Here is a 115343-nt window from a genome sequence, read left to right on the forward strand (position 1 = left end):
CACACCCGACTCCGCATCCGAAGCCGACACCGTCACCGTCGCACCGCCGACGTAATTCCCCGAAGCGTCCTTCGTCCCCGACACCGACGCCGACGTCTCCGGCGCGGTGGTGTCCTGCGGCGGAGCCGCCACCACCGCGAACGACACCGACTTCACCGCCGACGTATTACCCGCCCTGTCCGTCGCCCGGTACGACACCGTGTGCTCACCCACACCACTCACCTGCACCGGCGCCGAATAAGCCGCATACGCCCCACCATCGAGCGCGTACTCCACCGCGGCCACACCCGACTCCGCATCCGAAGCCGACACCGTCACCGTCGCACCGCCGACGTAATTCCCCGAAGCGTCCTTCGTCCCCGACACCGACGCCGACGTGTCCGGCGCGGTGGTGTCGTTCCCGGGGGCCGCGGTGACGGTCAGCTCACCCGACATCATGTGGCCGGGCATCGCGCAGTAGAAGTGGTAGACGCCGGGGCTCAGGGTGACCTGGGCCGTGTGCCGGCCTCCGCTGGAGTCCGAGGGGCTCGCCTGGATGTTGAGGTCGACGTCGGTGTTGTAGTCGGGGTTGGAGGTGTCGAACGTCAACGTGTGCGGCATGCCGGTCGTGTTGCCGGTCGCCGCGCTGTTCTCGAACACGATCGTCGCCGGGCCGGCCACCGCGGTGGTGGGGGCGGACGTATAGCCCATGTATCCGTCGCCGGCCGTCCAGGTGAGCACCTGGGTGTCCGCCGCGGCGGCGTCGCGGCTCCTCTCCGCGTAGGCGGCCGGCACGGCCAACGAGAACGCCGTGAGCAGCACGGCCACCAACGTCACGAACGCCGGACGGGGGCTGAACCGGCCCCGTGGCGCGGACTTCGAGGGGGGCGGATCCGTCTGGGCATGGAGCAGTCTTCTGAACACCGCTGCACCTTTCGGGAATCGCTGGTTGCGGTGCCCGCGCACGGATCCGCGGTCCCGCCGGGTGGACGACCAGCCGCCCGGACGACCGCGTAGGGGCCAGTCCGGCCGGGTGCCGCGCCGAGCTCGGTCCGGGGCGGCGGTGGCGCACAGTCCGTCACGTGGGCGCCTCGAGCTCAAGGCGGCCGAGAGGAACTGCGGGTGATCGCTCTCCTGGAGAGCGGCAACGATGCGAAGTTAGCGGTCTTTTGATGGACCGCCAAGGTCTATGACCACAACTCAACCAACTTTGACCTGAGTCTGGAAAAACTGGTGAGGCGCCGTTACGGTGAGCCCGTTCCGAGGCGCACTCCGCCTCCCCGAGCCGAGCCGGTCTCGGCCGTACCGGCGCATCTGACGCGCATCGCACCTCATGACCACCGAAACGCCTTCAGGCACCCACGCCTGTCGAGGATTGGAGAGCGATGACCGACTCAGGCGTAGGCACGCGACGCCTCTTGTCCCGGCGGTCCTTCGCCACCGGAGCCGCGGCGGCCGCCGTCGTCCCCGCGGTGCTCGGCAGCGCCGCCGCCGCGCCGCCCAAGGACCAGCCCACCGCGGGAGGCGACGGCGAGGTCCGCAACCTGACGCTGTACATGGAGAAGCTGCCGAACGGGGAGATGGGCTACGGCCTGCGCCCCGGTCAGGCGACGATTCCGGGCCCGCTCATCGAGCTGACCGAGGGCGACACCATGAACATCGAGGTGGTCAACAACCTCGACGTCGCCGCCAGCCTCCATGTGCACGGCCTGGACTACGACACCGCGAGCGACGGCACCAAGATGAACGACAGCGTCGTCCAGCCGGGCGCGCGGCGGACCTACGTCTGGCGCACGCACGCGCCGACCCGACGCCACGACGGGACGTGGGAGGCCGGAAGCGCCGGCTACTGGCACTACCACGACCACAACGTGGGCACCGAGCACGGCACCGAGGGCATCCGGAAGGGGCTGTACGGCCCCGTGGTGGTGCGGCGCAAGGGCGATGTGCTGCCCGACAAGCAGTTCACGGTCGTGTTCAACAACATGACGATCAACAACAGGGTCGCTCCCGACACCCCCACCTTCAAGGCCGTCCGGGGCGAGCGGGTGGAGTTCGTCGTGATCACCCACGGCGACTTCTTCCACACCTTCCACGTGCACGGCCACCGCTGGACGGACAACCGCACCGGGATCTGGCAGGGGCCTCAGGACGTCAGCCAGGTCATCGACACCAGGACCGCCGGCCCCGCGGACTCCTTCGGGTTCCAGGTGATCGCCGGCGAACGGGTCGGACCCGGTGCCTGGATGTACCACTGCCACGTCCAGAGCCACTCGGACATGGGGATGTCCGGGGTCTTCATGGTGACCGACGCCGACGGCACGGTCCCCGGAGACCCGCACCCCATGTAGCCGTGGCGGCCGGTGCCGCCCGTCCCGTCCCCCGTCCTCTGAGCCACGCCCGTCACACCTGACCGGACGGTCTGACGGGCGTGTACCACCCTGCCGCCGCTCGGTCCCGGGCCGTGAGGACCCGGGGGGGCCGCGATCCCACGAGTTCCGGCACCCCGGCCGTCTCCGGACGCCCCTGCGGCCGATCCGAATCCCCTCGCCCGGCGAGTTCCGGGCGAGGCCCGTGCGGCAGCCCTCGCTCCACCCCCCTGGCCACCCTCCCGTTGTCGGATCGAGTCAAGGAGCAACCATGGGCCGAAGAGACCGGTTCGCGCTGTCACGACGAAGCGGAGCACCGCCGTCGCGTCCCGCGTGGATCCCCCGCCAAGCCTCGCCCTGGCGCCGCGCGGTCGTCCTGCTGTCCAGCTCGGCGCTGGCACTGGGACTGTCCGCGCTTCCGGCGGTCCAGGCACAAGCGCAGCCACAGTCCGGACAGGGCCAGGACCAGGGCGTCGGCACCGAAGCGCCGGTGCGCGTCCTGGTCTTCCACGGACCGGCCGCCCAGCAGGTCGACCCGGTCGCGACCGCCGCCTCGGCGGTCAAGGAACTGGGGCAGAAGAACGGCTTCTCCGTGGACGAGGCGGACGATCCGGGCGTCTTCACCGCCGACCACCTCGCCCGCTACCGCGGCGTGGTCTTCCTGTCGGCCAAGGGCGTGACCCTCACCTCCGAGGAGGAGTCCGCGTTCCAGGCCTACGTCAAGGGCGGCGGCGGCTTCGTCGGCGTCCACGACGCGGCGCGGGCGGACGCCGACTCCAACTGGTTCACCGGCCTTATCGGCACGCGCCCGGCCTCCAGCCTTTCCGCATCCGAGAAGGTGGCCGGGGTCACGGCGAGCGACGACAACCCGCCCAACGAGACGAAGGACAAGCTGTTCGACGGCAGCAACACCACCAAGTGGCTGGCTCACCAGCCGACCGGCTGGGTCACGGCGAAGATGGACCACGCGGTCGCGGTGGCCCAGTACGCGCTGACGTCGGCCAACGACTATCCGGGCCGGGACCCCAAGGACTGGAACCTCCAGGGCTCGCAGGACGGGAACACCTGGAAGACGCTGGACACCCAGACCGGCCAGAACTTCCCGGACCGCTTCGAGACCAAGCAGTACAAGTTCGCCAACACCACGGCCTACCAGTACTACCGGCTGAATGTCACCGCCAACTCCGGTGAGCCGCTGACCCAGTTGGCCGAGCTGCGGCTGTTCGGGGCCGACCCGGCCCCCGCACCGGAGACCAAGGTGCAGCAGGCGGTCGTGGACGTCACCGACCGCCGGCACCCGGCGAACAAGGGCCTGCCGCTGAAGTGGACCCGGTCCGACCAGTGGATGAACTGGGACCCGAACCCGGACGGCAAGGTCCAGACGGTCGCCCAGGTCGAGGAGAACTCCTACGACGCGGGGCCCGCGGGCAACGGCCCGTTCCACCCGGTCTCCTGGTGCCGGGACTACGACGGCGGCCGGTCGTTCTACACCGGCATGGGCCGCACCGGGGACAGCTACACCTCGGACACCAAGTTCCAGAGCCATCTGCTCGGCGCCATCGAGTGGACGACCGGCATGGTCCGCGGCGACTGTCAGGCGACCATCGCGTCGAACTACTCGGTCGAGCGGCTGACGGGCAAGAACCAGCCGGGCCAACTCGACCAGATCGGCGAGCCGCACGGTCTGACGATCGCCCCCGACGGCAAGGTCTTCTACATCGGCAAGGCGGCCTGCCCGAGCGGCCCGATCCCCGACTGGAACGACCCCGAGGTGGGCCTGGGCTGCGGCACGATCCACCAGTGGGACCCCAAGACCAAGCAGGTCAAGCTGCTCACCACGCTCGACGTGATGGGCAACCGGGGCAGCGGCAGCGAACTGGTCAAGAACGAGGAGGGCTTGGTCGGCATCACGCTCGACCCCAAGTTCGAGCAGAACGGCTGGATCTACGTCTACTGGATGCCGCACGAGTCGGTCGACCGGGACAAGCAGACGGGCCGGCGCACCGTCTCGCGGCTGACCTACGACTTCAAGGACCAGTCGATCGACAAGAGCACCCGCAAGGACCTGCTGCACTGGACCGCTCAGATCCACAGCTGCTGCCACACCGGCGGAGGCATGACCTTCGACAACGACGGCAATCTCTACGTCGGCGTCGGTGACGACAACTCCTCGCAAGGTGCCGGGGCCGGCTACTCCGGGAACAACTGGACCCAGGACTACAAGGGCCTGTCCTTCCAGGACGCGCGCCGTACGGCCGGCAACACCAACGACCTCAACGGCAAGATCCTGAGGATCCACCCCGAAGCCGACGGCACCTACACGATCCCCAAGGGCAACCTGTTCACCGGCCAGGAGGAAGGCGGCGGCAAGACCCGCCCGGAGATCTACGTCATGGGTGTCCGCAACATCGCGCGGATCGCCTGGGACAAGACCAACAACTGGCTGACCGCGGCCTGGGTCGGCCCCGACGCGCCGACACCCGACCCGGAGCTCGGCCCGGCCAAGTACGAGACCGCGACCATCATCACCTCCGCGGGCAACCAGGGCTGGCCGTACTGCATGGGCGACAGGCAGCCGTACCGCGACCGCAGCAACACCGACGCCAGTGTGCTGACCGGCTGGTACGACTGCGACCACCTGAAGAACACCTCGCCCCGCAACACCGGTCTCGTGGACATCCCGCCGGCCCGCGACAACATGATCTGGTACTCGCCACAGGGCGGCGGCGTGGTCTACCCCGAGCGCAGCGACGGCAGCGGGCTGCCCACGTACGTGCAGAGCGACGAGAAGTACATCGAGCCCTACCTCAAGGGCGGCGGCCAGGCCATCATGGACGGCCCGACCTACCACCGCTCGGAGGTGGACACGGGCAGCGGTGTCGCCTGGCCCTCCTACTGGGACGGCAAGTGGTTCATCGGTGACGAGTCCAACGCCGGCAACCGCGTCGCGGTCACCGTCGACCAGGACAAGGTGAAGGACCAGGGCCCGCCGGTCTTCGGCGAGGACCTGCGCAAGATCCTCCCCGGCGGCAGCGGGGACAACAAGGTCCAGAGCTGGATGGACGCCAAGTTCGGCCCGGACGGCGCGCTCTACATGCTCGACTACGCCGGGGGCTTCTTCAGCCTGGACCCGAACCAGAAGCTGGTCCGCGTCGCCTACCACGGCGGTCCGGCCACGCCGAACCCGAGCGACGCCTCGGGCCGTCCGGTCGCGCAGAGCAAGCCGCGGACGATCCAGTTCTCGGCCGCCAAGGCGGGTGGCATCGCCTGGGAGTGGGACTTCGGTGACGGCAGTCAGCCGTCGCACGAGCCCAACCCCACGCACACCTACGCCTCATACGGCACCTACCACGCCACACTCAAGGTGACCTACGCCGACGGCGAGAAGTCCACCGGGAAGATCGACGTGACGGCGGGCTGCACGGCGCCCGACGCCCGTCCCACAGTCTGGCTGCTCGACAGCGACACCGGCGTGGCCAACCACAAGGCCGGCGGCGGGTGCACGGTCAACGACCTGATCGACGACGAGGGCACCTGGGCGAACCACGGCGCGTTCGTCAGCAACGTCAACGACCTGGTGGACCAGTGGCGCAAGGACGGTGTCCTCGACAACCACGAGGCGGCGACCCTCAGCAAGGCCGCCGCCCAGTCGCCGATCGGCAAGACGCCCGGATACAAGTCCGTCTTCGACGGATCGGCGGCGAGTCTCGCCGATTGGAGCCAGGCGGGCGCAGGGGAGTTCTCGCTCCTGCCGGACGGCACCATGCGCAGCTCCGGCGGCATGGGCATGCTCTGGTACAGCAAGCGGGAGTTCAAGGACTACTCGATCCGGCTGCAGTTCCGGGACATCGCTCCGGACGGCCACCGGGCCAACAGCGGTGTCTTCGTGAGATTCCCCGACCCGCGGACGCCACTGGACCAGCGGCCGGCCGGCAGCTGCGGCACTCAGGGATCGGCTCGCACCGCTCCGGAGTGGGTGGCGATCTACTGCGGCAACGAGATCCAGATCTACGACGGTGACACCGGCGAACCGCAGAAGACCGGCTCGGTCTACAACTTCGATCCGCTCGGCCTGGACCAGGCGAAGGCCACCCCGAAGGACCAGTGGAACGACTACGAGATCCGGGTCGTCGGGCAGCACTACACGATCATCCGCAACGGCGTGGTGATCAACGAGTTCGACAACACGCCCGGCAAGTCGTCGTCGCGTGCGGGCGATCCGCCCACGGACCTGCGTCAGTTCCTCAGTGGCTACGTGGGGTTGCAGAACCACAGTGACAACGACCTGATCGAGTTCCGCAACATCCGGGAGCGGGACCTGTAAGCACGGGGCGTTCGGTGCCGGGCTCGGGGCGGCGTTCCCGAGTCCGGCTCCACTGCGAGCCGGTGTGCACCCACCCGCCGGCGACGAGCCGTTCGGCCGCCGGGTCGAAGCGTTCGATCCGGCGGAAGTTTTCGTGTAGAGCACACCAAACCCGGACCCATGCAGCGGCGCCACCCTTGACCCTGCGCACGCGAACAGTTACCCAGGCTACAGCAGTTACACAGGCGAAACGTTCATAGGCGATTGACACCCCGCGGTCGATCACGGGTTCTGGCCTCCTGTCCGGGCGGCGGCCTTCCCCGCGTTCCCTGCCGGCCGCACTCGGCGAAGGAGGACGAAAGTGTCCACGCTCAGCTACGAGACGGACCGGCACCCCGAGCCTGACAACGTTGCCTTGCGCGGCGACGAGGTGCACCTGCTGTCGCTCCTGGCAACCGGTCTGCCGGTCGAGTCCGTCGCCCGACGGCTCCATGTCTGCCCCCGTACGGTGCGGCGACGCTGCCGAGGCGTCTGCGACAAGATCGGCGTCAGCAGCGTCATCGAGGCCGTCGCGTGGGCGGCGCGGCGCGGCCTGATCTGAACCCGCCCCCGAGAACCCCGGAAGTCCCCCACGCTGCCGCGCCCCTCGGGGGGCGCGGCAGGGCGCGAACGGGTCCGGCCGGCCGGGCGCGGCCGCCGGCCGCAGGGGCGCCGCGCACTCGAGCGACCGAGGGCTCAGCCCGGGGGGCCGCCGTAGGCCAGCTCACTCGCCAGCACGGCGGCGCCGACCACCCCGGCGCGAGCGCCCAGTTCGGACAGCACGATCGGGAGGTCGCCGGTGGCCAGCGGCAGCGACCGCTGGTAGACGACGCTGCGGAGCTCCGCCAGGAGGATGTGCCCGAGATCGGCGAGATCACCGCCGATGACGATCATGGACGGGTTCATGAAGCTCACCAGCCCGGCGAGCACCTGGCCGACCCGCCGCCCCCCGGCCCGGACGATGCCGATGCAGACGGCGTCACCGGCCGCCGCGCCGTCGGCGACGTCGCGGGCGGTGAGGAAGCCCCTGGCCGCCAGGCGCTCCGCCAGCACCGGGGACCGGTCCCCGTCCGCGGCGGACTCGGCATGGCGCGCGAGCGCCTCCCGGCTGAAGTGCGCCTCCAGGCAACCGGCGTTCCCGCATAAGCAGACCGGACCGTCCGCCTCGACCTGGATGTGGCCGATGTCCCCGGCGCAGCCCGTGGCACCACGGTAGACGCGGCCGTCGATCTGCACTCCGCAGCCGATGCCGCTGCCGATCTTGACGAAGATCAGGTTGTCGACGGTCCGGGCGACACCGCTGTGCCGCTCGCCCAGGGTCATCACGTTGACGTCGTTGTCGACGGCTACGGGGCAGCCGTGCTCGCCGGAGAGCACGTCGCGGACCGGATGGCGGTCCCATCCCGGCATGATCGGCGGGGAGACGGGGACGCCCTCGCGGAAACTCACCGGTCCGGGCAGGCCGACCCCGATGGCGTCCAGCCGCGTGAAGTGGCCCTCGGCACGGATTTTGTCCAGGATCTGCGTCACCCGTCCCAGGACTGCCTCCGGACCGGTGCGGATGTCGCAGTGCTCGCCGTGCGACGCCACCGCCCGCAGGCAGCCGTCGGTGACTTCGACGCCGACCGAGCGGGCGTCGAGGTCGATCGCGGCGAAGCGCAGGCCGGGGTGCAGTTTCACGAGGGTGGAGCGGCGTCCGCCGCGGGAGTCCGTCAGACCCGCCTCCACGATCGTCCCCGCCGCCGTCAGGCGGTCGAGCTCGGCCAGCACACGCGGTCGCGGCACCTTGAGCAGGCCGGCCAACCGGGCGCGGGACTGCGGCCCGTGGTCGCGCAGCAGGGCGAGCAGACCGTACTGGACGCTCACTTCGCTCACCTCCTGGTGGAAGGCACTGCTCGCCGGGTCACGTGGTCCGGGCCGACGAGGGCGTGAGAGACGTCCGCCCCGTTCCGCCGCCGGCTCCGGCACCAGCCGGGGGAAGCGGTGGAACGGGGCGGTGACGGCAGGTCAGGAGAGCAGGTCCGCCAGCGCCGTGTAACTGCGCTGCGCCGCTCCGAACGAGCCGGGCGGGTTGGGCTGGGTGCCGGGGGCGGTGTCCTGCTCCCAGATGCCGTGGTGGTTGCCGAAGGGACCGATCGCGTGGATGAACCGCTCGTAGGGCATGTCGCCGGCGCCGAATTCGGTCATGTCGTATCCGTCACCGACGTTGGGGTCGGACTTGCCGTCCTTCATGTGGAACAGCGTGTACCGGTAGGGGTGCTCGCGCACGTACGCGGCGGGGTCGAAGCCGGGGTAGCGGTACTGGCCGACGAACGCCCAGTACACGTCCATCTCGAGGTACACGTGGGCGGGGTCGGTGTTCTCCAGGAAGACGTCGTACAGACGCACCGCCGGCTGGTCCGAGGCGAAGGCGAACTCCGCCCAGTGGTTGTGCTGGTAGAGCTTGAGCCCACGCGCCGACGCCGCCGCGCCCCATCTGTTGAAGTCCTCCGCGGCCGCCTGGTAACCGGCGACCGTGGCGGTGTCCGAAGGGGCGTTCGGGGTCCCGATGTTCGGCATGCCGAGGGTCTGGGCGTGGTCGAGCTCCTGCTGCAGGTTGCTGCGGAAGCTGCCGATGCCGATGTGGCTGCCGATGGCCCGCAGGCCGTTGTCGTCGAGCAGCGTGCGGATCTCCTGGAGGGTGATCTGCCGGCCGAGGATGGACGGGTCCTGGGTGTAGCCGGCGAACTCGACCTCCTTGAAACCCATCCGCGACAGTTCCTCGAAAACGACGCGGAAGCCGAGTTGGTAGACCTTGTCACGGACGCTGTAGAGCTGGATGCCGATGGCGTCCCTGGGGATGCTCAGGCCGGCGCCGTGCTGCTGGGCACCGGGGCCGGGCGTCTGGGCGGCGGCGGGGAGCGCGCCGGCGAAGGTCGCCGCACCGATGGCCACGGTGCCTGCGGCTGCCGCGCGCAGGAAGCCTCTGCGGTCGAAGTCATGGGCGAACTGACCCATCATCACTCCTTCGTTGTGGAACACCGGGCCGCGGTAGGCCGCGGCGGGGGCCGTCAGGGGGAGACGCCCTCGCCCGGCGTCCGGGCGGGGTGGTCGTAGGGGGCGTTCGTCGGCCTGGAACGCCTGGCGGACGGGCGGTCGGCGGAACGGCTGGCGGGGCGACGAAGTCACGCGCGGTGAGCGAGGGCGGTACGGCTGCCCCCGCGCGTTCTCACCGGGGACCGCGTGACGGCGACGGGACGGCCTCGACGAATCCTCAAAGGACGATGAACGCCTGAGACCGCCGATAGTTCATCACGAACCGCCATGACTTTTCACCAGACCAGCAAAAGATGTGGCCACTTCAGGCCATGAAACGCGGCTACTGAGCAGTACATCCTTGACAGTCCATGGTCATGGCCCACACGCTCATGACGCTTCTTCAGGGGGCCGCGAACCCCGCCGGGCCCTCGCTCCACGTCCCACCCCGGACCGCGCGACCACATCCGCCTCCGTCCAGTCGCACGACTCCGGAGACCGGTTGCCGGCGGCGTGAACACCAGGGCCCCTGTCCACTCCACCGGCGAACCGGCACGTGCCGGCACGGACATCCGGACCCGTCCCGCGATCCCGCGCGACGAAGGCGCTCGCACGACGTCCATCGCAGTGCTCCGAGAGAGGTAGGCAGCCACGTGCGTACACCAGCAAGCCGACTACTCGCCGCCACGCTGAGCGCAGCGCTCAGCGTGGGGGCCGCGGTGGCCGGATCGACGTCCGCGCACGCGCGGACCCAGGCATCAGGCAGAACGGCGGCCTCCACCACGGCCGCGGCTTCCGACTTCCAGCAGGTCACCCTCGCCAAGGGACCGGACCAGGTGGGTGAGCCCATGGGCTTGGCGGTGCTGCCCGACGGCAGCGCCCTGCACACCTCCCGTGAAGGCACCGTCTACTACACGACCCTCGACGGTCTCACCGACGTGGCGGCGAAGCTGTCGGTCTACACCCATGACGAGGACGGTCTGCAGACCATCGCGATCGACCCGCACTTCGCCAAGAACCACTGGGTCTACGCGTACTACGCGCCGAAGCTCGACACTCCCACGTCCAACGCCCCGGACAACGGAACGGCCGCCGACTTCGCGCCCTACAAGGGCTACAACCAGCTCTCCCGGTTCACCTTCGCCGACGGCAGGCTCGACCTGTCGAGCGAGAAGAAGATCCTCCAGGTCGGCACCGATCGCGGGCAGTGCTGCCACGTGGCGGGCGACATGCACTTCGACGGCGACGGCAACCTGCTGCTGAGCACCGGCGACGACTCCAACCCGTTCGCCTCCGACGGCTACGACCCCATCGACCGGCGGCCCGACCGCAACCCCGTCTACGACGCGGAGCGTTCGACGTCCAACACCAACGATCTGCGGGGCAAGCTGCTGCGGATCAAGGTGCACGACGACGGCACGTACACGGTCCCGGACGGCAACCTGTTCCCGAAGGGCACCGCGAAGACCCGTTCCGAGATCTACGCGATGGGCTTCCGCAATCCCTTCCGGTTCAACGTCGACAAGAAGACCGGCGTCGTCTACCTGGCCGACTACGGCCCGGACGCCGGCAGCGCGAACCCGCAGCGCGGGCCGGAGAACACCGTCGAGTACAACCGGATCACCAAGGCCGGTTACTTCGGATGGCCGTACTGCATCGGCGACAACACGCCGTACGTCCAGTACGACTTCGCCACGAAGACGTCCGGCCGGCCCTTCGACTGCGCCCACCCGGTGAACGACGCTCCCCTGAACACCGGCCTGAAGAACCTGCCGCCGGCGCAGCCGGCCTGGATCTGGAACCACTACGCGGGCAACCCGAAGTTCCCCGAACTCGGCGGCCAGGGCGCGCCGATGGGCGGCCCCGTGTACAACTACGACTCGGGGCTGAAGTCGGCGGTCAAGTTCCCCCGGAGCTATGACAACCAGTTCTTCGCCTACGAGTTCAGCAAGCACTGGATCAAACCGATCTCCTCCGACAGCAGCGGAGAGATCCAGTCGATCGACACGCTGACCAACGGCAGGGACTGGGCCCACCTCGTGGAGCCCATCGACACCGAGTTCGGGCCGGACGGATCGCTGTACGTGCTCGACTACGGCAGCGCGTGGTTCGGCGGCTCTCTGGACGCCGGGCTCTACAAGATCGAGTACGCGCCGGGCGACAAGGCGCCGACCGCGGTGATCAAGACCGACAGCTCGTCGGGCAAGGCTCCGCTGGCGGTCAAGTTCGACGGTACGGGCTCGACCGACCCGGAGAACGACAAGCTGACCTACGCGTGGGACTTCGACGACGACGGCAAGACCGACTCCACGAGTGCCGACCCGACGTTCACCTACACCGCGAACGGCCAGTACCACGCCAAGCTCACGGTGAGCGACCCGAGCGGCAGGACGGGCGTCGCCGCAGTCCTGGTCACGGTGGGCAACACCGCGCCTGTGCTGTCGTTCTCCCAGCCGCCGAACGGGCTGACGTTCAAGGACGGGGACCAGGTCGCGTGGAAGGTCGACGTGACCGACCCGGACGGCACCCCGGTGGACTGCTCCAAGGTCCAGGTCAGCTACTCCCTCGGCCATGCCATGCACTCCCACAACCTCGCGCAGGCGACGGGGTGCAGCGGTACGTTCTCCATGACCGCGGCGGGCCACACCGACGCCGACGACTTCTACGGCATCTTCTCGGCGAGCTACACGGACGCCTCCCCGACCGCCGGCGTACCCGATCTCACCGGCACGGCACAGATCGTCCTGCAGCCCAAGGCCCGGCAGGCCGAGTTCTACCGCACGCAGTCCGGCGTGCAGACGAGTTCCGACGCCAATGCCCAGGGCAACGCGGCGGTCACGTCGATCGACAACGGTGACTGGATCGAGTTCGACCCGTACGACCTCCAGGGTGTGAGCAAGATCGACTTCCGGGCCGCGTCCAGCGGTGCCGGCGGCACCATCGAGGTCCACACCGACGCGCCCGACGGCCCGCTGGCCGGCACGGCGACGGTCGGCGACACCACCGGCGCCTACACGACGGTCGGTACACCGGTGACCGACCCGGGCGGGACGCACAAGCTGTACTTCGTCTTCAAGGGCGGCAGCGCGGACCTGTTCCGCCTGGACTCCTTCACGATGAGCTGACCCGGCCGCCCCGTCCGCCCCGCCGGGCCGTCACCGACGGCCCGGCGGGGCGGTCTGTCTCGTACGGCCCGCACGACAGGCAGACGGACCGGACGGCGTACTTCCACGTGCCTGCCGCTCATGGCGACGCCAAGGTGGGACAGGAGAGGCCTGTCGAAGGGAGCGTCCGCCCGTGGGAATCCCGAGCCCGCATCACTTCATGGGGACGGGCACAGACCGAGGGCCGCGCCGGCCGGGGCGCCCCCGGCTGCGCACCGCAGCGGTCACGCTCGCACTCGCCGCGGCGGCGGGCTGTTCCGTCTCCGGCCCGGCGAGCCGTACCGCGACGTCCCACGTCGCGGCGGACCGGCGTGCGACACCGGCCGTGACCAGGGCGAACCACACCTACCAGGTACCCGATCCGCTGCCCGCCGCGGAGCCGGGCATGCTGATCGCGGCCACGGACCACGGCCCCGACGCACGGCTGGAGGACGCGCGGCGCTACACGGTGCTGTACCACTCCACCAACGCGCACGGCGCGGACATCGCTGTCAGCGGGACCGTACTGCTGCCGTCGGGCACCCCTCCCCGGCGGGGTTGGCCGGTGGTCTCCTGGGCGCACGGAACCACCGGTGTGGCCGACGCCTGCGCCCCCTCCCAGTCGCCGAACCTGGGCCTGGACGTCTTCGCCCAAGAGCTGCGGGCGCTCCTTCGCGCCGGGTACGCGGTCGCCGCCTCGGACTATCCCGGACTGGGTACCCCGGGCCCGCACACCTATCTGGTCGGCGCGGACGAGGGCAACGCCGTGGCCGACATCGTCACCGCGGCTCACCAGCTCGCACCCGTCCTGGCGCCGGTGTGGTTCGCGGTCGGGCACTCACAAGGGGGGCAGGCCGCACTGTTCGCCGCCCACGCCGAGCGCCGGACGGGCGCCCAGCGCCTCGGCGCGGTGGTGGCCGTCGCCCCCGCGAGCCACCTGGAGGCGATGCTCGCGGGGGTGAAAACCTCCCACGTGCCCAGCGAGCTGTCCTTCGCCTTCTACTCACTCGTCGGCCTCGCAGCCGCCGAACCCGGTGGCCGTGCGGTGGATCTGCGTTCGCTCCTGGGGCCCTCGGCAGCCGCCACGGCCTCCCGGGTCATCGCCGACTGCGTGACGGACAGCGACCCCGCCCTCAAGGGGGTGAACACCGAGGAGATGCTGCCGCTGCAAGGGGACCGGCTGCGGCGCATGAGCACGCGGATGGGCGCCTACGGCGACCCGGACCGCGCCCCCGTCACCGTCCCCACGCTGGTCGTCCAGGGTGGCGCCGACGAGGACGTGCCGCCCGCCTGGACCGACGAAGTCGTAGCCCACCTGCGTCGTCCGGGCTCCCCCGCGCTGGTCTACCGCACCTACCCCGGTGCGGGCCACAGTCAGGTCCTGGGCCGGTCCGTCTGCGACCTCCTGGCCTTCCTCCAGGCCCACGGCGGAACCCGGCCCGGGACATGCGTCCCGCCTGCCGGCAACAGCGGCATCGGCGTCGGCTGAGCCCTCCTCTTGCGAGCTGCGGTCCCACCGGCCGCCGCTCCGTCATGTCGGCCTCTTCTGACGGGACTTCGTCTGCAACCTGGGCCACCTGTGACCCTTGACACAGCTCCGGCATCACTGCACCCTTCCACCATTCGGTTGGTGTCTACCGAGGAGCGGAATCGACTCCGTCCTCAACTCCTCGGAGTGCCCGCAGGATGCCCCTCGCCCACACCGTGCAGGCGCCAGAAAAGGGTGCTACATGATCCTTGCCAACTACCAGCAGAACTACAGTCCGGTGGGCCATTCGCTCGGACTGTCGTCCATCGTCGCGATCCTCCCGCTGCTGGTCCTGTTCGTGCTGCTCGGTGTGGTGCGGATGAAGGCGTGGCTCGCCTCGCTGATCTCCCTCGCCGTCGCCGTGGTGCTCGCGGTGACGGTGTACTCGATGCCGCTCGGCGACGCGCTCGACAGCGGGCTGCTGGGTGCCGCGTTCGGACTCTTCCCGATCATGTGGATCGTCATCAACGCGATCTGGATCTACAACCTCACCGTCGAGACCGGTCACTTCGACGTGCTGCGCCGGTCGTTCGCGTCGATCAGCGACGATCAGCGGGTGCAGGCGATCATCATCGCCTTCTCCTTCGGCGCCCTGCTGGAGGCGCTGGCGGGATTCGGCACGCCCGTCGCGATCAGTGCGGTCATGCTGATCGCCCTGGGCTTCAAGCCGCTCAAGGCGGCCACCGTCGCGCTGGTCGCCAACACCGCGCCCGTGGCGTTCGGCGCGATAGCCGTGCCGATCACCACCCTGGCGGGCGTCACCGGCCTGCCCGTGGAGGACCTCGGCGCGATGGTCGGCCGGCAGACGCCGATCCTGGCGCTGTTCGTGCCGCTGGCCCTGGTGTTCATCGTGGACGGCCGGAGGGGGCTGCGGCAGACCTGGCCGCCGGCGGTGGTGTGCGGTGTGTCCTTCGCGGTCTTCCAGTTCCTGTCCGCGAACTTCTGGTCCGTGCCGCTCGCCGACATCGTCGCCGCGCTCGCCTCCGCGCTGGCGGTCCTGGCGTTCACCCGGGTGTGGCACGCCGAGGAGACGTACCAGGAGAGCGACGAGGACGGCGGCGCCGGGGGCACCGGCGGCTCCCGCCGGCCACCGGCCTCCGGGGGCGAAGCGGTCGCGGGCGGCGGCGAGTTCGTGGACTCGCGGGTACTGACCCGGGCCCGCGCGGACGCCGGCCGGGACACGCACGACTCACCGCGGGAGGTCTTCAAGGCCTACGCGCCCTACCTGGCCATCATCGTGGTGTTCGTTCTGGCCACCCGCGTACCGGCGATCACCGGCAAGGCACCGACCAAGGTCGGCGAGACCGGCACCGGTCTCGATTCGGTGACCCGCATCGTCAACTGGCCGGGTCTGCACATCCTCAAGGCGAACGGCGACCCGGTCGCCACCACCTTCAAGCTCAACTACCTCTCGGCGGCCGGGACTCTGCTGCTGATAGCCGGGCTGATCAGCATGGCGCTGCTCCAGGTCGGCCCGCGCCGCGCCCTGCGCGCCTACGGACGCACCCTGGACCAGCTGAAGTTCGCGGTGCTCACCGTCATGCTGGTGATCGGGCTCGGCTACATCATGAACGAGTCCGGTGAGACCACCACGCTGGGTCTGTGGGTGGCCGGGGCCGGCGGGGCCTTCGCCTTCCTCTCACCGATCCTCGGCTGGCTGGGCGTCGCCGTCACCGGCTCCGACACCTCCTCCAACTCCCTCTTCGGCGCCCTCCAGATCACCGCCGCCCACCAGGCCGGCCTGTCGCCCACCCTCATGGCCGCGGCCAACTCCTCCGGTGGCGTGCTCGGCAAGATGATCTCCCCGCAGAACCTCGCCATCGCCGCGGCCGCGGTCGGTTTCGAGGGCCGTGAGGGGATCCTCTTCCGGCGGGTCATCGTGTGGAGCGTGGTCTTCATGCTCTTCATGTGCGTGCTGGTCTACCTGCAGAGCACACCGGCGCTCGACTGGATGGTGGTGGGCTCTCCGGCAGCCAGGTGAGCAGCCGTCGCCGACCCAGTCCCGCATGCGAGCCGGCGGCACCCGCAGCGACCTTATTTTGATCGTTGTTGACAGGACGAGCCTATCGGCGCGGCAATACCGAGGGATAGCCTCGCCCCGTCCGCGCCCCCCTGTGCCACCACCCCCCACCTGAGGGGGCGGACACGCAAGTCCCCTTTCCATCTGAAGGAAGGACTCTGATGGCACGCACCATCAGACGGTGGCTGCTCGCGGGGGTGGGCACACTCGGCCTCGCAACGGCGGGCGCCGTACCCGCGACGAGCGCCGCCCACCAGGCAACCTATCCGCACGTTCGGCCGACCGTCGCCGACTACACGCAGTTGACGAACAGCCAGACCCCACCGACCCAGTCCCAGTGCGCGTCGGTGGGACGCCGCTGCTTCACCCCCCAGGCCATCCAGGCGGCCTACAACGTAGGCCCGCTGCACTCAGCCGGAGACGACGGCCGCGGGCAGACGATCGCCATCGTCGACTCCTACGGCAGCGACACCATGGCCCACGACCTGCACGTCTTCGACAAGGCGTTCGGCATCGCATCCATGTGCGGGGAAGAGGGCGTCACCTGCGCGCCCGGCATGCCGACCTTCAGCGAGCTTCATCTGCAGGGCTCACCCGCCACCAAGGCACCCCCGTCCACGAGCAACTCCCCCGGACAGGAGGACAAGAGCGCGTGGGCGCTGGAGGTGGCTCTCGACGTCGAGACCGCCCACGCCATGGCACCCGGCGCCAACATCCTGCTGGTCAGCACTCCCACCGCCGAGACCCTCGGGGTACAGGGCTTCCCCCAGATGATGGCTGCCGAGCAGTACGTCGTCGAGCATCACCTCGCGACCGTCATCTCCCAGTCGTTCGCCTCCGCGGAGGGCGCCTTCCACACCGCCCAATCGCTCGAGAACCTGCGCTACGCCTACAAGGCGGCGGCACAGAACGGTGTCACCGTCCTCGGCTCGTCGGGTGACGACGGAAGCGCCGGCTCGGTCAAGACGCCGGTGGGCCAGGGCGGCTCGACCCTCTCCGACCCCGCCGTCGAGTGGCCCGCGTCCGACCCGCTGGTCACCGGGGTCGGCGGCACGTACCTGTGCACCGACCCGACCGCCACCAGCGGCAGGGTCGTCGACAGCGTCTCCCCGCCGGGGGTCTGCCAGAAGGCCCCCGGGCAGTCGGAGATCGGCTGGATCGGCTCGGGCGGCGGCTCCAGCAGCGTCTTCGCCAAGCCGGACTACCAGTCGGGCGCGCTGCCGGCCGGCAGCACCTCCATCGGCGCGATGCGCGGCGTCCCGGACATCTCCCTCCAGGCGAGCCCGTCGACCGGAGCGCTGGTGTACCTGTCCCTCCCGCCCGACGGCCAGGGCGGGCTGAAGTGCGGCAGCACACCGTGCAGCACGGGCTGGTACGACATCGGCGGCACGTCGCTGGCATGTCCCGAGTGGGCGGGCCTGGTCGCCATCGCCGACCAGATCAACCGCGGTGGACTCGGACTGATCAACCCGGCTCTGTACAAGCTCGCGTCGAACCCGGCCACCTACGGTACGGACTTCAACGACGTCACCGTGGGCAACAACACCGCCGAGGCCTCCGTCCCGGGCTACCCGGCCACCGCAGGATGGGACCCCGTCACGGGACTGGGCACGCCGAACGCGGCGAAGCTCCTGCCCGACCTCGTCGGCGCCGTCCACGGCGGCTGACTCCGTCTGGTGCATTTACACGGGGCTTCCCGCCGCCGGCCGGCGGCGGGAAGCCCCGTGTAGGTCACTCAGAGACGAGCGGGATCCTTCCCCTTCACCGCCCCGCGCAGCGCCACGGCCACCCGGAGCTGATCCGAGACGGACTTCACCGTCATGCTCGGGAACTCGCTCCCGTATCCGACCGTGTTGAGCGCGGCGATCCGGTAGACGTACGACGTCTTCACGGAGCCCGTCGGGTCGACGAAGGTGCGGCTCCCATGGGTGTTCGGCTGGTTCAGCGGGGAGCCGACCGTGCCGACGTCGTCCCATGTGGTGCCGTCCGTCGAGCGCTGGACGACGAAGGACGTCTCGTTGATCGAGTTGTCCTGCCACTGCAACTGGTTGCGGGCCTTGGAGCCGTTGCCCACGACGGTGGACGTGAGCCCGCTCGCCTTCAACGGCGGCAGCGCCAGCGACTCGGGACGCATCATGTCCATCTCCTCGTGGCTGAGGATGTGGCAGTGGATGACGTACTCCCAGCCGAAGTTCACCAGCTTGTTCGTGATGGCCGCCGTGGGGTTGCCCTGCGGATCGACGTTGTTGAACATCGACGTGTCACCGTCCGGCATCGCCGGGTTCAGCGGTCTGACGGAGTTCGGCACCTCGAAGGGTGTCGTCGGCACGACCGGCCGCAGGGCGACGATCGTGTCCTCCAGCGGGCTCATCCGCACCGTGTCCTTCCAGCCCAGCTCGTTGGCGTCCGGTTTGATGACGATGTTGTCCCAGGTCACCCGGTTGAGGAGTTGGACGTCGTACAGATGGAAGTGCAGCGGGTGCGTGTCCACCCCGTTGTGGGTGAACCGCCAGATCTGCGTCCCGTCCGCGGTGGATCCGATGGGCGTCACCTTCATGTCCCCCTTGGGGAGATCGGTGCCGTCGATCAGCTCGGTCTGCGGGTTGACGTACGGGTACAGCGTCACGTTCTGGGCGCCCGGTGTGGGTGGTTGCGCCTCGACGCCGAGCGTGGCCTGCATGCGGCCGAAGTCGTCGAACGTCGTCGCGTTCATCTCGTCGTGGATGGCCTTCGGCTGGAGTGGCATCGTCGACTTGGCGGCCGGTGACTTGAGTGTGTTGAAGCTGAACTTCGAGGTGTCGTTCACCCGGACGAGGCCGTCGCAGGTGTTCACCGTCGTGTTGGTGACGTTGCAGTTGCTGCTGGCGGCGAAGTTCGTGCCGTAGGCCGAGTTGTAGGCCGCCTGTCCGACGATCACCGGGTTCTGCCCCGACTCGAAGACGCCGGAGCCGTCCGCGTGGTGCTTGAAGGCGGCCTGCAGCTTGGTCAGGTCGAACGCCGGGGCCGGGGCGGTGTCCGCGATGGTCACCTGCATCACGGTGCGGGTGTTGGGACCGTACCCCGGCATGATCCCGGGTGCGCCGACCGGGCTGAGGTCGGGTGCGCCCGTGTAGTAGTCGTATGACGCGACGCGCGCCGGATAGGCCGCGGGAGCGTCGTTGTAGAGAATGAGGGTCTTGCCGGCGAACTTCGAGAAGTCCACCAGGACGTCGGCCCGCTCGGCCGGCGCGAGCGCCAGCGAGTGCTTGTCCACGTTGCCGACGTCGAAGCGGGTCGGGTCGGTGATCCAGGTCGTCGGCTGCTGACCGTCGATGACGGCCGGCGCCGGCAGGAAGCCGCCCTCGTTGGCGATCTGGACCCAGTCCGGTCCGGCGGCGTCGTTGCCGGCGTCCACCGGGGTGGGCGACACGTTGGGGTCGGTCTGCGCGGCCTCCAGCTCGTTCGGCTTCAGCGCCACCTCGGTCGTCCCGTCGCCCAGCTTCGGGTCGGCGGTGTACCACTGGAAGTTGAAGAACCGGTCGTTGGCGGCGTTGAGCAGCCGCATCCGGTAGGTCTTCGGCTGAAGCGTCACCTTCGGATAGGCGACCCCGTTGACGATGGGCGTGTCGTTGAACTGCTCCATGCCCATCGAGATGTTCGGCGTGCCGGGGATCTGCTCCGGCTCGCAGTAGGGGGCGTCCTGGTACTGCCAGGTCGACTCGTCGTCGAGCTTGCACTTCGGGTCGTAGTACGGGTTCGCGATCGGCCCGTACTTGGTGTCGCCGGCCGGCGGCCAGAACCACGGCCCGTACATCCAGCGCCCGTACGAGCTCATGCCCGACGGGTCGCCCGGGTTCTGCGCGGGCATGTAGACGTGGTGGTACCAGAAACTGCCCTTGGTGCCCCAGCGTTGGCTGTTCCAGGTGGGGTCCTGGCCGTAGGACACCGTCTTGCCGTTCGCGTCCTTCTGGTCCTTGAGCTGCGCGTCGTCGGGTACGAAGGTGCGGTCCTGGACGAGCAGCGGGAGCGTCGAATCCGCGTCGGGAATCGTGCCGCTGCCGACCAGCGCCTTCTCGGTGTCGTCGGTGATGGTGTAGCCGGCGGCCTCACCGGCGTACACGTTCAGCCGGGTGATGCCGTAGGAGTGGTCGTGGTAGAACATCAGCCGCGCACTCTGCTGGTTGGTGTAGTAGAACGTCGAGCAGCCGTCGTCCTTCGCGGCGCAGAGCTCCGCCCCGGCGCCGTCCTTCATGTCCGGCGCGTTGCGCACGCTGACGCCCTGCGGCCAGTCCGTGTTCTCGCCGGCCGGGGTGATCCACTGGTGCGGGGTGCCGTCGCTGATCCACGGTGTGATGCCGCCGTGCAGGTGCAGCGTGGCCCGGTTGTCCTTGAAGCAGCTGGTCTTGTCGTTCGTGCACTCCGGGTTGCGCACCTCGTCGGTGACGGTGGCGTCGTTCTTCGGCGCGGGCATCGCCATCGGGCCCATGCCGGAGCCCATCCCGGTGCTGTCGACCGGCAGGAACAGGTCGCCTTCGGCGCCCTTCGGGAGCAGGTTGCGGAACACGACGCGTACCGGCCGGTCCTTGGTCGCGGCGATGATCGGGCCCATCCACTGCGGTGAGGTCACACCCGTGTACGGCAGTTGTTGCCTGGTGCCGTCCATCAGCTCGTTGTACAGGGGCACCTTCCGTCCGGGCACGGCGTCCGTCGACAGCTGGACGTAGCCCCGCACCAGGGTCGGCGGCAGGTCCGAGGAGAACCGGGTGCGGTACTGCACGAGACCGATGACGTATTCGTCGGCCGGCTTGCCGCTGGTGGTGACGGACTCGGGCACCGCCAGGGGGATGAACTTGTCCGACGGCTTCGTCGACGGTTCCTCGAGCTGCGGAACGTCCGGACAACCCGTACCGTCCGCCTTGGGGTCGCAGGTCGTCGGGAGCTGGTCCTGGAACTTCTTCATCCCGACCGAGAGGTACCCGGCCCCCGGGTCGGTGACCTTGACGCCGGTGATCGCGCCGACGCTCGTCACAGCCTCCGCCGTGGCCCCGGAGCCTCCCTTCGACGTCGGGTCCGTGACGGTGACTTCGGGTGTCCCGGTGTAGCCGGAGCCGATCGTGTCGACGGTGAGCGCCACCAGTTTCAGGGTGCTGGAGACGGTCGCCGGTGTCGCGCCGGGAATCGGGTCGGCCGCCGTCCCGTTGCGGATCGTGACGCCGGGCGCGCTGCTGTAGCCGCTGCCGGGGTCGTCCACGGTCACCTTCGAGACGCTGCCGTCGGCGGCCAGGTCCGCCGCCTCGACATGCCCCTTGGCCACGGTGCCGTTCGGGTCGTCGGGGAGGTCGAAGTCCACCGTCGGCATGGTGTAGCCCGACCCGCCGTCCTTGACCGTCACGGCGTCCACCCCGCCGGACGCCGTCGCCGCGGCACCGCTGCCGCCACCGCCGGTGATGCCGACCGAGAAGCCGCCGTAGCCGCTGCCCGCCGCGCCGACGGTGAGGGCGGTCACGCCGCCGGTCGACTGGACGGTCGCCGTGGCGGCCGCCGCCGTGGTGCCGCCGTCGACGGTGACGGAGGTCCCGTCGGCGGTGTAGCCGTGGCCCGGCGCGGTCACCTCGATGCCGGCGATGCCGCCGGTCTGCGGGTCCACCGTGGCCGTCGCTTCGGCGCCGGTCCCCGCCGGGACCACCTGGGCCCCGAAGGAGTACGTCCGGTCCTGGGACGGGTAGAGCGGGTAGTCCTTCGAGTCGACCGTCACCGTGCCGCCCTCGGCCGGGGGCACGTTGACCGGCGCAGACGCCGAACTGTCGACGCCGGCCGGGTACATGAAGGTGTCGGTGCCGGACGGCACACCGGTGTCGACCGGGACGCCCTCGCCGTAGAAGCCGATGACGTCACCGGCCCGGACGGTGACGTCGGGGACGTCGTACGTCGCGACCTCCCCGTCCGTGGAGCCCGGCTTGGGCACCGTCTTCAGCCCGCTGTCGGCCACCACGGTGTACTGCTTCGGTGTGTCCGTCGGCCGCAGGACGTAGGCGTGGAAGACGCCGCCCTCGGATGCCGTGGGGCTCCCACCCGGTGTGGTCTGGTTCCAGGTCCGGAAGTTCTTGAGGGTGCCCTTGGGCAGCGGAGACCCGGCCAGGACGACGAACACCGGTCCGAGTTCGCCCGGCGGCGTCGCGTAGTCGGTCGCGTAGGCCCGGTCCGTCAGCTTGTTCCCCACCGACATCGCGGTGGAGGTGATGGCCACCTTGGCCTTCGACAGGGTCAGCGGGCTGTTGGCCCAGTTCGGCCAGGGACCGAAGTAGTGCGGGACCTTCGTCTCGTCCCTCGCGCTGCTCGGCCCGGCGGAGGCGGCCGCCTGCGCCGCCCGCGCCTCCTGTGCCGGCGACGGCGGCAGGCCCAGCAGGACCGCTGTCGTCGCCCCGACGCCGATCAGCGATACGATCCGCCGTCTTCGCCTTTCCCACGGCCTCGTTGCTTGTCGCGTGAACACGCCTTCTCCCTCCCCTTGGTGACCCGTCCGCCGTCGCGTGCGGGTCCGACCCCCCTTGGCCTGGCGGGCGGCAGCGGGCACGAGGGCACGAGTCGCTGCCGTCGGCCGGTGGCGTGATCCACAGGGGCCGCGCGACAAGTGTCCGGCCGGCCTCCGAGTGGGTGGGCGAAGATGACGAGCCTCTCATCGAGTTGTCATGACTGCGGCGCGACGCCCCGCACTGCGCCGGACATCGGCACACCTGGCATCATCACCCCAAGTAGCGGAGGAATTGCACTAAGTGGCGAACATTCGGCTTCGGTGGGCACCGAAACGGGGCGATCCCGGCACCTTCGCGAAATCGCCTGCGGAGCACCGGGGCGGCGCCTACAAAGGTTGCGGGGACAACCGCAGATGACAGCTCAGGGGACTCTGTCATCTCGCGCGGGGGGAGGGTGGCCGTCATGGCTCGGGTACTGGTCGTCGAGGACGAGGCGCGGCTGTGTGCCTATCTCACCCGCACACTTGGGGCGGACGGTCACCTCGTCGACAGCGCGAGGTCCGGTCCGGACGCCGTACGCCGCCTGCGCGACAGCGAGTTCGACCTGGTCGTGCTGGACCTCATGCTGCCGGGGTTCGACGGTTTCGAGGTGATGCAGCGTGCCTTCGACCGACGACCCGACCAGCGGGTCCTCGTCCTGTCCGCCATGATGGACGTCGCGACGCGGGTCCGTTGCCTGCAGATCGGGGCCATCGACTTCCTCGGCAAGCCCTTCGCGACGGCGGAGTTGGTGGAGCGGGTCCGCACCAGGCTCCGTACGCCGTCGACCAGCGTGTCCCAGCGGTGGCTTCGGATCGGGGAGGTCGTCCTCGACCTCGAGCGGCAGATCCTCAGCCTCGGCGGGAGGGACGTACCCCTGTCGCACCGGGAGTTCATGCTGCTCGGCCATCTCATGCGGCGAGCCGGACAGGTGTGCAGCCGGCGTGAGCTCCTCGCGAGCGTCTGGGGCTACGCCGACGATCCCGGAAGCAACGTGGTCGACGTGACGGTCCGCCGGATCCGCGGCAAGGTGCCCAGGCCGGTCATCGAGACGGTGCGCAATGTCGGGTACGCGTTCAGTGCCGGCTGAGCGGCGGCGTCTCGTCTTCGTCGGCTGGGTGCTTTTCGCCGCGTGCAGCCAGCTGCTGCTGTTCGTGGTGCCCGCCCTCGAGGCCGTGGCCTTCCACCTGGTGTGGATCAGCATGTCCATCGTCTACGGCGTCCAGGGCTGGTCGCCCCGGCGTACGGCCGTCGTGCTGGCCGTGGTCACCCTGGTCACGGGGACGACGCTGGGCGAGTTCGTCGCGGAGGGCCACGCCGGCTGGGACGAGCTCGCCGAGGTGCCGCTGATGGCGCTGGTGTTCCTCGCCATGGTCTGGCACGTACGCCGACGGGCCACCGCCCTCGCGGAGACCCGGAGCCTCGTCGAGCGGGAGCGTCGCGCCCAGGAGCTCAAGGAGCTGTTCGTCCGGACCTGCTCGCACGAGATGCGTACGCCGATCACGGTGGCCCGCTGCTACGCGGAGATGGTCCAGAACGAGCTGCCGAGCCCACAGAGCAAGGAGGACCTCGACGTCGTGCTGGACGAGCTGGACAAGCTCGGCCGCCTCTCCGGGCGCCTCCTCGCACTGGCCGACGCCTACGAGTCCACCGAGTTCGACTGGGGCCCCGTCGACCTCGGCTCGCTCCTGCGGCGAACCGCCCAGCGGTGGCGGCCGGCCTCGGACCGGGACTGGCTCCTGGACGCGCCGTCCGTCCTGGTCGACGGCGACGAGTCCCGGCTCGAGGCCGCCCTCGACGCCCTGGTGGAGAACGCCGTGAAGTTCACCGCGGAGGGGGACGCCATCGCACTGCGCTGCCGGGCGACCCGCGACGGTGCCGTGGTCGACGTGGAGGACGCCGGCATCGGTTTCGCCCGTTCGCAGTCCGACGACGGGAGCGGCCTGCCGCAGTCCTCGGATCGCCCCGGCACGGGGCTCGGCCTGGCCATCGTCCGGGCCGTCGTCGAGCGTCATGGCGGAGGCCTCGCCGTCGTGTCCGAGCGGCCGGGCGGCTCGCTGCTCCGCATGGAACTGCCGCGGCGACCACCGGCCGCCGAGCCGAGGCCGTAGGCGCGGCCACGGCGACTCGCCTCAGGCGAACGCAGCCTCGAGGGTGACTCCGCGCGAGTTCCCGCACGGCCCACGGTGCCGGGGCGGGCCGGCGCCCCGGCACCGCGTTCGCCGCGTCACCCCTTGTCGCGCAGCCGGGCCGCCAGGGAGGTCAGCGGCTCGGTCACCTCGGTGTGGTCCAGGGCGGTGAGGCGGGAGACCGCCGCGTCGAGGCGGGTGAGGGCGGGGGCGGGGCGTTCCAGGTAGATGCCCTCCACGGCAGCCGCGAGACGGACGCACTCGGCCCACTCGCGGGCGTGGTCCTCGTCGGATCCCGGTTCGCCGAGCAGGGTGAGGGCCTTGTCCAGAGCGGCCAGGGCGGTCTCGTACTCACGGGCGTAGGCGTTGACCCGTCCGTGTTCGTAGGCCAGGGCACTTTCCAGGGAGCGGCCGCGGGCCTCGTACTCCGCGGCGCGGGCCTCGTCGGCGATCCTGCCCGCGTCGGCGAGAAGGGCGAGGGCGTCGGCCAGGCCCTCGGGACCCTGCTGCTGGGCCTGGAGGCGGGCGAGCTCACGCAGGCAGCTGCTGAGCTGCTCGTAGCGGGGGGCCCGGACATGGGCGGCGAGTGCCTGGTCCGCGGCCTCGCGGGCCCGGCCGAACTCGCCGGACTCGGCGAGGAGTACGGCGGTCTCCGCGGCGATCATGGCGTGGCTCCCGGGGTCGTCGTCCCAGCCGGCCGACTCGGACGCGAGGGCGGCGAACTCCGCCGTGGCGGCCTTGAGGTCCTCGCCCGCGTGCAGCGCGCGGGCGCGGGTCAGGCGCAGCTGGGCGACGAGGCGGTCGTCCAGCTCTCCGGCGGCGACGTCCGGTTCGGCCAGGAGGGAGTCGAGCAGAGCGATGCAGTCCTCGACGCGGCCCAGGTCGAGGCTGAATTGGGCCGCGTTGCTGTAGGCGCAGAACGCGTCCGTCCGGCTGCCGTGGCGCAGTTCCAGCTCCGCGGAGCGCGTCAGGTGCCGCAGTGCCTCGTCGGGGCGGCCCAGGTGCATGCAGGCCTCGGCCAGATCACCGTGGAGGCGGGCGGTGTCGACGGTGTCGGACGGCCAGTCGGCGGCCAGTCGCAGGCTCTCGGTCAGGTCCGCGTGCGCGGCCTGCGCGTCCTTGAGGCCGAGCTGCATCCGGCCGCGCAGGCCGAGCGTGCGGGGCAGGTGCCAGGCGGGGCCGTGCGCCTTCAGCCGGTCGAGGAGGGCGTCGATCTCCGTGACCGCGGCGGGCAGATCGCCGGAGAGGGCGTACGTACTGGCCCGCAGCATGAGGGCGCCGGAGACCTGTCCGGCGAGGTCGTGCCGGGTGGCGAAGGCGAGCAGCAGGTCCACCTCGGCGAAGACGGGCGCGACGTGCTCCTCGTTCCCGGACGTCTGCAGACGCAGGCCGAGCGCGGTCGCCCGCAGCCGCAGCACGCGGGCCTCCTGGTACGGGGCGAGGCCCGGCGTCTCCTCGTGCAGACGGACGAGGGCCGCGTGGGCGGCGGTCATCGCGGCGGCCCTCGCCTCGGCTCCGTCGGCACGCTCCGCGGGGATCTGGCCCGCGCGGAGCAGGGCGCAGGCGCGGGCGAGCGCCGCGTCGCCCGGCGCTCCGGCCTCGTCGTACAGGCTCGCGGCCTTCTCGTACAGGGCGGCGGCTTCGTCGAACTCGTCCTTCTCGGCCGCCCGGCTCGCCTCGTCGGCCAGCAGGTCCGCGCGCAGCTGTACGAGCGGTCCCACGGCCGGGTCGCCGGGGTGGGCGTAGTCGGGGGCGGCGAGGAGCGTGCGCAGCCGCGCCCAGCAGGCCGCCGCATCCGGATGCCCCTGCTCGTCCAACGCCCGTGCCCGGGAGATGAGTTCGGGCAGCGAATCGGGGACGGTCGCGGCCGTGCGGGCGGCGGGCGCGACAGCCGGGGCGGCCGGGGCCACGTCGTCGAGGCCGCGGGTGCGCAGGGTCAGTTCCAGTGCGTCCAGGAGGGGGGCACGGTCGAGACGGGCCCTCCGCCGGTCGGTGTGGGCCGTGGTTCCGTTGCGGGCGTCGAAGCGGGCGGCGAGGTCGTCGGCGCGGCCACGCACCTCGGCGCGCAGGCCGGCCACCGTCCAGGTACGGCCCGCGTGTCCGCCTGCGGGCAGTTCGCCGTGGCCGAGGAACTCGACGCGCTGGAGGAGGACCTCCACGCCGGTGAGGAAGCTGAGCAGGTCCAGCGGCGAGTCGACGTCGTCGAACAGGCTCCGGTTCTCGGCGAGCAGTTCCAGGCCGCGTGCCTCGTTGCCGGTCAGCGCGCAGAACTCCAGGTGCCGGCCGACCTCCCCGGCCATCGAGGGATTGCGGCGGCAGCCGCGGTAACCGGCCAGGTGCAGCTCGCGGGCCCGGTCGGTGCGGCCGGTGCGCAGCAGGGGAAGCAGCGCGTACGAGACGGAGCGGGCGGGCTCCTCCTGGCAGGATTCCTTCCCGGCCAGGACGGGCTCCCAGGCGCGCAGCGCCCGCTCGTCGTCGCCCGACGTGAGGTGGAACAGAGCGCGCTCGCAGATCTCGCAGGCCTCGCAGTCGCTGAGCCTGGTGCGGGGACGGCCCGCCCACAGCTCGTAGGCGAGGGAGGTGTCCTCGCCCACGTGGGCGGCGAGCTGGTACGCCTGTCCGTAGTAGGGCTGGAGGCCGAGGCCGGCCCTCTCGTACCGGTCGCGCATCTCCGCCAGCCACTGGCGCAAGGCTGCCAGCGGTATCTCGGGCAGCGCGCGCAGGGCGTGGGCCACCCACTTGAACCGCCAGAACAGCATGTTGCGCAGGCGCTCGTCGAAGACGTCGGGCTGCTCGTCGAAGAGGGTGAGCAGACGAGCGAAGACGACGGGCGACTTCCTGGGCTCGGAGCCGTAGGTGTACGCCTCCTGGAGTTCGAAGAGCGCGTGGACGAGCGGCACGGGCTCCGCGAACCGCTCTGCGGCGTCGACCAGTTCCTCGGCCGTGACGGTACGGGTACGGCCGTAGGGGCGCCCGTCGTTCTCCTGGAGCGCCTCGTACAGCTCGTCAGTGGTCTGGGGTGCGGTCGGCATCGTCAGCTGTCCTTGCGCAGGGCGTGGGCGAGAAGGTCGAGGAAGGAGCGGTTGATGAGGCTCGACTCGGCGGGCCTGAGCGGGCGCCGGGACAGCATCGCGGCCTGCCCGTAGAGCGCTTCGGCGCTGGTGCGGGCCAGTTCGGGTTCGTCGATGGTGACGGCCGTACGGACCAGCGGATTGAGCTGGTTGAGGATCAGCTGGGCCCGCGGAGCCTCCTGGCGCAGGTGGCCGAGGATGTCCCCCCACAGGCCCCCCTGCTGCTCGCGGGCGAGCTGGGAACGGGTGCGCTCGTGCCGGGCCTCGCGGCTGTCGAGGAGGAGGGCTGGGGCGGAGGCGGGCTGGAAGGTGCGCAGCGCGACGTCGCAGTCGAAGACGGCGAGGGCGTCGCGGGCCAGGGCGAGGTAGGCCGCGGCGGCCAGTTCCGTCTCCCGGTCGACGGGGTCGAGGTGGGCGGTGAGCGTCGCCGGGTCGAGGTCGGCGACACTGACCTCCGGTCTGATCTCCGGCAGTCGGTGGACCAGTTCACGGTCGTAGGTGTAGCCGCCGTTGACGACGCCGAGTCCGGCGGCCGAGGCGATCGCCGCGACCTGCCGGAACTCCTCCACGCTGGAGGTCACGAGCACGGTGCGGTGGGTGCGCGCGAACTCGTCCAGCGTGGCGTGGCCGTCGGTGGTCTCGAACGGCAGCCACGGCAACAGCATCCGCAGGATCTCGTCGTCGTGCACCGCCAGCGACTTCACGGCCAGGTGGTGGGCCTGGAGGAAGCGGCCGAGGAGGTCCGGGTCGCCGGCGGCGGTCCGGGCGATCCACGCGCGGAGCCGTTCGGTGAGGGTGTCACGGACCGCGGCTAGGGTGTCGTCCTCGTACAGGGACTCGCGGGACGCCGTCGGGCGGAGGCTCTCGGCGTCGACGACGCAGCGGACGAAGAACGCCCACTCGGGCAGGATCTCCTCGGCCTGCTCGGACAGCAGCATGCCCTTGACGTGCACGCGGTGGCCGTGGCGGCGCCCGGCCGGCACGGCCTCGGGCAGCACGCACGCGATGCCCTTCAGGCCCACGGCCGGCAGGTCCAGCTCGACGGTGTCCAGCGGCGTGAATCCGAAGACCTCTTCGCCGTACGCGGCCAGCGCGCGGGATCGTGCTCCCGGGGTGGGGTACGTACGCGCCCAGGGTGCGGGCTCGGGGTTGACGGACGCGTCCGGTCCGCCCGTGCCGTCGTCGAAGGTCACAGGGTGGCGCAGCAGGGAGCCGAAGTGCCGGGCCAGCGCGTGCACCTGTGCCGGCCGGGTCCACTCGCCCGCGTCGGCGCGGGGCGTCAGCGTGACGGTGGTGCCGGGCCGAGGGCGGGCGGAGGCGGGCAGGGCACGGACGGAGTAGCTGCCGTCGCCGCGTCCCCGCCACTCCACGGCGGGGGCGTCGGGCGTGCGGGCGGAACGGCTCACGACATGGATCTCGTCCGCGACCAGGAAGCAGGAGAGCAGGCCGATGCCGAACTGCCCGATGAAGTCGCCGCGTTGCTCGGCGATCCCCTCGGCACGCTTGCTGCTGCGGCCGATCGTGGCGAGGAAGGTGTGCACGTCGGCCTCCGTGAGACCGACCCCGTCGTCCTCCACCCGTACCACCGAACCGTCGGCGTACAGGCGGATGCCGAACGCGTGGGCGGGGGCGGCCGGTTCGAGGGCGTGCCGTGCGGTCAGCGCGTCCACCGCGTTCTGCAGGAGTTCACGCAGGTAGACGCGGGGGCTGGAGTAGAGGTGGTGGGAGAGGAGATCGACGAGGCCCCGCAGATCCACCTGGAAGGTGCGATCGGCGCCGGCCGGGCTCAAAGGAGTGTCGGGCAGAGTCATCGGGCAGTCCGGGGTGAGGTGAGCGACGAGCGGCGGGTGGGTGGCGGGTTCAGGCGCTGCGCCGGGCGCGGGCGTACATCTTTTCCGGCTGCGCCATGTAACTCCAGGGCCACGGGGTGTACGCGCCTTGCAGCTCGCGGAAGACGCGCGGCAACGCGATCCTCTCGGAGGCCAGGGACAAGGCCATGGCGAAGACGTTGAAGTCGTGCTGCCAGCCCGGGCGACGCACGTAGGCGGCGTGGAGGATGCTGCGCTCGGCCGCGTCGAGCAACTCATCCTGGATCTCGGGGGTGATGAGGCAGTCCTTGTGGTCCGACTCGACCCACTCCTCGATGTGCGCGAGGGCGATCACACAGCCGAGGCGATGCCCCCCGGGCGCGCCGGCGAACGCCTCACGGGCGAACGCCAGGGCCTGTCCGGGCTCGCCGCCCCAACGGGGCTGCAACTGCGACACCCACCCCATGTGGGTCTCCGGATCCAGCGGGTCGCGGCGCAGGGCGGCGTCGAGCCGGGCCTCGTTGACGTCGGGGCCCAGCGACATGCCGCGGCCGGAGGTGAGGAGGCGGCTCCACGGCGTGACCCATTCCGGCCGCAGCTCGGCGGCCTCGAACAGCTGCTCCTCGGCGATGTCGAGCCGCTCGTGGAAAACCCGCCACTGCTCCCGCGTGACGTCCACGGCACGTGCGCCGGTACGCGCCTCCCAGCCCCACTTGATGTGGCGCGCCCCGGATATCAGCAGGGCCGTCGCCCGGCGCTCCTTGTCCTCCTCGACGGCCCGGCCGATCCAGTCCTGCACACCGTCCAGGTCGGCCAGTTCACCGAGGACTTGATGGTCGCGGCCGAGATCGAAGGGGGCCAGCGCCACGCCGACCGCCGCCCAGTCACCCGCTTCGGCCGCCTCCACCAGCGCGAGCACCCGCGCGTCTCCGAGCGCGCGCAGCGTGTACATCCCGTCTCTCTGCCAGCGCGGGACGGGCAGGGCGTAGGGATCCGCCGCCGGTCTCTCCGCACCCCCACCGAACAGCTTGCCGAACATACCGCGCCCTCCCCAGGTCCCGCGTGATCGTCTGGTGCAGCATAAGCGGCCCCACCGACACCGCTTCCGCAGGGTTTCCACGGGTGCTTCACGGAAAAAGGGAAACCCCCACGGGAGGATCGACGGATCCGACGGGTCACCGACAGTCCTGGAGACATCGCACAGCGCATCCGAGCCGCTGCCACCGTGCCGCCGCGCCGCCGCGCCGCCGCGCCGCCGACGAGTAAGGCCCGCGCTACGAGGCCGCGGGCATCCCCCTCACCCACGAACACGCAAACGAGGACCACGACCATAAGGTCGAGGTCCTCGCATCCGTATCGCTATGAAGAGTGGGACGTTCACGAGATCCCTTGACCAGGCACAACAGGACTGATTGATGTTGAGGTTCCCGCGGGCCGCAAGATCAGCCCCCAAGAGCATGCGTATGCATTTATTGATGGCTACACCTACGCCCCTGACGTAGTAGAGGCCTTACCCGCTGGGAAGCCGAGGGGTGAGTCCCTCGGCTTCCCAGCGGGAAGCTTCATTCGTCGTCATCCCCGTCATCGAGGTCGAAGTCGAAAGCCAGCTGGCCCGACAGAGCGTCGTCCGGCGTGGCCGCAGCCTGGGGCTCCGTCGGGTCCAAAGCCTCCTCGATCTCGTGAGGCAGAGCGTAATCGTCCGCGAGTCGCGCGAGGTGGAGGATCAAGGGCAGAGCCAACCCCTCGCGACCAGCACGGTAGTCCTCGCTGAAACGCTGCTGGTGGACGAATGCGGCCCATGCTTCCGCATCGTCACCGGGCTGAAGGCACGCGACGGTCAGTTCGAGGAGGTCCGGATTCCAGGCGTTCGCCGTCGGCCGGTAGGCGTTGTTGCCCGAGGCGTTGGTGTGCGGAGTGAGTTTGGCGTCGTCGTTGGTGAGATTTGGCTGCGAGCCGGACTTGCCGGTCGTGCTGTAGAAGACGCGGTCCGAGTCACCCCGCACTCCGGGCCGCCACAGCCCCATCGCGATGCCCGCACGTTGCTGGCCCCCCCACTTGGGAGAGAGTTCCTCCGCCTCGGCCCAGCACTGTGCCGTTTCGTCCCGGCTGCCATCGGCGATCCGAACGATACGAAGCTGCTTGCCGTACAGACCGATCCGCTGAAGGGGACCCCCGTCGAGGCCGAGCCTGTCCCGTTCCAGACCGTCGTTCCTCAGCCATGGCCAGCGCTTGCGGACGTCCTGGGCGTGGGCCAGGACGAGTGTCGGGGTGCTGCGCAGTTGTGCGAGGGTCTTCTTGATGAAGGCCGCCATGAGGGCCGACTGCTCCGCGCTGTTCTTCCTGCCTTCGACCCTTCCCGTCAATGACTTGAGGAGTTCGGGGTACGGCACCCATGCGTGCATGTCGGCCGACTTGCCCAGCACGCATTTCGCGCCCGGTCGGATGAGCACCGCGATCGGCGTGAACTGCTGCTTGCCCGTGGGCCCGTCAAGGCGGCGTTCCACTAGGTGGAAGGCCACCTGGTTCAGATTCGCGGGGATGAGCGCGTCACCGAGCGTGTGCTGAGGCACCAGCCGCATGCCGGTCTGGCGCAGGCCGTCCGACCAGGCCGCGGCGGCACGCAGACCTGCATCGGCGAGAGCCTCCTCTGTCTCCGCATCCGGGTCCGGTGGACGGATGAATTGGGTCACCAGGCCCGCGTCCGCGCAGCCGAGGCGGATCGCGTGCTTGGGGTCGGTCCGTCGCTTGGCGTGGCGGAAGGCATCCTGCCCGTCGAGCTCCACGAAGGCCAGCCGCACCCCGGGGACGGCTTCCCGCAGAGCGGCCATGGCCTGCGCGACACCGATACGGCGCTCCTCGATGGCCTTCTCGTGTTCCTGCCCCCGGCGCGGCACGCCGTCGCCTCCCAGCGGTGCACCGAGAGAGCCCAGTGGCCGCGCGTGCAGCCGGATGGTCAGCTCCTCCGCCTCCCACACCCAGGTATCGGGACCCTGCTCACGCCGGTGCCCGGCCAGCCCCAGCCCCGTTTCCGCCGCTGCGATCATCTGATCGCGGATGGCGTCGCTCTGGTGGAGCACGACCGCGGTGAGGTCCTCCCCTTCGAGAGCTTTGGCCAGGCGTGCCCGCAGAACCTGAGCGTTGTGGGCCGTGTTCAGCTCACGTTGGTCCAGGATGACCGCGCGCTCTTCGGGAGCCTTCTCTTCCATGTTCTTGGGAATGGACGGCAGCTTCTTGAGCTGCTTCTTGGGTGGCCGCGCGTACGCACTGCGCTCGAGCTTCGGAACGGAGACGAACTCGGGAGCGATCGCCTGCTCCGCCCACTCGATCATCCGTCGGCGTTCACTGGGCATCAGTCCGGTGCCGATCGTGTGCCTGCCCATGGCCGCCTGGTGCCCGATCGCGATCCGGATGCCGTCCCGGCCGTGGATCCAGTGGTCGGCCTCCTTCACCAGCCGGTCCGGGGACGGCAGTGCGTCGAGTGCGCTGATCCCGGCGAGCATTCCTTCTGCTCCGCCCTGACGCCAGTCCGTGGTGCCGTTCTTCCACTCCAGCATGGCGACGGCGAAACGCTGCGGCTGCGGGCCGTCGTGGACGAGGGAGTCGTCCGGGAGCAGGTACGCGGACACGCCCTTGCCGTACGGCATGTAGACCTTGCCGGTGACGAACCGACGCACGCCGGCGGCCACGTGGACGCGCGGGACGGGTGAGAAGGGAACGGTGCGCGCGGTGATGCGGAGGGTCGCCGCGTAGTAGGCCAGCTTGCCGTCGCCGCCACCGCGCCGCCCGGGTACGTACTCGATCACGTTCGACATCAGCTCGGCGCCCCCGCTTCCCTGCCCCCTGGCCCCCGTGCGACCGGCGACCTGTCGGAAAGACAGCTGCTGCCCGTGGTGTTCGTACGGTCCCTGGCGCGCGATCCTTTCGGCGAGGACGTCGGGAAGCAACCGGTACACGTGGGGCGCGGGCAGAGCGGTTCCTCCGAGCGACACCTTCTGCTCGAGGAGATCGACCCTGCTGGGCTGCCAGCTGAGAGCCGCGGTGTCGAGGTCACGAAAGCAGCTCGTCAGCAGGGCCGCGGTCTCGGGATCGCCGGCATCGCGAGGGAGGCTCCTGAGCCAGGTGGCGATGTAGAGGTTCGTCACCGCCATCGGGTACGCGTCCTGGCAGTACAGCCAGGGGTTCTCCGAACCGAACCGTGCCGTGGAGTCGACCGTGATGATGTCCGGCGCGGTGGCGCGCATCAGCTGGTTGACAGCCGCTGTGGGTACGCGGCGCCGTCGCTCGGCCTGCCCCTCTGTCATTCCGCCGTGGTAGAGGCGCAAGAGTGGTTCCTCCCAGTGGGCGGGCAGGGAGAGCGTGTGCATCGGAATGACGAAGGGTCCCCGTGCCTGGTCGGGCAGGTACGCCGCCAGACGGTTGTACTGGTAGGCCATGGTGTCGGTTCTCCTCGGAGCAAGGCGTGAAGTCGTCGGACGCGACGCGAACACGTCGGGAGTGCGGTGTGGTGACGGATACCGTCAGCCCATGTCCACCAGGGCGCGGTAGAGCGGTTCGTACAGCTCACGGACGAGGGACTTGTCGATCGGGGCGGGGTTCCGCTCCGCCGAGTTCCCGTCCTCGAAGTAGGGGGCGAGCACCTCACGCATACTCGCCAGCAGGCTGGTGTCGGGGGTGTCCGCGTCCTGGAATCCGGCTTCTCGGGGGGAGAAGGCCGCGTCGACAAAGACCACCCGGGCCGGCACGCCGCCGCGCACCAGGCGACCGATGACCTGCCACATGACGACGAGCTGGTCCCAGGTGAACGCCGCCTTCTCCTCGTCCCGCAGGCTGGACCAGGCCAACCGTCGGGTGAGGAAGCGGTTCCACTGACGGCGTGCGCGGCTGCGGAATGACACGGCCGCCTGGTCGGGTGTGGCGGCGGCGAGCGCGTTCTGTCGGAAGGACCCGTCGACATCCCGGAGTTGGCGTACGGCCCAGTCGTTGATGGACTGGATGGCGAGCGCGATGTCGTCGGGCCGCGGGTGTGGGCGTGCCAGGAAGTAGACCGTACCGATGGCCGCCTTGCCATCGCGCAGGACGATGTTATGTCCCCGCTCCACGGCGAGCAGCGGCGCGACGAGAATGTCGCCGCCGACTGAGAGGAATGTCTTCACGTCACCGCGGGGCAGCGTCCGTGCGGCGGCGTCCTCCGGCAGCCGGGTCCAGGCGGTGTCGGAGTCCGCGTCGTCGGACACGAGTCGGGTGACGCGGCCGTTCCACTCGGGGATCTGGTTGAGGTACTCGGCGGCCCGGCGTGCCTCGTCGTAGCTGCCGACGAGCAACAAGATGCGGCGGCGGTCTGGATCGTCGATCTCCTTCAGCTCGGCGTCCAGCATGCTCTCGGCGTCGGGCAGACTCCGGTCGGGCACCGCGAGCTGGTGCAGCATGTGCAGAAGGGCCTGCGGCCGTTCCTCGGGGTCGCAGCCGGACAGGCGCAGCGGCTTGGGCCGCTCGTTCCCGGGCCAGTACAGGAACTCCTTGCGGAACTCGCTGCCCAGTACGGCTTCGACTTCCTCATCGTGAGGACGCAGTACAGCCCCGACTTCGGCGTGCACGTGATACCTGCTCGACGTGCCCGCCCAGCTCGTCGCGGACATGAGCAGGACGTGCGGGCCCGGACGGCCGTCCACGGCGCACAGGTCGCCCAGCCGCATGAGCAGTTCGCGGCCCACACCGTTGCAGTGGAAGAAGCGGAGTTCACCACTGCGGTCACCATCGCGCTTACGGTCGTCGTGGCGGAACTGGAAGCCGAGCACGTTGCCCATGGGCGACTCGGGGATGACCGCCTCGTAGTCCTTGGGAGGCCTGCGGGAGAGCACGTTCGAGGCGCTCTCGAGATTGAGCGCGGCCTCGACGCGCGGCCACAGCGTGGTCATGAAGTCGAGACGGCTGTGCAGGGCGGAAAGGAGCAGGGTGAACTCGAAGCGCCGGGCCTGGAGGTCGGCGTCCGCGAGCACCGTGCTGTCGTCTCCGACGATGTCGGTGAGGGTGTCGCGCAGCCTCTCACGCGTCCGTGCTCCCTGGGGCGCGTGCAGGAGTTCGAGGGCGAGGTGGACGAAGGTGTTCACCAAGGGTGTCACTTCATCGTCGTCTCCCGTGCTTTGCTGCTCGTGCAGCGGGTCGTCGCGGAACCGGCCGAGAGCACCGTCCAGCGTCCGGGCCGCCGCAGGCGGGCGTTCGCCCTCCTTCCGCCCCGGGAACCAGCTGTCCAGCAGCAGGTTGTGGAGAGTGAAGGCACTGAAGTAGTCGACGCTGATCCACCGCCGGAGTTTGTCGTCCTTGACGAGCAGGGCGAAGAGGCGGTCAGTGGCGGCGCTGACCGTGTTGACGGCGTTGGTCCAGTCGTCGACGTCACGGGCGGACAGCTGGAGCCGGCCGTCCCGGGCCATCTGCTGGAACTTGTGGACGGCGACTTCGTCGAACCAGGAGTTCGGCGCCTTGCCCACTAGAGTGCTGGCTGGCGCGAAGGCCGTGTCGAGCTGCATCTGGACCCGGTCTGCCTCGTCGACGATGATCAGGTCGCTGAGTCGGCACGCGAGTTCGAGGTACCGGAGCTGTTCCTGGTGCTGGTGCAGCGGGACGGAACTGTGCACGAGACCGGCCGGGGTGGCGACCCACACCTGTGCGTCGACCAGATCACGAGCCCCGCGGTGGCGCGGACAGCGGTTCCACAACGGGCACAGTCTCCGCTGCGGCTTCGGGCCTTGCGCGTCACGCTGCGTGCTGTACTCCTCGTCGAGGAGGGGATCGCCGTCCGTGGCCTGCTGCTCGGGGACGGTGTACAGGGTGATGCACGGTGCATCGCGGACGCCGAGCGGGCGGCGGGCTTCCAGGCCGCGCAGCACGTCGACGGGGCAGGCGCTGCTGAGGTAGGCGAAGCCCGCGTGGTCGTGCCCGAGCATGGTGGCAGCGCCAGTCGTGGCGGTGCGGCGATGCAGCCGGTTGATGTTGCGCTCCCTGGTGGAGTGCCCGAGGATCGGCGCCGCCCGCACACCGAGCCGGTCGAACTGCTCCACCACGGCGAGTGTCTCGGCCACGTCGCCGACGACGATGGTGACCCGGCGGGGTGTCCGGGTCACGAGGTGGTAGGTCAGGATGTCCCTGAGGGTGGACTTGCCTGCTCCCACCATCCCTACGAGGTGCAGCAGCCTGTCGATCCTCAGCCGTCCCTGTTCGGTGAAGCGGCCGAGTTCCGCGTCGCGCACGAGCAGTTTCACCCGCCGGAGCCGCCCGGCCCAGCCGTTGCGCGGCCCCTCCGGCGCCGTCGCCTCGACGGCGTCCATCTCGTCGGCGGCCTTCTCGAGCTCTTCCCAGGTGACGTCGACGGGCTCTCCACGCCCGGCCGGTGGTGCGTCAAGCGCGTGGGCGCGCGGCAGGGTGTCCGTCAGCAGTTCCTCGTCGAACACCACGGAATGGGTACGGTGCACCCGGAAGGTGTGCTCTCCCTCCTCGGCGAACGGAATGGACCGCGTCGCGAACCGCGGAGCGGTGCTGAGCAGTTCTTCGAAGATCTCGAAACGGCGTGCGGCGCGCGACGGCTCGCGACGGCTCGGTACGGAGCCGGGTCCGTCGATGTCGTATCCGCGCAGGTGCTGGGGGACCTTCAGGTAGTCGGTCAGCGCCTCCGACCAGGCGTGCCGGCGCCGCATGTCCCACAGGTAGTGGCGGGCGCGCAGAACGCGCAGCCGCTGTTCGTCGGTGCGGACGTCTCCGAACACCTCGCTGTACGGGTAACCGCCCAGCAGCGGCCAGACATCGGCGGCCGTGCGGGTGGCAGTCACGTCCTGCAGGAGGTACAGGCCCAGCTCGACGTCGAGAAGGTCGCCAGGGCGGAAGCTGCCGAGGTTCACTGGCCACACCTCGGTGAGCTGCTGCGGGGAGCAGCGCCGGTGCCATCCTCTGCGGTCACGCACGGCGTCCTCCTTCGGTGCGCGGGTCCCCCGCCTTGTCACGTGGGGTGGAGATCTCATCGGCGACCAGCCGCAGGAAGGCCCGGTCGTCCAGCAGGGTGACCCGATCGGCCAGGTCCTCCGGCAGGTTGCGGCGGAACTGCCGCCCATACGCCTCGTTGTCGCGGAAGCGGTAGCGGGGCACGACGAGGAACGCCCGGTCGTACGGCGGCTCGTTCCTGAACGGCGTGAGGGAGCGCGCCAGGAGAACGGGGTTCACCCGGTCCTTGACGTCCACCGCCCAGTGCTGTCGCCCCGGCAGGGGGACGCGCAGGTCGTACGCGTCGTAGTTGGGCCACATCTCAGCGGTGATTCCGAACTTCTTCTCCAGGGCGGCTTGCAGATCGGTCTCCGCGAGCCCGGGGCTGGTGATGAACATCCGCAGGGGGCGGCTGAGCTGGAAGACTCCGCCTTTGTCGGCACGAAGCGGCGTGCCTTTGTCCGAGGTGCCGTCGCTGCGGCACCGGTCCAGTTCGCATCGGTGACCGCCGTGCAGCAGCGGCACCATCAGGCAGCGGCAGCGAGCGCACCGCCGGTATGTGCCGCGCCGCAGGTAGGAGGCGGGCACGGGCTCGTAGCAGCGCTTGATCACATCGTGCAGCAGCATCCCGCAGTCGGGATCGCCACCGAGCAGCGCCAGCTCGGCGCCGGTCAGCGCGGGCCTGGAGGTGAGCAGGGCCCGGAACGCGGTGTAGGCCTGCGGGGCTTTGGCCGCGCGGCACACGGCGAGTGCTTCCCGGATGCGTTCGTTCTCGAAGAGCTCGGCGGCCGGGTCGGCCGCGCTCACCTCCCACTCCAGGCAGAGCTGGTGCGGCAGCCGGGTCTCCGGATCGACGAGCAGGGCCGTGCCCGGAAAGTTCTCGGGCGGCAGCTCCAACGGCCACTCGATCAGCGGCCGTTCACAAGCCCAGCGGACCATCTGCGGCACACTGCCCGGCGGTTCCTCGCCCCGGCGCAGGCAGTGCAGGACGAGGCGGTTGTACGCGTTCTGCACCTTCGCCGGGTAGACCGGGTTGGGTACCGTCCTCTGCCGGGACAGGCACGCCAGGGCGCTGGCGATCTGTCGGAGCAGCCCCTCGTCCGTGCCGACGGCGTCCTCGGACCGTGCGTCCCTCGTGTCGGTCGTGGTCACGCCTCCCCCTCTCCCGCGACGGCGCCGTCGGGCGCGGCAGCGGCGCTCGGACACCACCGGGACACCGGGCAGAACCGGCAATGCGGGCCGGGGCGGGCGTCCCATGTCTCGTCATCCCGCCACGGACCGGCGTACCGTCGCAGCACCGACAGCGCCTTCCGCTGCCGGCCGGGGTCCGTCGGGTCGATCACGTGCGGATCGGAACCATCCGGCCGGAGGATCTCCACCTCGACGCGCGAGCCGTCCGGATCGCCGCCCAGCGCGCCCTGCGCCAGAAGCGCGACCGCCAGGGCGAGTTGGGGGTAGGTGTCGAGAAGGTCCTCGTGGTGGCGACGCCGCTTCCGTGTCGTCTTGAGCTCCCGCCACACCCAGGAGCCGTCCTCCTGGTAGAGCAGGTCGGGTTTGGCGATGACGACGGCCTGCGCCGCGGTGTCGTGGACGACCCGGAGGGCTTCGGGCTCGACCCGCTGGATGAGGGCGGCGTCCTGGAAGGGACAGGCGTCGACGTGGTGGAGCAGCATGTCCCGACCGGCCGCGGCGTCCTCGTCGGAGACCCGCCAGCGGCCTTCTGTCCAATTCTCGCCCTCCGGGGGCATGTCGCCGGCCGCGCACGGCGGCCACCCCGGGCGCCGGTGCAGCTTTTCTATCCAGCCGTGCACCGCCTGGCCGAGCCTGGCCGCGCTGCCGTACTCGTCGGACTTGGGCAGGTGCAGGGCGCGGAGGAACCCCTGTGCGGGGCAGGCCGCGTGATAGCGCAGATCGCTGACCGACACCTTCCTCAGCGGTGCCACCCTCGAGGGAAGGCCGAGGACGCCCGGCCTGCGCGACACGGCCTCGCAGCCCGTGAACTGCTTGCAGTCGACGCAGGATGAGCCGGGTACCGGCCTGCCGCCCGCCACGACACGGGCCACGTGCGCGTGCCCATGCTCGGCGTAGTAGGCCTCGGCGTCCTCGGCCATCCCGTCGAACTGCACGCGCGGTTGTCCGTCGGCGAGCCCGACTTCGACGACACGCACCCGCTCGGGCGGGGCAGTGAGCCCGTACGGCTGGAACGCGCGCGCCCACTTCCGCGGCCAGGCCGCCGGGCGCCCGTGAACGGCCACGTACACGGCGATGGCGATCTCGCCGGGCTCGGAGTCCTTGGCCCCGCCGTGCCGCAGCCGCCGGTACTCGCGCAGTCGTCCGTCGGCCGACTCGTACCTGCGCCACCAGGCGTACAGCTCCCAGAACTTGCCGTTCTCCCGCTGGGCCACCCAGTACGGGCGGACCGGCTGCAGCCGCTGCTCACCGTCGCCGGTGCACGCTTCTATGTACGTACGGAGGGCGTGCTCGGCATACGTCAGGTGACCGGGGTGGAGCGCGGGGGTGCGGGAGCGCAGCCCCGCCAGGGCCTGGTCGGGTGTCTCACCGTGGAACTCGACCCGGTCGACGGCGTCCATCACCGGCCCGAGGGTAAACGTCTCGAGCCCCGGCTTCGGAAGCCGGAGAGGCCGGGTCGGCCACAGACCGGGCCGGGCCTTGGCGGCGGCGTGCGAGGGGCAGGTGTGCTCCTCGCTCCCACCCGTACCGGGCCCCACGCGCACGAGGCCGTCGTTCCCGGTCAGCCAGTGCGGCTTGTGCCACGCCGTCGTGTCGTGGCTCATTGCCTCCCCCTTGTCTCGGAACAAACGGCACCCTTCGGTCCGGCCGGGTGCACCGCCGCATTCGACCGTAGCAGGTAATCTTGGAACTCATTGGAAGTTCTTGGCATAGGTTGGTTGCTGCGCTAAGCTGCCCCGCATGGCGGCATCACTGGAGGAACTCGAGCAGCGCCTGTCCCACCTGCGCACCGAGCTGCGCGGCGCCGTGCGCGCACGGGACAAGGCCGAAACCGCGCGCATCCGTCGCGCGCTGCGCGAAGCCGAGGCCGCCTGGGAGCACGCCCTCGAGACCGAGGCGGAACCGGACGGCGAGGCACTCCCGGCCGAGCCCCCGGCCCCGCAGACGTCGGCAACCACAGGCGCACCACGCCGCACGGAGCGCCCGACGCACGGCTCCATCCCGATCCGCGAACAGGTCCACCAGGCACTCACCCTGCTGGGCGCCCCTGCGGCCCCGAAGCTCATCTCGTCCACGTACGAGGCGTTCTTCACCGAGTCGCTGGTCGCCACCAAACTCGCATCCCTCCGCCGCGACGAGGAGCGCTCCTTCACGGCACAGGGCTATGCCCGCCCGTACTACATCTGCGCGGCACTGACCCACGACCGCCTGGTCCCCGCACGCGGACTCCTGGCCCTGTCCACCTGGCCCGTGGAGCGGCGGATCATCGGCCCGCTCAGCCCGCGCGCCGACTTCCTCACCCACGCGGTGGGAACCGCCGAGCAGATCCAGCGACTCACCACCGCGGGGCATCCGGCACCGGACGCGGCTTGGCGACTGCTGCGCCGTTTCGCCCTCACGATCCCGGGCGCCTACGACGCCGCGGCCCCGGAACCCGACCCCGCCCGCGTGATCACGGCCGCCCACGCCGAAGCGGCCGTCCACCAGCAGGAGGACGACCAGCAACGGCAAGCGGCCGCGCAGCGCGCCCGTACCCAACTCGCCGACGTACAGCAGCTGTTCGGTGCGGCACCGATGCGTGACGCCCTGCGCGACGCGAGTGGGACCCTGTCCTGACGACCCCTTCCCGACGGCGATGACCTCAGACGCCTCGCACGCCGGTGATCTTCCTAAGACGTGCCCGAAGACGTTCCCGAAGTAGAGACGATGCCCTCGCAGCAGTCCGAACCCCCCGACGACCGACTCGCACGGCTGCGTGGACCGCAGCCCCCTCAGCCCTACACCGCTCGCAAGATCACCGCCCTGACCGCCAATCCCGCCTGCGCCCGCCGCGCCGTCCTCGACGCCGCCGGGGTGGACAAGGCGCTGCTCGCCCAGCAGGTCGGATACGAGCCGCGCTTCGGCCAGTCACCGTTCGCCCTCGCGCGCGAACAGGCGTTCCACGGCCTCGTGAAGTGGGGCAGCTACGCCGAGCTCATCCGGCTGCTGCGCGAGCAGCTCTCCGTCCCCGTGGCGGAGGCCCATGTCGCCGACCTCAACGAGGTGGGGGGCAACATCGCCGTGCACCTGCGCGAGCGGGAGACCCGCCGCCTCATCGCGCACGTGGCCTCCGGCCAGGACGTACGGCTCATCCTTGACCGTCCCGTACTCACCCTCGAAGTCGCCGGCCAGACGGCGTACTTGGAGCCAGACGCGCTCACCCACCGCATCGGGGGCAAGTTCCACGTCGTCCTGATCCGCTCGTTCGCGGCGATCGACGGCCAGGCCAATCCGACCGCCGTCGCCGAGGCGGCCAAGCAGGCCGCGGTGTACGTCCTCGCTCTGCACCGCGCCTTCGAGACGGCCGGCCTGCCCACCGAGCAGATCTCCCACGAGTTCCTGCTCGCCTGCCCCAAGGACTTCTCCAACCGCCCCTACGGCCGCCTGATCGACCTCCGGCAGGAACTCGACGCCCTCCAGTTCCAGCTCTCCAGGCTGCGGCGCGCCGAGGACCTCGCGGCCCGGCTCCCCGAGACGGCGACCCTGGACACGACCCGAAGCATGGACGAACTCTCCTCCTCTATAGAGGCGTTGGACGCGTCGTACACGCCTTCCTGCCTGTCCTTCTGTGAAATGGCGCGCTACTGCCGCGACGAGGCCGACGGATGCGCCTCGCCGGCCCGCCTGGGCAGCGGCGTGCGCAACGACCTGCCGGGCATCGACTCCACCCGCACCGCGCTCGACTACCTGGACGGCGTCGCCGCCCCAGGAGAGGCCGAGGCGGAAGCCGCCGACCTGCTGCGCGCCGCGGCCCGGCTGCGCCGACTCCGCCGGGGGGCCGCATGAGCGTCCTGTCCACCGTTGCGGCGCTCACGGCGTCCCGCACCGGCCGTGCCGAACCGCTGACGACCGTCCGTCACCAGCACCTGGACCAGAAGCCGTTTGTCCTGGTGCCGCTCACCCTCGCCGGCGAGGCGTGCGCACCGCTGGCCGCGCTCGCGGGTACGGACCCCGAGCACCCGACCCTTCTCACCGTCCGCCAGCCGCGCAACCGCGCCGAACGCTTCCGGTTCGCCGAGCGCCTGGCCGCACTCCTCCTCGCGTACATCGACGGGTGCCGGACGGAAACGGAGGCCTACACCGTCGGCCGTGGCAAGGAGAAGGAGGAACGCCTGGGCTTCCAGCGGGCTCCGCAGCTCCTCGTCCCGAACGGCGAGGGCATCGCGTACGTGCGCCTGCTCGGCCGACTGACCAGACTGCGCGCCACCGAGGGGCCGTACGCGGTCGACCCGTCCGTGCCAGCCCTCGGCAAGTGGTTGACCTGGTTCGCGGACCTGGCCGAGTTCCCGGACTCCGGTGTGATGCTCGCGATGACCCGGCTGCTCGCCGCCAACTGGGCCACGGGCCAGAGTTCTTCCGAGGACTCCCACCTCGCGTCCCTGCTCGCCTGGATCGATCCACCGGAGGGCAGTGACGGCGCGCGGGCGGCACGGGAGGCGGAGGACCCCGCCGTGTGGCCGCCGGCCGGTCCGTCCACCGACCCGGTCTTCGACCGGACCCTGCACGAGTTGATGACGCGCTACGACGAGGCGTCCGACGACCGCGGACGCGAGGCGGTCGGCCGCCAGATCGACCGTGAGCTGAGCGGCCAGATGCTGCCCACCTGGCGGCTGATGTGGCGCGGCGTGGAGTTGCTCCGCGAGCTGCCGGAGGCCGCCCACGTTCCCGGCCGCTGGGCCCTCGACCGGCGCTGGTTCTCCGAGTACGCCGAGTACCTGGACGCCGACGGCCGCCCGCAGGCTCGCCGCGACCAGGCCGTCCGAGCCGCCCGCCGCCTGGCCCGGCTGGAGGACGCGGTCACCCGCTATGAGGCGCAGCGCGCGTACGACGACCCGCTGGTGATGGCGGAGTACGAGCTGACCGGCGAGGCGTTCACGGGCACGGTGACGGCCAGGGACGAGGACCGCTTCGTCCCCGGCGACCGTCCCGGCTCCCAGGTCTGGCGTCCGACGATCGTCCTCCGCACCGACACCCGCGTCGCCCTCGCGGTCGGCACGGAGGTGAAGTCCCCGGTCCGGCCCGGCCAGGAGGCCCGCATCCTCGAAGTCAGGCAGGGGGACGACGGCGGCCACACCGTGGTGCTCCAGCTCAAGGGCGGCTTCGCGAGGAAGCGCACACCGCCGGCACCAGCCGGCACCCTCGCGGAGGCCGGCGAGGAGCTGACGTACACCACGCTCAACCCCACGGCCATGCCGTCCGCCCTGCCCGACGAGGAGAACACCCCCTGGACCCATGGCGGTCCGCCGCAGCCTTACGAGCCCACCGACGAGGACGCAGAGGAGACCTGGGAGTGACCGCCCTCCTTCCCGACACCGGGGAGCCCGAAGTCCTCACCCCCGGCGAACGCGCGGACCGGGCGGTCGCGGGGATCCTGACCAGCCTCGACACCGCGCCCGGCCGGGGCGTCGTAGTGGACTCGCCGCCCGGAGCCGGAAAGTCCACGCTGGTGGTGAGGGCCACCGGGCACCTGACATCCGCGGGCCATCAGCTCATGATCGTCGCGCAGACCAACGAGCAGGTCGACGACCTGGTGGACCGCATCGCGCGGGAGCATCCCGGCCTTGCGCTCGGCCGCCTCCACGCCGGCGGCCACGTCCTTCCGCCCCGTGTCACCCGGCACCCCAACGTCACCGGGAGCAGCCAGGTGGCGGACCTGCGCGACCTGCCCGTCGTGGTGTCCACCGCGAAGAAGTGGTCGTTCGTCACGCCGGACAAGTGCGCGCCGTGGCGGTGGGCCATCGTCGACGAGGCGTACCAGATGCGCTCGGACGGGCTGCTGGCGACGGCCCCGCTGTTCGCCCAGGACGACTCGCAGGTCCTTTTCGTCGGCGATCCCGGCCAGCTCGACCCCTTCGCCACCGTGGAGTCCGACCGCTGGCACGGCCTGACCTGGGACCCCCTGCGCAACGCGGTCGACGTCACCCTCGCCCACAACCCCGACCTCGTCCGCCACCAACTCCCCGTCTCCTGGCGCCTTCCGGAGACGGCGGCACCCCTGGTCGAGCGTGCCTTCTACCCCTTCTACCGGTTCGTCCCCGGTACGACGGCACCGGAGCGAGTCCTGTCGTACGGCAGCCTGTCCCACGGATCCACCCCACTGGACGACGTCCTCGCCCGGGCCGCCGACTCCGGCTGGGGACACCTGGAACTCCCCGCCCGCCACACCCTCGACCAGGACCCGGAGGTGGCGGATGCCCTCGCGTCGACGGCGGTCCGGCTGCTGGAGCGCGGTGCGCTGGTCAACGGGGAGCCCCTGACCGCGGACCGCATCGCGATCGGTACGGCACGCACCGTGCAGGCGGAGGCGGTCCGCTCCCGCCTCGCCGCCCGCGGCCTGACCGGCATCACCGTGGACACCGCCAACCGCCTCCAGGGCCGCGAGTTCGACGTCACCCTGGTCTGGCACCCGCTGTCCGGCCGCCAGGACGCCTCCGCCTTCCACCTGGAGACGGGCCGCCTGTGCGTCCTGCTCTCCCGGCACCGCTTCGCCTGCATCGTGGTGGCCCGCGCCGGCATCCGCGACCTGCTGGACCGGCATCCGCGGAGCAGTCCTGTGTACCTGGACGTACCGCCCAAGTTTCCGGATGGGTGGCGGGCGCATCAGGTGGTCATGGGGTGGCTGGAGCGGGGGGAGCACCGGGTGCGGACTTCCTGATCATGCACGAATGGGGTCATTGTCGGTGGCAGGATGTACGGTCCACGCAGATGTGGCGTGAGGGAGATATCTAGAGCATGGCAGCAGTGATCGAGAACCCGATCATCAATTCGCCGTACGCGGAGCCGGCCTGGCACTGGGAACTGGACGAGCGGGGGCAGCCGACCGGTGAACGGGCTCCCGGGCGCCGCCCTAGCGAGACCTGGATGCCCGTCCCGCGCGCCCGGAAGGGGCGCAAGACGTCGGCCGGCGTCCAGCACGAGCTGTTCATCGACGGCATCCTGGAGGAACGCAAGGGCCAGGACGTCATCGGCAACATCCGCAACGAGGTCGCCCGCTGGCGCACGGCGGGGTACCCCAATATCACGCCGACGACCCGCCGTCTCCTGGAGTACTGGACCGACCCTACCCGGGAGCGGAAGCTCTTCTTCGCTCAGGTGGAAGCGGTGGAAACCGCCATATACCTGACGGAGGTGGGCACGAAACTCGGCAGGCCGTGGATCAAGACCCACCTGGAAGAGACCAACCAGGAACACAACGCGGGGCTGCCCAGGGTCGCACTGAAGATGGCCACAGGCGCGGGCAAGACCGTCGTGATGGCGATGCTGATCGCCTGGAACGTCCTCAACAAGGTCGCCAGTCCGCAGGACCCCCGGTTCGCCAAGCGATTCCTCCTGGTCGCGCCCGGTGTGACCATCCGGGATCGGTTGCGGGTCCTGATGCCGTCCGACCCTAACAACTACTACGACGAACGGGACATCGTCCCGGCGGACCTGTGGGGTGCGCTCGGCCGGGCGCAGGTGGCGATCACCAACTACCACGCGTTCATGCTCAAGACGACGCGAGAGGGCCAGGGACTCGCTTCCAAGACCAAGAAGCTGCTGCTGGCCAGGGCGAAGAATGACCCCTTCGTCGAGACGCCCGACATGATGGTCAACCGGGTACTGCGCGATCTGGGAGGCAGCAAGGGCGAAATCATCGTCATAAACGACGAGGCGCACCACTGCTACCAGACCCGCGGGGCCGCCTTGGAGGGGGCCGTCACCCTCGAGGACCTGAAGGGGGAGGAGAAAAAGCAGGCCGAGGAGGAGAACAAGCACGCGCGCCAGTGGTTCGACGGCCTGAACCACATCATGCGCAAGACCGGCGTCAAGACGGTCTACGACCTCTCCGCAACTCCCTTCTACCTGAACGGCTCGGGCTACCCGGAGGGCACCCTCTTCCCCTGGGTGGTCAGCGACTTCGGACTCATGGACGCCATCGAGTCGGGCCTGGTCAAGATCCCGCGCGTGCCCGTGGACGATGACGCGGAGCACAAGGAGGTCTCATACCTGAACCTGTGGGAGCACATCAGGGACGAGATGCCGAAGCGCTCCCAAAAGCCGGAGACACTCGCGGACAAAACCTTGCCGGCAGTCCTGGACGGGGCAGCCCACAGCCTGTATCGGAACTACGCAGAGGCCTTCGCGCGCTGGGAAGAGGAGACCCGGGGCACCGGCTCCACTCCCCCGGTGTTCATCGTCGTCTGCAACAACACGACGGTGTCAAAGTGGGTGTACGACCAGATCGCCGGGCACGAACTGCCGGACACGGACGGCCTCGGCAAGTCGGGCATGCTTGAGCTCTTTTCCAACTACGACAAGCAGGGCCGCCGCTACCCCGTGCCGCGCACCATCCTGGTCGACTCTGCGCAGCTGGAGTCCGACAACCCCCAGCTGGACGCACAGTTCAAGGCTGCGGCGGCCGAGGAGCTGGAGGCGTTCAAGGAGGAGTACCGCACCCGGTTCCCCGACCGGGACGTGGAGGCACTCACGGATGCCGACCTGCTGCGTGAGGTCCTGAACACCGTCGGCAAGAAGGGCAAGCTCGGGCAGGACGTCCGGTGTGTCGTGTCCGTATCCATGCTGACGGAGGGCTGGGACGCCAACACGGTCACTCACGTACTGGGTGTCCGGGCCTTCGGCAGCCATCTGCTGTGCGAACAGGTGGTGGGCCGAGGGCTACGCCGCATCTCGTACGCGGCGAATGACGAAGGACTGTTGGAGCCCGAATACGCGGACGTGTACGGCATCCCCTTCCAGTTCATCCAGACCGACCCGAATCGGGAGCTGAAGACCAAGCCCCGACCGGAGCCGAAGCACGTCCGGGCCATGAAGGATCGCGAGGAGCTGCGCATCACCTTCCCGCGCTTGGAGGGGTACCGCGTAGAGATCGAGGAGGCGCGCTTCTACGCGGACTTCACGCAGGCGGAACCGTTCAAGGTGAACGAGCACGTCGCGACGCGGGCCGAGGTGGAAGGCATCATTGGGAAGAGCGCCACACACACACTGGTGGACGGTCGAGGTGTCCGCGTCCAGCAAGTTGCCTTCCAGGTGGCCAAGCTGGCTCTGGAACTACTGGAAGATCCGAAGCAGGGTCGCAAGCCCTGGATGTTCCCGAACCTCGTGCAGCTCGCCAAGGACTGGATCACTCACTGTGTCGGGACGGACAACCAGCGGGACTTGACGATCATTTCCAGCGTCTCCGAGGAACGACTGCGGGCTGCCCAGCAGTTTTTCGCCGCGCTGAACCGTCAGGAGGGCAACAACTCGACCAAGGTGGTGCCGATCTTCGCGCGGTATGCGCCGGAGGGTTCCACGGATGACGTGAACTTCTACACGACCAAGGCAGTCTACGAGGCCGAACCGGACAGGTCGCCGGTTAATTACGTCGTCCTCGACGGAATAGGCGGGAACACCTGGGAGCAGATTCTGGCGACACTGCTCGATGGCAACAAGAACGTGGAGTCGTACGTCAAGAACGACCACCTGGAGTTTGCGATCCCGTACCTCTACGCCGGACGCACCCATCGGTACTTGCCTGACTTCATCGTCCGGTTGAAGCCACGCGATGAAGAGGACCGGCAGCATCACCTCATCGTGGAAGTGTCGGGCTCCCGAAAGTCAGCCGGCAAGCGGGCCATGAAGGCGGAGACCGCACGCATGTGGTGCGCGGCCGTCAACAACCACGGGGGTTTCGGCAAGTGGGGTTACGTCGAACTGTCGGAGGATCCAACCAAGTTCAAGATCGGTCTGAACCTGGCGATTCAGTCGCTGTACGACGACGGGGAACTGACGGGCCTCTACGACGAGGGGCTCAAGAGTGTCGAGCGGCTCAAGAACGACGATGACGACGCGGACTGGGGTGGCGACGACTACCCCTGGGACGACCTGTTCAGCGCGGCGCGCGAGGCGGAGGCCGAGCAGCGGCGGCACGACGGCAACAATGAGGAAGGGAAGTAAGGACGATGGCCGCTCCCCGCAGAGGCAACGCGAAGACCGCCGCGAACCGCACCAAGGCCGTGCAGGCCATAAGGCATGAGGACACCCGAGTGAACAACCCCACGGCAGACGCAATTGATCTTGTCACGGAAGAGGTCGAGCAGTCGAAGACGCTCCTATACCCGCGCGACCCGTCGCTCGACCCCCAGCTCGTCTGGAAAGGCAAAGACGAGCAGAACCCCCAGGACTTGGAAGTCCCGGCTCCGCCCATCTTCCGCCAGGAGCTGATTGAGCCGCGCTATCTCGTTAAGCAACTTGAGAACGAGACGAAGAGGCGGCATGAGCACGGGGCAAACGAGGGCGCTGAGGAGGAACTTTCACTCTTCGGCACCGAATTCTTCGACGATGGCATTTCAGACGAGCTAGCCAAGGTCGAATGGTATAAGCATCAAATGAACTGGACCAACCGCATGATCCTGGGCGACTCACTCCAGGCGATGGCGAGCCTAGCAGAGCGGGAGAATCTGCGAGGCAAGGTTCAGATGGTATACATCGATCCACCGTATGGAATCAAGTTCGGGTCGAACTGGCAGCGCACTACCAAGTCCACGAAAGTGCAAGACGGGAAGCTGGATGACGCCACCCTCGAAGTGGAACAAATCAAAGCATTCCGAGACACATGGCAAGTCGGCATTCACTCGTACCTGTCGTATCTGCGAGACCGCCTTGCGGCGTCCCGCGATCTACTGACCGAATCTGGATCGCTGTTCGTCCAGATCAGCGATGAGAACATTCACCTCGTGCGCTCGCTCTTGGATGAAGTCTTTGGCTCAAAGAACTTCATTTCCCTCATTTCGTTCGTCACAACCAGCGGTTTCGAAACATCTACACTTGGCCGAGCCGGCGACTACCTCCTGTGGTACGCCAAAGACTGCGACCAAGTGAAATCCAACACGCTATGGGTCGATCAGGCGAAGGGAGCCGAACAGGGCTATCGTTGGATCATGCTGCCGGACGGTACGTCGCGCGGCATGAGCAAGCAGGAAGTCGACGGGTCGATCGAGATCCCACCGGGTGCCCGCCTTTATAACCCTGGCGATCTACAGTCACAAGGCGCAGCCTCCGCCCCTCAACCTTTTACGCATAAGGGAAAAACTTATCTCCCCGGTTCCAATGCGCACTGGAAAGCGAACTACCCAGAGGGAATGAATCGCCTGTCATGGGCTAATCGCATCCATGTAGCGAAGAACTCTATTCGCTACGTACGGTACGCCGATGACTTTGGCTACCGAGCCATCAATAATTTGTGGACCGACACTGGAACTGGAAACTTCACTGCAGACAAGCTGTACGTTGTTCAGACCAATACGAAGGTCATCGAGCGATGCATTCTTCTATCCACCAGCCCCGGCGATCTGGTTCTAGACCCCACCTGCGGCTCAGGAACGACAGCTTATGTTGCCGAGCAGTGGGGACGCCGCTGGATCACCATTGACACTTCTCGCGTGGCAATTGCACTAGCTCGACATCGCCTCATGGGGGCGACATACCCCTGCTATCTCCTCACGGACTCCAAAGAGGGGAAGCTAGCACTTCAGGCGCTCGAAGGCGGCCCGTTGGGCACTTCTAAGACCAACGGCGACGTTCGTCACGGATTTGTGTACGACCGCGCTCCACGCATCAAATTGGGTGATATTGCTAACAACCCTTCGATCACAGCGGACATGTCGCCAGAAGAGATCGAACGCGAACTTACAAGCATGGGAAAGCGCAATGGCGTGACGCTGGTAGATCGGCCACTTGCCGATGACAAGGCTATCCGGGTCGCTGGCCCCTTCACCGTCGAGTCCCTCTCGCCGCACCGCTCCATCTCCTTCGACCAGGAAGTCCCTGCCTCTGAGAAGGCCGCCGAGATGATGCCGTCCGGTGCCTCGTACGAGGAGACGATCCTGGAGCACGTCCAGAAGGCTGGCGTGCAGAACGGCTACCGGAACGAGCGGCTGGAGTTCGAGTCGGTCGAGCCGGTCTCGGGTCGGATACTGACCGCCGTCGGCATCCGCAAGGGCGCCGAGGAAGGCACGCCGGCCCGCGTCGGCATCGCGCTCGGCCCCGAGTACGGAACCGTCGACTCGCTCTTCATCAAGAACGCGGCCCGCGAGGCACTCAGGTTCGGCAAGATCGACCTGCTGCTGATCCTCGGTTTCGCCTTCGACGCAAACGCGACCGAGGCGACCACCGAGATCAACGAGGAAAGGGGCGAGTTCTCCGTCATCCAGGAGCAGCACGTCGGCAAGATGACCGTGCTCAATGTCCGAATGAACCCGGACCTTGCCATGGGTGATGAGCTGGCCAACACCGGCGCCGGCAACCTATTCACGGTCTTCGGTGAGCCCGACATCGAGGTGGCCGAGACCGGCGACGGCCAGCTCGTCGCCGAGATCAAGGGCCTCGACATCTACAACCCGACGACGGGCGGCGTCCGCGCTGAGGGCCCCGACGACATCATGATGTGGTCCATCGACACGGACTATGACGCCGAGGCCTTCATCGTGCGCCACGTCTACTTCTCGGGCGAGAACGGGAAGTCCACGGGTCTCAACCCGTACGAGCGACTCAGCAAGGCACTCAAGGGACAGATCAACGAGGAGGCTCTGGCCACCCTCTTCACCATGAAGTCGCGTCCCTTCCCTAAACCCGAGTCCGGCCGCATCGCGGTCAAGGTCGTCAACTACTACGGCGACGAGGTCCTCAAGGCCATCGAGGTTTGACGTCACCACTCGCGGGGTGGGTACCGCCACGGCACCCGCCCCGCCCACCACCGGCCTCGCACACGGAGGCACCAGTCAGTTCCGGGGGGAACAATGCCGTTCACGGATGCCCAGCGCACTGCCATCAACACCCACGACGACAACCTCCTCATCGTCGCCTGTGCCGGTTCCGGCAAGACGGAGGTCATCTCGCAGCGGATCGCCGGCCTTATCGGGCGGCCCGATGTGCAGCCGAAGAACATCGTCGCCTTCACCTTCACCGAGAAGGCCGCCGGTGAATTGAAGGAACGTGTGCACACCAGGATCCGTGAACTCCACGGCGAGGTGCACGGCCTCGCCGAGATGTACATCGGCACCATGCACGGCTACGCCTTGGACCTGCTGCACAGCCACGTCCCCGAGGCGTTCAAGTACAACGTCCTCAACGACGTGCAGACCCGCCTGATGATCGACAAGTACAGCACCCGCTCCGGACTGACCACGACAAACGCGGTCGTCAGAGGCACCGAGAAGCCCCTGCAGCGCTGGGTCAACTCCAAGCTGTACCAGCAGGTCATGTCGATCCTCCGTGAGGACGACGTGGACCTGGAAGGGCTCCGCCCGGATGTCGCGGACGGGCTCGACAAGTACATGCAACTCCTCAGCGACCGCGCGTACTTCGACTACACGGCGATCCTCCACAACGCCGCCGTCCTGCTGAACGACGACAACGACGAGGGTGACGAGTCCGTCCTGGACCTCCAGCGGCACATCAAGGACACCGTCAAGTACGTCGTCGTCGACGAGTACCAGGACACCAACCCGGTCCAGGAGCAGCTGATCCACGGACTCACCCGCCACGGGGCGAACCTCTGCGTGGTCGGCGACGACGATCAGACGATCTACCAGTGGCGCGGAAGTGCCGTCGAGAACATCCTCACGATCGAGGACCGCTACCCCAACGTCCACCGCGTCACCCTGAACGAGAACTTCCGCTCCAGTTCGGCCATCGTCGATCTCGCACGCCACGTCGTCGAGCAGATCCCTCCCGGCGAGCGTCTCAGCAAGGCGATGACGGCCGCGGGCCACCAGACCTTCGAGCGCGGTGACCTGTTGGCGCTGGAATTCCCGGACACCGAGGCCGAAGCCACTTGGCTCGTTGACCGCATGGAGCAGCTGCGTGGTGTCCCCTTCCAGGACCGAGAAGGCAGTGAGCCGCGTGGGCTCGACTGGTCCGACTTCGCCGTACTGTTCCGTTCCGTCAAGGCCGACGCCGGGCCTCTCGTCGAAGAGCTGCGCCTTCGTGGCATCCCGTACGTCATCAAGGGTCTGACCAAGCTCTTCGAGACCCCGGAGGTGCAGGCGGCCGTCACCAGCTTCCGGTTTGTCGCAGGGCTGGCCGACGAGCAGGACGTCGTCGACGCATGGGTGGATGCCGGCGTCGGGCTCGCGGAGGGCGACGTCCGTGCGGGGCTGCCCGTACTCGCCGCCGCCATGCAATGGGATGCCTCCAGGCCCTGGGACTCCACCACGCTCCAGGGCGTCTTCCTCGAGTTCCTCGAAGCCGTGGAACTGCGCGAGGAGCGTGTTCCGAATGAGCAAGGCGAACTCGTCTACTACAACCTCGGCCGCTTCTCCACCGCGATCGGGGACTTCGAACGCATCCACCTCACCAGCGAACCCCAGCAGCGGTTCGACGCGTTCGCCAAGTGGGTCGAGCACCAGGCACCCGACTACTACGAGGAGTCCGACGGGGACAACGGCTACGCCCAGCCCAACGCCGTCGTCATCGCCACCGTTCACCAGGCCAAGGGCATGCAGTGGCCTGCGGTCTTCCTGCCCGCCCTGCGCAAGAACACCTTCCCGGCCTCCGGCCGCGGCGGGCTCGGCGTCTTTCACGTGGTCGAGGAGAACCTCATCCCGGGCGCGGCCCGCTACCGGGGCACCGAGGCGGACGAGCGGCGCCTCTTCTACGTCGCCGTCACCCGCGCCCAGAAGTACCTGGCGCTCTCCTTCGCCCCCAGCGAGAAGCGCACCGGCAAGAAGCGCTCGGACTTCTTCAACGAAGCCACGGGGGTCCAAACCGTCCTGACCCGCGAGGTCGTCCCCTCGCCGAACGGCAGGCTGACGCCGACTCCCAGGCGCGGCACCCCCGATGTCGTCATGTCCTTCTCGGACCTGAAGTACCTCTTCGAGTGCCCGTACTCCTTCAAGCTCCGCCTGCTCTACGGCTTCGACTCGCCCCTGCAGAAAGAACTCGGCTACGGCAAATCCCTGCACGACGTCATGGCCGAGATCCACAAGCGTGCCATTGAAGGCGACATCGCCACCCCCGAGGAGGCGGAGGACCTCGTTGAACGCCACCTCAACCTCCCGTTCGCGAACAAGGCGGCGGCCGACCAGCTCCGCCCCGCCGCCGAGACGGCCGTGCGGCGCTACCTGGAGCGCCATGGTGCGACCCTGCACCAAACGCGGTACTCCGAGCAGCCCGTCGAGATCCACCCGGTCCCCGGCGTCACCGTGACCGGCCGCGTCGACCTGATCAAGCGGCTGGACACGAACGAGACGTCGGTCGTCGACTTCAAGTCCAGCGAACGCGCCCAGGCCGAGGACCTGACCCGTGACCAGTTGCACCTGTACGTACTCGGCTACCGGGAGCTGACCGGGCAGGACGCAGACGTCGTCGAGGTCCTCAACCTCGACAAGGCGGGACGCGACACCCGTGAGCTGGTGGACCCCGAGGTCATGACCGACCTCGGCAAGCGGGTCACGGAGGCGGCGGATTCGCTCCGCACCAACCGGTTGTCCCGCCTGGACAATTGGTGCACGTCCTGTGCTGGCTGCGACTTCGCGGGCATCTGTCGCAACCGCGAAGGCTGACGGTCACTCTGATCCTTCCTGGCCCGTGCAATGGCATGGGCCAGACATGTCTCGAAAGTGAGCGGTGCGTGCTCTCGTCTGCGTTCCTACAGAGGCAGGCAAGGCCGCCCTCGGGCACCGCTCACCTTCCAAAGAGACGTCACGCCTCCGTCGCGAACTCCACAAACCGTGACCACTCCCGACGGTCGACGGCGAAATAAGGACGCGCCACGTCCTTAGAGTCCCGTACGCAGACGGCCTGTTCGGTGATGGCGACCTCCACGCAGCTGTCACCTTGGCTGCCGCTGTAGCTGGACTTGAACCACGCCAATTCCGGCCTCGTGCTCATAGCTCTCCTCGGAGTCGCTCCAGCAGACCCCGCGAGTCCTTGGCGTTCAGGGCCTGCGAGCGCAGTGTGTCATAGCGCTGGCAGAGCAAGCTCACCTCTTTCACGTCGGAGATCAGACGACCGTTCTGCTGCCCCTCGGAGTACGCGAGCCGTTGCCCTTTCGGAGTCTCCAGCAACTGCACCGGCCCATCCAGACAGGCATGCAACCCAGCCTCCAACGGCACGACTTGAAGCGTCACGTTGCGCGGTGCGCTCAGCTCCAGCACATGGTCGAACATTTCCCGCATCTGGTCCGGATCCCCGAACCGGCGCCGGAAGACGTGCTCTTCGACAATGAAGCTGAACGGCGTCGTCGGCTGCTCGAACAGCATCCGCTGCCGCTCCATCCGCCGGGCCATGAAGTCCTCCAGCAGGCTGTCCGGCGCCACCGGAACGGTCCCCTCGAACACCGCCCGGGCATACCCCTCCGACTGCAACAAGCCAGGCACCAATCGGCACTCGTACGTGCACAGGCTTACCGCCATCCGCTCCAGCCGAGCCCACTGCCGGAACCACGCCGCGAGCCCAACATCCCCGCGCCCCCGCGTCACATACTTCGACGACTTCCGCAGCACCCCCGTGTTGCCCAGCGCCTCCTCGGACCGCTCCACCAACGCCACGTCGGGCATCCGCCGCCCCAACTCCACCGACTCCACCGTGTGCTTGGAGAAACGCACCAAGTCCGCGAACTGGGTCCTGCTGTACCCCGCGTGCTCCCGCAGTGCCTGCATGACCGCCCCGAACGTCCGCAGGCTGTCCGAGGGATCGGGCTCCCGGTCCGCCTCGCCGCCCGGCATGTCTTCGTCGTCCACCACACCGCCGCCGGTCATCCGCGGCCACCTCCGGTTCCGTACACGCGCTGTGCGCCGTCCCCCACCCGACGACACCCAGCGTGACGCATGAACCGTCGTACCGTCCACGGAATGTGCCCGTACGCTGACGCAGCGTACGGACCGCAGCTCTGGAACGCGCCCCCACGCACCCGTCACCGTGGCCCCATGAGCGCGACCACACCCGAACTCGCCACCACCGTACACACGTTCACCCAGCTTCTGTCGTCCACCCGCCGCGGAGCCCGGCTCGCGCGCCTCCTCGCCGCCGAGCAGCTCCGCGCGTGGCCGGTGTCACCCGGCGACACCGAGCACGCCGAGCAGATCGTGGCCGAACTCGCCGCCAACGCCGCCCTGCACGGTCGTGTCAACAGCCGCGACTTCCGGCTCACCCTCACCCTCGACACCGCGACCGGCCTGCTCCGTATCGCCGTCACCGACGCCCGGGGCGAGCGCCTCCCATCACCGCCTGCGGACTGCGGACCGTCCCCGGACACCGAGTCCGGCCGTGGCCTCCTCCTGGTGACTGCCCTCGCGGACCGCTGGGGCGTCGAGCCGTACCTGCCCAGTGGCAAGACGGTCTGGGCCGAATGCGCCTGCGAGACCCCCGGCCCGGACACGCACAGCGGGCGGATCTGACCACGACGGCTGGGCGCGGTTCACCCGGTGCGCGGCAGGCGGCTGAGCACAACCCTCCGCCCCGGTCGATGAGGTCAGGCCAGACGCCCAGGTGAGCCGTCGCCGCACTCCGGTTCGACGAGGCTCTGGCAGGTGCTGACAGTGATCTCGGAGCCGATGGTGCGGACCGCAAACGGCTCCGAGCCCGGACAGGTAGGAGCTGTCGGCAAAACGCTCCATAACTGGCGGCCTGAGTGGGAGACTTGGGACCTAACGACCGAAGGAGTTCAAGGCATGGCAACAGGTGCCCACGACGGACCGGTTCCGGAAGCAGACGTACGTGGGCAGCGAGTCCTCGACCTCCTCGATAAGGCAATCGACAGCCAGAGTCTACTAATACGCAAGAACATCGCCCGCGCCCGCCAGCGGAACCCAGAGGCGACACCAGAACAGGTAATCCGCAACCTGGAGCGGATGTACGTCAGTGCCTTGACCGGAACGGGTGCGGCGGTTGGAGGAACTGCAGCCGCGCCCGGCGTCGGCACAGGAGTCGCACTGGCGCTGTCGGCAGGCGAGGCTCTCTCGTCTCTTGAACTGAGCGCCCTCTTCGCGCTCTCGCTCGCCGAAGTCCACGGAGTCCCCATCGACGAGATCGAGCGCCGTCGAACGATCGTGATGGGAATCATGCTCGGCGGGAGCGGCTCAGCCACCATTACCAAAGTCGCCGAGCGTACGGGGCAACATTGGGGACGTCAGGTTGTCGCCAGGGTGCCCGTCGAGACGTTGCGTCAGATCAACAAGGTCTTGGGGAAGAACTTCATCACGAAGTACGGGACCAAGCAGGGAATCATCGTTCTCGGTCGAGTTGCACCGTTCGGTATCGGCGCTGTGATTGGTGGTGGCGCCAACGCTGCCATGGCCACTCTGGCCGTGAGGGCCGGTCGTCGCGCATTTGGCCCACCCCCGACTTCGTGGGATGGCTGACGCGCAGCACACCGCCAGAGTCCGAGAACTCGCCTGACTGGCCTCGGCGCACTGAAGGGCGTCGGGCGCCCCGCCTCCGCCACCGCAGTCGGTTCCGGCACCTGCACCGCCTGCGCAGAGCCTGAGGAGCGCCAACCAAGGAACTCGCGCCCCACGAGCACGCACCCCTGGTACCAATGCCGTGCAGTTGGGCGTGAGGGTATAGCCGACGAGGTGCTGGCCGAGACCGGCAGGACACAACAGCGGTTACGGGAGACATCAGCGCAACCAAGGGGGTGCTTGTGGGCGGCGGAAGATTCAACCGCACGTGTTTGAAGTGCCGCAGCTCCATCCAGGTGGACCAGGACGGCCGCGTGGTCGCCCACGACAGGCCGCTAAGTCATCTCCCTTGCCATGCCTCCGGTCAGCTCGCCGCACTCGTGTCGGTCGAGTGGGGGCCCGGACCTCGACGCAGCCGGCAGATTGCGGGCGGGGGCAAAGGACGCAGGCGTGAACGGCGGAAGAAGACTGAGTACCTCAAGCCCCCTGAGTGGCTACCGAATTATCGGGGTGAGCACCTGCCGACAATCGGCTTGCCCGCCAATGGGTGGTTCAGCGTCTGGTTCCCGGCTCATACGATGTGGGAGCACGAGCGGAAACTCTCCGGCTGGGTCGGAAGCGATCGATCGTTCCGGTGGGACGGCCGCGAGAAGTGTTGGACGGTTGCCGGCGCTCATTTCCCCCACATAAGCCGCGAGCTGCTCCGCAGGTACCCGAGCGTCCTCATCGGCCGTGAGTACAACCCGCGTGAGAGGTGCAACTCTTCCTGCCAGAACGCCCAGGGCTTTCTGTGTACGTGCTCCTGTCGTGCCAAGTACCACGGCCGTGGTAAATGGCGAAGCGGGTGGAGGACCCTCGGCGAATTCAGCGGTCGGCGCGCGGGGAGGCCGTGGCACTGGATGGCCGTTACCGTTGCCAGCTGATCGCCTCGGCACCCGCTCGCGGAGCGAGCCTGCGCAGGGCCGAGCCCCGCGCCCCGCTCCTACCGACGGCTCGTTCACCGCCTGCGCGACCATCTGGCGGGGCGGAGAGTGACTCCCGTCCGTCAGACGGCGACCACGTGCACGTCCGTCGGCGCGAGGACCGTCAGGTAGGCGTGGATGTCCCCCGGGTCGGTGGTGAAGATCACCGCGCTGCCGTGCCGGGCCGCTGCCAGGGCCACCCAGGCGTCCACCGCGTCCGGCCTCTTCTTCGTCGGCAGGGCCGCCCGCCCCAGCGCCGTACCGATGCGCCGCCAGTCCGCGAGGTCCGGGCCCGTCGCGCAGGCCAGACACTCCGGACGGCCCGCCTTCGTCTCACGCATGGGCGGCTCGGACGTACGGGCCTGAGGGACCGTGCAGTCCTTCAGGACGCCGGACAGGGCGTGCACCAGCGCCGGCTGGGGGCGCCACACCTGGGCGAGGACCGGTCCGAGCACCAGGGCCCGGTGCGGGATCGTGCGCAGTCCCTCGTGCACAGCCACCGCCTTCGCTTTGCGGTCGGCGAGTGCGATGAGCATGCCGGTGTCGTAGACCGGCACCCGTGCGCTCACGCGGCGTGTCCCGGACGGCGGCCTTGCCGGTCCCGGCCGTGCACGAGCCCCAGGGCCTCCTCGACCTCGCGGCGTTCCTGCTCCGTCAGCTCAGCGGCCGGTTCCGGGGCAGGTTCGGCGGGCAGCCCGTCCGCCGCTCGCTCCGCCCGGGCGATGAGCGCGTCCACCTCGGCGAACTGCTCCTCTATGGCATCGCTCTCGGCCATCTGGCGCGTCGCGGCATGCACCAAGTAGGCCGAGACGTCCATGCCTGCCCGTTCCGCGTGCTGCCTGATGCGTTCGGCCTGGTCCTGCTCCAAGCTGATGGTGATGCGCGTCTTTGCCACAAAGGCATCGTAATACGCGTATGACGGCAGTGCGAGTGCGGCCGGTCGAGGTGGACAAGCGGGCACGCCCCCTCTCCCCGGCACCCCGTCCCGTACCGCCCCGCCCCGCCTACCGGCTTCCGCCGCCCGTCCCACGCGGCGGACCTGCGGTCCGACTGCGATCCGTCACTGCGTCCGGGGCACCAGCGCCCCGATCACCCGCTCGACGTCGTCCCGCCACGCACACAACTCCGCGTGCGTGGGTGCCAGTTCGTACCCGTGGTAGTGGCAGGCACGGCTGAGGCCGGCCCAGGTCGCCGACCAGCGGCGGGCCGTGTCGGGGTCGGCGTAGGACTCCAGGCACAGGGCCTGGGCGTGCGGCGGGCAGCGAACCAGCTGCGGTTTGCGGGCCTGCCAGTAGCGGCGCAGGGCCTCTTCGAGGGCGTGGCGCAGCAGCAGTGCCACGGCGCGCGGCCATACGCCCGTAGTGGAGGCGGTGGCCGTGCCGAGCAACCGGTCCGCGCCCGCGAGCAGTTCCTCGGGGGTCGAGGTGGACAGCGGCGGAGGCGGGAGGGCCGCGGGGAGCCGGGGCGGGCGCGCTGAAGGAACGGACGGGACGGGTGTGGCCGGGGGGATCATGGTCACAGGGATCGCACCGCCTTCGCGAGGTCCGCGGTGCGGCGGATGATCTCCTCCGCGTCGTCGACGGGCACGGCTTCGTGGGAGCCCTTGTTGCACCACCGGATGTGGTCGGTGGCCTGCTGACCGTAGGCGCGGGTGAGGTCGGTCATGGTCTCGCCGACCCGGTCGGTCTCCCCGTAGAGGGCGAGGGAGGCCAGTTCGGTGAGCTTGTGGGCCTTGGCGATGCGCTGCTCGATCTCGGCGTGGGGCAGGCCCGTGCCGAGGAGCCGGCGCCGGACCGGTTCGAGGAGGGCGGCCTCCAGGGCGGTACGGCACAGGCCGGGCAGGACGCGGGCGACGACGTCGCCGGGCAGATCGCGGGTCCTGGCGAGCGCCTTCGCGTCGTACAGGGCCTGCTTGACGGGGTCGTCGCCGGAGCGGACGCGTACGGCGGAGCGCTCGCGGCGGTCGACGGTGAGGACGGTGGCGGGCAGCCGCAGGTACTTCAGGGCCTGCGGCAGGCGGGTGTCGTGAGTAAAGACGACGACCTGCCGGTGTTCCGCGAGGAGGGCGAGGACGCGGGCGAGGCCGTCCACCTTGGCGGGGTCCATGGACTGCACCGGGTCGTCGATGACGAGGAACCGGAAGGGGTTCTCCGGGAGGAAGGTGCGCGGGAGGAAGAGGGACAGGGCGAGGGAGTGGAGTTCTCCCTGGCTCATTACTCCGAGCGCGGGGGCGTCGATGTCGTCGACAGTCACCTCGAGGGCGACCTTGCGCTGGGTTGCGGAGCCGCTGAGGCGGACCGGGCCGAGGGCGACGTTGCTCTGCTGGCGCAGGTTGGACCAGATGCGCTGGGCGTCCTCGGCGATGGGCCGCATCCGGTCGGCGCGGATCTCGTCGTGGGTGGCCCTGAGCCATTTCTGGGCGGCCTTGACGCGGGCCAGGTGCGGGGCCGCCTGCTCGGCCGCGTGGGCCTTGTCGAGCCAGGCGGCGAGCGCCCGCGCAGCGTCGCGCCAGGTGTCGTCCTGGTCGGCGAGGCGCCCCGCAGCCTCCTGGCGGGTGACCCGTGCGGCGTCGGCGGCGATCCGTGCGGCGTTCTCGGAGACGGATGCCAGTACGGCCGGGTCGGAGGCGGTGCGGCACCGCAGCCAGTCGTCCCAGGCGGCGGCGATCTCGGACGGCAGCCAGTCGGGGGCCGGGACGGCCAGATCGCGGACGGCCTGCGCGGCCACGTCGAGTTCCCTGCGGGCGGTGAGCACCTGCTCGGCCTCGGCGCGCAGCCGGCGTTCCTGCTCGGCGGCGTCCCGTGCCCATTCCTCGTCGAGGCGGGCCGTGCCGCCACACACCGGGCAGGTGTCGAGGGCGGGGTGGGCGCGGTGGTGGGCGAGCGCGCGGGCGAGGAGTTCGGCGCGGCGCAGCGCGTCCTCGGCGGACGTGCCCCGAAGGTCCTCGGCGGAGGCGATGGCTTCGCGCAGCCGGGCCACGGCCGTGGTGACCGCCTCGGTGTCGGGTCCGGTCAGGGTGGAGCGGCGGCGCAGGTCGAACAGGAGGGCCTCGTCCACCGGGCCGGTCCCGGCGGCCAGTTCGGCCGCGCGCGCGAGGTCCGGGCGCCGCCCGCTCAGTGCGGTGTGGGCTGCCCGGGCGCGGGGGTCGTCGGTGCTGTCCAGGAGGGTGAGCAGGGCGGGCAGTTCGGCCTTGGCCGCCTTGGCGGGTGCCTCGTACTCGCGGGCCAGCTCGCGCAACTGCTTGTCGGCGGCGGCAAGTTGCTCCAGCCCGAGGATGGAGGCGACGGCGTCGTACATCTCGCTGGGCTTGCCGCCAATCACCTGGCCGAGCTCGGAGTACGACAGGAAGGGGCGGTAGGTCGCCAGGTCCTCCTGCCAGCCAAGGTCCGGAAGCGGGACGGGGTCGTGGCCGGACTGGTCGAGTTCGGCGGTGGAGTCGGCGACGTCGTCCCCGTGCCAGGTGCGCAGCAAGGTGGCCGGCTCCGGATCGCCGTCGAGGCGCAACTCCACGGCGACCTGGGGTTCCTCACCGTGGTGGAGGTTGCGCCAGCTCTTGCGCCAGATGTCGCTGCGGCCGCGCCAGCGGGCGTTGTCGCCGGTCAGCGCGATCTCGACGGCCTCCGCGAAGCTCGACTTGCCGGAGCCGTTGCGGCCGGTGACCAGGGTGAGTCCCGGGCCGGGGGTGAGGGGGAGGCGTGCGGTACGGCCGATGCCGCGGAAGCCGCTGACCGTGACGGACTGCAGGTAGGCGCCCGGCATTCGGCCGCGCGCCCCGCCGTCGTCCTGGAAGGCGGTGAGCAGGAGGGCTCGGGTGTCCTCGTCGAGGTCCGAGCCGGCGAGCCGCCCGGTGATGAGACTGGCAAGGGTGCCGGCCGACGGCTCCTGGGCGGGCGGCCCTGTGGGAGACGGGTCCGGGGCGGGATCGGCGGGTACGGGCATGACGGGACTCCCGTGGAGGCGACGACTGCGGAGCGTACGGCCGGACAGGCCGACGGCAACTGAACGACAGGGGACACACGGGAGCAGCGTTGTAACGCGGGGCCGTGAGACCTGAGTTGTGGACGACCATAGCCCACACAGACCCAATAATGGAACTCTTTGGAACTTCATGGAGATCATTGGGCTCGGGGCCGGGGCGTGACGCCCCGGCCCCCGCGCTCACAGACGCCACTCCTCGAAGAGCACCCCCAGCAGCTCCTCCTGCCTGGCCTTCAGCACCTCGGGGGTCCACTCGGCGTGCTGGAGCACCTGGCTGGTCAGCGCGAAGGGGACCACTCCCCCACGGCCGGTGAAGTACTTGGCCTTCTTGGCGGTGAAGTCGTAGTTCTGGGCCGCCGAGTTCTTGGCGCGGTTCAGCAGCACCAGGTTTCCCAGACGGTGTGTCCACTGGGCACGCTGCTCCTCGTCGAACAGCCCGAACCACTGCGAATCGGCGTTCGGGTTCTGCGGCAGCACGTGCTCCACGGTGATGAGCGGGTGGTCGTACGTCACCCCCTGCCCGCGGGCCAGCACCTCGTCGAGCCGCAGCAGCACGTACTTGCGGATCTTGCCGACCAGATAGAGATCGCCATCGAGCCTGGCCCGGGTCTCGGCCTTCTCGTCGTCCCTCAGCTCGAGGGCCGGGGAGTCGAGGCCCAGTCCGTCGTCGAGCTGCCGAAGCAGCTCGGCGTACCGTGTGACGCGAGGTGTCGTGTAGACGCGGCGGACGAACATGCTGGCCGACAGCCGCTCCAAGGCTCGCATGAACGTGTCGAGCCATGCCGGGTCGTCCTCGTGGTGGCGCAGCGCCCAGAGAGCGGCGGGCCGCCAGTCGTAGTTGTCAACCTGCTGGAGCCTCCTGAACCAGGCGTTGACCGCCTCCGCACCCGAAGCGGACTCATAACGAGCTTCACGGATCTGGGCATAAGCCTCGGCATACGGCCGGACGACGTCATGGACGAAGACCTCGCCCCTGCCGGGGAGGTAGCGGCTGAGTACCTGCTCAGGGAACTCCTTGAGCAGCTCCTGTTCCGCCCGCTTCTTGGCAAAGATCATCCGCAGGTGGAGGAATAGTTCCGCGAAGTCGTCGCGCCCCAGCATCTCCTCGGCGTCCTCCCAGGTGGTGGCGCACGCCTCCGACGCCTCCGCCCCGAGATCCCCGATTATCTGCGACTTGAAGATGTCGGTGGGAGACAAGTCCAGGCCGCGGGAGTTCATGACGCTGAAGATCCGGTGTGCGCTTTCGAGGTCAGGAGTGCTGACGACGACAAGGAACGTCCGCTCGGCGAGCATCTGAGCCAGTTCCAGCCGGCGTTCCTCGGTCAACGCGGTGAGGCTACGGTGGAGGACTGTCGCGTTGCGGAGGACGGCCTTCTGCGCGTCGGTCCGCAGGGCTTCCTCCTTGAGCGTCAGAAGAGTGCCCACTGCGCCCTTCGTCTGGACGTACTTCTCGAAGAAGTCCGCGTCACGGCTCCGCAGAGTGAGCCGCGGCCTCGGGGCGAGCCCACGGATCTTGGCACCCGGCTCCATCACCAGCCGGTCGAGGTCGCCACGCAGCTCCGGATCCTCGGTGAGGTCGCGCAGGACCGACAGGAGGATGGTCAGGGTCGTGAGGCGCTGCTGGCCGTCGATGACATCCGCCTTCGGGACCGCGCTGTTCTTGACGAGTACAACGGATCCGAGGAAGTACGGCTCATCCGTCCCGCGGACCAGGGCTTCCTGCAGGTCCATCAGCAGTTGAGCCGCCTGCTCCTCCTGCCAGGCATAGGGGCGCTGGTAGTCAGGTATCTGGAAGTCGTAGTCACTGCTGAACACCTTGTGCAAGGGCATCTCGTGCGCCTCGAGCTTCTGCATGCCCCGATGATGTCGGAAAGGTGGAGCTCCGCGGCACTGATCCGACGCAACGCCCTTCCACCCGGGAGCGATTCCATGGGAGCCGGAGCCGTCCCACGCCTGGACGGGGGCTTCACCGTCTACTGCTGTATCGACGACAGCGTGAGCACCCGCCACGTCCGGCATGAGGTTCAGCAGGGACCGGAAGTCCGGCGCCCCTCTCAGCCGACGCTCAGCCGCGCCCGTCTCCCGTGCCCCACACGTCTGCGTGCCACGTCAACGCCCGCCGCGCATAGGTGGCACCGAGCCGGACGAGCTGCCCGATCGTCAGCTCCGGCGCGGGGATGCTCCGGTAGACGAAGTCGGGCGCGAACCCGTTGAAGGCCAGCGGAGCATTCGGGGCGGTTACAGGTCGCTCGGGCCCTGTGTCGCCCAGCAGGGTGCGCGCCTGGTCGAAGCAGAAGTAGTCGCCGTAGGCGCGGGCCTCCTGTTCGCGGTTCGCCCGCCGTGTCGGGCCGGGGCCGTGGGCAGGGCCAGGGCCGGTCAGGTAGACCAGCCGGAACTGGCCTTCCTGGATCTGCCAGCCGAAGCAGGGGGGCGTCTCCGCGGTGAACATCTCCACGATGCCCTGGCCCCGGCTCATCGTCGTCCGCACGATGACCCCGTCCTGCTCGATCTCCCGCACCAGCTCTGCCCGGACGAGGCCCGAGACATGTAGGCGGTTTCGGTAACACCGATTTCCCCCCGGTCATACGCCAGGACTAGAACATCCAGGGCCTTCGTCACCGACGCCAAGGCCTCTGTCGCCGACAGATGCTTGCCATCCACCATGAAGGAACCGTAACGCTCAAACGTTCCCGGAGACCGGGAGCTTCGACAGAATCCACACGTCAGGATTCTGTCGTGGCACGTCCCACAGTTCCGGTGCGGCATCGCACGAACCCGGCGAGCCAACTCTGCACCAAGACAGGTCGGGTCCTGCGATAACCCCGACCGGACTCGCCATGCTTGAGCACATTGCTGACCGTTTGATAGCGCCTCACAGGAACTGCGTGCGTGCCACAGTGGGCCGTCCCTACACTGGCAGCGGCCTTCCTTAGGAGTTCGCTATGGCGGGATACCAGACCAACGCACCTGCGTCAGACAAGGGTGTCTACATCGGTCAGGCCCGGCATGCCGTGAAGGAGCTGATCACTTCACTGCGCGGCGAGCTGGCCACATTGGAAGCTGTGTACGCGATGATGTGCCAGGGCGTCGAACCCACCGATGCCCGCGAAGTGCCGTCGGACGCCGGCGAGGACGCGGAAACCGCCCAGCCTTCCCGGGAGGGCCCGTCTGAGGTTTCCGTCGCCGACGAGGATCCTTCGTCCGAAGATGCCTGCCCGGGCATGGGCACTCGGGCACTGGGACCACCGCGTAACGGAAGCATGCGCGACGCGATCCTCACACTCCTATGCGCCGCTCAAGAGGCAATGTCCATCACCGATATCGCGGCGGCGGTACGCCCGGGAGCGGACGCGACGGTCCGCTCATCCGTTGGAAAAACCCTCAACCGTATGAAGCAACTTGGCGAGGTGGAAAACGTAGCGCCGGGAATGTTCCGGGCCGTGCTGTCATCCCGGACTGCTTGATCCACTCGAGAACGACCCTAACCCAACAAGCAGGCCTCCCTCGATTAGCGGTCGAGGGAGGCCGCCAAACACGCGAACGGACGCTTCTCCTAGCAGGGTTCCGGTCCGTCGCGCACGTTCACTCTAGCGCTCCCACGGGTGGCGCTTAGGGCGTCTGCGCCATTCCGTACTTGAGCGTGCACGACTGACCTCAAATAGGCAATTGGGGATCAGTCATGAGCACATTGGGTCGCATTTGATCCGGGCCAGAGCGCCAGGCCCAGGGCGCGCTCCAGTCGGCAGACCGTCAGCACATCCGGCCAGGTGGCGCCCGCCAGCAGATCGCCGATGGTCTGTCTGCCGACGTTGCTCTGAGTAGCCAGTGCGCGCAGCGAGAGCTCCGGCCTCTCGCGCAGGGCGGCGGCGAGGCGGCGGGCAATCGTCTGGACCACCGCCGCGGCGGGCTCCCCGGTGATCCGGGCATCCGGCCACTTCTCCGGATCGACGGCGTAGCTCCATGGCGGCGCCGTGCGCGCTCGGCCTCCGGTCATAAAGATGCGTTCCTTCAGATCGTGATCGACACTGACACCAGCGGCCGGTTAACCGGCCACCTGTCATGGGCCTTGCGCCTGGAGGTCGCTGTGTCGAATCGCCTGCTGGCCTACGCACCGAAGGCGGAGACGGTGCCGCCCGCCCAGTGGCGCCGCATCGCGCCGGTGGTCCGCTCGCTGGGATTCATGGCCGTCGCAGCGGGACCCTACGGCCCGGACGTGGTCATGACGCCGCTCGCACGGCTGGTCGCCTGGGTCGAGACCCAGGGCCTCCCGCTCGAACCCTCGGTGATCCTTGACCGGAGCACAGTCGAACGGTTCATCCTCGTCGGCTGCCGCGACATGGCCGCCAACAGCCGCCGAACCTGCAGCAGCCAGCTGCGCCGGGCTTCCGAAGCACTCCTGCTGGACCAGCTCGGACAGCATCCGCCGATCCGGCTGAAGGCCACCGCCGCCCCAGTGGCCCCCTACCCGCCAGCAGAAATCGCCTACTGGCTGATCTGGGCGCAGAGCCTGCCCACACCGGCCCAACGGCGCAACGCCTGCCTGCTGTTCTGTCTCGGCGCCGGCTGCGGGCTCGCCATTGAGGATCTTGTGTACGTTCAGGGGCGGGATATCCTCGCGGGCCCCACCGGCCGGGCACTGGTGAAGGTGCACGGGCGCCGTCCGCGCACTGTCGTATGCCGGTACGCCTACGAGGAACTGCTGCTGGCGGAAGCCGCCCACATCCCGGCAGACGCGTACGCCTTCCGGCCGGACTGGCAGGACCGCACCAGCAAGCACATCGCATCGGACTGGCTGGCCAAGTACCCGCGGATCATCGGCCGTTGTGACGGTGCAGTGCTGCAGACCCAGCGGCTGCGCACGACCTGGCTCGTCGAACTGCTGAATGCAGGTATCCCGCTGAAGGTGATCCTCAAGGCGTCGGGACTCGGGACCCTGCACAGCCTCTCGCGCTACCTCGTCTTCCTCCACGACGTGCCCGACGCGGAGGCATCCGACTTGTTGCGGGGGGCGGCGGCATGAGCAGGAAGAAGCCGGAGGACAAACCCTGCCGACGTACTGGCCTCGCCCTACGCCCTGCACCGCAAGCCCCCGGCCGTACCCTCAGCGACCGCGTCGTGAGGCAAGTCTTCGACCTCGTGCGCCACAGCGGAGTACTGGAACGCCTTCCCTCCAACGAGCACCGGCCAGGCCCGAAGGGCTTCCCGTTCCGCACAGTGCTGATCGGCCTGATCTTGTCGCAGTACATGGGCAAGAGCGCGAACATCAACGACGCGTGGGAGACGCTCTTCTTCGCCCTGTCTCCAGGGTCCAAAGCCCTCCTTGACGTCCCCGACGTCGACCTGCACATCCGCGAGGGCGCAACCCGAGAAGAGATCGACCGCATCGCGCACCACCAGTACGCGACGTCGAAGCGCGTCTACCGGTCCTGGTCCTCGATGACCCGGCGCCTCGACCCTGCACCACACGACCGCCGCAAGCGGCTGTCGCTCAGCGAGGCCAAGAAGATCCGACGGAAGTGGAGTGCCCGCGCCAACGAGGACACCGTGCGCAATCTGGAGGCCATCGCCCAGGATCTGGTTCTCGCTCCGGTGATGACTTCCTACCGGCGCGGCGACTTCGCTCGGTGGCCTGGCCACATCGCGGTCGACAACACTCCGGTGCCGGTCTGGGGTAAAGAGCCGGACTACCACCAGGACCGGGCCTCGCTTGAGATCACCGCCGGGATGTACGTGAAGGGAGGAACGCAGAAGAAGTCCGGGCCCAGCGGCAAAGCTGCGGCCTCCACGAACACCGGCACCCGGCGCGGCACGGCCAACAAGCCAGCGCCTCGCAAGACCAAGTCGGGACAGGAGAAGAAGGCCAAGGCGCAGGAGAAGAGAGAGTTCCGCTACGCCATGATGGCCGCGTTCCCGGGCCATGGCCATGGCGACCTCGCCGGCGCCTACCCCGCGGTCTGCCTCGGCATGATCCTTCGCACCCCGGGTACCGAACCCGGCCCGGCCGCCCTGCGCGCCATCCAGCCGGCCTTCGAACGAGGCCTGGTCAAAGACCTGTTCTGCGCTGACCGGGGCATCACCCAGGCCAAACCTCACAACCTGCATCTGCAGCTGCTCAAGCTCGGCCTCAACGCGGTGAGGCACTACAACGACGACAAGGTCGACCGGCAGGGAGAGTTCCGCGGCATGCAGCTGGTCGGTGGCGAGTTCTACTGCCCGCTGATGCCCACCCCGCTCATCACTGCGGGCGCCACATACATCGACAGCCTCACGGACGAGGACCGCGCCCACGCACTCAACCTGATCCAGTCCCGGAAGGACTACCAGACCAAGATCAAGGAGTACGGGCCCGCAGGGGACCAGCGTCGACAGTGCCCCGCCCTCGGGTCCCACGCCACGGTCACCTGCTACCGCCGCCCCCAGCCACGCCCGTCCACCGTCGTCGACCTCGACGCCCCCACTGTCCGTACCCCAGCAGCCCTGCCCACCATCCCCAGGCCCAAGCGGGACACCCCCGTCTACCCCGACATCTGCAGGGGGAAGAGCATCACCCTCCCGGGCACCGTGTTGGCCAAGTGGCGGCAGAAATACCCCCTGTTCACCCCTCTGTGGCAGGAAGCTTGGTCCGGACTGCGCAGTCAGAACGAGGGCGGCAACGGCAACCTGAAGAAGTCCGCCCTCGACAGCATCGACAATCCCCAGCTCCGCCTGCCGCACGGACGCGTCGCACAGACCCTGCTCAATGCCGTCATCATCTTCGTGGCGAACCTCAGAGCCATCCGACGGTTCCTCCGCGACCAGGGCATCCAGCCCCGCAAAGCCGGCACGCAGAGCGCCGCAACCCAACCCAGTGAGCCCTCCGACCCGCCCCAGGCGCGACCGCTTCCGACCGAGCAGGTCGAGCCTCCGCCACGTGAGTGACACACCCCCGCAGCGCTCCGCCCCCTGAAAACCCCACATGCCTGCGCCACGGCCACCAGCCGTCGCACAGGCATGTCCTGTTTCCGCAGATGAGAGGCGCAGCACTCGGACCGCCACCGCACCAACCCCTCACCGAGCCGATCACGAGGCCCGAAGGCCCAGAAACGACGAAATACCGGCGAGTAACATGACTCGACCGGTAATTCGTGAACGCTTCGGGACGATCTCGTGAACGTCCCAAGAGTGTCCGAGGGGGGACTTGAACCCCCACGCCCGATAAAGGGCACTAGCACCTCAAGCTAGCGCGTCTGCCATTCCGCCACCCGGACCAGGTGCGCCGCCCGGCCGGGGTGCTCCCCGCGGCGACGAGGACAACAATACCAAGAGTTCGGGATGCCTTTCACCTGCGTATCTGTGCCATGAGCCCTGGCGCGGGGGCGGGCGGACACCGCGCCGCGGAGCCTCACCGTGGGTGTCCTGGCGTGCACGGTGAGACTCCGGGGCGCGGTGGGGCGGAGAGGGGGCACCGGCTCAGGGCATCAACTGGTACTCCGGGAAGTTCCCCGGCAGCCGCTCCCCCGGCGGGCCCTGGGTCACCGCTCGTACCAGCAGCTCCCCTCCGACGAACGCGCCGCGCCAGGAAGCACCTAGGCCGCCGAAGAGCTCGTCCCGGTCGCCGCGGGAGCGGGGCGTGCCGTGGCCGACCTTGAAGGCCCGGATGTGCGGGGCCAGGCGGTCGAAGGTGGCCCTGTCGTCCGTGGAGAGGGTGGCGACCAGCGCGCCGCCCGACGCGTTCATCGCGGCGAGCAGTTCCGCCTCCGTGTCGACCAGGACGATGGTGTCGACCGGGCCGAAGGGCTCCGCGTGGTGCAGGGGGGAGGACGGGGGCGGGTTGAGGAGCGTGACGGGCTGGACGTAGGCCGCCGTGTCCTGGCCGGGCAGGAAGCGGGCGTCCGCGAGGCTGCCGCGGTGCAGCGGGACGGCGCCGCGGTCGATCGCCTCAGCGACCTGGTCGGTCAGCTCCTTCGCCTTGGCCGGGTTGATGACCGGACCGAAGTCCAGATCGGGGTGGGGGTCGGTCGGCCGCTCCACGGCCAGTGGGTGGCCGACGCGGAGGGTGCGGACCGCCGGCAGGTAGGCCGCGAGGAACTCGTCGAAGAGCGCGCGCTGGACGACGAAGCGGGGATACGCCGTGCAGCGCTGCTTGCCGTAGTCGAAGAGCTTCGGGACGACCGCCGCGAGCGACTCCCAGTCGGAGTGGTTCCAGATGCCCCAGGTGTTCAGGCCCTCCTGTTCCAGTACGTGACGCTTGCCGAGGTCGGCCACCGCCGTGGCCACCGCGGCCCCGGTGTCGCGGCCGCCGACGAAGGAGACGCAGCCGATCTCGGGCGCCCGCACCAGCGCCTGGGACAGCTCGCCCCCGCCGCCGCTGACGAGGGTGACGGGAAGCCCCTCGCGGGCGGCGAGCGCGCAGGCCAGGGTCAGGCAGGCGACACCGCCGTCGGTCGGGGTCTTGGCGATGACCGCGTTGCCCGCCAGTGCCTGCACCAGCATGGCGTGGACGAGCACGCTCATCGGGTAGTTCCAGCTCGCGATGTTGGACACCGGGCCGTCCAGCGGGGCCCGACCGGCGACCATCGGCTCGATGCCGTCGACGTACCAGCGCACACCGTCGATGGCCCGGTCCACGTCGGCCTGGGCGAGCCGCCACGGCTTGCCGATCTCCCACACGAGGAGCAGGGCGAGGAGCCGGCGGTGTTCGGTGAGGGCGTCGAGGGTGGCCGCGACGCGGGCCCGGCGCTCGGCGACCGGGATGTGCCGCCAGGCGCGGTGGTGATCGAGAGCGGCCCGTACGGCCTGCCGGGCGGTGGCCGCGTCCAGGCGCGGCGGGCCGGCGATCGGGGTGCCGTCGACGGGGCTGGCTGCGGGCAGGGCCCGGCCGTCCGCCTGCCAGGCGGCGTTCCAGAGGTTGAGGACGCGGTCGTCCCGGAAGGCCTCGGGGGCCGCCGTGAGGCAGCGCTGCCAGGCCTCGGTCCAGCACGTTCCGGCTTTGAGGGTGAGGGTGGGTGCCATTGCCATGGGTGAACTCCGCTCTCGGTGCACGGTCGAGAGAACGCGAAGGGAGACGTGAACCGGCCCGCGCGCTAGCCGCGGGCGCCTCTTTCCGGGCCGAGCGCGGCGAGCACCAGCTTCGCCGTCTCGGTCGGGGTGCTTCCGACCCTGACCCCGGCCGCCTCCAGGGCCTGCTTCTTGGCGCGGGCCGTGCCGGAGGAGCCGGAGACGATGGCGCCGGCGTGGCCCATCGTCCTGCCCTCGGGCGCGGTGAAACCCGCGACGTAGCCGACGACCGGCTTGGTCACGTTCTCCTCGATGAAGGCCGCGGCCCGCTCCTCGGCGTCGCCGCCGATCTCGCCGATCATGATGATCAGTTCGGTGTCGGGGTCGTTCTCGAAGGCGGCCAGGCAGTCGATGTGGGTGGTGCCGACGACCGGGTCGCCGCCGATGCCGACGCAGGTGGAGAAGCCGATGTCACGCAGTTCGTACATGAGTTGGTAGGTGAGGGTGCCGGACTTCGACACCAGGCCGATCCGGCCGGGTTTGGTGATGTCGGCCGGGATGATGCCCGCGTTGGACTGACCCGGGGTGATCAGGCCGGGGCAGTTGGGGCCGACGACACGGGTGCCCTTCGACGCGGCGTACGCGGTGCACGCGACGGAGTCGTGGACGGGGATGCCCTCCGTGATGACGACCACGAGGCCGATGCCGGCGTCGGCCGCCTCGACGACGGCCGCCTTGGCGAAGGCGGGCGGGACGAAGACGACGGAGACGTCGGCGCCGGTCGCCTCGATGCCGTCGGCGACCGACCCGAGGACGGGGACGGCCCGCTCGTCGAAGTCGACCGTGCGGCCCGCCTTGCGCGGGTTGACCCCGCCGACGACGTCGGTGCCGGCCGCGAGCATCCGGCGGGTGTGCTTCATGCCCTCGCCGCCGGTCATGCCCTGGACCAGGACCTTGCTCTCCTTGGTGAGATAGATGGCCATGTCGGTCGTCCTTACGCTGCGTCGGCGAGTTCGGCGGCACGGCGGGCGGCGCCGTCCATGGTGGTGGCCTGCTGGATCAGGGGGTGGGCGCGTTCTTCCAGGAGGGCGCGGCCGCGGGCGGCGTTGTTGCCGTCGAGGCGCACCACCAGCGGGCGGGTCAGCCGCACGGTGTCCAGGGCCTGCACGATGCCCTCGGCGACCGCGTCGCAGGCGGTGATCCCGCCGAAGACGTTGACGAGGACGGACTTGACCGCCGGGTCGGAGAGGATGACGGCGAGTCCGTCGGCCATGGTCCGGGCCGATGCCCCGCCGCCGATGTCGAGGAAGTTGGCGGGGCGGGCGCCGCAGCCGGCGACCACGTCGAGGGTGGACATGACGAGTCCGGCGCCGTTGCCGATGACGCCGACCTCGCCGTCCAGCTTGACGTAGTTCAGGCCGCGCGCGGCGGCCGCGGCCTCCAGCGGGTCCTCGTGCCCGGCGTCCCCGGACCCCCAACGGGCCTGCCGGAAGCGCGCGTTGTCGTCGAGGGTGACCTTGCCGTCGAGCGCGACGATCCGGCCCCGCGCGGTCCGGACGAGGGGGTTGACCTCCACCAGGAGGGCGTCCTCGCGGACCAGCACCTGCCACAGCCGTACGAGGACGTCGACGGTCTGCGGTGGGAGCCCGGCCGCCTCGGCGATCTCGGCCGCCCTGGCCGTGGTGACGCCCACGGCGGGGTCGACCGGGACGCGCGCCACCGCCTCCGGCCTGCGCGCGGCGACCTCCTCGATCTCCATGCCGCCCTGGGCGGAGGCGATCGCGAGGAACCGTCCGGTCGCGCGGTCGAGGACGTAGGAGACGTAGAACTCGCGCTCGACGTCGACCGGTTCGGCGAGCATCACCCTGCCGACCGTGTGGCCCTTGATGTCCATGCCGAGGATCTGGCGCGCCGTCAGCTCGGCGGCGGCCGGGTCGGCGGCGAGTTTGACCCCGCCCGCCTTGCCGCGGCCGCCGGTCTTCACCTGCGCCTTGACGACGACCCGGCCGCCGAGCCTGCGGGCGATCTCACGGGCCTCCTTGGGCGAGTCCGTGACCTCGGCCCACGGCACCAAGATGCCGTGTTCCGCGAAGAGTTCCCTTGCCTGGTGTTCGTACAGGTCCATTCCGGCTCCTGTCTGCCGAGTCTTCCGGGGAGCGACCCCCAGGCCCCGAAAATGCCGCACGCCCCCTGGACACCACCCACCGGATGCGGGATAACAAGGTTCATACAGTATTCGTCGACTGTATGCAATGTACCGCGAGAGCGTTCCCACCCCCCTACGAAGGGACAGGACTTCGCCATGCCTGACGACAGCCGCGACCAGAACGAAGAGCTCATCTCGGGTGGGCATCTCGTCGCCAAGGCGCTGAAAGCGGAAGGTGTCGAGGTCATCTACACCTTGTGCGGCGGCCACATCATCGACATCTACGACGGGTGCGTGGACGAGGGCATCGAAGTCGTCGACGTACGCCACGAGCAGGTCGCCGCCCACGCGGCCGACGGATACGCCCGCGTCACCGGCCGGCCCGGCTGCGCGGTCGTGACCGCGGGCCCCGGGACGACGGACGCCGTCACCGGTGTCGCCAACGCCTTCCGCGCGGAGTCCCCGATGCTGCTGATCGGCGGCCAGGGAGCCCTCACCCAGCACAAGATGGGGTCCCTGCAGGACCTGCCGCACGTGGACATGATGACGCCGATCACCAAGTTCGCGGCGACCGTGCCGGACACGGCGCGCGCGGCGGACATGGTGTCCATGGCCTTCCGCGAGTGCTACCACGGCGCGCCCGGTCCGTCCTTCCTGGAGATCCCGCGGGACGTGCTCGACGCCAAGGTCCCCGCCGCGAAGGCCCGGGTGCCCAGGCCCGGCGCCTACCGCGCCTCCACCCGCTCGGCCGGCGACCCCGAGGCGGTCGAGAAGCTCGCCGACCTGCTCGTGCACGCCGAGAAACCGGCCATCCTGCTGGGCAGTCAGGTGTGGACCACCCGCGGCACCGAGGCCGCCGTCGAACTCGTCCGCACCCTCAACATCCCCGCCTACATGAACGGCGCCGGACGCGGCACCCTGCCGCCCGGCGACCCGCACCACTTCCAGCTCTCCCGGCGCTACGCCTTCGCAGGCGCCGACGTCATCGTCATCGTCGGGACCCCCTTCGACTTCCGCATGGGCTACGGCAAGCGGCTCTCGCCGGACGCGACCGTGGTGCAGATCGACCTCGACTACCGCACCGTCGGCAAGAACCGCGACATCGACCTCGGCATCGTCGGCGACGCCGGCCTGGTGCTGAAGTCGGTGACCGAGGCCGCCTCCGGACGCGTCGACGGCGGGGCGTCCCGGCGCAAGGAGTGGCTCGACGAGCTGCGCGCCGCCGAGCAGACGGCGATCGACAAGCGCCTGCCGCACCTGCGGTCGAACGCCTCGCCGATCCATCCGTACCGGCTGGTCAGCGAGATCAACGACTTCCTCACCGAGGACTCGATCTACATCGGCGACGGCGGCGACATCGTCACCTTCTCCGGGCAGGTCGTGCAGCCCAAGTCGCCCGGGCACTGGATGGACCCGGGGCCGCTCGGCACGCTCGGCGTCGGCATCCCCTTCGTGCTCGCGGCCAAGCAGGCGCGGCCGGACAAGGAGGTGGTCGCCCTCTTCGGCGACGGCGCCTTCTCGCTGACCGGCTGGGACTTCGAGACCCTCGTCCGCTACGGCCTCCCCTTCGTCGGCATCGTCGGCAACAACTCCTCGATGAACCAAATCCGTTACGGCCAGAAGGCCAAGTACGGCGAGGAGCGCGAGCGGGTCGGCAACACCCTCGGCGACGTCCCCTACGACCAGTTCGCCCGGATGCTGGGCGGTTACGGCGAGGAGGTCCGCGACCCCGCCGACATCGGCCCCGCGCTCCGGCGCGCCCGGGAGTCCGGGAAGCCGTCGCTGATCAACGTCTGGGTCGACCCGGACGCGTACGCCCCCGGAACCATGAACCAGACCATGTACAAGTGAGGAGCGCCTGGCATGACGCACACCTCGACCAAGGCTCTCGCCGGCATCCGCGTCCTCGACATGACGCACGTCCAGTCCGGGCCGTCCGCCACCCAGCTGCTCGCCTGGCTCGGCGCGGACGTGGTCAAGCTGGAGGCGCCGACCGGTGACATCACGCGCAAGCAGCTGCGCGACCTCCCCGACGTCGACTCCCTCTACTTCACGATGCTCAACTGCAACAAGCGGAGCATCACCCTCAACACCAAGACCGAGCGCGGCAAGGAGCTCCTCACCGAGCTGATCCGGCGCTCCGACGTCATGGTCGAGAACTTCGGGCCGGGCGCGGTCGACCGGATGGGGTTCACCTGGGACCGCATACAGGAGATCAATCCACGGATCGTCTACGCCTCCATCAAGGGATTCGGCGAGGGCCCGTACACCAACTTCAAGGCGTACGAGGTCGTCGCGCAGGCCATGGGCGGGTCGATGTCGACCACAGGTTTCGAGGACGGGCCGCCGCTGGCGACGGGGGCCCAGATCGGTGACTCGGGCACGGGCGTGCACGCCGTGGCGGGCATCCTGGCGGCGCTGTACCAGCGGGAGCGCACCGGGCGCGGGCAGCGGGTGAACGTGGCCATGCAGCACGCGGTGCTCAACCTCTGCCGGGTGAAGCTGCGCGACCAGCAGCGCCTGGCCCATGGTCCACTCGCCGAATATCCCAACGACGACTTCGGCGACGAGGTTCCCCGCTCCGGAAACGCCTCCGGCGGCGGCCAGCCCGGCTGGGCGGTCAAGTGCGCGCCGGGCGGCCCGAACGACTACGTGTACGTGATCGTGCAGCCCGTCGGCTGGAAGCCGCTCAGTGAGCTGATCGGCCGGCCCGAGCTGGCCGAGGACCCCGAGTGGGCGACACCGGAGACCCGGCTGCCCAAGCTGAACAAGATGTTCCAGCTGATCGAGGAGTGGTCCGCCACCCTGCCCAAGTGGCAGGTGCTGGAGCGGCTGAACGCCCACAACATCCCGTGCGGGCCGATCCTCTCGACCAGGGAGATCATCGAGGACGAGTCGCTGGCCGCCAACGAGATGGTGGTCCGCGTCCCGCACCCCGAGCGGGGCGAGTTCGTCACCGTGGGCAGCCCGCTGAAGCTCTCCGACTCCCCCGTCGAGGTGCGCAGTTCACCGCTCCTCGGCGAACACAACGAAGAGGTCTACGTCGGCGAGCTGGGTCTCGGCGACGAGGAACTGCGCCTGCTCAAGTCGAACGGAGTGATCTGACGTGATGGCCGAAGACCGGGTGCTCCGGGTGCGCGCCCTCCTCGACTCGGTGCGGGCCGAGGGCCGTACCGCGCTGACCGCGCCCGAGGGCAAGGTGATCGCGGACGCCTACGGGATCGCCGTACCGGGCGAGGAGGTGGCCAGGGACGTCGACGAGGCGGTGGCCTGCGCGGCGCGGTTCGGCGGGCCGGTCGTGATGAAGATCGTCTCGCCCGACATCCTGCACAAGACCGACGCCGGCGGCGTGGTCGTCGGCGTCGAGGGCGCCGCGGACGTACGGGCCGCCTTCTGCCGGATCATCGACAACGCCCGCGCGTACGACGCGAACGCCCGCATCGAGGGCGTGCAGGTGCAGGAACTCCTGCCGCGGGGGCAGGAGGTCATCGTCGGCGCGGTCACCGACCCCACGTTCGGGAAGGTGGTGGCCTTCGGGCTCGGCGGCGTCCTCGTCGAGGTCCTCAAGGACGTGACGTTCCGTCTGGCGCCCGTGACGGCCGACGAGGCGCTGTCGATGCTGGACTCGATCCGGGCGGCGGAGGTCCTGCGCGGGGTGCGCGGGCAGGCGGGGGTGGACCGCTGGGCGGTAGCCGAGCAGATCCGCCGGGTCTCGCAACTGGTCGCGGAATTCCCGGAGATCGCCGAGGTGGACCTCAATCCGGTGATCGCGACGGCGGACGGCGCGGTCGCCGCCGACATCCGGGTGATCCTCGCCGCCTCGCGGCCCCCCGCCCGCCGGCGGTACACGCGCGACGAGATCCTGACGTCCATGCGCAGGCTGATGCAGCCGGCCTCCGTTGCCGTGATCGGCGCCTCCAACGAGCGGGGAAAAATCGGCAATTCGGTCATGCGCAACCTCGTCGACGGCGGCTTCTCCGGGGAGATCCACCCGGTGAACCCCAAGGCCGATGACATTCTGGGCCGCAAGGCGTACAAGAGTGTCACGGACGTTCCCGGTGAGGTGGATGTGGCCGTCTTCGCCATTCCCGCCCAGTTCGTGGCCGCGGCGCTGGAGGAGGTGGGACGCAAGAACATCCCCAACGCCGTCCTCATCCCCTCCGGGTTCGCGGAGACCGGCGAGCACGAACTCCAGGCGGAGATCGTGGCGATCGCCGAGCGGCACGGCATCAGGCTTCTCGGGCCGAACATCTACGGCTACTACTCGACCTGGCAGGACCTGTGCGCCACCTTCTGCACCCCCTACGACGTCAAGGGCGGGGTGGCGCTGACCTCGCAGTCCGGCGGCATCGGCATGGCGATCCTGGGCTTCGCCCGGGCCACGAAGACGGGTGTGTCGGCGATCGTCGGCCTCGGCAACAAGTCGGACCTGGACGAGGACGACCTGCTCACCTGGTTCGGCGAGGACCCGCACACCGAGTGCATCGCGATGCACCTGGAGGACCTCAAGGACGGGCGCGCCTTCGTCGAGGCGGCCAGGGCGACCGTGCCGAAGAAGCCGGTCGTCGTCCTGAAGGCCGGCCGCACCGCGGCGGGCGCGAAGGCCGCCGGCTCGCACACCGGCGCCCTCGCGGGCGACGACGCGGTGTACGACGACATCCTGCGCCAGGCCGGTGTCATCCGCGCGCCCGGCCTGAACGACATGCTGGAGTACGCGCGGGCGCTGCCGGTGCTCCCCGCCCCCCGGGGCGACAACGTCGTGATCATCACGGGAGCCGGCGGCAGCGGCGTCCTGCTCTCCGACGCGGTGACCGACAACGGCCTGTCGCTGATGGAGATCCCCCCGGACCTGGACGCGGCGTTCCGGGAGTTCATCCCGCCCTTCGGGGCCGCGGGCAACCCGGTGGACATCACCGGGGGCGAGCCGCCGTCGACGTACGAGGCGACGATCCGGCTGGGCATGGAGGACCCGCGCGTCCACGCGCTCGTCCTCGGCTACTGGCACACCATCGTCACCCCTCCCCTGGTCTTCGCCGAGCTCACCGCGCGCGTGGTGGCCGAGTTCCGGGAGCGCGGCATCGAGAAGCCGGTGGTCGCGTCGCTGGCCGGCGACGTGGAGGTCGAGGAGGCCTGCCAGTACCTCTTCGAGCGGGGCGTCGTGGCGTACCCGTACACGACGGAGAAGCCGGTGGCCGTGCTCGGCGCGAAGTACCGCTGGGCGCGCGCGGCGGGGCTGTTGGGGGGCGGCTCATGACGTGAGTGAACGCGGGGGCGGCCGGCGGTGCGCGTCGGCCGCGCCCGGGACCCGTGCGCGCACGAAAGGCATTGGACAGGGGGCGCTGGCCAGAACTTTCGACGCAAGGGGTGCAGCCGCGACATGGAAACCACCGATCCCCCCGCCGTTCTGCTGTGCAGGGAGGTGAGGGACCGCAAGGGCCGCGTGTACCGGGTCGGCGAGAGCGCCGTCGATCTCATGGGCCGCGGCCGTGCCTGGATGGTCGTCCTGCCCTGGGTGGGCGTGACGGGCGTCAGTTGTGCCGCGTACGCGTTCATCGGGGCGTACGGCGGTCCGGGCGCCTCCCCTCCGTGGGGCGGAGGACTGTCCTGGCTCGCCGGCCTGTGGGTGTTCTGCGGAGCGGCCGCCGCCTTCCCGGCCGGGTGCCTGCGGGAGAGCGGCCGCCTCCCGGCCCGCACGGCGACGGTGGCCGGCGCGTTCGGCACGCTGGCCGGCTGCCTCGCACTCGCCCTCGCGCCGGAGGCACCGGCGCTCCGCTGGGGCTCCGCGGCGGTCGGCGGTCTCGGCGCCGGCCTGGTCCACGCCACCTGTCTCACTCTGCCGGGCAAGTGGTACCCGGAGCGCCGGGGCGGCCCCACGGGGTTCGTGGCGAGCGGTCTGGCCTTCGGGGCCGTACCGTTCCTGCCCGTCCTCAGGTCCTGGTCCGACGCTGGCGACCGCCCGCTTCCGGCCGCCGTCCTGGGGGCCGCGGCGTGCGTGCCGGTGATCGTGGCCGGCCTGCTCCTCCGGGACCCGCCCGGGAACTGGTGGCCGCCGCAACCCGACCCGCTCAGGGTGCCGGCCGACCCCGTGGCCCGGCGCGCGCGGGACAGGAATCCGCCCGCGGTACGCCAGTACGGCCTCGAGGATGCCGCCCGCACCCCGGTGCTGTGGATGACGGGCCTCTGCCTGCTCCTCGCGGTCTGTGTCACCGTCCTCGGCATCGTCGGGCTGGCGCCGTTCGGCCGGGCGGCGGCCCTCGGCGACGGAACCGTGTCCGCCGCGGTGACGCTGACCGTGGCCGGCGGAGCCGGGGCGGGAGCGGCCGGCGCGCTCTCCGACCGCCTCGGGCGGCGCGTCACCCTGATCGCGGCCTGTCTGGTGCTGGGCACCGCGCAGTTCGGTGTCCTGGTCGCGGGCCGGACCGGCAGCGCACCGCTGTTCCTCGGGTGCGCGACGGCCGTGGGGCTCGGCGGCGGCGCGGTCCTTCCGCTGGTCGCCGCGATGAGCGCCGACCACTTCGGCGAGAACCGCAGCGCGAGCACGTACGGACTGCTCGCCTCCTCCCTGACCCTCCCTCTGGCCGTCGCCGCGCTGGCCGGCCCCGTGACGGGAGCCGGCCCGGCCGGCGCCCCAACCCCCCACCGAGTGTTCGCCCTGGCGGGCTGTGTCTCGCTCGCCTGCGCCGTTCTGGCGCTGTTCCTCAAGGCTCCGGGCCGTCCCAGTGCCCGGCGCATCGTCCCCAATCCCCACCCACTCGGCGAGGAGATGGCCTGACATGACGGCTGATCCCATGGCAACACGGAACACGCCGGCCGATCCCGGCACGGCGAGCCCCGCATACCGCGAAGTGACCGACTCCCGGGGGCGGGTCTACCGCGTCGGTGAGACGGACCGGGACATCCTCGGCCATTCACGCAAGTTCATGGTGTACCTGCCGTGGATAGCCATGATGGCCATCAGCGTCTCGGAGTACGCCTACGGTTCCGCGGAGGACACCCTGTCCAAGGCGCACGGGTGGACCCAGAGCAACACCTTCTGGATCCTCAGCGTCTGGGTGTTCTTCCAGGCGGGCATCGCCTTCCCGGCCGGCTGGCTGCGCGAGCGGGGCATCCTCACCGCGCGCCGCGCCATGTACACCGGCGCGGCCATGTGCCTGCTCGGCTTCCTGGCCCTGTCCCACCTCGACAACGTCCTGCTGGCCATCGTCGGCTTCGGCGTGGTGGGCGGTCTCGGCTCCGGACTGATCTACGCCACCTGCATCAACATGGTCGGCAAGTGGTTCCCGGAGCGGCGCGGCGCCAAGACCGGCTTCGTCAACGGCGGCTTCGCCTACGGCTCGCTGCCGTTCATCTTCATCTTCAACTACGCCTTCGACACCGGGAACTACGACGAGGTGCTCGACCTCATCGGCGTGTACGTGCTGATCGTGGTCGCGGTCTGCGCGTTCTTCTTCAAGGACCCGCCGAAGAACTGGTGGCCGGCCCATGTCGACCCGCTCTCGCACTCCGGCACCGGCAAGAGCGCCGCGAGCCTGGCCAAGAACCCGCCCGCCGTCCGGCAGTTCACGCCCAAGGAGGCCGTCAGGACGGGGATGCTGCCCCTGATGTGGGTCACGATCGTGATGACCGCCGGTGTGTCGATCTTCGGGATCTCCTTCCAGGTCGACTTCGCCAAGGAGATCGGCTTCGGTCCTCTGGTCGCGGCCTCCTCGATGGGCGTGATGGCCGTCATCAACGGTGTGGGCCGCGCGGTGGTGGGCTGGCTGTCGGACCTGTGGGGACGCAAGACGACCCTGGTGTTCGTCATCGTGGTCCTGGGGCTGGCCCAGTTCGGTGTCATCTGGGCCGGCGACGTGAAGAACGAGTGGCTGTTCCTGTTCTTCGCCTTCCTCTCCGGATTCGGCGGCGGCGCCTTCTACCCGATGTTCGCCGCGTTGACCCCGGACTACTTCGGCGAGAACTACAACGCCACCAACTACGGGCTGGTGTACAGCGGCAAGCTGGTCAGCGGTCTGTTCGGCGGCGGTCTGGGATCCATGGTCGTCGCGGCGTGGGGCTACAACGGCGCGTACGCCCTGGCGGGCGGCGTGTCGATGGTGGCGGCGGCGCTCGCGCTGCTGCTGCGCCAGCCGGGGCGGACCGGGCCGGAGGAGGCGGCGCCGGAGCCGCGGACCGTGGGCTGAACGGCGTCCCGCGCGCGTGAGGAGGACCTCCCCGGTGTGGGGGAGGGCCTCCTCATGCCGTGTGCGCCCGCGTCCGCCGGCGCTGCCCCCGCACCCGGAGCACCTCGGTGCCGCCGGGGGACTGCGCGCCGGGCCGCGGCGGATGCCGGCGGGAGGAGAGCGTGCCGGAGGGTCAGGCCTTCGGCCGCTCGTGGTACGACCGGCGGGTGTGCTCGGTGTGCTCGCGCATCAGCCGGGTGGCCAGTTGCTCGTCGCGCCCGGCGATCGCGGCGATCAGGTCGCGGTGCTCGATCCAGGACTGGTTTCCGCGCTGCCGGGCCACGGGCGTGTAGTACCAGCGCACCCGGCGGTCGACCTGTGCGGCGAGTTCGGCGAGGACGGCGTTGCCGGCCAGCTCCATGATCTTCGCGTGGAAGCGGGCGTTCAGGGCCACCGCGGCGTCCACGTCGTCGGAGGCGACGGCCGCCATGCCCTGGGCCAGCAGCTCCTCCAGGGCCTCGATCCCGGCGCCGTCCGGGTGCGCGGCGGCCAGCCGGGCGGCCTCCGCCTCCAGCAGCGTGCGCACGGTCAGCAGCTGGTCGGCCTCCTCCTCCGTCGGCTCGTGCACGAACGCGCCCTGCGCGGGCCGCAGATCGACCCACCCCTCGGTGTTCAGACGCTGCAGCGCCTCGCGCACCGGCTGCCGGGAGACCCCGAGGTGCCCCGCGAGTTCGCTCTCGACGAGGTGCTGGCCGGGCTGGAGGGCGCGGGTGGTGATGAGTTCGAGCAGCGCCTCGTAGACGCGGTCGCGCAGCGGTCCGGGCCGTTCGAGCCTGGGCACCGCTCCCTGCGGCAGTCCGGTCGACAACATCGCGGTCCCCCTCCTCGGCCGGGCCGCGGACGGCAGGCGGGGAGCCCGGTCACCGGTGGCCCGTATCGATTGTCTTTCGTCTACAGTCTACGGCGCACCGTGGTCGGTGGAAGCGAAAGTCGGCCGTATCACGCCGACGTGTGACCGCAATCCCGGCCCTCCTGCCACCGGCTGATCCAGCGCGCGGCGTCGCACCGGCTCACGGGCAGCGCGCGACCTGGCGCCGGCTCACGGGCAGCGCACGACCTGCCCGGCGTACGACAGGTTGCCGCCGAACCCGAACAGCAGCACCGGGTCGCCCGTGGACACGGCGCCCCGCTCGATGAGCTTGGAGAAGGCCAGCGGGATGCTGGCGGCGGAGGTGTTGCCGGACTCGGAGACGTCGCGGGCGACCACGGCGTTCACGGCGCCGAGCTTCTCGGCCAGCGGCTCGATGATCCGCAGGTTGGCCTGGTGCAGCACGACGGCGGCGAGGTCCGCGGGCGCGAGACCGGCCCGCTCGCAGGCCTGCCGGGCCAGCGGCGGCAGCTGGGTGGTGGCCCAGCGGTAGACGCTCTGCCCCTCCTGCGCGAACCGCGGCGGCGTGCCCTCGATCCGCACCGCGTGCCCCATCTCCGGCACCGAGCCCCACAGCACCGGTCCGATGCCGGGCTCCTCCCCGGGCACGCACGCCTCCACCACGGCGGCCCCCGCCCCGTCGCCGACGAGCACACAGGTGGTCCGGTCGGTCCAGTCGGTCACCTCGGACATCTTGTCGGCGCCGACGACCAGGGCCCGGGTCGCGGCCCCCGCGCGCACGGTGTGGTCGGCGGTGGCCAGGGCGTGGGTGAAACCGGCGCAGACGACGTTGACGTCCATCGCGGCCGGCCGGGGCACGCCGAGCCGGGCCGCGACGCGGGCGGCGGTGTTCGGGGAGCGGTCGACGGCGGTGGAGGTGGCGACCAGCACCAGGTCGATGTCGCCGGGCGTGAGGCCCGCCGCCGCGAGGGCCTTGGCGGCGGCGTGCGCGGCCAGTTCGTCGACCGGCTCGTCGGGGCCGGCGATGTGGCGCGTCCGGATGCCCACCCGGGACCTGATCCACTCGTCGCTGGTGTCGACGAGGCCCGCCAGGTCCTCGTTGGTGAGCACTCTGGCGGGCTGGTAATGGCCGACGGCGGCGATGCGCGAGCCGTTCATTGGGTGGTCCCCCTCGATGCCGTGGGTAGCGGGATCCACCAGTCTGATCAGTGACTCGCGGGTACGGCGGCAGGTGATGCCACAGGAATCGGGCGCCCGGCTTGTCGGCTTCCGTCAGACTCTCGGACGCCCGAGCATTCACCTGCCGGCCGCTCAGCCCGTGAACAACTGCGTCGCCTTCCGCACGAGCTCGTACAGCCCGTATGCGAGGGGCGCACCCACCCACAGCCAGGCGACGGCGATCAGAACCGGGGCCGTGCCCGCCCCGGAACCCGCTGCCCCGGGGGTGGCGGGGTCAGGCGGACTCGGGCTGCTGTCGTGCGACATCGGCGTCCTTCCTGGGCGCGGGGACGTGGTGGCGGGGGTGGACGGGCCGGATGAACTCGTTGGCGGCGAAGCCGACGACCAGCAGCCCGATCATGATGGCGAAGGACAGGCCGTAGAGGGAGGAGCCGTGCCGGCCGGCGGCCTCCTGGCGGTCGGCGATCCAGTTGACGATCAGCGGGCCGAGCACGCCGGCCGTGGACCAGGCGGTGAGCAGCCGGCCGTGGATCGCGCCGACCTGGTAGGTGCCGAAGAGGTCCTTCAGATAGGCGGGGACGGTGGCGAAGCCGCCGCCGTAGAAGGAGAGGATCACCAGCGCGCACAGCACGAACAACGGCTTGGAGCCGTCTCCGAACAGCGCGATCAGCAGGTACATCAGCGCGCCGACGCCCAGGTAGACGCGGTAGACGTTCTTGCGTCCGATCAGGTCGGAGGTGGAGGACCAGCCGATGCGGCCCGCCATGTTCGCCGCCGACAGCAGGGCGACGAAACCGGCCGCGGCGGAGGCCGATACGGGGGTGGTGGAGCCGGCGAAGAAGTCCGTGATCATCGGGGCGGCCTTCTCCAGGATGCCGATGCCGGCGGTGACGTTGGTGCACAGCACCAGCCACAGGCACCAGAACTGCGGGGTGCGCACGGCGCTGCGGGCCGAGACCTGCGTGCCGGAGACGGTGCTCGGAGCGCCGGCGACGGGCGTCTCGGTACGCGGGACCCGCACCAGGAGCACGCCGAGTGACATGAAGACCGCGTACGAGAGCCCGTGGACGACGAACGCCAGCGCGATTCCGGTGCGATCGGCGCCGACCGACTCCAGCATCTGCGCCGACCAGGGCGAGGCGATGAGCGCGCCGCCGCCGAACCCCATGATCGCGATGCCGGTGGCCATGCCGGGCCGGTCCGGGAACCACTTGATCAGGGTGGAGACGGGCGAGATGTAGCCGATGCCGAGGCCGATCCCGCCGACGACGCCGTAGCCGAGGACGATCAGCCAGAACTGGCCGGTCCACGCGCCCAGCGCGGAGATCAGGAAGCCGGAGGAGAAGCAGACGAGGGCCACGGTCATGGCCCAGCGCGGTCCCCGGCGCTCGACGAGCGTGCCGCCGAACGCCGCCGACAGGCCGAGCATGACGATGGCGAACTGGAAGGGCAGTGCGCTCTCGGTGCCGTCCAGGTGCAGGGCGGACTCGAGGGGCGGCTTGAAGACGCTCCAGGCGTAGGCCTGGCCGATGGCGAGATGGACGGAGAGGGCGGCGGGCGGAACGAGCCAGCGGCTCCATCCCGGGCGTGCGACCGGTGGGCTCATGATCCGCACGGTAGGGACGGATGCGGGTGGCCGGAAGCAGCCCGGTCGACCGTATGCGGTGAGCGGTATGCATGGCGCGATGAACGGTCGTTGTCGGCCCCCTTGTCGACCGTAACTACATACTGTAGACAATATTTCGTCGACATCATCTCCGCGGTATCCCTCAAACCGAACGGAGTGCTCCCGTGAAAGTCGCAGTCCTCGGCGCCGGTGCCATCGGCGCCTACGTCGGCGCCACGCTCCACCGCGCGGGCGCCGACGTCCATCTCATCGCCCGTGGACCGCATCTGGCGGCCATGAGGCGGCACGGAGTACAGGTGCTCAGCCCGCGCGGCGACTTCACCGCCCGCGCCCACGCCACCGACGACCCGGCCGGGGTCGGCCCGGTCGACTACGTCTTCCTGGGCCTGAAGGCCAACTCGTACGCGGCGTGCGGGCCGCTGATCGAGCCGCTGCTGCACGACACCACGGCGGTCGTCGCCGCCCAGAACGGCATCCCCTGGTGGTACTTCCACCGGCACGGCGGCCCCTACGACGGCCACCGCGTCGAGAGCGTGGACCCGGACGGCGCGGTCAGCGCGGTGCTCGCGCCGCGGCGGGCGATCGGCTGCGTCGTCTACGCGGCCACCGAACTCGAAGCCCCGGGCGTCGTACGCCACTTGGAGGGCACCCGGTTCTCGATCGGCGAACCCGACCGCAGCGTCTCGGCGCGCTGCGCGGAGTTCGGCGAGGCGATGCGGGCCGGCGGCCTGAAGTGCCCGGTCGAGCCGGACCTGCGCAACGACATCTGGGTCAAGCTGCTCGGCAACATCTCCTTCAACCCGATCAGCGCCCTGGCCCGCGCCACCATGCGGCAGATGTGCCTGCACGGCGGCACCCGCAGGGTCATCGAGGTCATGATGCGCGAGACGCTCGCGGTGGCCGAAGCCCTCGGCTGCACGGTCGGCGTCTCCATCGAGCGGCGCCTGGCGGGCGCGGAGCGCGTCGGCGACCACCGCACCTCCACGCTCCAGGACCTGGAGCGCGGCAAGCCGCTGGAACTCGACGTCCTGCTCGCGGCCGTCGTCGAGCTGGCGGAGATCACCGGCGTGGAGGTGCCCACCCTGCGCACCGTGCACGCCATCTCGGACCTGCTCGCGCTGAGGAGCGCCGCATGAGGAATCGCGAACCGAGGACCTACACCCGGCTCACGCACCCGCTCGTCCGCGACTCCCGCGACGCGCCCTTCCGCCCGGCCACGTGGGAGGAGGCACTGGAGCGCACCGCCCGCGGACTGGAGCGAAACCGCGGCGCGTTCGGCATGTTCTCCTGCGCCAGGGCGACCAACGAGATGAACTACGTGGCACAGAAGTTCGCCCGGGTGGTGATGGGCACCAACAACGTCGACTCCTGCAACCGCACCTGCCACGCGCCGAGCGTGGCCGGGCTGTCGGCCGCCTTCGGCTCGGGCGGCGGCACGTCGTCGTACGAGGAGATCGAGCACACCGACGTCATCGTGATGTGGGGGTCCAACGCCCGTTTCGCGCACCCGATCTTCTTCCAGCACGTGCTGAAGGGCATCCGGAACGGCGCCCGGATGTACGCGGTCGACCCTCGCCGCACCTCCACCGCCGCTTGGGCCGAGAGCTGGCTCGGCCTGAACGTCGGCACCGACATCCCGATGGCGCACGCGATCGGCCGCGAGATCATCCACGCGGGGCTGGCCAACGAGGCGTTCATCGAGCGCGCGACCACCGGCTTCGAGGAGTACCGGGCGCTGGTCGAGCCGTGGACGCCGTCGCTCGCCGAGAAGGTGACGGGCGTGCCGGCCCGCGCCGTCCGGCAGCTGGCGCACGCCTACGCCCGCGCCGAGCGCGCCCAGTTGTGCTGGACCCTCGGCATCACCGAGCACCACAACGGCACCGACAACGTGCGCGCCCTGATCAACCTGTCCCTGCTCACCGGTCACGTCGGCCGCTACGGCTCCGGCCTGCAGCCGCTGCGCGGGCAGAACAACGTGCAGGGCGGCGGCGACATGGGCGCGATCCCCAACCGCCTGCCCGGCTTCCAGGACATCCTCGACCCCGGGACCCGCCACAAGTTCGAGACCGCCTGGGACACCGTCATCCAGCCGCACTACGGGCTGAACCTGACGGAGATGTTCGAGGCGATGGAGGACGGCGAACTGAAGGCCGTCTACTGCATCGGCGAGAACCCGGCGCAGTCGGAGGCGGACAGCGAGCAGGCGGAGCGCCGGCTGCGGCGGCTCGACTTCCTCGTCGTCCAGGACATCTTCCTCACGAAGACGGCCGAGTTGGCGGACGTGGTGCTGCCCGCGACCGCCGGCTGGGCCGAGACCGAGGGCACGACCACCAACAGCGAGCGGCGGGTGCAGCGGGTACGCCGGGCCGTGACCCCTCCCGGTGAGGCCCGGGAGGACATCGACATCCTCTGCGACCTGGCGGCCCGGCTCGGCCACGACTGGAAGTACGCCGACGCCGAGGCGGTGTGGAACGAGCTGAGGTCGGTCTCGCCGGACCACTACGGGATGACCTACGAGCGCCTGACGGAGCATCACGGCATCCAGTGGCCGTGCCCGAGCACCGAGCGGCTCGAACCGGGCTTCCTGCACGGGCGGTTGTGGCAGACGGACCCGGCCGCCCGCGGGACGCCCGCGCCGTTCGGGATCGTCCAGCACGACCCGCCCGTCGACCTCACCGACGAGGAGTACCCGGTCCGGCTCACCACCGGGCGGCGGCTCGACTCGTACAACACCGGGGTGCAGAGCGGCGGTTTCGCCTCGCCGCTCAGGCGCGGCGAGGCCGTCGAGCTGTCCCCCGAGGACGCCGAGCGCTACGGCGTGGTGGTGGGTGAGCGGGTGCGGGTGACCTCGCGGCGCGGGTCGGTGGAGGCCCCGGTGTGGGTCGACCCGGCACTGCGTCCCGGTCTCGCCTTCATGACCTTCCACTTTCCCGACGAGGTGGACACCAACCGGCTGACGATCGAGGCGAACTGCCCGATCGCGGGGACGGCGGAGTTCAAGGCGTCGGCGATCCGGATCGAGAAGCTCCCGGTTGCGACCCACGTGAGGTGATGTGGTGGACCTGCACTTCGGCGACAGCAAACCCACGGACGAGGAACGGGCCGCCGTGGACGCCCTGTTGGGCCCCCCGGAGTCCTCGTGGGAGGGCGCGGACCGCTCCGACGCCGATCTGCGGTGGGCCCGCGGCGGGCGGGAGGCCCGGGACCGCCGCGACCTGCTGCTGCCGGGGCTGCACGCCGTCAGCGACCGGGTCGGCTGGATCAGCGAGGGCGCGCTCGGCTATCTGTGCCGCCGGCTGACGGTGCCGCCGGCGGAGGCGTACGGGGTGGCCACCTTCTACGCGATGTTCTCGGTCCGGCCGCGGCCGGCGACCGTGCTGCACGTGTGCACGGACCTGGCGTGCACGGCGGCCGGGGCGCCCGGGCTGTGCGCCGGGATCGAGTCCCGGCTGGGTCCGGGCAGCGGGGTGAGCGTCGAGCGCAGCCCGTGCCTGGGCCTGTGCGAGCGGGCTCCGGCGGCGCTCGCGATCAGGGCCGGGGACCCGGTGCGTACGGCCGTCTCGGCGCCGGCGACCGAGGCGGCGGCCGTGCTCGCGGCGACCGCGCCGGACTCGGCGCCCGAGGAGCCGCCCGCGGTCGCGGCGGTCCCGCAGGCGGGCGGCGAGGACCTGGTGCTGCTGCGGCGCGTCGGCGTGGTCGATCCGTCGAGCCTGGACGACTACCGTGCGCACGGGGGCTACACGGCCCTGCGGCGGGCCTTCGAGCTCGGCCCGGCCGGAGTGATCCGGGAGGTCACCGACGCGGGCCTGGCCGGACGCGGCGGGGCCGCCTTCCCCACCGGCCGCAAGTGGCAGGCCACCGCTTCGCAGCCCGACCACCCGCACTACCTGGTGTGCAACGCCGACGAGTCCGAGCCGGGCACGTTCAAGGACCGCGTGCTGATGGAGGGCGACCCGTACGCGCTGATCGAGGCCATGACGGTCGCGGCGTACGCGGTCGGCGCGCACCGGGGATTCCTCTACCTGCGCGGCGAGTACCCGCGGGCGCTGCGCCGCCTGGAGCACGCGGTCGCGCAGACACGCGCGCGGGGGCTGCTCGGCGACGACGTCCTCGGCCAGGGCTACGCCTTCGACATCGAGATCCGGCGGGGTGCGGGGGCGTACATCTGCGGCGAGGAGACGGCGCTGTTCAACTCGATCGAGGGCTATCGGGGCGAGCCGCGCTCGAAACCGCCGTTCCCGGTGGAGAAGGGGCTGTTCGGGAAGCCGACCGTCGAGAACAACGTCGAGACGCTGGTCAACGTGCTGCCGATCCTCACCATGGGCGCGCAGGCGTACGCCGCGATCGGCACGCGGGCGTCGACCGGGCCGAAGCTGTTCTGCGTGTCGGGGAGTGTGGAGCGGCCGGGCGTCTACGAGGTGCCGTTCGGGGCGACGCTCGGTGAGCTGCTCGGCCTCACCGGGATACGGCCGGGGCTGCGCGCGGTGCTGCTCGGCGGCGCGGCGGGCGGCTTCGTACGGCCCGGCGAACTGGACCTCCCGCTCACCTTCGAAGGCACCCGCGAGGCGGGTACGACGCTCGGCTCGGGCGTCGTCATGGCCTTCGACGACTCCGTCCCGCTGCCCCGGCTGCTGCTGCGCATCGCCCGGTTCTTCCGGGAGGAGTCGTGCGGCCAGTGCGTGCCGTGCCGGGTGGGCACCGTGCGGCAGGAGGAGGCGCTGGAGCGGATCGCGGAGCGCACCGGCGCGGCCGCCGCCGACGACATCGCGCTGCTCCGGGAGGTCGGGCGGGCCATGCGGGACGCCTCGATCTGCGGTCTGGGGCAGACCGCCTGGAACGCCGTGGAATCCGCCATCGACCGTCTGGGGGCGTACGAATGACCGCGATACCGCTCGGAGTGCCGCGCCGGCTGGTGGAGTTCACGCTCGACGGGCAGGAGGCCCGGGTCCCCGAGGGCGCGACGATCCTGGACGCCTGCCGGGCGGCGGGAAAGGACGTCCCGACCCTCTGCGAGGGCGACACGCTCACTCCGAAGAACGCCTGCCGGGTCTGCGTGGTCGAGGTGGAGGGCGCGCGCACCCTCGTCCCGGCCTGCTCGCGGCGGGCAGAGCCGGGCATGGTGGTGCGCACCGGTTCCGAGCGCGCCCGGCACAGCCGCAAGGTCGTCCTGGAACTGCTGGCGTCCTCGGTCGACTTGTCGACCACACCGGGGGCCGCCGAGTGGATCAAGGAGTACGAGGCGAAGCCGGACCGCTTCGGCCCCGACGCGGCCCGGCTGAACGAGGAGCCGAGGGTCGACAACGACCTGTACGTGCGCGACTACGGCAAGTGCGTCCTGTGCTACAAGTGCGTGGACGCCTGCGGGGAGCAGTGGCAGAACACCTTCGCGATCTCGGTGGCGGGGCGCGGCTTCGACGCCCGGATCGCGGTGGAGCACGACGCGCCGCTGACGGACTCGGCGTGCGTGTACTGCGGCAACTGCGTCGAGGTGTGCCCGACGGGAGCCCTGTCGTTCAAGTCGGAGTTCGACATGCGCGCGGCGGGTACCTGGGACGAGTCGGCGCAGACCGAGACCACCACGGTCTGCGCGTACTGCGGAGTGGGCTGCAACCTGACTCTGCACGTACAGGACAATGAGATCGTCAAGGTCACCTCGCCGCACGACAACCCGGTGACCCACGGCAACCTCTGCATCAAGGGCCGTTTCGGCTACCAGCACGTACAGAACCGGGGCTGATCAGGACATGGGACGAGTCACGGAACGACGCAGGGTGATCCGCATCCGGGACGGGGTTGTCTCGTCCCGCCCGGACACCCTGGTGGCGGAGGAGCCGCTGGAGATCCGGCTGAACGGCAAGCCGCTCGCCATCACCATGCGCACGCCCGGTGACGACTTCGCACTGGCCGCCGGCTTCCTGGTGAGCGAGGGCGTCCTGGCGTCCGCGTCGGACCTGCTGAACATCGTCTACTGCGCCGGGGCGACCGCCGACGGCTCGAACACGTACAACGTCGTCGACGTGAAGACCGCCCCGGACGTCGCCCTCCCGGACATCACCCTGGAAAGGAACGTCTACACGACGTCCTCGTGCGGCCTGTGCGGCAAGGCGAGCCTGGACGCGGTCCGTACGACGGCGCGCTGGCCGATCGCCGACACGCCTCCGGTCCGGGTCGAGCCCGGACTCCTCGCGAGCCTCCCCGACCGGCTGCGCGCGGCCCAGCGGGTCTTCGACCGGACCGGGGGCCTGCACGCGGCCGCCCTGTTCGCCGAGGACGGTGAGCTGGTGGACGTGCGGGAGGACGTGGGCCGGCACAACGCGGTCGACAAACTGGTCGGCCGCGCCCTGCAGAACGGCGACCTGCCCCTGTCCCGCTCCCTCCTGCTGGTCTCCGGCCGGGCCTCCTTCGAGCTGGCGCAGAAGGCGGTGATGGCGGGCATACCGGTGCTGGCGGCGGTGTCGGCGCCCTCCTCACTGGCGGTGGACCTGGCGGCGGAGACGGGGCTGACCCTGGTGGGCTTCCTGCGGGGCAGCTCCATGAACGTGTACGCGGGCGAGGACCGCGTCGTCCTGCGGACCGCGGCCGTCCAGGGCTGACCGGCTCCCCCGCGACACGGCGGCGGGGCCCCGGCCGGCGGGGAGCGCCCCCTGCGCCGCGGGGGCCCCGCCTTGCGGGGCCGTCAGCGCCGACGGGTCGCGGTGACGGCCGGGGTGCGCGGGGCCGCGGGTGGCGGTGCCGGGGTGGTCTCCTGGTCCCGGACCTCGTGCGCACGGCGCTTGGCGATCACCGCGCACACCATGAGCTGCATCTGGTGGAAGAGCATCAGCGGCAGCACCGCGAGCGAGGCGTGCGCGCCGAACAGGACGCTCGCCATGGGCAGCCCGGAGGCGAGGGACTTCTTCGAACCGGCGAACTGGATGGCGATCCGGTCCCCCCGGCCGAACCGCAGTGCCTTGGCGCCGTACCAGGTCAGGCCCAGCATCACCCCGAGCAGCACGGCCTCCACAACGAGCAGCGCGCCCAGCCGGACCGGGCTGACCTGGTGCCAGATACCCCGCACCATGCCCTCACTGAAGGCGGCGTAGACGACCAGCAGGATCGAGCCGCGGTCCACCAGGCCGAGGACCTTCCGGTGCAGGGCGACGAAGCCTCCGATCCACGGGCGCAGCGCCTGCCCGGCGAGGAAGGGCACGAGCAGCTGGAACACGATCGTGACCAGGGAGTGCGCGGAGAAGCCGCCGCCGCTGCCGCCGAGCAGCGCGGCCGCGAGCAGCGGGGTGAGGACGATGCCGGCCAGCGAGGAGAAGGAGCCGGCACAGATCGCGGCGGGCACGTTGCCGCGGGCGATGGAGGTGAAGGCGATCGACGACTGGATGGTCGACGGGACGAGGGTGAGGAAGAGCAGGCCCTGGTAGAGCGGCTGGGTCAGCAGCACCGGGACGAGGCCCCCGGCCGCGAGGCCGAGCAGCGGGAAGATCACGAAGGTGCAGACCAGGACCGTGCCGTGCAGCCGCCAGTGCCGCAGCCCGTCGAGCGCCTCCCGGGTGGACAGCCGGGCGCCGTAGAGGAAGAACAGGAAGGCGATCGCGGCGGTGGAGGCGCCGGAGGCCACGTCGGCGGCGGTGCCGCGGGCCGGGAACAGCGCGGCCAGGCCCACCGTCCCGAGCAGCAGCAGGATGTACGGGTCGATCGGCATCCAACTCGGCGCGCGCAGGCGTTTCACGGTGCTCCACTTGCTCGTTCTGCTCGTTCTCGTCAGTGCGGGACCGACGGGTCCCCTCTCCATCGTCCTCCTCACCCTCGTGATCGGGAATCCGTCATACCGCTCTGACTGTCATCGTGGATCGCGATAACCTGGCGGCGTGTACGAGCCCTCCCATCTGCGCACCTTCCTCGCGGTGGCGCAGACCCTGAGCTTCACGCGGGCCGCACGGCGGCTGGGGCTGCGCCAGTCGACCGTCAGCCAGCACGTGCGCCGCCTGGAGGACGCCACCGGGCGGACGCTGTTCGCGCGGGACACCCACTCCGTGGAGCTGACCGAGGACGGCGAGGCGATGCTCGGCTTCGCGCGCCGGATCCTCCAGGCACACGAGCAGGCGGCGGCCTTCTTCACGGGCACCCGGGTGCGCGGGCGGCTGCGGTTCGGCGCCTCGGAGGACTTCGTGCTGACCCGCCTGCCGGAGATCCTGGAGGGCTTCCGCTACGAGCACCCGGAGGTCGATCTGGAGCTCACGGTGGAGCTGTCGGGCACGCTGCACGAGCAGCTCGCCGCCGGACGGCTCGACCTGGTGCTCGCCAAGCGCCGCCCGGAGGACCCGCGCGGCGAGCTCGTCTGGCACGACCGGCTGGTGTGGATCGGCGCGGAGCGGCTCCGGCTCGACCCCGACCGCCCCGTGCCGCTGATCGTCTACCCGCCGCCGGGCATCTCCCGGGCGCTCGCCTTCGAGGCCCTGGAGCGGCAGGGGCGGCCGTGGCGCGTCGCGTGCACCAGCGGCAGCCTCAACGGGCTCATCGCCGCCGCGCGGGCGGGCCTCGGCGTGATGGCCCACTCGCGCGGGCTGGTCCCGCCGGGGCTGGTGCGGGTGCCCGAGCGGGCGGGACTGCCGGAGCTGGGGCAGGTCGACTTCGTCCTGGTGCACGGCCGGCGCCGCCCTTCCGCCCAGCACGCCGCCGACGCGCTGGCGACCGCGATCCTGGCGGGCGGGGACCGGCTGCACCGGCGGTAGGGAAGTGACGGTTTCCCGTCCGGCGACGCTGTCGGAGGTGACAACCGCACGTCGCGGGGGGTGTCCGCGGCCGCGCGGGCCCGTTCCGGAAACGCGTCCGGGACCCCCGGGGACGGTAATCGGGTAGTACAGATTCGGTGGAGATCGGTGGAGATCACGGCACCGAAACTTACTGATCCGTAAGGATTTTCGTCCGGCCTCTCCCCATGTGAGGGGTTTTTCCGACGCTGACCCGCTCCCGCCCGGGCTCCGCCTCCCGTCGAAGCCCCTCCCGCCTCCTCCCGAGGTGGGGTAGCTTTCACCGCGCTGTGCGGAGCGTCACAAGGGAGCGGGAGCGGGGTTTGCGCGAGTTCACCAGCCCTCCGTTGACGTCGGCACCGCCGGTGGGCGGACTGGCCGACGCGGTCTTCCGGCATGCCCAGGAGGACCCGCTGCATGTCGCACTCGGCCGGAAGGACGCGGCCGGCCAATGGCGGGACGTCACCGCCGCCGAGTTCCGCGACGAGGTCCTGGCCCTCGCCAAGGGGCTGCTCGCCCGGGGCGTCCGCTTCGGCGACCGGGTCGCGATCATGTCCCGCACCCGCTACGAGTGGACCCTCTTCGACTTCGCGCTGTGGACGATCGGCGCCCAGGTGGTGCCCATCTATCCCACCTCCTCGGCCGAGCAGTGCTTCTGGATGCTGTACGACGCGGAGGTCACGGCCGCGATCGTCGAGCACGAGGACCACGCGATGACGATCGCCACGGTCATCGACCGGCTGCCACACCTGCGTGAGCTGTGGCAGCTGGACGCGGGCGCCGTCCGGGAGCTCTACGACGCGGGCGCCCACGTCGACGACCAGGTGGTGCACCGGCACCGCGAGGCGGTCACCCCAGACTCGATCGCGACGATCATCTACACCTCCGGCACCACCGGCCGCCCCAAGGGCTGCGTGCTGTCGCACGGCAACTTCATGTACGAGACCGACACGGTCATGGAGCGCTGGGAGCCGGTGTTCCACACCAAGAAGGGCGACGAGGCGGCGACCCTGCTGTTCCTGCCGCTCGCCCATGTCTTCGGGCGGATGGTGGAGGTCGCCACGATCCGGGCGAAGGTGCGCCTCGGCCACCAGCCGCAGCTGAACGCCGCCGCTCTCCTCCCCGACCTGCAGGCCTTCAGACCGACCTTCATCCTCGCGGTGCCGTACATCTTCGAGAAGGTGTTCAACTCCGCCCGGCGCAAGGCCGAGGCGGACGGCAAGTCCGGGCCGTTCGAGAAGGCCGTCGACGTGGCCGTGAAGTACGCGGACGCGATCGAGGCGAAGGCCTGGGGCATCGGCCCCGGCCCCACCGCCGGGCTGCGCATGCAGCACCAGTTCTTCGACAAGCTCGTGTACTCCAAGGTGCGCGCGGCGATGGGCGGCCGGATCCGGAACGCGATGTCCGGCGGCTCGGCGATGGACCGCCGGCTCGGCCTGTTCTTCGCGGGCGCCGGCGTGCAGATCTACGAGGGCTACGGACTGACCGAGTCCACCGCCGCCGCCACCGCCAACCCGCCCGAGCTCACCCGGTACGGCACCGTCGGGCAGCCCATACCCGGCGTCACCGTGCACATAGCCGACGACGGCGAGGTCTGGCTGCACGGCGGCAACGTCTTCCAGGGCTACCTCAACAACCCGAAGGCCACCGACGAGAGCCTGCACGACGGCTGGCTGGCCACCGGTGACCTCGGCTCCCTCGACGAGGACGGCTATCTGACCATCACCGGCCGCAAGAAGGAGATCCTGGTGACCTCCGGCGGCAAGAGCGTGGCGCCGGGCCTGCTGGAGGAGCGGGTGCGCGACCACCCGCTGGTGTCCCAGTGCATCGTCGTCGGCAACGACCGCCCGTACATCGCCGCTCTGGTCACCCTCGACCAGGAGGCCGTCGAGCACTGGCTGCAGATGCGCGCCAAGCCGCGGATGTCCCCGGCCCAGCTCGTGCGCGACGCCGACCTGGAGACCGAGGTCCGGCGCGCCGTGGTCGCCGCGAACACCCTGGTCTCCCAGGCCGAGTCGATCCGCACCTTCCGCATCCTCGCCCAGCCGTTCACCGAGGAGCACGGCCTGCTCACCCCGTCCCTGAAGCTGAAGCGCAAGGCCATCGAGAACGCGTACGTGAACGAGGTGGACGCGCTGTACCGGGCCTGACCGCGCCCGGCCCGGGCACGCACCGCCGAGGCCCGCGGGGGGATGTGATTCCGGCCGATCCGGCCCTCCGGGGTGGACACCCGATCAGTTCCGGGCGGATTGACCGGTCAGGAATGCATCACGGCTCGTGATCGTTGACGATGTCGAGTACCACTTGACGACAACCGAAGGATCAAGAGCTCGTGAGCAGCAAGGTCCCCCCGATCATCCTCAACAACGGCGTCGAGATGCCCCAGCTGGGCTTCGGTGTCTGGCAGGTGCCGGACGACGAGGCGGAGCGGGCCGTCGGCACCGCGCTGGAGGCCGGGTACCGCAGCATCGACACAGCGGCGATCTACGGCAACGAGGAGGGCACCGGGAAGGCCATCGCCGCCTCAGGCCTCTCTCGCGAGGACGTCTTCGTCACCACCAAGCTCTGGAACAGCGAACAGGGGTACGACTCCGCGCTGCGCGCCTTCGACGCGTCACTGGACAAGCTCGGCCTGGAGTACGTGGACCTGTACCTGATCCACTGGCCGGTCCCGGCCAAGGACGCCTACGTCGACACGTACAAGGCGTTCGAGAAGCTGCTCGCGGACGGCCGTACCCGGGCGATCGGCGTGTCGAACTTCCTGCCGGAGCACCTGGAGCGCCTGATCGACCGGACGTCGATCGTCCCGGCGGTCAACCAGATCGAGCTGCACCCGCATCTTCAGCAGCACGCCGCCCGCGCGTTCCACGCGGAGCGGGGCATCGCCACCGAGGCGTGGTCGCCGCTCGGCCAGGGCAAGGGCCTGCTGGACGTCCCCGCGATCGTCGCCATCGCCCGGAAGCACGGCCGTACCCCGGCCCAGGTCGTGCTGCGCTGGCACCTCCAGCTCGGCAACGTCGTGATCCCGAAGTCGGTGACACCCGCCCGGATCGAGGAGAACATCCAGGTGTTCGACTTCAGCCTGGACGACGAGGACCTGGCCGCGATCAGCGCGCTCGACGAGCAGCGGCGGCTCGGCCCGGACCCGGCGGAGTTCAACATGGCCTGACCGGCCCCACCGCCTCCCGCCGCGACCCGCCCCGGACCGTTCACCGTACGGTCCGGGGCGCGTCTTTCCCCACGTCCGGCGCGTGACGTCCGTGCCGTGCGGGGTGCGCCCGGCACGCCGGGCGGGCGGACGACCGACCGGGCCCCGCGAGGGTGGTCGGTCGGGCTGCCCGAGCGGGCGTACGACCACGGTGTTGACGTCGACGCCCGCGGGCTGCCGGATGGCCCGGACGACGGACTCGGCGATCTGGCCGGCGGTCAGCAGCCGCCCGGGTGGAGACTGCCGTACCCGTCCCAGAACGGCGTCTCCACCCGGCCGGGTGCGATCAGTGTCACGCCGACGCCCCACTCGGCGACCTGGCGCCGGGTGTTCTCGGCGAGCCCGGTGACCGCCCACTTCGTCGCCCCGTAGATGTTCCCCGGGGTGGGCACGAACCCGGCGACGCTGCCGACCAGCACGATCCGGCCGCGGGTCTCCTTCAGGGCGTCGACGGAGGCCCGGATCGGCAGGGCGGGACCGAGCACGTTGGTGAGGACCGTCTCGGTCCACCCGGCCGGATCGTCCTCGGCGACCGTGTCGTGCGTGGCGGTTCCGGCGTTGGCGACGACCGTGTCCAGCCGGCCGAACTCCTTGAGGGTGCGGTCGACCGCGGAGCGCACCTCGCCGTACTCGGACGCACTGCCTGCGATGGTCAACAGCCCGGCCGGGCAGCCGGGTTCCTCGGCGAAGGCGCGAAGCCGCTCCTCGCCCCGGCCGGTGACGGCCCCCCGGTGCCCGGCGTCCAGCAGCCGCCGCGCGACCGCGGCGCCGATGCCTCCCCCAAGCTCTCGGCTTCGCTCGAGCAGGGGGCACCCCCACCGCCGCCGGTGATGAGTGCGACCGGAGAGTCGGTCATGGAAACCCCCTTCGTCCCGCGAACGCCGGAGAGTCCACCACTTCGAGCGCTCTTCGAGTCACGGGCTCCCGGGCCACGGGGCGAGCCGGGGGGCGCGCCTCTCAGGCGGTGCGAACCCCCGTGTACACGGTGTGCGCCTTGAGGACGAAGACGTCGCCGCGCCGGTGCACGCTCGCCTCGTCGTCGGGGTCCAGCAGCCGGTCCAGGGTGGCGCGGTCCTCCGCGTCGACGCCGTCCTCCAGCGCCTCGCGCAACCGGGTCAGGGAGGCGACGGCATAGGCGCGGGCCCGGTCGCTCACCGGCGCGGGCAGATCCAGCAGGAAACTGCGCGTGCCGGTGTGCTTCAGGCCCGCGGCGGTCAGCAGCGCCGGCCAGTCCTCGGTCTCGGCGACGGAGCCGGGGAGTTCGGCGCGCATCCGCGCGAACCAGTCCGCCTCCACGGCGTCGAGCCGGGCCTGGAGACCGGGGCGGCCGATCCCGATGTCGCGGGGCAGGAACCGCGCGGGCAGCCCGCCCTCCAGCAGGGCGAGCGTGCCGCCGGGGGCCAGTCGCGCGGCGAACGCGGCGAGGGCGGCCCGCTGGTCGCCCAGATGGTGCAGGCTGTTGCCGGCCCACAGCAGGTCGGCCGGGTAGTCCAACTCCTCCAGCACGTCCGGGAGTTCCCCGGCGAGGGTGCCGAAGCGGTCGCCGAGACCGAGACGGGCGGCCCGGGCGCGGGCCCGCTCCAGCAGCTCCTCGGAGCCGTCCACGGCGACCACCCGCGCGCCCGGGAAGGTCTCGGCGAACCGGCACGCGACGACCCCCGGCCCGCTTCCGGTGTCGACGATCAGACCGGGCTCGGTCACCTCCTTCGCCAGCCACGCCATGGCCCGCTCGTACAGGGGGGTGAACAGCTCGGCCTGCGCCTCCAGCAGCGGGGCCATCGCCGCCCAGTCGATGTCGGAGTGGCCGTGGTGGTGGTGCTGGTGCGGGTGGTGCTGCTCGTGGTCGTCGTGGGTCGCGTGCGGCTCGTGCGCCATGGTGGTCAGCCTCTCCTGTCGGTGCGTCCAGCCTGCGCCGACGCACCGCGCCGCAGCCACTCCTGTTGCCGTGGCGGCAAAAACCGGCCGGCGGAAGGCGGGCGGATCACGCGGGCCGCGGGTCCGCCGGCTTGCGGAACGCCCGCAGCGCGAAGACCGGGTCCGGGCGAGGGCGGTCCTGGTCGGGCAGGCGGGCGAGCCGGGCGGCGAACTCCTCGGTGAGCGGGTCGCCCGGCGGCAGGGTGACGAACCAGCCGCGGCGCAGGTCGGCGATGGTACGGCGGGGGCTGCGGCCCTGCCCGCGGCCGGGGAAGCGGGCCTCGCCGGCCGGCACCAGACCGTGGCCGGTGGCGTACCGCTCGACCAGGTCCGCGGTGTCCCGGACCGGGCTGGGCGGCCGCGCGGCGAGCACGGCGTCGATGTCGCTGCCGACGTTGTGGGAGGCGGCCTTGTCGACCGTGGTCACGTACACACCGCCGGGGACGAGCACCCGGGCGCACTCGGCGACGACGGCGCGGGCGTCCTCTTCACTCGGCGCCAGGTGCAGCAGCCAGACGCTGGTCACAGCGCCGAACCGCCCGGTCGGGAAGGGCAGACGGCGGCTGTCGGCGAGCACCACGGCACCGGGCACGCGGGCGGCGGCCTGCCGGGCCATCGCGGACGCCCGGTCCACGCCGGTCACGCGCAGGCCGTCGCGGCCGGCCGCGAGCCGGCGGGTGACGATGCCGGTGCCGCAGCCGACGTCCAGGAGGCGGCGGGTGCCCGGCGGGACCAGGCCGAGCACGGCCTCGGCGGCGGCGGCCGCCCTGGGCTCGCCGCCGCGCGAGGCGTCGTACCGCTCGGCTTCCTCGTCGTAGTCCAGCACGTGGCTCCCCCCGTCGTCGTGGTCCCGGCGGTACGGCACGCTCCGCCCCTTCCCCCTGCTCCCCCGGCTTTCCTGGCGCGTGGTTCTCGGCCGTGGGACGTGACTCGAGGCTCGTGGCTCGTGGCTCGTGGCTCGTGGCTCGTGGGTCAGTCGGCGCCGTGGCCCGGCGCGAGGTCCTGGACGCGGCGGGCCAGCTCGAAGTCCTTCTCGGTCACCGCGCCGCCCGCGCTGTGCGTGGTCACGGCGAGGGAGACCGAGTGGTAGCCCAGGGTGAGGTCGGAGTGGTGGTCGAGCTCCTCCTGCACCTGGGCGATGTGCAGGACCATCGCCGCCGCCGCGAAGTGCGAGCCCAGCCGGAAGGAGCGGGTGAGGCGGTCGCCGTCGAGGGACCAGCCGGGCAGTTCGGCGAGCCGGTCCTCGATCTCCTTCTGCGACAGCGGTTCGACGGGCATGGGCTCGTTCCCTTTCCTGGGCTGTGCCACCGGCTCCTGGGTGACGTCACTGACTTCAGACTGCCACAGGAGGGCCGCTGCGTCCCTGGTCAGGAGGCCGTGAGAAGCCCGCCCGCGGAGCTCGCGGGACGGCGGCCGGCCCGGGAGACCGCCGGGCGGCCGGCCCGGGAAGGGGCGCCGGAGGGTCAGCCGCGCAGGCACTCGGCCGCCAGGTCGTCCGCCAGCGCGGCGATCCGGGCCCGTCCCTCCACCCGCTCGACCCACTCGTGGGGCAGACCGTGGTCGCCGTACCGGGCGCCGACGATGTTGCCGCAGACGGAGCCGGTGGAGTCGCTGTCGCCGGAGTGGTTGACGGCCAGCAGCAGGGCGTCCTCCACGCCGGGCGCGGCGAGCGCGGCGTAGACGCCGATGGCAAGGGCCTCCTCGGCCACCCAGCCGGCGCCGAGCCGCTCGACCTTCGCGGCGGTGGGCGCGCCCTCGGCGGCGAGGTCGAGGGCCCGCACCAGCGCGCCGGCGGTCTCCTCGTGCCCGGGGTGACCGGCGAGCAGACGCAGGGTGCGCAGGACCGCGCCCTCGACGGAGTCCCCGGCCACGAGGTACGACACGATCGCGGCGAGCGCGCCGGCCGCGTAGTAGCCGGTGGGGTGTCCGTGGGTCATCTGGGCGCAGCGCGCGGCCATGCCGAAGGCGTCGGCGGTGCCGGCGCGGGTGAGGCCGAAGGGCGCCGAGCGCATCACCGCGCCGCAGCCCTTGGAGTCGGGGTTGACCGGTCCGGGCGGGCCGAGTTCGGCCCACGGCTCGGGGACGAAGTCGTGGGCCAGCCCGGACAGGCAGGCGTTCCCGGGGGCGCGGCGGGCGTACAGCCAGGGTTCCTCGACCAGGCCGCCGCGCGGGCCCTCCGAGGAGGAGCCGCCCGGCGCGGCCTCCTCGCGCGCGGCGGGGCCGGGCCTGCTCTGGGTCTCCAGCCAGCGCCCGTAGGCCAGGCGCAGCAGGCGGGCCCAGCCGCCGCCGATGCCCTTGAGCCGTTCCCGCTCGTGGGCCTGGCGGATGCCCTCGACGGTGAACAGGGTCATCTGGGTGTCGTCGCTGATGCGGCCGGTCACTCCGTCGCCGTCGGGCACCGGGCGGGTGACGCCGCGCGGGCCGTGCGCGGCGCGGATCCGGTCCAGGGAGTCGAACTCGACCGGGTAGCCGAGGGCGTCACCGACGGCGCCGCCCAGGAGACAGCCGCGCACCCGGGCGCGGTAGACCGCCGTCGCCTCCCAGGACAGCTTCCACGACTCGATCATGTGCCTTCTCCTCGGCTGCGGTTCGACTACGGTCGTCGGTATGGCCATTGTCGCGTCCGGTCCCGCCGCACCGTCCACCGCCTCCGCCCAGAAGGGCGCGGGCCCGCTGCTGCGGGCCTGGCGGGAGCGCCGGCGGGTCAGTCAGCTGGAGCTGGCGCTGCGCGCCGACTCCTCGGCCCGGCACATCAGTTTCATCGAGACCGGCCGGTCCCGGCCGAGCGAGGAGATGGTGCTGCGGCTGGCGGAGCACCTGGACGTGCCGGTGCGCGAGCGCAACGCGCTGCTGCTGGCGGCCGGTTACGCCCCGTGCTACCCGGAGACCCCGCTCGACGCCCCGGCGCTGGACGCGCTGCGCGACGGTCTGGAACGGCTGATCCAGGGCTACGAGCCGTACCCGGCGCTGGTGGTGGACGCCACGTACGACGTGGTGGCGGCCAACCGCGGCGTCACGATGCTGCTGGAGGGGGTGCCCGAGTCGCTGCTGGCGCCGCCGCTGAACGCGATGCGGCTGACCCTGCACCCCGAGGGCCTGGCGCCGCGCATCCGCAACCTGCGGGCGTGGCGCGGCCATCTGCTGGCGCAGATGGAGCGGCAGATCGCGCTGCACCGCTCGCCGGCGCTGCGGGCGCTGTACGAGGAGGTGGCGGCGTACCCGGTGCCGGAGGAGTGCGGCGCGGTGGAGGAACCGGCCGAGGAGGTGCCGTACTTCGCGCTGCCGATGCGGATCGAGCACGAGGGACGGCTGCTGTCGTTCGTCTCCTCGATCTCCACGTTCAACACGCCGATGGACGTGACGGTCGCCGAGTTGGCGATCGAGACGTTCCTGCCGGCCGATCCGGCGACGGTCAAGTACCTTCATTCCCTGGCGGGTTGACAAGCGGTCGGGTGCGCGCCACGGCCCACAGGTGGTCCTCGACCACATGCAGGCGCGCGCCGCGTCGGCGCGGCGCACCCGCGAGGGCCTGCGGGAGTGCCGCGCGCCGGCCCGGGCGGCGGAGCTGTTCCGGCGCGGCGGCACGCCCTTCCATCCGCGCGGCCGTGCTTCCAGGGTCTGGAGCTGCTGGAACCGGGCGTGGTGCCGGTTCTCGACTGGCGGCCGGAAGCGGAGGACACGGCGGCGCGGGCGGAGGGCGCGGTGCCGGTGTACGCGGGGGTGGCCCGCAAGGTCTGACCCGGTCCGCGGGGCGAGGGGACGGCCCGCGGCACCCGCCTGACCCGGACGGGTGCCGTGGACGGGTGCGCTCCCCCGCCCGCCCCTAGATTCGGACCACGGGCCGGCGAGGAAGCCGCACGCGACCGCGTGCCGCCGCGCGGACGGCCGTCCAGGACCCCGGTGCACGCCGTGGACGGCGTGGACGAACCGGAGGAGGCCTCATGCCCTCGGATGCCGTGCTGTACCAGGCGGCGGCGCTCTGCCTGACGTACCCCGACCAGGCCCTCTGCGCCCGGCTGCCGCTGCTGCGCGAGGCCGCGCCGCAGCTGAGGGCGTTCGCCGACCACGCGGCCGTGACCCCGCTGGAGGAACTGGCCGCGCACTATGTGGCGGTCTTCGCGTCCGAGGACGCCGGGGACCGGTACGGGCTGTACCTGAGCCGGTGGGGCGACGAGGGCTCGCGGCGGGACGGGACGGCGGCGGCGCGCTTCGAGGAGCCGTACCGCGTCCACGGCCTGGAGCTCGCCGGACAGGAGCCGCCCGACTTCCTGCCCGCGGTGCTGGAGTTCACCGCCCGCACCGGCGACACGGAACTGCTCGTGTGCCACCGCGGGGGCCTGGAGCGGCTGCGCTCCCGGCTCACCGGCCTCGGCACGCCGTACGCCTCCGTGCTGGACGCGGTGTGCGCGGCCGTGCCGGCGGCCGGTGCCTTTGGCACGGGTCCGTGAGGGCGCCCGTGCGCGCGCCCGTGGGCCCACCCGGGTGAGGTGACCCGGGCGGTCGGCGTCAGGCGTCGGCCCGAGCGGGCAGACGGGCAGACGGCCGGGGCGGACGGCGGACCCTCGGGCGGCCGGGACGGGCGTCGGCCCCTCAGGCGGCCGCCCTTCCAGAGGGGCGGACCCTCAGGCGGCCGGGCCCTTGGTGTCCCGCTCCTCGTCGACGATCTCCGCGTCCACCACGCCCTCCTCGTCGTGGTGCGGCGGCGTCTGCTGCTCGGCGCCCTCCGCCGAGGCCTGCTGGGCCTGGGCGTACATCGCCTGGCCCATCTTCTGGCTGACGGTGGCGAGCTTCTCGGTGCCGGTGCGCAGGGCGGCGGTGTCGGCGTTCTGCTCCAGCAGGGTCTTCACCTCCGCGGTCGCCGCCTCGACCTCGGACCTGGTCTCGGCGGGAATCCGGTCGGTGTTCTCGCGGAGGAACTTCTCCGTCTGGTAAACGAGTTGCTCGGCCTGGTTGCGGGTCTCCGCGGCCTCCCGGCGCGCGCGGTCCTCCTCCGCGTACTGCTCGGCCTCCCGCATCATGCGGTCGATGTCGTCCTTCGGCAGCGCCGAGCCGCCGGTGACCGTCATCTTCTGTTCGCGGCCGGTCGCCAGGTCCTTCGCGGAGACGTGCATGATCCCGTTGGCGTCGATGTCGAAGGCGACCTCGATCTGCGGCACCCCGCGCGGGGCGGGCGGCAGGCCGGTGAGGTCGAAGACGCCGAGCTTCTTGTTGTAGGCGGCGATCTCCCGTTCGCCCTGGTAGACCTGGATGCCGACCGAGGGCTGGTTGTCGGTGGCGGTCGTGAAGATCTCCGAACGGCGGGTGGGGATCGTCGTGTTGCGCTCGATGAGCCTGGTCATGATGCCGCCCTTGGTCTCGATGCCCAGGGACAGCGGGGTGACGTCGAGGAGCAGGACGTCCTTGACGTCGCCGCGGATGACACCCGCCTGGAGCGCGGCGCCCACCGCCACCACCTCGTCGGGGTTGACGCCCTTGTGCGGGTCCTTGCCGGTGAGGTCCCGCACCAGGTCGGTGACCGCGGGCATCCGGGTGGAGCCGCCTACGAGGATCACGTGGTCGATCTTGGACAGGTCCACCCCGGCGTCCTTGACCGCCTGGTGGAAGGGCTTCTTGCAGCGCTCCAGCAGGTCGGCGGTGAGCTCCTGGAACTGCGCGCGCGTGAGTTTCTCGTCGAGGTGGAGCGGGCCCTCGGCGGAGGCGGTGATGTAGGGCAGGTTGATCGTCGTCTCGGAGGACGAGGACAGCTCGATCTTGGCCTTCTCGGCGCCCTCGCGCAGCCGCTGCAGCGCCATCTTGTCCTTGCCGAGGTCGACGCCGTACTGCCCCTTGAAGCGCTTGACGAGGTGCTCGACGATCCGCTGGTCCCAGTCGTCGCCGCCGAGGTGCGTGTCGCCGTTGGTGGCCTTGACCTCGATGACGCCGTCGCCGATCTCCAGCAGGGAGACGTCGAAGGTGCCGCCGCCGAGGTCGAAGACGAGGACGGTCTGCTCCTCGCCCCGGTCGAGGCCGTAGGCGAGGGCCGCGGCCGTCGGCTCGTTGATGATCCGCAGGACTTTCAGCCCGGCGATCTCCCCGGCCTCCTTGGTGGCCTGCCGCTGGGCGTCGTCGAAGTAGGCGGGGACGGTGATCACCGCGTCGGTGACGTCCTCGCCGAGGTAGGACTCCGCGTCCCGCTTCAGCTTCTGCAGCACGCGGGCCGACAGCTCCTGCGCCCGGTAGCGGGTGCCGTCCACGGTCCCCTGGTCCGGGAACCGCCACACGGAGTCGCCCATGTGCCGCTTGACCGAACGGGCGGTGCGCTCCACGTTCGTCACGGCCTGCCGCTTGGCCACCTCGCCGACGAGCACCTCGCCGTTCTTGGCGAACGCCACGACCGACGGCGTGGTGCGCGCGCCCTCCGCGTTGGCGACGACGGTGGGCTCACCGCCCTCCAGGACGGCCACCACCGAGTTCGTCGTCCCGAGATCGATCCCGACCGCACGTGCCATCTCCGTCCCCTTCCGCCAGGGCGCGTCCCGTTCTCCAGCACAAAACTCGAGTGGTCGGTTGTCAATCCCGCGTGGTGGTGCGCGCGGCGCGGAGACGACGGTGCCGCGCCCCGGGGAGCCGGGGCGCGGCACCTGGGGACGTACGGGCCGGTCAGGCCAGCTTGGCCGACAGGGTGATCGTCGTACCGGCCAGGGCCTGGCTGACCGGGCAGTTCTTCTTGGCGTCCTCGGCGGCGGCGACGAAGGCGTCGTCGTCGACGCCGGGGACGGTGCCCTCGACGGTGAGGTGGATGCCCGTGATGCCCTCACCCGGCTGGAAGGTCACGTCGGCCTTCGTCTCCAGCTTGGTGGGCGGGGTGCCGGCGCCCGCCAGGCCGTGCGAGAGGGCCATGGAGAAGCAGCTGGAGTGGGCGGCGGCGATCAGCTCCTCGGGGCTGGTCTTCCCGTTCGCCTGCTCCGCGCGCGACGGCCACGACACCGGCTGCTGGCCGATGCCGGAGGAGTCGAAGGTGACGACGCCGTTGCCCTCGAGCAGGTTGCCTTCCCAGACGGTGTGTGCGGTGCGCGTGGTTGCCACGGTGGATCCATACCTTTCGCCAGGGTTCCCGTCGCCGGGATTCCGTACGGGTTCCGCGTACCCACCATCCGATCACATCCGCACCGCCCGGACCCGTCGAACTGCCCGCGACCTGCCGGAGAAGGTCCGCCAATCGCCTGCCGTGCGGCCGGGCGAGGCCCTACAGTCCGATTCATGGTCGAAGTGTTCCAAGTCCTCGGGGGAATCGCGGGATTTGGCGGGGTCGCCCTCGGCGTCCTGTACCTGCTCTACCGAGATCTCGTACGCGACATCATCCGCCGGCGGATGTTCCGGACGCTCACCGCGGCCCAGGCGACCGCCCTGTTCGGCACCGTCGTGGTGCTCGCCTTCGCCGTGGCGATCCTCGGCATCTTCGCCACGCTCGCCGAGAGCAAGGGCGTACGGCAGTTCGTGGTGCTCGTGGGCATGTTGCTGCTCTTCCTGCTGGCCGTGCTGCTGATCGCGGTGCGCACGGTCACCGGCCCGTCGGCCCGGGCCAGGGGCGCCGGGAGGAACGGCGTCGAGCGCTCGCTGGCCACGGTCCGCAGGCACGTGGAGAGCGGCGAGCCGGATCAGGCGGAGCGCGCCCTTGAGGCGTCCGGGTCGGCCCGGGACTCCTCGGCCTTCTGGTACTGGAAGGCGAGGATCGCGCTGACCCGCGGCAATCTGGACGTGGCGGCCGGATACGTCGAGGAGGCGCTGAAGCTCGACGGCCGGGACCCGTACAGCATCGCGCTCAAGATCGAGCTGCTGTTGCTGGCCAACGACCCGGACCGGCGTGACCGGGCCGCGCGGCTGTCCGTGGAGAGCACGGGGCTGAGCGGCGAACTCGACGCATGGCTCAGGCAGTTGAGGGCCGAGGGAATGTTCGGCGGTGGGGTGCGCACCCGCACGCAGTTCGAGGCACGGTGCCCGCTGCCCACCCGTACCACGGAGGATGCACATGCCGAGTGAGCGGAACAGCGGCGGTGGGGCGCGCGCGGCCGTCGTGTACGTCGGCTCCCCCGCCGGCGCCGGCGGGGACGACGCGGCGGACCGGCCGGCGGCGCGAGTGGCGCTGCGGGAGGCCGAGCGGGCCGGCCTGGTCCCGCTGCCCCGGGTGGCGAGGACGGTGGCGGAGGCCGAGGCCCTGCTCGCGGAGCATCCGGACGCGGTGCTCGTGGTCCATCCCGGTGCCGCCCCGGACGCCACCGGAAACGGCCGGAGGAACCGGCTGTGGGACCTGCTGACGTGCGGGGTGGCGTTACGGCTGTGCGAGCCCGCCGGGGCGCAGCCGAGCCCGTCCGGCCCGCCCGCGGTCGAGCCGGCCCCGGTGTCCGGGGGCGGGGTGGCCCTCCTGGTGGTCGATCTGCCTCGGGAGAGCGGCCCAGGGGACGGGCCGGACGGCGCGCCGGACCGTGCGCCGGACGGTGGGCGGGAGGGCGGCCCGGTGGACGCGCCGGCGGACTCCGACGCAGGCCGGCGGGCGCGGCGCGAGACCGAATGCCGGGGCTTCGCCGCACGGCTCGGCCTCTCGCCCGGGCCGGTGCTCGCGGACCGCGGACGCGTCTGGGCGGTGGAACTGGGACGGGCCCTGATCCGGTCCCGCCCGCTGACGGCCGTCGTCCACCCCGAGATCACCCCGCCCGACCCGGACACACCGGACGGAGTGCTGTGGCGGTGGCTGCGCGCCGGGCGGGAGATCAGGCCCGGAGCGGGGCCCGTCACACGGCAGGAACGGTTCCGGCGGATCGCGTGGCAGGAGCGGCGGCAGGCCGAGCTGTCGGCGCGGCTCGAGACGGAGCGGCGGGAGCCCGAGCTGCTGGCGCGCTGGGAGCAGGAGCTGGAACGGCAGGAGCTGGAGCGGCAGGAGCACCTCGCCAGGTCCCAGGACGAGTCCGAGGACGCATCCCCCGAGTTCCCGGCCACGCCCCTCGGACGACACGCCGCATACCGCTTCGAGATCGGCGAGGAGCTGGACCCGGGCCGCTTCTACGCCGACGAGATGGCCCTCGACGTCCGGTCCGAGCGTAGCTACCGCCGCAGATCGGCCGCCGGGGCCCGTGACGCGGCCTCGGCCCGCGTCGGCCACGGCGCCCCGCCGGGCGGGCCTCCGGCCCTGTTCCGGCGCTCCGGCGAGCCGCTCCCCCACGACGGCCTCTTCATCCGCCGCAACAACGCCTTCGGCACCCGCTCCCCGCTCGGCGTCCGGGACCTCATCGAGCAGGGCGTGATCATCGGTCAGGAACAGATCCGCTTCGACGACTTCGTGGCGGCCCGCACCGAGCAGGTGCCCGGCCCCCCGCCCGGCCGGGCCGTCGGCGTCAGCCACGGGCTGACCGCCGTGCAGGGGGACTTCCGCGCGGACGAGGCGACCACCCACTTCCTGGAGATCACGCTCAAGGCGGGCGAGGCGCATCCCGGGGACGCCCCCGCCGAACCGCTCCCCGTCAACTTCGTCTTCGTCGTGGACACCAGCGGCTCGATGCACGGCGAGAAACTCGACTGCGTCAAGGCGGCCCTGCAGGCGCTGTACGACAGGCTGCGGCCCACGGACTGCCTGGGCATCATCACCTTCGACCACCACGTCCGCACCGTGCTGGCCGCCACCGCCCGGCAGGACCTGCCGGCCGAGCGCTTCGCCCAGGTGGTGTCCGGGCTGAGCGCGGGCGGCGGCACGGACATCAACCTCGGCGTGCAGTACGGCATCGACGAGATCGGCCGCAACGCCCTCGGCAGGCACATGGTCAACTGCCTGTACGTCTTCTCCGACGGCTCCCCGACGTCCGGCGAACGGGACTGGATCAGGATCCGGACCAACATCGCGGCCAAACTCCGCGGTGACCTCACCCTGTCCTGCTTCGGCTTCGGCTCCGACGCCCGGATGCCGGAACTGGCCGCGCTGGCCGGGCTCGCGGGCGGCCACTCGACCTTCGTCACCCGGCCCGAGCAGGTGGGCACGGACCTGCTCGCCGACCTGAACCGGCGCGACCACCTGGCCGCCATCGACATCCAGCTCCGGCTGGACATCGCGCCCGACGTGGAGATCAGGCACCTGTACGGGCACGACCTGGTCACCGACCCCCGGGCCCGGGCCGCGGTGCTGCGGGAGGCGGGCCGGGCGGCGGAGCGGGCCCGCGCGGACTACGGCGCACAGCCCCTGCCGGACCTCATCACCGAGGAGCAGGGCATCAGGATCTTCGCCCCGGACCTCGCCTTCGGGGAGACGTACTGGATCGTGCTCGAACTCGCCGTGCCGCCGGGCCGCGAGGCGCCGGAGCCGGGCACCGCCACCGTGCAGTACGTCGACACCGTCACCCGCGCGGGACACCGGCACGACATCGACCTGTCCACCGGGTTCACCCTCGCCGAGGAGACCGTCACGGTGCACGCGGTCGGCCTGTGGACCAGCGAGGTCACCTTCTACGCGCTCGACGACCTGTACGACCGGGACCGGGACGCGGCGACGAAGCGGCTGACGCACCACATCCAGGTGCTGCGGGCCGCCCACGACAAGCTGCCCGCCCGGGAGTTCCGCGACGACCAGGTGACCCTGCAGAAGCTGATCACGCTGACCAGCGCCCTGGACACGGTGGTGTCGTTCAGCGACACGGCGCACGGGCCGGGCGCGGCGTCCGCGGTCATGGCGATGAACGACTTCGGCCGGGTCCGGTCGGGGTTCTGGCCCCAGGTCTGACGCCCGCCGCGGCCCGGCGGCTGCGCGGCCGCCGGTCGCACAGGCGCCGGGCGCACGGGCGAGGGGTGCGCGGGCGAGGGGTGCGCGGGCGAGGGGTCAGGCGGCCCGCTCGTCCTCCTGCTCGTCGAGCGGCACCTGCGGGCCGTGCGCCTCGCGCAGCCAGCGACGCAGCACCCGGTGCACGTGCTCCGCGCCGACGACCTCCCCGTCCTCCTCCCCGGCGGGCGGGGAGAGAGCCAGCGGCGACAGCAGGAACGGGCGGCCCTGGGCCCCGCCGAGCCCGCCGTGGGAGCCGATCTGCTCCTCGAAGGCGAGGACCTCGCCGTCGGCCGCGTCGTGGCAGGAGTTGACCATGATGTCGGCGGCGTGCGGGAAGGAGTGCGTGCGGCGGACCGCGTCGGCGGCGCCGGGGCCGAAGGCGGCGAGCGGCCCGGGGTTCTCGTCGAGGTCGCCGAGCGGGATCTGCGCGCCGCGCGCGCCGAGCACGAGGCCGCCGTGCTCCTCGCTGCGGACGAGCACGAAGCCGACGCCGGGGTGGTTGGCGAGCGTGGTCAGCAGCCCCGGGTGGCGGCCGTCGATCTCCTCCCGGCTCATCCGGTGCGGCACGTCGGGGAAGGACACCAGGCCCAGGTTGCCGGAGGCCAGCACGACCGGCTCGGTGGCACGCCCGGCGGCCCGGTCGCGCTCCGGGAGCTCCTCGACGGGCCGGCGCAGCGCCGCCCGGACCGCCGCCCGCGCCTCCGCGCCGCTGCGGGTACGCTCCGCCCGGCGCGGCACGGGCAGTCCGCAGCCGGCCCGCACCAGGTCGGCCAGGGTGAGGCCGTAGCGGGAGCGGAAGGTCTCGCCGGGGCTCTGTCCGTGGTCGGACAGGACGACGATGCGGTACGGGCGCGGGGCGTGCTCGGCGGCCTTCTCGATCAGCGCGAGCGCGCGGTCCAGCCGGTGCAGGACCTTCTGCGCGTCCCGGCTGAGCGGCCCGGAGTGGTGGGCCACCTCGTCGTAGGCGACCAGATCGGCGTAGACGGCGGTGCGTCCGGCGAGCAGGTCGCCCATCACCGCGGCGACGACGACGTCGCGTTCGACGACGGTCGCGAAGGCGCGGACGAAGGGGTAGAGGCCGCCGCGGCCGACCCGCGGGCGCTGTTTGCGGATCCGGGCGCGGACCGCCTGGCCGATCTCGCGGCCCGCGTCGGCGACGAAGGACAGGGCGGTGCGGACGGCGTTGGCGGGGTCGGAGAAGTAGGCGAAGTAGCCCGCGCGGGAGCGGTTGCCGGGGCCGCGGCGGGCCGATACGGACAGGACGAGGGCGAGTTCCTCGGCGCCGCCGCTGAACAGGTTGCCCCGGCTGGCGCCGTCGAGGGTGAGCAGCCCGCCGTCGCCGGTGCGCTCGACGGCGCGGCGCTGGAGCTCGGCGGCGCTGGTCGGGCGGTTGCAGACCACGATCTCCCCGGTGTCCTTCTCGTACCAGCGGAAGGCGGGGACGTCGTGGTTGGAGCCGTGCAGGATGCCGAGCTGAGTGGCGCCGGTCTGACTGGACCAGTCGGTGCGCCAGGGGGTGAGCCGGTGGGTGGCCCGCGGCCCCGGGTTCTCCGGGCCGGAGCCGAGCCAGCGGGCCACGGTCGGCATCAGCCCCCGGCCGACCGCGTCCCGCAGGACGTCGTGGCCGACGCCGTCGAGCTGTACGACGACGGTGCCGGGCGTGGTCGGGCCGGGCGGGAGCCGTCTGCGGCGGCGGTCGGCGAGCCGGTACAGCCGGCGCCGGTAGGCGTCGTCGTCGCGGACGGCGAGCGCGGCGCCGGTGGCCGAGGCGACCGCGGACATCACGGCGGCCACGACGACGGCGGTCTCGGGCGCCGCCTCCGGCTCCCCGGAGGGGTTGATGCGCAGCGCGAGGAGGAGCAGTGAGCCGTTGAGGAAGAACACCAGCAGCCCGAGTACGAGCGCCGGGACGAGCAGCAGCGCCCGCACGAGCAGGGGCCAGACGACGGCGGAGAGCAGACCGAAGGCGCCGGCGCCGAGCGCGGCGGTCACGGCGATGCTGGTGGCACTGTCACCGGCGGGCGACTGCAACTGGAAGTCCGGCAGGATCCCCGCGAGCACCAGCAGGGTGACCGTGCTGACGGCCCACACCGTGATGCTCCGTCCGACCTGACTGGCGACCCGCCGCCACCGCCCGCCACGCACGCCGCGCACCTCACGTCCCGGCCCGGTCCGCACACGGGCCCGAACTCAGCTTGTCACACGAGCCGCCCCGGCCCCCGCCTCACCAGCCGGTACGGCCGACCGCGCAGGACAGGTCCTAACGCCCGTCGTAGCCGGCGGTCGGCATGGACAGCCGGCGGTGCACGTGCGCCTTCATCTGCGCGTCGTACGACGGCTCGGCCCGGCCCACCGTCTCCACCCGCACGCCCCGGCGCGCGCACTCGGCGGTGAACTCCTCGACGGAGGACAGCGCCCGCTCCAGGACGCGCCGGCTGGGGGCGACGAACAGGTCCACGCCGGGCCGCACGCCGTCCCACAGGGCCGAGTGGTCGGTGCGCAGCCCGCGCACGAGGAGCTCGCGCGCGACCACGTACCCGTGCTCCGCCGCCCAGCGCGCGCACATGGCGTGCTGGCTGCGGGAGTCCACCAGGAAAGGTTCGTCGTTGAGCTCTTCCAGGGGGGTCAGGCTCGCGATGGCCGTGACCCGGACCGGCACCGCGGCGGCGGCGCCGGAGGCGTCCCGCACGTCTCCCATGGAGTCCCCCTCACCTCCGGGTTTTCGCCGCCGACCCTACTCCTGCACGTAGGCTCAGGGGGAGTCGCGCGAAGGAGGCAAAGAAGGTGCCGGTGGAGATCACCTGGTGGGGTCACGCGACGTGCACCATCGAGGACTCGAACGTGCGTGTGCTCACCGATCCGCTGTTCGCACGCCGGCTCGCGCACCTGCGGCGCCGGCGCGGCGCGCTGCCGCCGCCGGGCGCCTGGCACGCGGACGTGGCGCTGATCTCGCATCTGCACGCCGACCACCTCCATCTCCCGTCGCTGACCCGGCTGGCCCCGGGCACGCGCCTGCTCGTGCCCCGGGGCGCGCCCCGCGCGGTGCCGGGGCTGCGCCGGCTCGGCCATCTGCGCATCACCGAGGTGGCGCACGGCGACCGCGTCGAGGTGGGCGAGGTCGTCGTCCGCGCGGTCCCCGCGCACCACGACGGGCGCCGGCTGCCGTTCGGGCGGCACCGCTCCCCCGCCCTCGGCTACGTCGTCGAGGGCCGGGCACGGACGTACTTCGCCGGGGACACCGGGCTGTTCGACGGGATGGCCGAGGAGGTCGGGCAGGTCGACGCGGCGCTGCTCCCGGTGGGCGGCTGGGGGCCGTACCTCGGTGCGGGGCACCTGGACGCGGGCCGGGCGGCCCAGGCGGTGGCCCGGCTGGCGCCGCGCACGGCGGTTCCGGTGCACTACGGCACGTACTGGCCGATCGGGCTGGACGCCGTGCGCCCCCATGAGTTCCACGCGCCGGGCGACGAATTCGTGCGCCTGGCGGCGCGGCGCGCGCCCCGGGTGGCGGTGCACCGGCTCGGGCACGGGGAGAGCGTGCGCCTGGAGGTCGCCCGGTGACACGGCTCGCCGCGCTGGTGACGCTCGTGCCACCGGAGTCGACCCAGCGGGCCATCGGTTATCCGTCGCTGTTCCTGCTGGTGCTGATCGGGGCGCTGGTTCCGGTGGTGCCGACGGGTGCGCTGGTCAGTTCGGCGGCGGTGGTGGCCTTCCACCAGACGGCGCCGTTCTCGATGGCGCTGGTGTTCGCCACCGCGTCCACGGCCGCCTTCTGCGGGGACGGGGCGCTGTACTGGCTGGGCCGGCGCGGGATGCGCTCGAGGAACGGCTCGCGATGGCTGGCGGCGATACGCAGCCGGGCGCCGGAGGACCGGCTCCGGCAGGCGCAGGACAAGCTCGCCGGGCACGGGGTGGCGGTGCTGGTGCTGTCCCGGCTGGTCCCGGCCGGGCGCATCCCGGTGATGCTGGCCTGTCTGCTGGCGAAGTGGCCGCTGCGCCGGTTCGCCCGCGGCAACCTCCCGGCCTGCCTGGCCTGGGCGCTGACGTACGAGCTGATCGGCGTCCTCGGCGGGTCGCTCTTCCCCGAGCCGTGGGAGGGCGTGCTCGCGGCGGTCGTGCTGACGGTGCTGATCGGCGCGGCCCCCAGCCTGTGGCGCCGGCTCCGGCGGACGTCACCTGCCGAGCGCTCGGGCTGACCCGCCCGCGCCCGCGCGGGCCTCGCCGGAGGGCTGGTCCAGCACACGGGAGGCCCCGACCGGCAGGTCCCACAGGTCCTCCCGGGGCAGGCCGGCCTTCTCCCAGGCCGCGCGAACCCGGGTGAGCGGTTCGAGCACGGGCTCGGCGGAGAGGACGAACGTGCCCCAGTGCATCGGGGCCAGGCGGCGGGCACCGAGGTCGAGGGTGGCCCGCACGGCCTCCTCCGGGTCGCAGTGCACGTCGCTGAGCCACCACCGGGGGTCGTAGGCGCCGATGGGGAGCAGGGCGAGGTCGATGTCCGGGTAGCGGCGGCCGATGCGGGTGAACCAGTGGCCGTAGCCCGTGTCCCCGGCGAAGTAGACGCGCCGCCCGTCGGGGCCGGTGAGCACCCAGCCGCCCCACAGGCTGCGGCAGGTGTCGGTGAGGGTGCGCTTGGACCAGTGGTGGGCGGGCACGAAGTCGAACCGGACCCCGCCCAGTGCCGCCGCCTCCCACCAGTCGAGCTCGGTGACGCGGGTGAACCGGCGGCGCTCGAACCAGCGGCCGAGCCCGGCCGGCATGAACACCGGTGTGTCGCGCGGCAGCCGGCGCAGGGTCGGCGCGTCCAGGTGGTCGTAGTGGTTGTGGCTGATGACGACCGCGTCGACGCGCGGCAGGGCCTCCCAGGCGACGCCGACGGGGGTGATGCGGGCCGGGGTGCCGATGATGCGGCGGGACCACACCGGATCGGTCAGCACGGTGAGCCCGCCGATCCGGACGACCCAGCTGGCGTGTCCCGCCCAGGTGACGGCGACGGTCCCGGGGTCGGCACGGGGCAGCGGACCGGGTTCGTAGGGCAGCAGCGGGATGTCGGCGAGGCCCTCCTTGCCCGGGCGGACGGCGCCCTCGCGGGCGAACCGGGCGAGCGCCTTGAGTCCGGGCAGCGGGGCGGTGAGCCGGTCGTGGAAGGACCGCGGCCACACCCGCCGCTCGCCCAGCGGGCGCGGCGCGGCGAGCGGCGGGACGGAGGGGGCGGGCCGGGACGCGGGCGCCGGGCCGCCGGTGTCCCGGACGGGCGTGGCCGCCGCCACGGCTCTGGTGGCGGAGGCCGTCGAGGGCGTGGGCGTGGGCGCGGACG

The 115343-nt window shown here is 70.7% G+C and carries 76 protein-coding genes, 1 tRNA gene and 2 pseudogenes (1 of these 79 only partly in view); 41 read left to right on the forward strand and 38 right to left on the reverse strand.

Annotation, left to right across the window (positions count from 1 at the left end):
* Positions 1 to 801 (reverse strand): OmpL47-type beta-barrel domain-containing protein (locus tag ACIQ9G_RS15535; protein ID WP_403609068.1); only part of this gene is annotated, 801 nt, incomplete at its 3' end.
* Positions 802 to 1364: 563 nt separating this feature from the next.
* Between ACIQ9G_RS15535 and ACIQ9G_RS15540 the strand changes: the two genes are divergently transcribed.
* From ACIQ9G_RS15540 to ACIQ9G_RS15550, 3 genes are all read left to right on the forward strand, one after another.
* The gene (locus ACIQ9G_RS15540) at positions 1365 to 2330 is read left to right on the forward strand and encodes a multicopper oxidase domain-containing protein (RefSeq protein WP_403609070.1); all 966 of its coding nucleotides are present in this window, start codon (positions 1365 to 1367) and stop codon (positions 2328 to 2330) included.
* 289 nt (positions 2331 to 2619) lie between these two features.
* A complete protein-coding gene (locus ACIQ9G_RS15545; protein WP_403609071.1) occupies positions 2620 to 6672 on the forward strand; it encodes a ThuA domain-containing protein in 4053 nt (1350 codons plus the stop codon).
* Positions 6673 to 7012: 340 nt separating this feature from the next.
* Positions 7013 to 7252 carry a LuxR C-terminal-related transcriptional regulator gene (locus ACIQ9G_RS15550; protein ID WP_403609073.1) on the forward strand — a complete coding sequence of 80 codons (240 nt, stop codon included), beginning with the start codon at positions 7013 to 7015 and terminating at the stop codon, positions 7250 to 7252.
* 134 nt (positions 7253 to 7386) lie between these two features.
* Here the strand turns inward: ACIQ9G_RS15550 and ACIQ9G_RS15555 are convergent, their stop codons facing one another.
* Together ACIQ9G_RS15555 and ACIQ9G_RS15560 are read right to left on the reverse strand one after the other, a co-directional pair.
* The gene (locus ACIQ9G_RS15555; protein ID WP_403609075.1) at positions 7387 to 8556 is read right to left on the reverse strand and encodes an ROK family protein; all 1170 of its coding nucleotides are present in this window, start codon (positions 8554 to 8556) and stop codon (positions 7387 to 7389) included.
* Between the two features lie 141 nt (positions 8557 to 8697).
* Positions 8698 to 9711 (reverse strand): TIM barrel protein, encoded by a 1014-nt coding sequence (locus tag ACIQ9G_RS15560; protein WP_403609076.1) that lies wholly within the window; start codon positions 9709 to 9711, stop codon positions 8698 to 8700.
* 647 nt (positions 9712 to 10358) lie between these two features.
* On the opposite strand from ACIQ9G_RS15560, the gene ACIQ9G_RS15565 reads away from it, so the two are divergent.
* The 4 genes from ACIQ9G_RS15565 (at position 10359) to ACIQ9G_RS15580 (ending at position 18063) form a co-directional block, all read left to right on the forward strand.
* Positions 10359 to 12830, forward strand: coding sequence for a PQQ-dependent sugar dehydrogenase (locus ACIQ9G_RS15565; RefSeq protein ID WP_403609078.1), 2472 nt, complete (start codon positions 10359 to 10361; stop codon positions 12828 to 12830).
* 364 nt (positions 12831 to 13194) lie between these two features.
* The gene (locus ACIQ9G_RS15570; protein ID WP_403609079.1) at positions 13195 to 14337 is read left to right on the forward strand and encodes an alpha/beta hydrolase family protein; all 1143 of its coding nucleotides are present in this window, start codon (positions 13195 to 13197) and stop codon (positions 14335 to 14337) included.
* A gap of 241 nt (positions 14338 to 14578) precedes the next feature.
* Positions 14579 to 16357, forward strand: coding sequence for an L-lactate permease (locus tag ACIQ9G_RS15575; protein ID WP_403609080.1), 1779 nt, complete (start codon positions 14579 to 14581; stop codon positions 16355 to 16357).
* 200 nt (positions 16358 to 16557) lie between these two features.
* The gene (locus ACIQ9G_RS15580; RefSeq protein WP_403609081.1) at positions 16558 to 18063 is read left to right on the forward strand and encodes a hypothetical protein; all 1506 of its coding nucleotides are present in this window, start codon (positions 16558 to 16560) and stop codon (positions 18061 to 18063) included.
* Between the two features lie 68 nt (positions 18064 to 18131).
* On the opposite strand, the gene ACIQ9G_RS15585 is transcribed toward ACIQ9G_RS15580, so the two are convergent.
* Complete coding sequence (locus ACIQ9G_RS15585; RefSeq protein ID WP_403609083.1) at positions 18132 to 22868, reverse strand: multicopper oxidase domain-containing protein; 4737 nt, start codon at positions 22866 to 22868, stop codon at positions 18132 to 18134.
* A gap of 443 nt (positions 22869 to 23311) precedes the next feature.
* Between ACIQ9G_RS15585 and ACIQ9G_RS15590 the strand changes: the two genes are divergently transcribed.
* The gene (locus ACIQ9G_RS15590) at positions 23312 to 23977 is read left to right on the forward strand and encodes a response regulator transcription factor (protein WP_403609084.1); all 666 of its coding nucleotides are present in this window, start codon (positions 23312 to 23314) and stop codon (positions 23975 to 23977) included.
* Positions 23967 to 24998, forward strand: coding sequence for a sensor histidine kinase (locus tag ACIQ9G_RS15595; protein ID WP_403609086.1), 1032 nt, complete (start codon positions 23967 to 23969; stop codon positions 24996 to 24998). The genes ACIQ9G_RS15590 and ACIQ9G_RS15595 overlap by 11 nt, the downstream gene beginning before the upstream one ends.
* Positions 24999 to 25114: 116 nt before the next feature.
* Here the strand turns inward: ACIQ9G_RS15595 and ACIQ9G_RS15600 are convergent, their stop codons facing one another.
* The 7 genes from ACIQ9G_RS15600 to ACIQ9G_RS15630 form a co-directional block, all read right to left on the reverse strand.
* Positions 25115 to 28048 (reverse strand): hypothetical protein, encoded by a 2934-nt coding sequence (locus tag ACIQ9G_RS15600; protein ID WP_403609088.1) that lies wholly within the window; start codon positions 28046 to 28048, stop codon positions 25115 to 25117.
* A gap of 2 nt (positions 28049 to 28050) precedes the next feature.
* On the reverse strand, positions 28051 to 29898 hold the full coding sequence (locus ACIQ9G_RS15605) for an HSP90 family protein (RefSeq protein WP_403609089.1): 1848 nt from the start codon (positions 29896 to 29898) through the stop codon (positions 28051 to 28053).
* A 49-nt stretch (positions 29899 to 29947) separates the two neighbouring features.
* A complete protein-coding gene (locus ACIQ9G_RS15610; protein ID WP_403609091.1) occupies positions 29948 to 30934 on the reverse strand; it encodes a hypothetical protein in 987 nt (328 codons plus the stop codon).
* A gap of 523 nt (positions 30935 to 31457) precedes the next feature.
* A complete protein-coding gene (locus tag ACIQ9G_RS15615; protein WP_403609092.1) occupies positions 31458 to 34328 on the reverse strand; it encodes a pPIWI_RE module domain-containing protein in 2871 nt (956 codons plus the stop codon).
* 84 nt (positions 34329 to 34412) lie between these two features.
* The gene (locus ACIQ9G_RS15620; protein WP_403609094.1) at positions 34413 to 37847 is read right to left on the reverse strand and encodes a signal recognition particle; all 3435 of its coding nucleotides are present in this window, start codon (positions 37845 to 37847) and stop codon (positions 34413 to 34415) included.
* Positions 37840 to 39015 (reverse strand): hypothetical protein, encoded by a 1176-nt coding sequence (locus tag ACIQ9G_RS15625; RefSeq protein WP_403609096.1) that lies wholly within the window; start codon positions 39013 to 39015, stop codon positions 37840 to 37842. Before ACIQ9G_RS15625 ends, ACIQ9G_RS15620 begins: the two co-directional genes overlap by 8 nt.
* Positions 39012 to 40658, reverse strand: coding sequence for a PD-(D/E)XK nuclease family protein (locus tag ACIQ9G_RS15630; protein WP_403609098.1), 1647 nt, complete (start codon positions 40656 to 40658; stop codon positions 39012 to 39014). Before ACIQ9G_RS15630 ends, ACIQ9G_RS15625 begins: the two co-directional genes overlap by 4 nt.
* A 136-nt stretch (positions 40659 to 40794) precedes the next feature.
* Here ACIQ9G_RS15630 and ACIQ9G_RS15635 point away from each other — a divergent pair, with 136 nt between their 5' ends.
* The 7 genes from ACIQ9G_RS15635 to ACIQ9G_RS15665 all read left to right on the forward strand — a co-directional run bounded on the left by ACIQ9G_RS15635 (position 40795) and on the right by ACIQ9G_RS15665 (position 54635).
* Entirely contained in the window at positions 40795 to 41670 is an 876-nt protein-coding gene (locus ACIQ9G_RS15635) for a hypothetical protein (protein ID WP_403609099.1), read from the forward strand.
* 90 nt (positions 41671 to 41760) lie between these two features.
* On the forward strand, positions 41761 to 42879 hold the full coding sequence (locus ACIQ9G_RS15640) for a hypothetical protein (protein ID WP_403609100.1): 1119 nt from the start codon (positions 41761 to 41763) through the stop codon (positions 42877 to 42879).
* The gene (locus ACIQ9G_RS15645; protein WP_403609102.1) at positions 42876 to 44387 is read left to right on the forward strand and encodes a hypothetical protein; all 1512 of its coding nucleotides are present in this window, start codon (positions 42876 to 42878) and stop codon (positions 44385 to 44387) included. Before ACIQ9G_RS15640 ends, ACIQ9G_RS15645 begins: the two co-directional genes overlap by 4 nt.
* Positions 44384 to 45748, forward strand: coding sequence for an AAA family ATPase (locus ACIQ9G_RS15650; RefSeq protein WP_403609103.1), 1365 nt, complete (start codon positions 44384 to 44386; stop codon positions 45746 to 45748). Before ACIQ9G_RS15645 ends, ACIQ9G_RS15650 begins: the two co-directional genes overlap by 4 nt.
* Positions 45749 to 45825: 77 nt before the next feature.
* Positions 45826 to 49029 carry a BPTD_3080 family restriction endonuclease gene (locus tag ACIQ9G_RS15655; RefSeq protein WP_403609104.1) on the forward strand — a complete coding sequence of 1068 codons (3204 nt, stop codon included), beginning with the start codon at positions 45826 to 45828 and terminating at the stop codon, positions 49027 to 49029.
* 5 nt (positions 49030 to 49034) lie between these two features.
* Positions 49035 to 51776, forward strand: coding sequence for a site-specific DNA-methyltransferase (locus ACIQ9G_RS15660; RefSeq protein WP_403609106.1), 2742 nt, complete (start codon positions 49035 to 49037; stop codon positions 51774 to 51776).
* Between the two features lie 93 nt (positions 51777 to 51869).
* A complete protein-coding gene (locus ACIQ9G_RS15665; RefSeq protein WP_403609109.1) occupies positions 51870 to 54635 on the forward strand; it encodes an ATP-dependent helicase in 2766 nt (921 codons plus the stop codon).
* 139 nt (positions 54636 to 54774) lie between these two features.
* Here the strand turns inward: ACIQ9G_RS15665 and ACIQ9G_RS15670 are convergent, their stop codons facing one another.
* Positions 54775 to 54963 (reverse strand): DUF397 domain-containing protein, encoded by a 189-nt coding sequence (locus tag ACIQ9G_RS15670; protein ID WP_403609112.1) that lies wholly within the window; start codon positions 54961 to 54963, stop codon positions 54775 to 54777.
* A complete protein-coding gene (locus ACIQ9G_RS15675) occupies positions 54960 to 55832 on the reverse strand; it encodes a Scr1 family TA system antitoxin-like transcriptional regulator (RefSeq protein ID WP_403609114.1) in 873 nt (290 codons plus the stop codon). Before ACIQ9G_RS15675 ends, ACIQ9G_RS15670 begins: the two co-directional genes overlap by 4 nt.
* Positions 55833 to 56000: 168 nt before the next feature.
* On the opposite strand from ACIQ9G_RS15675, the gene ACIQ9G_RS15680 reads away from it, so the two are divergent.
* Together ACIQ9G_RS15680 and ACIQ9G_RS15685 are read left to right on the forward strand one after the other, a co-directional pair.
* On the forward strand, positions 56001 to 56471 hold the full coding sequence (locus ACIQ9G_RS15680; RefSeq protein WP_403609116.1) for an ATP-binding protein: 471 nt from the start codon (positions 56001 to 56003) through the stop codon (positions 56469 to 56471).
* Between the two features lie 273 nt (positions 56472 to 56744).
* On the forward strand, positions 56745 to 57434 hold the full coding sequence (locus ACIQ9G_RS15685; RefSeq protein WP_388822886.1) for a hypothetical protein: 690 nt from the start codon (positions 56745 to 56747) through the stop codon (positions 57432 to 57434).
* A gap of 1084 nt (positions 57435 to 58518) precedes the next feature.
* On the opposite strand, the gene ACIQ9G_RS15690 is transcribed toward ACIQ9G_RS15685, so the two are convergent.
* The 6 genes from ACIQ9G_RS15690 to ACIQ9G_RS15715 form a co-directional block, all read right to left on the reverse strand.
* Positions 58519 to 59004 carry a hypothetical protein gene (locus tag ACIQ9G_RS15690; RefSeq protein ID WP_403609119.1) on the reverse strand — a complete coding sequence of 162 codons (486 nt, stop codon included), beginning with the start codon at positions 59002 to 59004 and terminating at the stop codon, positions 58519 to 58521.
* Positions 59001 to 59330, reverse strand: coding sequence for a plasmid mobilization protein (locus ACIQ9G_RS15695; RefSeq protein WP_362766545.1), 330 nt, complete (start codon positions 59328 to 59330; stop codon positions 59001 to 59003). Before ACIQ9G_RS15695 ends, ACIQ9G_RS15690 begins: the two co-directional genes overlap by 4 nt.
* Positions 59331 to 59495: 165 nt before the next feature.
* On the reverse strand, positions 59496 to 59948 hold the full coding sequence (locus ACIQ9G_RS15700; protein WP_403610030.1) for a hypothetical protein: 453 nt from the start codon (positions 59946 to 59948) through the stop codon (positions 59496 to 59498).
* A 2-nt stretch (positions 59949 to 59950) separates the two neighbouring features.
* Positions 59951 to 62374, reverse strand: coding sequence for an AAA family ATPase (locus tag ACIQ9G_RS15705; protein ID WP_403609122.1), 2424 nt, complete (start codon positions 62372 to 62374; stop codon positions 59951 to 59953).
* 219 nt (positions 62375 to 62593) lie between these two features.
* Complete coding sequence (locus ACIQ9G_RS15710) at positions 62594 to 64267, reverse strand: DUF262 domain-containing protein (RefSeq protein ID WP_403609125.1); 1674 nt, start codon at positions 64265 to 64267, stop codon at positions 62594 to 62596.
* Between the two features lie 211 nt (positions 64268 to 64478).
* Entirely contained in the window at positions 64479 to 64931 is a 453-nt protein-coding gene (locus ACIQ9G_RS15715) for a hypothetical protein (RefSeq protein ID WP_403609128.1), read from the reverse strand.
* 424 nt (positions 64932 to 65355) lie between these two features.
* On the opposite strand from ACIQ9G_RS15715, the gene ACIQ9G_RS15720 reads away from it, so the two are divergent.
* On the forward strand, positions 65356 to 65877 hold the full coding sequence (locus ACIQ9G_RS15720; protein ID WP_403609130.1) for a hypothetical protein: 522 nt from the start codon (positions 65356 to 65358) through the stop codon (positions 65875 to 65877).
* A gap of 209 nt (positions 65878 to 66086) precedes the next feature.
* On the opposite strand, the gene ACIQ9G_RS15725 is transcribed toward ACIQ9G_RS15720, so the two are convergent.
* Positions 66087 to 66407, reverse strand: coding sequence for a helix-turn-helix domain-containing protein (locus tag ACIQ9G_RS15725; RefSeq protein WP_403609132.1), 321 nt, complete (start codon positions 66405 to 66407; stop codon positions 66087 to 66089).
* A 21-nt stretch (positions 66408 to 66428) separates the two neighbouring features.
* On the opposite strand from ACIQ9G_RS15725, the gene ACIQ9G_RS15730 reads away from it, so the two are divergent.
* Complete coding sequence (locus tag ACIQ9G_RS15730) at positions 66429 to 67433, forward strand: hypothetical protein (protein ID WP_403609133.1); 1005 nt, start codon at positions 66429 to 66431, stop codon at positions 67431 to 67433.
* Positions 67430 to 69331, forward strand: coding sequence for a hypothetical protein (locus ACIQ9G_RS15735; RefSeq protein WP_403609134.1), 1902 nt, complete (start codon positions 67430 to 67432; stop codon positions 69329 to 69331). Before ACIQ9G_RS15730 ends, ACIQ9G_RS15735 begins: the two co-directional genes overlap by 4 nt.
* A 244-nt stretch (positions 69332 to 69575) precedes the next feature.
* Here ACIQ9G_RS15735 and ACIQ9G_RS15740 read toward each other — a convergent pair.
* The 4 genes from ACIQ9G_RS15740 to sucC all read right to left on the reverse strand — a co-directional run bounded on the left by ACIQ9G_RS15740 (position 69576) and on the right by sucC (position 73514).
* Positions 69576 to 69660: transfer RNA gene (locus tag ACIQ9G_RS15740), tRNA-Leu, on the reverse strand.
* Between the two features lie 202 nt (positions 69661 to 69862).
* Entirely contained in the window at positions 69863 to 71404 is a 1542-nt protein-coding gene (locus ACIQ9G_RS15745) for an aldehyde dehydrogenase family protein (protein ID WP_403610033.1), read from the reverse strand.
* Positions 71405 to 71475: 71 nt separating this feature from the next.
* A complete protein-coding gene (sucD, locus tag ACIQ9G_RS15750; protein ID WP_403609137.1) occupies positions 71476 to 72372 on the reverse strand; it encodes a succinate--CoA ligase subunit alpha in 897 nt (298 codons plus the stop codon).
* Positions 72373 to 72383: 11 nt separating this feature from the next.
* Positions 72384 to 73514 (reverse strand): ADP-forming succinate--CoA ligase subunit beta, encoded by a 1131-nt coding sequence (sucC, locus tag ACIQ9G_RS15755; RefSeq protein ID WP_403609139.1) that lies wholly within the window; start codon positions 73512 to 73514, stop codon positions 72384 to 72386.
* 177 nt (positions 73515 to 73691) lie between these two features.
* Here sucC and ACIQ9G_RS15760 point away from each other — a divergent pair, with 177 nt between their 5' ends.
* The 5 genes from ACIQ9G_RS15760 (at position 73692) to ACIQ9G_RS15780 (ending at position 81715) form a co-directional block, all read left to right on the forward strand.
* The gene (locus ACIQ9G_RS15760; protein WP_403609141.1) at positions 73692 to 75386 is read left to right on the forward strand and encodes a thiamine pyrophosphate-binding protein; all 1695 of its coding nucleotides are present in this window, start codon (positions 73692 to 73694) and stop codon (positions 75384 to 75386) included.
* A 12-nt stretch (positions 75387 to 75398) separates the two neighbouring features.
* Positions 75399 to 76640, forward strand: coding sequence for a formyl-CoA transferase (gene frc, locus ACIQ9G_RS15765; RefSeq protein WP_403609143.1), 1242 nt, complete (start codon positions 75399 to 75401; stop codon positions 76638 to 76640).
* 4 nt (positions 76641 to 76644) lie between these two features.
* Complete coding sequence (locus tag ACIQ9G_RS15770; RefSeq protein WP_403610035.1) at positions 76645 to 78789, forward strand: acetate--CoA ligase family protein; 2145 nt, start codon at positions 76645 to 76647, stop codon at positions 78787 to 78789.
* A gap of 123 nt (positions 78790 to 78912) precedes the next feature.
* Positions 78913 to 80307 carry an MFS transporter gene (locus ACIQ9G_RS15775; protein WP_403609146.1) on the forward strand — a complete coding sequence of 465 codons (1395 nt, stop codon included), beginning with the start codon at positions 78913 to 78915 and terminating at the stop codon, positions 80305 to 80307.
* 1 nt (position 80308) lies between these two features.
* The gene (locus tag ACIQ9G_RS15780) at positions 80309 to 81715 is read left to right on the forward strand and encodes an OFA family MFS transporter (RefSeq protein WP_403609148.1); all 1407 of its coding nucleotides are present in this window, start codon (positions 80309 to 80311) and stop codon (positions 81713 to 81715) included.
* Between the two features lie 172 nt (positions 81716 to 81887).
* On the opposite strand, the gene ACIQ9G_RS15785 is transcribed toward ACIQ9G_RS15780, so the two are convergent.
* From ACIQ9G_RS15785 to ACIQ9G_RS15795, 3 genes are all read right to left on the reverse strand, one after another.
* Positions 81888 to 82565, reverse strand: coding sequence for a GntR family transcriptional regulator (locus tag ACIQ9G_RS15785; RefSeq protein ID WP_403609151.1), 678 nt, complete (start codon positions 82563 to 82565; stop codon positions 81888 to 81890).
* A gap of 228 nt (positions 82566 to 82793) precedes the next feature.
* On the reverse strand, positions 82794 to 83741 hold the full coding sequence (locus tag ACIQ9G_RS15790; RefSeq protein WP_403609153.1) for a beta-ketoacyl-ACP synthase III: 948 nt from the start codon (positions 83739 to 83741) through the stop codon (positions 82794 to 82796).
* 295 nt (positions 83742 to 84036) lie between these two features.
* Entirely contained in the window at positions 84037 to 85368 is a 1332-nt protein-coding gene (locus ACIQ9G_RS15795) for an OFA family MFS transporter (protein WP_403609156.1), read from the reverse strand.
* Between the two features lie 185 nt (positions 85369 to 85553).
* On the opposite strand from ACIQ9G_RS15795, the gene ACIQ9G_RS15800 reads away from it, so the two are divergent.
* The 5 genes from ACIQ9G_RS15800 to fdhD are packed head-to-tail and all read left to right on the forward strand — an operon-like array spanning position 85554 to position 91982.
* The gene (locus tag ACIQ9G_RS15800) at positions 85554 to 86525 is read left to right on the forward strand and encodes a 2-dehydropantoate 2-reductase (protein ID WP_403609158.1); all 972 of its coding nucleotides are present in this window, start codon (positions 85554 to 85556) and stop codon (positions 86523 to 86525) included.
* Complete coding sequence (locus tag ACIQ9G_RS15805) at positions 86522 to 88441, forward strand: molybdopterin oxidoreductase family protein (RefSeq protein WP_403609160.1); 1920 nt, start codon at positions 86522 to 86524, stop codon at positions 88439 to 88441. Before ACIQ9G_RS15800 ends, ACIQ9G_RS15805 begins: the two co-directional genes overlap by 4 nt.
* 4 nt (positions 88442 to 88445) lie before the next feature.
* On the forward strand, positions 88446 to 90269 hold the full coding sequence (locus tag ACIQ9G_RS15810; RefSeq protein ID WP_403609163.1) for an NADH-ubiquinone oxidoreductase-F iron-sulfur binding region domain-containing protein: 1824 nt from the start codon (positions 88446 to 88448) through the stop codon (positions 90267 to 90269).
* The gene (locus tag ACIQ9G_RS15815) at positions 90266 to 91126 is read left to right on the forward strand and encodes a 2Fe-2S iron-sulfur cluster-binding protein (RefSeq protein WP_403609165.1); all 861 of its coding nucleotides are present in this window, start codon (positions 90266 to 90268) and stop codon (positions 91124 to 91126) included. The genes ACIQ9G_RS15810 and ACIQ9G_RS15815 overlap by 4 nt, the downstream gene beginning before the upstream one ends.
* Positions 91127 to 91133: 7 nt before the next feature.
* Positions 91134 to 91982 (forward strand): formate dehydrogenase accessory sulfurtransferase FdhD, encoded by an 849-nt coding sequence (fdhD, locus tag ACIQ9G_RS15820; RefSeq protein ID WP_403609167.1) that lies wholly within the window; start codon positions 91134 to 91136, stop codon positions 91980 to 91982.
* Between the two features lie 83 nt (positions 91983 to 92065).
* Here the strand turns inward: fdhD and ACIQ9G_RS15825 are convergent, their stop codons facing one another.
* Positions 92066 to 93082: a bile acid:sodium symporter family protein gene (locus tag ACIQ9G_RS15825; protein ID WP_403610037.1), complete on the reverse strand. Its 1017-nt coding sequence runs from the start codon at positions 93080 to 93082 to the stop codon at positions 92066 to 92068.
* 166 nt (positions 93083 to 93248) lie between these two features.
* On the opposite strand from ACIQ9G_RS15825, the gene ACIQ9G_RS15830 reads away from it, so the two are divergent.
* From ACIQ9G_RS15830 to ACIQ9G_RS15840, 3 genes are all read left to right on the forward strand, one after another.
* Positions 93249 to 94112 (forward strand): LysR substrate-binding domain-containing protein, encoded by an 864-nt coding sequence (locus tag ACIQ9G_RS15830; protein ID WP_403609169.1) that lies wholly within the window; start codon positions 93249 to 93251, stop codon positions 94110 to 94112.
* 341 nt (positions 94113 to 94453) lie between these two features.
* The gene (locus ACIQ9G_RS15835) at positions 94454 to 96280 is read left to right on the forward strand and encodes an AMP-dependent synthetase/ligase (RefSeq protein WP_403609172.1); all 1827 of its coding nucleotides are present in this window, start codon (positions 94454 to 94456) and stop codon (positions 96278 to 96280) included.
* 182 nt (positions 96281 to 96462) lie between these two features.
* Positions 96463 to 97299, forward strand: coding sequence for an aldo/keto reductase (locus ACIQ9G_RS15840; protein WP_403609174.1), 837 nt, complete (start codon positions 96463 to 96465; stop codon positions 97297 to 97299).
* Between the two features lie 159 nt (positions 97300 to 97458).
* Here ACIQ9G_RS15840 and ACIQ9G_RS15845 read toward each other — a convergent pair.
* The 5 genes and pseudogenes from ACIQ9G_RS15845 to ACIQ9G_RS15865 all read right to left on the reverse strand — a co-directional run.
* Positions 97459 to 98194: pseudogene (locus tag ACIQ9G_RS15845) on the reverse strand (SDR family oxidoreductase); the annotation flags it as partial.
* 101 nt (positions 98195 to 98295) lie between these two features.
* Complete coding sequence (locus ACIQ9G_RS15850) at positions 98296 to 99213, reverse strand: class I SAM-dependent methyltransferase (RefSeq protein ID WP_403609176.1); 918 nt, start codon at positions 99211 to 99213, stop codon at positions 98296 to 98298.
* 106 nt (positions 99214 to 99319) lie between these two features.
* Entirely contained in the window at positions 99320 to 100078 is a 759-nt protein-coding gene (locus ACIQ9G_RS15855) for a class I SAM-dependent methyltransferase (RefSeq protein WP_403610040.1), read from the reverse strand.
* 146 nt (positions 100079 to 100224) lie between these two features.
* A complete protein-coding gene (locus ACIQ9G_RS15860; RefSeq protein WP_392192688.1) occupies positions 100225 to 100530 on the reverse strand; it encodes a 4a-hydroxytetrahydrobiopterin dehydratase in 306 nt (101 codons plus the stop codon).
* A gap of 185 nt (positions 100531 to 100715) precedes the next feature.
* Positions 100716 to 101819 (reverse strand): ADP-ribosylglycohydrolase family protein, encoded by a 1104-nt coding sequence (locus ACIQ9G_RS15865; protein ID WP_403609178.1) that lies wholly within the window; start codon positions 101817 to 101819, stop codon positions 100716 to 100718.
* 40 nt (positions 101820 to 101859) lie between these two features.
* Between ACIQ9G_RS15865 and ACIQ9G_RS15870 the strand changes: the two genes are divergently transcribed.
* The 3 genes and pseudogenes from ACIQ9G_RS15870 (at position 101860) to ACIQ9G_RS15880 (ending at position 103700) form a co-directional block, all read left to right on the forward strand.
* A complete protein-coding gene (locus ACIQ9G_RS15870) occupies positions 101860 to 102693 on the forward strand; it encodes a helix-turn-helix domain-containing protein (RefSeq protein ID WP_403609180.1) in 834 nt (277 codons plus the stop codon).
* 103 nt (positions 102694 to 102796) lie between these two features.
* Positions 102797 to 102990 (forward strand): annotated as a pseudogene (locus tag ACIQ9G_RS15875) (SAM-dependent methyltransferase); the annotation flags it as partial.
* Between the two features lie 203 nt (positions 102991 to 103193).
* Positions 103194 to 103700: a nitrate reductase molybdenum cofactor assembly chaperone gene (locus tag ACIQ9G_RS15880; protein ID WP_403609183.1), complete on the forward strand. Its 507-nt coding sequence runs from the start codon at positions 103194 to 103196 to the stop codon at positions 103698 to 103700.
* A 174-nt stretch (positions 103701 to 103874) separates the two neighbouring features.
* Here ACIQ9G_RS15880 and dnaK read toward each other — a convergent pair whose 3' ends face one another.
* Positions 103875 to 105740, reverse strand: a complete 1866-nt coding sequence (gene dnaK, locus ACIQ9G_RS15885) for a molecular chaperone DnaK (protein WP_403609186.1) — start codon at positions 105738 to 105740, stop codon at positions 103875 to 103877.
* Between the two features lie 151 nt (positions 105741 to 105891).
* Positions 105892 to 106317: an OsmC family protein gene (locus ACIQ9G_RS15890; protein ID WP_403609189.1), complete on the reverse strand. Its 426-nt coding sequence runs from the start codon at positions 106315 to 106317 to the stop codon at positions 105892 to 105894.
* Positions 106318 to 106491: 174 nt separating this feature from the next.
* Between ACIQ9G_RS15890 and ACIQ9G_RS15895 the strand changes: the two genes are divergently transcribed.
* Entirely contained in the window at positions 106492 to 107271 is a 780-nt protein-coding gene (locus ACIQ9G_RS15895) for a tetratricopeptide repeat protein (RefSeq protein ID WP_403609191.1), read from the forward strand.
* Complete coding sequence (locus ACIQ9G_RS15900) at positions 107261 to 109993, forward strand: VWA domain-containing protein (RefSeq protein ID WP_403609193.1); 2733 nt, start codon at positions 107261 to 107263, stop codon at positions 109991 to 109993. Before ACIQ9G_RS15895 ends, ACIQ9G_RS15900 begins: the two co-directional genes overlap by 11 nt.
* Before the next feature lie 96 nt (positions 109994 to 110089).
* Here the strand turns inward: ACIQ9G_RS15900 and ACIQ9G_RS15905 are convergent, their stop codons facing one another.
* Both ACIQ9G_RS15905 and ACIQ9G_RS15910 read right to left on the reverse strand, forming a co-directional pair.
* The gene (locus ACIQ9G_RS15905; protein WP_403609196.1) at positions 110090 to 112186 is read right to left on the reverse strand and encodes a phage holin family protein; all 2097 of its coding nucleotides are present in this window, start codon (positions 112184 to 112186) and stop codon (positions 110090 to 110092) included.
* A 106-nt stretch (positions 112187 to 112292) separates the two neighbouring features.
* Positions 112293 to 112730, reverse strand: a complete 438-nt coding sequence (locus tag ACIQ9G_RS15910; RefSeq protein ID WP_403609199.1) for a hypothetical protein — start codon at positions 112728 to 112730, stop codon at positions 112293 to 112295.
* 86 nt (positions 112731 to 112816) lie between these two features.
* Between ACIQ9G_RS15910 and ACIQ9G_RS15915 the strand changes: the two genes are divergently transcribed.
* Complete coding sequence (locus tag ACIQ9G_RS15915) at positions 112817 to 113590, forward strand: MBL fold metallo-hydrolase (RefSeq protein ID WP_403609201.1); 774 nt, start codon at positions 112817 to 112819, stop codon at positions 113588 to 113590.
* Positions 113587 to 114225 (forward strand): DedA family protein, encoded by a 639-nt coding sequence (locus tag ACIQ9G_RS15920; protein ID WP_403609203.1) that lies wholly within the window; start codon positions 113587 to 113589, stop codon positions 114223 to 114225. The genes ACIQ9G_RS15915 and ACIQ9G_RS15920 overlap by 4 nt, the downstream gene beginning before the upstream one ends.
* Here ACIQ9G_RS15920 and ACIQ9G_RS15925 read toward each other — a convergent pair.
* Positions 114202 to 115343, reverse strand: partial view of an MBL fold metallo-hydrolase gene (locus ACIQ9G_RS15925; RefSeq protein WP_403609205.1) — the 3' portion only. The gene runs 49 nt beyond the window's last position; only the last 1142 of its 1191 coding nucleotides appear in the window; the start codon falls outside the window, past its right edge; the stop codon is at positions 114202 to 114204. The genes ACIQ9G_RS15920 and ACIQ9G_RS15925 overlap by 24 nt on opposite strands.

Source organism: Streptomyces sp. NPDC096152 (genome assembly GCF_044763235.1).
GTDB lineage: Bacteria > Actinomycetota > Actinomycetes > Streptomycetales > Streptomycetaceae > Streptomyces.

Bases quoted from the DNA above. Each gene is read 5' to 3' on its own strand.
- ACIQ9G_RS15540 (WP_403609070.1), top strand. From the start codon at position 1,365: ATGACCGACTCAGGCGTAGGCACGCGACGCCTCTTGTCCCGGCGGTCC.
- ACIQ9G_RS15545 (WP_403609071.1), top strand. From the start codon at position 2,620: ATGGGCCGAAGAGACCGGTTCGCGCTGTCACGACGAAGCGGAGCACCG.
- ACIQ9G_RS15575 (WP_403609080.1), top strand. From the start codon at position 14,579: ATGATCCTTGCCAACTACCAGCAGAACTACAGTCCGGTGGGCCATTCG.
- ACIQ9G_RS15580 (WP_403609081.1), top strand. From the start codon at position 16,558: ATGGCACGCACCATCAGACGGTGGCTGCTCGCGGGGGTGGGCACACTC.
- ACIQ9G_RS15590 (WP_403609084.1), top strand. From the start codon at position 23,312: ATGGCTCGGGTACTGGTCGTCGAGGACGAGGCGCGGCTGTGTGCCTAT.
- ACIQ9G_RS15600 (WP_403609088.1), bottom strand. From the start codon at position 28,048: ATGCCGACCGCACCCCAGACCACTGACGAGCTGTACGAGGCGCTCCAG.
- ACIQ9G_RS15605 (WP_403609089.1), bottom strand. From the start codon at position 29,898: ATGACTCTGCCCGACACTCCTTTGAGCCCGGCCGGCGCCGATCGCACC.
- ACIQ9G_RS15610 (WP_403609091.1), bottom strand. From the start codon at position 30,934: ATGTTCGGCAAGCTGTTCGGTGGGGGTGCGGAGAGACCGGCGGCGGAT.
- ACIQ9G_RS15615 (WP_403609092.1), bottom strand. From the start codon at position 34,328: ATGGCCTACCAGTACAACCGTCTGGCGGCGTACCTGCCCGACCAGGCA.
- ACIQ9G_RS15630 (WP_403609098.1), bottom strand. From the start codon at position 40,658: ATGAGCCACGACACGACGGCGTGGCACAAGCCGCACTGGCTGACCGGG.
- ACIQ9G_RS15635 (WP_403609099.1), top strand. From the start codon at position 40,795: ATGGCGGCATCACTGGAGGAACTCGAGCAGCGCCTGTCCCACCTGCGC.
- ACIQ9G_RS15640 (WP_403609100.1), top strand. From the start codon at position 41,761: ATGCCCTCGCAGCAGTCCGAACCCCCCGACGACCGACTCGCACGGCTG.
- ACIQ9G_RS15645 (WP_403609102.1), top strand. From the start codon at position 42,876: ATGAGCGTCCTGTCCACCGTTGCGGCGCTCACGGCGTCCCGCACCGGC.
- ACIQ9G_RS15655 (WP_403609104.1), top strand. From the start codon at position 45,826: ATGGCAGCAGTGATCGAGAACCCGATCATCAATTCGCCGTACGCGGAG.
- ACIQ9G_RS15660 (WP_403609106.1), top strand. From the start codon at position 49,035: ATGGCCGCTCCCCGCAGAGGCAACGCGAAGACCGCCGCGAACCGCACC.
- ACIQ9G_RS15665 (WP_403609109.1), top strand. From the start codon at position 51,870: ATGCCGTTCACGGATGCCCAGCGCACTGCCATCAACACCCACGACGAC.
- ACIQ9G_RS15670 (WP_403609112.1), bottom strand. From the start codon at position 54,963: ATGAGCACGAGGCCGGAATTGGCGTGGTTCAAGTCCAGCTACAGCGGC.
- ACIQ9G_RS15675 (WP_403609114.1), bottom strand. From the start codon at position 55,832: ATGACCGGCGGCGGTGTGGTGGACGACGAAGACATGCCGGGCGGCGAG.
- ACIQ9G_RS15680 (WP_403609116.1), top strand. From the start codon at position 56,001: ATGAGCGCGACCACACCCGAACTCGCCACCACCGTACACACGTTCACC.
- ACIQ9G_RS15685 (WP_388822886.1), top strand. From the start codon at position 56,745: ATGGCAACAGGTGCCCACGACGGACCGGTTCCGGAAGCAGACGTACGT.
- ACIQ9G_RS15700 (WP_403610030.1), bottom strand. From the start codon at position 59,948: ATGATCCCCCCGGCCACACCCGTCCCGTCCGTTCCTTCAGCGCGCCCG.
- ACIQ9G_RS15705 (WP_403609122.1), bottom strand. From the start codon at position 62,374: ATGCCCGTACCCGCCGATCCCGCCCCGGACCCGTCTCCCACAGGGCCG.
- ACIQ9G_RS15710 (WP_403609125.1), bottom strand. From the start codon at position 64,267: ATGCAGAAGCTCGAGGCGCACGAGATGCCCTTGCACAAGGTGTTCAGC.
- ACIQ9G_RS15720 (WP_403609130.1), top strand. From the start codon at position 65,356: ATGGCGGGATACCAGACCAACGCACCTGCGTCAGACAAGGGTGTCTAC.
- ACIQ9G_RS15725 (WP_403609132.1), bottom strand. From the start codon at position 66,407: ATGACCGGAGGCCGAGCGCGCACGGCGCCGCCATGGAGCTACGCCGTC.
- ACIQ9G_RS15735 (WP_403609134.1), top strand. From the start codon at position 67,430: ATGAGCAGGAAGAAGCCGGAGGACAAACCCTGCCGACGTACTGGCCTC.
- ACIQ9G_RS15745 (WP_403610033.1), bottom strand. From the start codon at position 71,404: ATGGCACCCACCCTCACCCTCAAAGCCGGAACGTGCTGGACCGAGGCC.
- sucD (WP_403609137.1), bottom strand. From the start codon at position 72,372: ATGGCCATCTATCTCACCAAGGAGAGCAAGGTCCTGGTCCAGGGCATG.
- sucC (WP_403609139.1), bottom strand. From the start codon at position 73,514: ATGGACCTGTACGAACACCAGGCAAGGGAACTCTTCGCGGAACACGGC.
- ACIQ9G_RS15760 (WP_403609141.1), top strand. From the start codon at position 73,692: ATGCCTGACGACAGCCGCGACCAGAACGAAGAGCTCATCTCGGGTGGG.
- frc (WP_403609143.1), top strand. From the start codon at position 75,399: ATGACGCACACCTCGACCAAGGCTCTCGCCGGCATCCGCGTCCTCGAC.
- ACIQ9G_RS15770 (WP_403610035.1), top strand. From the start codon at position 76,645: ATGGCCGAAGACCGGGTGCTCCGGGTGCGCGCCCTCCTCGACTCGGTG.
- ACIQ9G_RS15775 (WP_403609146.1), top strand. From the start codon at position 78,913: ATGGAAACCACCGATCCCCCCGCCGTTCTGCTGTGCAGGGAGGTGAGG.
- ACIQ9G_RS15780 (WP_403609148.1), top strand. From the start codon at position 80,309: ATGACGGCTGATCCCATGGCAACACGGAACACGCCGGCCGATCCCGGC.
- ACIQ9G_RS15785 (WP_403609151.1), bottom strand. From the start codon at position 82,565: ATGTTGTCGACCGGACTGCCGCAGGGAGCGGTGCCCAGGCTCGAACGG.
- ACIQ9G_RS15790 (WP_403609153.1), bottom strand. From the start codon at position 83,741: ATGAACGGCTCGCGCATCGCCGCCGTCGGCCATTACCAGCCCGCCAGA.
- ACIQ9G_RS15795 (WP_403609156.1), bottom strand. From the start codon at position 85,368: ATGAGCCCACCGGTCGCACGCCCGGGATGGAGCCGCTGGCTCGTTCCG.
- ACIQ9G_RS15805 (WP_403609160.1), top strand. From the start codon at position 86,522: ATGAGGAATCGCGAACCGAGGACCTACACCCGGCTCACGCACCCGCTC.
- ACIQ9G_RS15815 (WP_403609165.1), top strand. From the start codon at position 90,266: ATGACCGCGATACCGCTCGGAGTGCCGCGCCGGCTGGTGGAGTTCACG.
- fdhD (WP_403609167.1), top strand. From the start codon at position 91,134: ATGGGACGAGTCACGGAACGACGCAGGGTGATCCGCATCCGGGACGGG.
- ACIQ9G_RS15825 (WP_403610037.1), bottom strand. From the start codon at position 93,082: ATGCCGATCGACCCGTACATCCTGCTGCTGCTCGGGACGGTGGGCCTG.
- ACIQ9G_RS15850 (WP_403609176.1), bottom strand. From the start codon at position 99,213: ATGGCGCACGAGCCGCACGCGACCCACGACGACCACGAGCAGCACCAC.
- ACIQ9G_RS15860 (WP_392192688.1), bottom strand. From the start codon at position 100,530: ATGCCCGTCGAACCGCTGTCGCAGAAGGAGATCGAGGACCGGCTCGCC.
- ACIQ9G_RS15865 (WP_403609178.1), bottom strand. From the start codon at position 101,819: ATGATCGAGTCGTGGAAGCTGTCCTGGGAGGCGACGGCGGTCTACCGC.
- ACIQ9G_RS15870 (WP_403609180.1), top strand. From the start codon at position 101,860: ATGGCCATTGTCGCGTCCGGTCCCGCCGCACCGTCCACCGCCTCCGCC.
- ACIQ9G_RS15880 (WP_403609183.1), top strand. From the start codon at position 103,194: ATGCCCTCGGATGCCGTGCTGTACCAGGCGGCGGCGCTCTGCCTGACG.
- dnaK (WP_403609186.1), bottom strand. From the start codon at position 105,740: ATGGCACGTGCGGTCGGGATCGATCTCGGGACGACGAACTCGGTGGTG.
- ACIQ9G_RS15895 (WP_403609191.1), top strand. From the start codon at position 106,492: ATGGTCGAAGTGTTCCAAGTCCTCGGGGGAATCGCGGGATTTGGCGGG.
- ACIQ9G_RS15900 (WP_403609193.1), top strand. From the start codon at position 107,261: ATGCCGAGTGAGCGGAACAGCGGCGGTGGGGCGCGCGCGGCCGTCGTG.
- ACIQ9G_RS15910 (WP_403609199.1), bottom strand. From the start codon at position 112,730: ATGGGAGACGTGCGGGACGCCTCCGGCGCCGCCGCCGCGGTGCCGGTC.